The organism is Siminovitchia sp. FSL W7-1587 (assembly GCF_037963795.1).
Lineage (GTDB): Bacteria > Bacillota > Bacilli > Bacillales > Bacillaceae_C > Siminovitchia > Siminovitchia thermophila.
Map to the genome: position 1 here is coordinate 4,375,676 of NZ_CP150169.1, position 115,343 is coordinate 4,491,018.

The following is a 115,343-nucleotide window of genomic DNA, read 5'->3' on the forward strand; positions in this document are numbered from 1 at the left end:
GTCCTCTTTTAGATACGGCTTGATTTTTTTCAGGGCGGCTGCAGCATCTTTCGGTTTTACCGCAAAAATGACTATATCGGTATCTTCCATTAACTCTTCCATCTGATATGTCGGTTGAATTCCGTACTTTTTTTTCAAATCAGCCAATTTGGTTTGGTCTTCCCGGTTTGTGACTAAAATGTTTTTTCGTTCAGCTATATTTTTTTCAATAAGACCGGCAATGATCGCTTCCGCCATGGAGCCGGCACCGATAAATGAAATGTTCATTTGTTATCCCTCCACACATTGAGTAAACAAAAAACCCCTTCATCCGTAAAAGGACGAAAGGGTTGACTTCCGCGGTACCACCTTTAATTAGTTGCATAAAGCAACTATCTCAAACCCTGTAACGCAGGGGGACGGTCAGTTTTGCTGACAGCTCGCTGGGCAGGTTCAACAAGAAAGCGGATGATGGAGTCTTTCAGCCGGTGGACTCCAATCTCTTGCATCATTTGCTTGCTTACTAATCCCGGTCATCGCCATTTTATATATGATTATGCTGTACAGCTCCGGCCGTTGTCAAGTGATCTTTCGAAAAATGTTCAAATCACATGACTTTACATGAAAAAATCGCTACACTATACTTGTTTATTTATAGTTGTATCCCATTTATCAAAAAATAAAGTCGAGGGATTTGTGATGAAACACGGAGAAATTATAAAGTTCGTACTGCCGACGCCCTTTGCCGTTGGGGATGTCAATCTTTATCTTGTAAAGGAAGATGCTCTGACCCTGATCGATGGAGGGGTGAAAACGGAAAAAGCTTGGGATGCTTTTTTATTTCAGTTGAATGAAATAGGCGTTAGACCTGGGGACATTGACCAAGTTGTATTAACACATCATCATCCTGACCATGTTGGATTGCTGGAGTGGCTTCCAAAGGATATTCCAGTTTATGGCCATCGCTATGTTCGTCCTTGGATTGAGAAAGATCAAGACTTTTTTTCTGTCCATGATGATTTTTATAAGCGGTTATTTGTGGAATTTGCCGTCGAAGGGGATTTTGATCATTTATTGGCTATGATGAAGTCTGCCCTGCGTTTTTCATGTGAGAGACCTCTTACATATGAGATTGAAGAAGGAGATGTTATCCCCGGATTTGAAAACTGGGTTGTGCTGGAAGCACCTGGCCATGCGCAAAGCCATCTTGTTTTTTATCGGGAGAAAGACGGTACCCTTTTGGCAGGAGATCATGTGTTGGCAACAATTTCTTCCAATCCGCTTTTGGAGCCGCCGCTCGTTTCTACCGCCAACAGACCGAAGCCGCAACTGCAATATAACGATTCGCTTCGAAAACTATTAGCGTTTGACATTCGAATCGCCTATACGGGTCACGGACCGGAAGTGAGAAAGTTACATGAGCTGATTGAACGGCGCCTGCTTAGACAACATGAACGGGCGCTACAAGTGGCGGGGCTACTCGAGAAAAAACCAATGACCACATTTCAGTTGACGAAAATGCTTTTTCCCGAAGTGTACGAAAAAGAGCTTGGTCTGACTTTATCAGAGACGACGGCACAGCTTGATTATTTATTATCGATTGATGCAATCAACAAACATGTTGATGAGCATGGCGTCGCTTATTTTTCGGCGCATTGAGGAACTTAAAAAGGGGGCAGATGATGAATGAGCGGCTAAAAGGCAAAACAGTCGTCATCACCGGTGCATCTGGCGGTCTTGGTGAAAAAATAGCCCATCTATGTGCGGCAAGTGGTGCTCGCCCCGTGCTGCTTGCCCGCAATCAAGAAAAACTTGCCCAGGTTGCCCGGCAAATTGGTGATGGTCAACATGTCGATTGCTTGCCCATTGTGTGTGATCTTTCCCGGCAGGAAGAAATTCCATCTGTGTTTCAAGAGATTTTGCAAGAAACCGGGGGGATCGATATACTTGTCAACAATGCCGGCTATGGCGTTTTTGCCGAGGCTGGGGAAGTGTCGCTGGCTGATCTGCAAGGGATGTTTTCCGTCAACGTCGTTGGCCTGATTGCCTGCACAAAAGAAGTGATCCCAGTAATGAAGGAGAGAAGGTCCGGACATATTATCAATATAGCTTCCCAGGCAGGAAAACTGGCAACTCCGAAATCAAGTGTTTATTCGGCAACAAAGCATGCAGTGCTTGGCTATACAAACAGCTTGCGGATGGAGCTTGCTGATTTTGACGTCTTCGTTACTGCTGTCAACCCGGGGCCGATGGCCACCAACTTTTTTGACATTGCCGATCCGGGCGGCTCCTATGTGGAAAATGTGGGGCGCTTTATTCTTTCAACAGATAAAGTGGCACAAAAAATTGTTGCCGCCATGATGACGAGGAGAAGGGAAATTAATTTGCCCGGCTGGATGAACGCCGGAAGCATTGCTTATACTTTGTTTCCGGGTCTTGTTGAACGTCTCGGAAAGAAAGCTTTTTTTAAAAAATAAACTCATGCAATAAGGGCTATTCTTATTCTAAAAATGAAAGGCCTTGGGAAGCGGCCATAGAGCGTAAATGAAAGGTTCCCGAGACGGTTGACGGGCCATTTCAGTCGGGCCGCAACCGTTTCCTATATGGATGACTCATTCAACATTTTTGTATCTCGTCAATTGGTAATTTTCACATTCATTGACTGATCTTGGGAAAATAGTCTCCCGTCTGATTTCCCTTAATGCTTCGTGTGGCGGCCTGCGGATCGGCCAAATATTTCTCTTCACCGTAATTCCGTCGATAAGAGCGCCAGAGTTTTAAAATGGCTTTTTGAAGTAGCTCATACTCTTCCTGTTTGAAAAAATTTTCGAATTAAATTTCATTAAAAAAAGGTTGCACTTCTAAAAATATTCATATATAATTCCGTTATAAGGTAAGCGCTTTACTAAAAACTATAGTAAATTAGCATGATGGTGAAAATCTTCGATATACATTATCGGGTTCATTTGATCATCATCTATCTAAATATTTTTATAATGCGAAAAAAATTCCTAAGATCTTATCATATGCATAATACTTTGGAATCAGATGGTGAGAAATGTGAAGGTAACAATTTATGATGTTGCAAAGGAGGCTAATGTATCCATTGCAACCGTTTCAAAAGTACTAAACAATTCCGGAAGAATAAGTGAAAAAACGAGAAAAAAAGTAAAACAGATTATGAAAGAGCTAAATTATCAACCCAATATGTTGGCTTCAGCATTGATGGGAAAACAGACAAAAACAATCGGCTTACTGATTCCAGACCTGGCGAATCCATTTTTCTCTGAATTAGCCAGGAGTATTGAAGATCGGGGCAATGAACTGGATTATCATTTGGTAATTTGTAATACCGACTATAACAATGCGAAGGAAAACAGATATCTTTCATTATTGAAGCAAAAAAGAGTGGATGGCTTTATATTGGCGTCCGGTTTTGAAAAGCTTGATAAAGTTCAGGAGTTAATAAGCGAAGAGATACCGGTAGTCATTGTTGCTCGTGACTTCCCGATGTTTTCCGTCAATGCCGTTGCTTTAGATGATTTTACGGGAGGATATTTGGCGGCAAAACATTTAGTAGATTTGGGCCACAAAAATATCGGGGTGATCGCCAGGGATCTTTGGAGCAATCGGGAAAGATTGCGGGGCTTTCATCATGTTTTAGCAGAGAATCACTTAACACTAAATCCGAACTTCCAATTTGTAAATGAAGTAGATCATATTAAGGCAGGGAGGAACATGGCCGCCAAATACATTCATAGTGACAATAGGCCAACAGCCATCTTTGCTTGTAACGATTTACTGGCAGCCGGAGTGATTCAAATGGCCAAAGAGCTGGGGTTGGATATACCGCAAGATTTATCTGTAGTCGGTTTTGACAATACTTCAATTGTAAGTATCATAGAGCCGCCTTTGACAACAATTGCCCAGCCAATTCAAAACATGGGAAAAGAAGTAATGGATTTAATGGTTTCAATCATTAATGAGGAAAAGGACGCCAAAAGCCGGGTAACACTTTTACCTTCATTAGTCTTACGTAAATCAACCAAAAAAATAACATAAAGATTTTTTTTAAAAATAAATGAATAAAGCGCTTAACCTATCTGTTATGTGGAGGGCGAAAGGAATGAAAAGCAACGGTATCATTGTTCAATCAGGCGGACCAACAGCAGTCATTAATAATTCGGTGATTGGAATTATTGATGAAATGAAGTATTCCGGCTTTCAAGGGGAAATTTATGGTTCAGTCGGAGGAATCTTGGGTTTAATAAACGAGTCATTCATTGAACTGGGCAACTTATCTGTACGCGACCGCATCCGGCTTCGCTGGACTCCCGGGGCTGCATTAGGGACTTGCCGATATAAATTAACTTTTGACGAAGTGGAAGTCATCATTAAAAACTTAAAAAAGCACAGTATCCATTTTCTTTTTTATATTGGTGGAAACGGCTCCATGCAAGTAGCGAAAATGATTCATGATACAGCCGCTATAATGAAGTATGACTTGGCTGTTATCGGAATTCCAAAATCAATTGATAATGACTTACTGGGAACAGATCATAGTCCGGGTTATGGAAGTGCCGCAAAGTTTTTAGCCACTTCTATACTAGATATGAAGATGGACGTTGCAAGTTATCCGGAAACAAATCAACTTACCATCATAGAAACGATGGGCAGACATACGGGATGGTTGGCAGCAGCGTGTTCATTAACGGTCTCAGATAGAGAAGACAGCCAAACACTCATTTATATACCTGAAGTCCCTTTTTGTTTAACGAGTTGTATCGAAAAAGTTGTTAACGCCCATGAAAATAAAAGAAATACCTTTTTAATTACAGCTGAAGGACTTAAAAATAGTGCGGGGCAGTATATAAACCATGATGAATTGGAGTATGACACATTAAATCGGCCCAAGTTAGGCGGGGTATCTACTTATTTAAAGGAGATCATAGAAGCGAAAACAGGAATACGAACAAGGGCAATCGAAACAAGCATTTTGCAAAGAAGCAGTATTTTATTAGCGTCCAAGACGGATGTAGATGAAGCATATGAAATAGGTAGAGAATCATGGAAATACGCACTGAAAGGCTATTCAGGGGTCATGATAGCCATGGAACGGGCAAATCATCAAGATACCGACTATAAAATGATGTACCGTCCAAAACTATTGAAAGAAGTTGCGGGTAAGGAGAAATATTTTCCAGTTGAATGGTATGACAAGAAAAATAATATCATGACCGATGAATTTATTCGATATGTGGAACCACTAATACAAGGAGAAATGATGATTCCAATCGAAAACGGGCTGCCAGTTTATAAACAGGTCATTTAACATTTTTGGTTAAGCGCTATCCTAAATTTTTGAATGCGCTGTAACAAATAGATAATGCTTTTTCATAAACAATGAATTGTAAAGCTTTTCATTAAACAGCAGAAGAGGGATTTATATGCTAGCGGTGATGAAAACCAAACAAGGCTTTGGAAATGTGACTTGCACGAACATAGATGAACCGACTTGTTCAGCAGGCTCTGTAAAAGTAAAGGTTGCCTATTTAGGAATTTGCGGCACAGATTTACATGTTTTTCATGACACTTTTAAAAATAATCCTCCTGTCATATTAGGGCATGAATTCTCGGGAGTGGTTTCGCAAATCGGCGAAGGTGTAAGCTCTATCAGTGTCGGAGATCGTGTTGCTGTTCTTGGTTCCACTGCTGTCACCTGCGGCACATGCCATTATTGCAAAACAGGAAATTATATGTTCTGTAATGATCGCCGGGGAATGGGGCATGGTGTACATGGCAGTTTTACAAAATATGTTGTGGTAAGAGAAGACATGGTTTATAAGATTCCTGAAAATATCAGTTTGGAAGAGGCGGCTTTGTCAGAACCTTTAGCTTGTGCAGTACAAGCCATTGAAGAATTGACAAATATTCAATTGGGGGACACAGTCTTGCTTTCCGGTCCTGGCCCCATCGGGTTACTATGTCTGTCTTTGTTAGTGGAAAAAGGTTGTAAAGTGATTGTTGCCGGCACTTCCGCAGATGAATTTAGGTTACATCTAGCAAAAAAATTGGGTGCAGACATCGTTGTTAATGTAAATCATGAAGATGTAGAGTGTATGATCGCCAAAGAAACGAAGGGTTGTGGAGTGGATGTGGTAGTAGAGTGTGCAGGCGCGGTTTCCTCCATCAATAGTTGCCTTAAAAATGTAAAAAAATTGGGTAAATTTATACAAGTTGGTATTGTTGGTCATGACATAACGTTGGATTACGATACGGTTCTGTATAAACAAATTCAATTATTCGGTTCACTGGCTCATAGTATGAAAACTTGGGATAGAGTCATGCAAATTCTGGAACAGAAAAAAGTAAATTTGGCACCCATTATTACACATAAAATGTCATTATCCGAATGGGAAAAAGCCTTTGAATTATGTGAGAAAAAGAGTTGTGGAAAAGTGTTGTTGCATTATGAGTGAGAAAACATTGTAAATTTGAGGGTTGATTTCATGACAAAAACAAATCGTAAAGAAAATGAAACGAAGGAATATATCCTTCCAAAATATATGAATGCTGCCTTTTTAACGAAACAATCAACGGTGGAGATTTTTCAACAGGAGTTGCCGAAAATAGGAGATAGGGATGTTCTTGTAAAAGTCCAAGCGGTCGGTATTTGTGGTTCTGATATTCACTACTTTGCCCATGGTCATATTGGGGAGCGGGTTGTTCAATATCCGCATATTCAAGGACATGAATGCTCAGGACTTGTCGTTGCAGTTGGTGCAAATGTAACCCGTTTCAAGGTTGGGGATAGAGTAGCGATTGAACCGGGTGTTTCTTGTATGTCGTGTGAGTGGTGTAAAGAGGGAAGATATAATTTATGCCCAAGTGTACAATTTTTATCGACACCGCCTGTAAAGGGCGCATTTGTACAATATTTGAGTCATCGGGAAGATTTTCTATACCACATTCCTGATACGATGTCTTTTGAAGTGGCAACATTGGCGGAACCGTTATCAGTAGGCATTCATGCGATGAATAGAGGAAATGTAAAACCAAATTCCACTTTGCTCATCACCGGAATGGGTCCTGTCGGTTTGATGGCCATCGTTGCTGCCAAAGCCTATGGAGCCGGCAACATAATTGTTACTGATATGGAACCGCTGCGCCTTGATGCCGCCAAAAAACTGGGGGCTACTGAAGCAATTGATATTAGCAGCTCAGATGTGTCCCAGGAGGTAAACAGGTTAACAGAAGGGGCAGGCGTTGATATAGTCATTGAAACATCTGGAAATGAAAAAGCAATCGAATCAGCCATTGCCTTAACAAAACGAGGTGGAACTGTCGTGGCTATTGGTTTTCCGGCAAAAAACCAAATTCCACTGCATATAACGCAAATGCTTCAGAATGAAATCAACTTCATTTCAGTTTACCGTTATATCAATACATATCCAACCGCCATTGAAATCCTGAATCAGATGGGCAGGGATGTGGAGCATGTGATAACGGATACATTTCCAATGGATGACATTCAAGAAGCAATGAATAAAGCATATCAAAACAAAAAGGACAGCTTAAAAATAATGGTATATCCAAATCCATGAATACACACAAGGGGGAAAAATCATGAAATTTTCAAAAATCATATTATTTGGTCTCATCTTACTGTTAACGATTTCAGGTTGTGGCAACTCAGCGGGGAAGAGTGCAAAAGGAAAATCGGATAAAGTGGTATTAAGCCTAAGTATTCCGGAGCCAGAGGGAGCAAAATTTGACGTAGCCGCCAAAGCTTTTAAAGAAAAATTAGAAGAGCTAACTGATGGTGAAATGACCGTTACCATCCATTATAACAATGAACTCGGCGGGGAAAGAGAAGTATTTGAATTAATGGGAATGAACTCACTTGATATGTCTATTCAATCGTCTGGTCCAATGGGAAACTGGGTGAAGGAATTTAACATGTTTGACCTGCCATTTTTATTTGAGAACAGGGAGCATGTATATGCAACATTGGAAGGGGAAGTTGGTAAAGAATTGTCTCAAAAATTCGAAGAGGAAGCAAACGTGAAAATACTTGGGTGGGTTGAGAATGGCTTTGTAGCCACTTCGTCAAACAGCGCCATTAATAGTGTAGAAGATGTAAATGGATTAAAAATCCGTGTGCAAGAAAATGAATTGCAAATCGATACATGGAATGCATATGGAGCAGATGCGACACCTATGGCTTGGACAGAAGTATTTACCGGATTACAACAGCGTGTTATCGACGGACATTCCAATTCGCTCGCCACTATTCAAACATCTAAAATTTTTGAAGTACAAAGCCATGTCGCGCTTCTCGAAGACAGATTCTCTCCAGCCCCTATTTCGATAAGCAAAGCAAAATTTGACAGTCTTACAAAGGAACAGCAGGATGCAATTGTACAAGCTGCCGAACATACTGAGCCTATTGGCAGGAAAGCCAACGAAGACAAAATCAAGGAAGCCAGAGAGTTTTTAGAAGAAAATGGAATACAATTTACAGAACCAGATAAAGAACAATTTAAGAAAAAGACAGAATCCGTCTATAAAAAATGGGCACCTCAAATTGGGGAGGAGATCATTAAAAAGGTTCAAAACTTGGACTATTAAATTGGCATATATGGATGGAAAAGATCGAAACGGTCTTTTCCTCCATGTTTGAGGAGATGGTAATGTGAATACTTTCGCCAAAAAATATATAACACTTAGTTCTTATATAAACAAAGTATTTGGATATTTACTGGCGTTCATATTGGCTACAATGACCGCATTAATATTTTGGCAAGTGGTTGCACGATATGTGCTTGGCAGTTCATTATCGTGGTCAGAAGAGTTAGCGCGCTTTTTAATGATATTTCTGGTGTTTATCGGCGCCGGGCTGGCGCTTAGACAAGGAAAACTAATTGCGGTTGAAGTGATTTTGGAAAGATTAAATGACAAGGTTAGCTCCATTATAAAAATGTTGGTTCACCTCATTTCATCTGTTTTTTATGGAATATTGATCTATTTTGGATTTGAACTTGCGCAAGCCTTTGGCAATCAAATTGCACCAGGTATTAAAATATCAATGTTTTACGTTTATCTAAGCATTCCTTTGGGGGCGATTTTATTATTAGTAAATTCTATCGCTTGTGTGCTTGAAGAGTTCGTTGGAAAGGAGTAAACCATGTTTGCTATCGTTTTTATCATCATCTTGTTAGTTTTGTTATTTATTGGTGTACCAGTAGCCTTTTCATTAGGTTTAACTACAAGTATAGGCATATTTCTTCAAGGTACATTACCATTAAATGTTGTTCCTCAGAGAATATTTGTAGCACTGAACTCCTTTCCATTAATGGCGATTCCGTTTTTTATTTTGGCGGGAAATCTGATGGGGATAGCAGGCATATCCAAAAGATTAGTCCATTTTGCAGGTGCTTTAGTAGGTCACCTCACTGGTGGGCTGGCGATGGTAGCAATTGTTACTTCAATGTTTTTCGCGGCCATTTCGGGATCTGGAGCGGCTACCACGGCTGCCATAGGATCGATCCTCATACCGGCAATGGTGGCAAGAGGTTATAAGATTGAATATGCTGCGGCCAACCAAGCTGTTGCCGGAGCACTCGGGATCATTATTCCTCCAAGCATTGCCATGATTTTGTATGGGGTAGCTGCAGAAGTATCCATTGGGGATTTATTCCTTGCCGGAATACTGCCAGGAATACTTATTACACTTTCACTTCTAGTGAGTGCTTTTATCATTTCAAAAAGAAATGGCATTCGCGGGGAAGAAAGAAAAAGCATTAAAGAGGTTTTCATCGCTTTTAAAAGCGCCATTTTAGCTTTATTAATGCCCATTATCGTCTTAGGTGGAATATATAGCGGCGTTTTTACACCTACGGAGGCTTCGGTAGTGGCGGTTGTATACTCCCTTATCGTCGGCATGTTTATTTATAGAGAAATTAATTTGATCAAGTTAATAGAAGCGCTGAAAAGTTCGGCCATTAGCAGTTCCATTATTATGATCATTATAGGTGTTGCGGGCTTGTTTGCTTATTATTTAGGCATGACCGGCGCCCCCGGAGAAGTATTTGATTTGATAAACGGGTTTATTGACAATAAATATGTGTTTTTAATTATCGTTAACATTATCCTGCTTTTAATAGGAATGTTTATGGATGGTGGCGCGGCCATTTTAATATTAGTCCCGCTTCTTTTAGGAACGGCGGTTGAATTTGGCATAGATCCTGTCCATTTTGGAGTGATCATGGTATGTAATCTTGCCATTGGGCTGGTTACTCCACCGGTTGGAATAGATTTATTTGTAGCCCAGCAGCTTACAAATGTTTCGATTGTACGAATTGGCCGGGCGGCGTTACCATTAATATTGATACTTGTGATCGATGTATTGGTAATATCCTTTTTCCCGCCCCTTTCAACATTTATACCAAATTTAATAGAATGATAAGCTCGGTATACTATCGCTCACAAGAAATTCAGTTACATGTGTTGCCTGGGAGGAATGAAGTTGATTAATTCCTCCCGCCTATTAGGTAAAGCGCTTAACCTAATTTTAAATAGATGAAAAGGAGAGTTTTCAAATGACTTTATCAACGAAAGAATTAATGAATCAGGCAAAACTTGCCAGACGCCATCTTCTTGAAACTGTTCATTACGCCGGAGCGGGGCATGTAGGAGGACCTTTATCCGCTATAGATGTATTAACTTATTTATATTTCAACGAAATGAAAATTGACCCATCCAATCCGAGAGATGAAGACCGGGACAGATTTGTTCTTTCCAAAGGACATTCAGCGATTGGTTTATATACTGTCATGGCATTGAGAGGATACATGCCCCTAGAAGAATTAAAAACGTTCGATTCATTGAATTCCAGATTGCAGGCCCATCCGGACATGAATGCTCTCCCTGGGTTGGATATGTCCACTGGTTCTTTGGGGCAAGGAATTTCGGGGGCAGTTGGAATTGCGCTGGGAGCAAAATTACAACATAAAGATTTCCGGACTTACTGCATGGTTGGAGATGGTGAATCACAAGAAGGGCAGGTATGGGAAGCGGCAGATGTCGCCTCTAAATATGGATTGGATAATTTAGTCGCGATTCTTGACTATAATAAACTGCAACAATTTGGCTGGAACGGAGAGGATGGCGCGCGGCAAGTTCCTGTCCATGAACCGGGCAATCGTTGGGAAGCTTTTGGTTGGCATGTAATTAACATTGATGGTCATGACTTTGAGGAGATTGCTTCCGCTTTTAATAAAGCAAAAGAAATAAAAGGCAAGCCCACCATCATTATTGCTCATACAGTGAAAGGAAAAGGGGTAAGTTTTATGGAAAATGCCTATCTTTGGCATTCAAGGGTTCCCACAGATGAAGAGTTGGAAACTGCGATACAAGAATTGAGTGTGGAGGGATAAAAATGGCAAGTTTATTGTCTGATAGAAAAGAAACAATGAGAGATATTTTTGGGGCAACAATATTAAAATTGTCCAAAGAAGATGAAAGAGTGTATGTTGTAGACGGCGATTTAGCAAATTCTACGAAGATAGACGGGGTAGCTTTACAAAACCCTGAAAAATTTCTACAAATGGGCATTGCAGAACAAAACATGTTAAGCGTATGTTCAGGTCTGGCTGCAACGGGCTTACAGCCTTGGGCGGTTACATTTGCTGCCTTTCTTTCGAAGCGGGCCATTGATCAAATCCAAGTGCAAATTGCTCAACCGAATTTAGATGTTAAAATGATTGGTGCTTATAGCGGTTTGTTAACGGGACTCACAGGGAAAACACATCAGTCTTTGGAGGATATCGCCATTTTCCGTTCGCTTGCAAATATGACCGTACTTGCGCCAGCAGACTGTGTAGAAGTGAAGAAGATGATGGAATTTGCCCATCAATATAATGGTCCTGTTTATATTCGTTTAGCTCGTGATCCGTACCCGATCATTTTTAATGATGATTACGAGTTTCAAGTGGGAAAAGCCGTTTCTTTAAAAGAAGGAAGCGATTTGACCATTATTTCAACCGGCACCCAAACAAGTCGTGCCATAAAAGCGGCGGAGTCATTACAAGCTGAAGGTTTGTCCATTGCTGTTTTACATATGCCAACGATTAAACCGTTAGATAAAGAGGCGATTGTAAAAGCGGCTGAGAAAACCGGTGTGATTGTTACGGCGGAGGAACATAGTATTTACGGCGGGCTTGGCAGCGCAGTTGCTGAAGTCCTCGTGGAAGAAAAGCCTGTTCCTATGTTGCGTGTGGGAGTGAATGATCGTAATTCTGAATCAGCGCCTAATCAAGAATTATTGGAAAAATATGGGATTTCAGAGAGTCATATTGCGGAAACGGTAAAAAGAGCATTAAAAAAAGCCCGTCAATAGCAGTTAAAAAAGACGAAGGCTAAAAAAGGATTGTACTTGCGGAAAATCATAGGTTCGTAAGTACAATCTTTTACTATAGGGTATTTCATTTTGTGAATCCATTCAATTTATGGGCTTGTAAAGCAAAGGAATGGCAAAGTCGCTCCATTCTAAGGAGTTGCCCATCCCATTCCCACGCTTTTGGCTGCCAAGTTTCAGTTTTAAAAAAATCAAAACGGTTCTGGTTCTACCCCTGATCTTGGCGAAAAAGTAAAACACCAGAGGCAGGAGACCAGGTTGATGCACGATTAAAATAGACACTTATATAAAGGAGTGCTTGTATGCCATTAGTATCGATGAAAGCCATGCTTCATACGGCGAAAGCCGGTCATTACGCAGTTGGTCAATTTAATGTAAATAATTTGGAATATGCCCAAGCGATTTTACAGGCTGCCGAAGAAGAAAATTCACCAGTCATTCTCGGTGTTTCTGAAGGTGCGGCCAGATATATGGGCGGATTTAAAGTAGTAGTATCTATGGTAAAAGCTTTGATGGAAGAATATCGGACAACAGTGCCTGTCGCGATTCATTTAGATCACGGCTCAAATTTTGAAAAATGCGCCGAAGCCATCCACGCGGGATTTACTTCCGTTATGATTGACGGTTCTCATTTGCCGCTTGAGGAAAATATCGCCCTAACAAAAAAAGTGGTGGAGCTTGCCCATATACACGGTGTTTCGGTCGAAGCGGAACTGGGCCGCATTGGCGGGCAAGAAGATGATGTCCTTGTTGATGATGCCGAAGCCATGTACGCGATTCCGTCTGAATGCGAAAAGTTGGTAAAAGAGACGAAGGTGGACTGTTTTGCGCCCGCACTTGGATCTGTTCACGGGCCATACAAAGGAGAGCCGAACCTTGGCTTTAAGCGTATGGAAGAAGTAATGAACCTGACCGGCGTTCCGCTCGTTTTGCATGGTGGAACAGGCATTCCTTTGAAAGATATTCAAAAGGCGATATCGTTGGGAACAGCCAAAATCAATGTGAATACAGAAAACCAAATCATGCAGACGAAGAAAATACGTGACATATTAGAAAAGGACAAAGAGGTGTATGACCCGCGCAAATATATGGGCCCGGGACGGGAAGCCATAAAAGAAACAGTCATCGGAAAAATGCGTGACTTCGGGTCGTCGCAAACGGAGGCTGTCTAAAAATGCTCCTACCGAACATTTCATAAAGCGGCTTGTCAATCCTGAACCCGGTATTGTGCCGGGCTCAGGCTTAACTCGACAAGGGATGGGTGATCGCCTCACCACTGCTTCCCGATTCTGATCCAGCTTTTTCAGCTTCAACATTTGGTCTCAAATATTCGGCACCATCTTTCCTGCCATTCTCTTAAGTAAGAACGATATTTCTGCTTTTCCCGCCTATTGGGAAGCAACTGCGTATGCTGCATTAAATCGGGCATATCAGCCCGATTGTCCAGTTCATTTCCAGGATGTTATTCCAGCAAGTTTTTAACTTTTTGGTTCATGTGAACAAATGAAACCTCACTCTTATCCTTGATTCCATAGCCCATCTCGATACGGATGAGTCGTTACAGATAGACGCATTAATTTTTTTGACTTCCACCTTTATCTGGGCGTCTTTTTCAAATTCTATCTATTTTAGGAACATCTTTATTCGCTTTAACGCGTTTTTCATATGGGGATAGCGAAAAGGGATATCAAATAAATTCGTCTGCTTCAAGACACTTTTTTGATGGGAAAAAGCGTCGAAGCTGTTTTTTCCATGGTATGATCCAATCCCGCTTGTTCCGACTCCGCCAAAAGGCAGATGGGGATTGGCAAAGTGATAAATCGTATCATTGATGCAGCCGCCCCCGAAAGAAACGGAGTTCACTATTTCTTTTTTCGTTTCGGAACCTTTAGAAAACAGATACAGCGCAAGCGGATTCGGGTGCTGATGAATTCCTTCTATCACCTCGTTCAACTCCCCATATTCCAAAACAGGGAGGATGGGACCAAAAATTTCCTCTTTCATGATCGGATCTTCCCACGTAATGTTTGTCAGAATAGTCGGCTCCACGGACAGCTTTTCCCGATTTGCCTTTCCGCCTGTAAAAACACTTCCCTGATCAAGGAAGGAAACAAGACGGTTGAAATGCTTTTCGTTCACAATCCGTGTGATCATTTGCCCACTGTACATTTCATCAATAGCTTCTTTTAAAAGCCCTAAAAACTTGTCTTTGATTCGCTGATGGACGTATACATAATCAGGTGCGATACAGGTCTGTCCAGCATTCGTAAATTTCCCCCAAGCAATCCGTTTGGCAGCCAGTTTCAAATTGGCATCTTCATGAACAATACAAGGACTTTTTCCACCTAATTCCAGTGTTACCGGGGTAAGATGCCTGGCAGCAGCTTTCATGACCACTTTTCCAACAGACACACTTCCAGTGAAAAAAATCTTGTCAAACTTTTCCCGGAGCAGAGCTTCACTTGTTTCCACGCCGCCTTGCACTACCGCGATATATTTTCTTGGAAAAACGTCTTGGATCATTTTGGCAAAAACGGCTGATGTTCGCGGAGTCAGCTCCGATGGTTTGATAACAGCGCAGTTACCTGCCGCAATTGCTCCAATTAAAGGTGCGGCTGCAAGCAAGAACGGATAATTCCACGGAGAAATGATCAGCGCCGTCCCGTATGGTTCAGGATAAATATAGCTTGTGGAACCAATATGGGTGATGGGGGTTTTCACTTTAGTCGGTTTTGTCCAAGAGCGGAGTTGGCGCATCGTGAAACGGAGTTCTTTTAAGATCATCCCGATCTCTGTCGTATATGCTTCGAACTCGGATTTATTCAAGTCTGCTTTAAGTGCGGCCATAAGTTCCTTTTCGTACAGCTTGACGGCATTTCTGAATGTTTGAAGTGACTGGAGACGAAAAGGTATATCTTTTGTTTGCCCTGTACGGAAAAAATCCCGTTGACTGCTGATAAGCGCAAGAAATGAATCCATATGGCACTCTCCTTATATATTCTGGAGTAATTTGCTTTTTTTAAAATGATACGAAAAAACATGCTTCAAATTATATGCTTGATACCAATGATATAATATACGACTTGTTTTGCAAACAATAGTTTGGTTTTGGTTATCCGTAGCGGGCCCTTCCGAAGGAGTTTGCGGCATCCGCCCCCCGCACATGCAGGAATAAACTTTTGGAGCACTGGCCTCTGCTTTGCTGGAACTACACTGCTAAACAACGCCTTTTCGCTTCCTGGCAATAGATTCCATTGAAGAAGCGGGTCTATTGGTCTACAATGATGCGTATAATAGAACAAACGTTCCGTTTTGGAGGGTGAAGCATGGAAATCGACTATCGGATGCTGCCGCATCACAACATCTTGTGCATCGACATGAAGAGCTTTTATGCAAGCTGCGCCGCGGTTATGCATGGTCTTGACCCTCTTGAATGTTATTTGGCAGTTGTCGGGAATTTGCAACAGCCCGGAAGTGTGGTATTAGCGGCTTCCCCCCGCTTGAAAAAAGATTATGGCATTCAAACGGGCTCTCGTTTATTTGAAATTCCAACAGATAAAAATATCCGGCGAGTTGAGGCAAAAATGGCGCTTTATTTGCGAGTCTCTATGGAAATTACCCGTTTGTTGAACCGGTATGTCCCAAAAGAAGCGATTCATGTATATAGTGTGGATGAAAGTTTCCTCAAATTGGATGGAACGATGCAGTTATGGGGGGATGCCTGGACAGTCGCTCAAAAAATTCGGGATGAAATATTTCGGGAATTTCAGCTTACATGTTCAATCGGCATAGGGCCTAATATGCTTTTGTCCAAGCTTTGTCTTGATTTGGAAGCGAAAAAAACCGGTATCGCAAAATGGACATATGAAGATGTGCCGAAAAAATTGTGGACAGTGTCTCCTCTCAGAAAAATATGGGGGATTGGGAGAAGGATGGAGAGAACGTTGAACAACATGGGGATTTTTAACGTGGGCCAGCTTGCGGCTTATAATCCGGCCTTGCTTGAGAAAAAATTCGGGATCATGGGGACGCAGCTTTATTATCATGCATGGGGTGTTGATTTGTCCGAGCTTGGCGCTCCAATGATGGCGGGGCAAATCAGCTTTGGAAAAAGTCAAATACTGTTGCGTGATTATAAGAAAAAGCATGAGATTGCCGCGGTTATACTGGAAATGTGTGAAGAGGTGGCCCGGCGCGCCCGCGAGCACGGAAAGGCGGGGAGGACAATCAGCCTCGGGATCGGTTATAGTGAAAAAGAGTTCGGAGGAGGGTTTCTTCGTTCGAAATCGGTGGAGGACCCAACGAACGTCACAATGACTGTGTATAAGGTATGTCTTGACTTGTTTGAAGCCCATTATAATGGAAAGTCGGTCCGACAGATTTCTATCGCGCTTTCCAATATGACGGATCATGGCACATATCAGCTTAACTTGTTTGAACCGAATCAAATACGAAAGAGGGAGCTGGGATATGTGATGGATCATATTCGCCGCCGGCACGGGACTGCTTCGCTTCTTCGCGCAGTTTCTTACACAGAAGCAGGGACAACACGAATAAGAGCGGGTCTTGTTGGAGGGCACAAAGCATGACAATGGTGATGGAAATGGGGGCAGGAAAATGATTCGGGACCGGGGAAATATAAAGTGGAACTCTCTTATGCTTCCGGAGCATGTCAAAATGCTCCGAGAATGGGCAAAAGAAGATACGTGGGATGCAAAAAGGCAATTGGATGAACAGAAGCTGGAGCAACTGAATCTAGCGGCGGAAGAAGCGATGGAGTTTGCCAAAGAGGTCAACATTACCTATTTTTCACATCGCCAATCTAAACAGATTGCCGGGAAAATTCATTATTTTGATTCTGTAAAAAAAGAATTTCGGATCGTGGACCGATCTGGTCATGTACAGCGGATTTTATTGAAGCAAATCGAACATATAGAATTGATCGGATAAAGACTGTAATGTTTTCGTCTTGTGGTCGTCTAATATAAAGAGGGGAGGGGGAAGCGTGAAAGAGGATTGCATAGAACAGTGGTTTGAAATGTATGAAAGGGATATTACAAGCTTTTTGATTTATTTGACAGGCTCCCGTGACGTGGAAGATTATGTCCAGGAGACATTTCTGATTGCCATGAAAAAAATGTCAAGATTTAAAGGAGAATCCCATCCAAAAACATGGCTCATTTCCATTGCCAGGAATATGGTCATTGACAAATATCGAAGAAACCAGGTTTGGAATAGAATTAAACAGTATGTAACCAATGAGCCGCATTCCTCGAATGGATCGGAAGAGCTCGTTATCAAAAATCAGGAGCATGAGCAACTTTACAAGTCGATACGGCAGCTTTCGCCGTTTTATAAAGAGGTCGTCATTTTACGGGGCATTTTGGAATTGTCTTCAAAGGAGACAAGCGACATTTTAAAATGCAGCGGAAATAAAGTGAACGTGACATATCACCGGGCATTGAAAAAGCTGAGAGATATTTTAGAAAAGGAGGGATTTTACTTTGAGAGAACAGCAGATTGAAGAGAAACTAAAGAACCTTCCTAAATATTCATTATCAACGGAACAAAGACGGGATATTTTACAAAAGTTGCGGAATCGGGAGCAGGTCCGGAAGCCGAAATTCAGACCGGGATTATCCATTGTTTTCGCGTCTGCCGTCATCATCGTCCTCGCTTTGGCACAATTTCAGTTGAATGGCCAACAACGGGACACGGTGACAAATAAGATCGAGGAAAGCCGGGAAATGACAATGGACAAGGCTGAGCAGGAGATTGGAATAGAGGTAGCGGAAGGAAAGCCCTTTCGATTTTCTGATGCATCTCAAGAGGCAATCGGCATTGAAGGAAGAGTCGGTATTTTGCAGTCGTTTGACCATTTTGTCGCAAAAGATGAAAGAAGAGTTGCCAAATTAATGCTGTATTTCTGGGACGATCAGGCTGATCTTCCGGGGAAAAAGTATGAAGTGACAGCGACAAACGGTCAACAGGAAATCATGTTGGCAAGGGGGGAACTCGTAGATGGCTTGTACGGAGAAGACGGTCACGCTTTAACCAGGTTTGAGCCATTCCCGACGAAGGGAACATGGAAACTGTCTTTTTTTATCGACGAAAAGCTGTTTGCAGAGTTCACTTTGGAAGTGCTGCCCCCATTTCCGGCAACGGAGCATTTTACACTTGTTGACTCTCCAAAAGAGCTGGCAATAGGCAAGAAAAACAATATAGTGATGGAGGGAACGGGAGAGAAGCAAGAAAAAGTGAGCGTACAGTTGTTGGATGATACTGGAACATTAGCAGATGAATCCCTGTTTGTTAACACGGGAAAGGGGATAGATGCTGTAACAAACAAGCCGATTTATTTGTATGAAGGAAACTTGGCGTTTCCCAAAAAAGGGACTTGGGTATTAAAAATCAACGGAGATAGCACACAGCCTTTTACAAATTGATACGGGCAGCTAAACGAGAAGCGAATATTCCCATACGTGCTTCTCGCTTTTTTGCTGTTATTTCAGCCATTTTTTCAGCCCGTACGCGGAACTCGAATGTCCTTACTGTGTTTCGTCACGATTCATCACATCGGCATAAAGAAAGTACTTGTATCGCTTCGAAACGTTTTTACCCACATCAATCAGTTCGAAATTTTCCGGGAACCCGGTACGGTTCATGAGCTATCACTTTGATTTGCGCTCGCTTTTTCCATCTCATAAACCGTCATCTAAAATGTCATAATATCTTATAGGGAACACATTAGAAGAATAACGAGCTACAAACTTATGAAAGGGCGGCATCGAATGATAACGGTTACAATTACTCAAAAAGCAGCAGAAAAAATCAAAGACAAACTCGGAGACAGGGACTTGGCATTAAAATTACTGTATGAAGCAGATGGCTGCACGATGAGCGGCATTCCCGCGCTCACATTTGAAAAATTGCGGGAAATGGTCCAAGATGAATTGGTTGTTGAGACGAATGAAATGCCGCTCGTGATTGAGAAGTCAAAACTTATTTATTTAGACTCAAACATGGAAATCGATTTTTCGGATGAAAGCCATACGTTCCAGCTGACAAGCCCAAATGAAATATTGAATGGCAGAATGAGCCTGTTAGATTAATCTCATCCCTGTTTGGAGAGACGGTAATAACCCGTGTCGATCTGTCTGGAAATCACTGGTGCAACCGTATCGACCGCATCCACGAGTTTATCAAGATCAATGGACGTTTCAATGCCCATTCGACCTAGCATATACACGACATCTTCCGTAGCCACATTGCCGGTTGCACCCGGTGCAAATGGACAGCCGCCAAGGCCTCCGGCTGATGAATCAAAACGGTTTACTCCGGCTTCAAGCGCTGCGTATGTATTGGCCAGCGCCATTTTTCTTGTATCATGAAAGTGGGCTGCAAGCAAAACATCCGGCAACGCCTCTTTTAATCGAGAAAAGAGAGAATAGGACTCGTGTGGCGCAGCCATGCCAATTGTATCGGCTACACTCAGTTCATCAACTCCGGCTGCAACGAATTCCCGGCAAAGTGCAAGTGTGTCGTCTTCTTGAATCTTTCCTTCATACGGGCAATAAAAAGATGTGGAAATACATGCTCTGACAAAGAAGTTTTTTGCTTTTAGCTCCTCTATGAGCGGTTGTAATTCTGCCATACTTTCTCTTGTGGACTTGTTAATATTTTTCTTATTAAACGTATTGCTGACGCCGACAAAAACGGCGACTGATTTGCAAGATGTTTTTAGCACCCGCTCAATCCCTTTCCGATTGGGTGCAAGCACAATTCCGCGAACTCCTTCGGGAGCGGACTGGACAATTTCCCCGGCATCTTTCATTTGCGGCACCCATTTTGCAGAAACGAAGGAAGTAAGCTCCATTTCTTTGATCCCGGCCGCGGCCAGCTTTTGAATAAATGCTTTTTTGATCTCTGTATCAACAAACTGCGGTTCATTTTGCAGACCGTCACGAGGGCCTACTTCAATAATCACAACCTCTTTTGGAAAGTTCAATGATAACATCTCCTTTTAATATAAAAGCCGGACAATACTGATGATGTCCGGCGGTGTTGTTTGTTAAAAATTACTGTAGGCTGAGTAATTTTTGCTTTAATTCATTTTCCATTGTCAATAGTTCCTGCTCAGCTTGTGCCCGTTTTGACCGGCCTTCCTGCTGGATTTTGATCGTTTCTTCAAGCGTGGAAATTAAGCTTGCCTGTGTTTTCTTTAATGTTTCGATATCCACTAGGCCACGTTCATTTTCACGGGCGGTTTCAATCGTATTGGACTTCAGCATCTCTGCATTTTTTAATAACAGGTCGTTCGTCGTTTTCGAAACTTGTTTTTGAGCTTCCACTGCCTGGCGTTGGCGAATGAGCGACAACGCAATCGCAATCTGGTTTTTCCAAAGCGGGATGGCTGTCATGATGGAAGTCTGGATTTTTTCGGCAAGTGCCTGGTTTGTATTTTGAATCATGCGGATTTGCGGGGCGCTTTGAATCGTGATCTGCCTGCTTAGCTTGAGATCGTACAGTCTTTTTTCAAGACGGTCCGCAAATTGCATCATGTCGTTCACATCCTGAAAGGCCATTTGGTCTCCGGATGCCTCCGCCTTTTTCTTTAGTGCGGGAATCGTTTCCTTCCGAATTTCTTCAAGTTTCAGTTCGCCGGCGGCAATGAAGATGTTCAGCGCATGAAAATATTCTTTGTTTTTTTCATATAACTGTTCAAGCATTTTCAAATCATCGAGCAGTACCTCTTTCGATTGGTTGAGTTTAATCGAAATACGGTCTATTTGAGCCCCGGTTTTTTGATATTTTGACATAACCTCCTGAATCGAGTTGGAAATCTTGCCAAACATTTTCGAGAAAAAATTTTTCTTCTCAGGCGTCAACTCTTCCGGATTGACCGACTTTAATTTGCCCATCAGCTCATTCAAGATATCGCCGATGGGACCAATATCTTTATTTTGGACATGCTCTAGCATGGAGCTTGAAAAGTTTAACAACTGGGATTGTGCCTGTGTTCCGTAGGAAATGATCGCCTGGTGGTTGGCAGGATCAATCTGTTTGGCCAGATCAACGGCTCTTTTTTTGCTGTCTTCCGGAAGGGCTTCTATCAGCTTTGCAGGTTTCGCTGTTTCTTGTTCGGAAGCCTGGGGCTGTAAGGCAAGCTCTTGCTCGCCAAACGGGTTGGCGAGCAAGTCATCAAGCCCGTTTGTAAATTCATCTTTTAAGACTTTTTCTTTATTTACTTCACTCATTCTTAGTGCTCCTTTCATCATCGAGAGGGTGGTATTCGAGTTTTTTTAACGAATGGCGTGCTACATCCAGTTCAAACTGCAGATCATCCACATCCGAAGAAAGAACTTGGTAAATATCCTTTTTGATTGATTCGCTTAAATCTTCGAGGGTGCTTTGTGTTTCTTTTAAAGAAAGATATATTTGTTCATTTTTTACAGGCTGTGCAGCAAGCTGGGCGTAACGCTCAGATAGTTCCACAACAGAGTCAAGATGGTAAAAAAAGAATCTTTCCGATTGATAAAATCTGCGAGGATCTTTATGGACAATGGTATACATCCGTTTTACAAGCTTGCTCAATTCATACAGTTGTTTAAAGGCGCCCAAAGTTCTGACACTGAAAAACGCTTTTTGCAAACGGCCAACCTTCTTTTTCGCCTCATGCAGATTTTTTTGTATATATGCGTATTCTTTTCTCGTTAATCGGTTTTTCTTTAAAAAGCGATAGTCGGAAATCCATTTTATACTGAAAAATGTCAAGGCGCCAGCCAAGAGAGAAATGCCGGCGGACGGAAGAAAGGCAAAATCAAAGCCAAGAAATAAAATAAGCCAGATGAGAAAAGCTTCTCCGGCTGATAACATTCCTAGGAGAAAAGAATAAAAAGCTCTCAATTGTATCGACTCCTGTCCATTACTTGCTTAATATCTGTCATGTTATACGTATATTTGCGACAAAAGTTTCATTCCCTTCTATTATAAGGAATAACGTGCAGCATTGAAAGCGGGAAACATGTAGATTTTTAGATGGCCTTCCAAATAAAAAGAGGATTTTTTCAACCTTTCACGAAAAGGTAACATGATAGATCGCTTAAAAAGGAGGCTTTAAGCATGAACAACAAAGATGTCGTGATTGTCAGTGCCGTCCGCACGGCAATTGGAAGTTTTAACGGAGCGTTGAAAAATGTTTCGGCGCCTGAATTGGGGGCAGCAACAATTAAAGAAGCAATAAACAGAGCCGGAGTAAAACCAGAAGATGTTGATGAAGTCATTATGGGGAATGTACTGCAAGCAGGATTGGGGCAAAATCCGGCACGACAAGCTGCGATGAAGGCGGGCATTCCTGAAAATGTTTCTTCCATGACGATTAATAAAGTATGCGGCTCGGGCTTGAAAGCTATTCATTTGGCTGCCCAAGCGATCATAGCCGGTGAAGCGGATATTGTTGTGGCTGGCGGCATGGAGAACATGTCACAAGCTCCTTATTTACTAAAAAACGCAAGAGATGGATTCAAAATGGGGGATCAAAAGCTGATCGACAGCTTGACGAGCGATGGTTTGACCTGCGTGTTCAACAATTATCATATGGGGGTTACAGCCGAAAACTTATGCGACAAATATGACATTACACGTGAGGAACAAGATGAGTTTGCGGCATTAAGCCAGGAGAAAGCTTCAAGAGCCATTGAGGAAGGGAAGTTCAAAGAAGAGATTGTACCCGTTATGGTTCCGCAACGAAGAGGAGAGCCGGTCGCTTTTGATACGGACGAATATCCGCGAAAAGGAACAACCGTTGAAACGCTTGGCAAATTAAGGCCTGCTTTTAAGAAAGATGGAAGCGTTACCGCAGGGAATTCTTCCGGAATTAATGACGGAGCAGCTTCCGTTGTTGTCATGTCTAGGGAAAAAGCCGAGCAGCTTGGGATGGAGCCGCTAGTAACGATCAAGGCAAACGCCAATGCGGCCGTTGATCCGAGCATTATGGGGATTGGACCTGTATCGGCTGTGAAAAAAGCTTTGCAAAAAGCGGGGTTAGCCATGGAAGATATTCATTTGATCGAGGCGAATGAGGCATTTGCCGCCCAGTCGCTGGCTGTCGACAGGGAGCTGCGGTTTGATCGCTCTATCTTGAATGTTAACGGGGGAGCCATTGCCCTTGGCCATCCAATCGGAGCGAGCGGGGCAAGAATTCTTGTAACGTTGATCCATGAAATGAAAAGAAGGGGAGCCGAAAGAGGGCTGGCCACACTTTGCATTGGCGGCGGCCAAGGAGTAGCCACGGTTGTTGAATTGGAAGCACAAAAATAACAACAAAGGAGGACAGAATGACATGAAGAAGATTTTTACATCATTTCGGGACGCTGTGGACGAAATTACGGATGGTTCAACATTGATGGTTGGAGGGTTTGGCCTGTGCGGAATCCCCGAAAATCTTATTTTGGCCCTTGTGGAAAAAGGAGCGAAAGATTTAACGGTTATCTCCAATAACTGCGGAGTCGATGACTGGGGGCTTGGGCTTCTCTTGCAAAATAAACAAATAAAAAAAATTTTCGGCTCTTATGTGGGAGAGAATAAAGAATTTGAGCGCCAGGTGTTGGCTGGTGAAATTGAGGTGGAATTGACACCGCAGGGAACGCTTGCAGAAAAAATTCGTGCGGGTGGTGCGGGCATCCCGGCTTTTTATACGCCTGCAGGCGTCGGCACTCCGGTAGCGGAAGGAAAAGAAGTCAGGATATTTAATGGAAAGGAGTATGTATTGGAAGAAGCGTTAACGGCAGACTTCAGTCTCGTCAGTGCTTGGAAAGGAGACAAGATGGGAAATCTTGTTTACCGAAAAACAGCACGCAATTTCAATCCGATGATTGCCGCTGCGGGCAAAGTAACGATTGCTGAAGTCGAAACGCTCGTTGACATAGGCGATCTCGATCCCGATTGTATTCATACACCTGGCATTTACGTACAAGGCATTATCCAAGGAAGCCTTGAAAAGCGGATTGAAAGAAGAACGATCAGAGCATAAGGAGAAGGAGGAATACGTGATGAGCAAAGCTGCCATTCGGGAGCAGATTGCCAAAAGGGCAGAAAAAGAAATTCAAAACGGTTTTTACGTGAATCTCGGCATCGGTATGCCTACGTTGGTTGCCAATTATATATCTGAAAATAAACAAGTCGTGTTGCAATCGGAAAATGGTTTGCTCGGAATTGGCCCTTATCCGACAGAAGATGAGGTGGATGCTGACTTAATCAATGCCGGGAAAGAAACAGTGACAGCCATTCCAGGTGCAGCTTATTTTGACAGTGCCGAATCATTTGCGATGATTCGGGGCGGACATGTGGATATTGCTATTTTGGGTGGAATGGAAGTGTCAAAAAATGGCGACTTGGCCAACTGGATGATCCCTGGAAAAATGATCAAAGGGATGGGCGGAGCCATGGACTTGGTTCATGGAGCCGGAAAAACGATTGTCATCATGGAGCATGTCAATAGAAACGGCGAACCGAAAATTTTAAATGAATGTTCCCTGCCTTTAACAGGCAAGCAGGTCGTCGACCGGATCATTACCGACCGGGCGGTGATAGATGTAACGAAATCCGGATTAGTACTTAAAGAAGTGGCCAAGGGATATTCAATAGAGGATGTAAAAGCATCAACCGAGCCGGAATTGCAAGTAGATCCGGATGTTACGATGAGTGCATATTAAAGAGCAAAATAAAGACGGCTTGTTCCTCTCGCGGAAATCAAGCCGTCTCATGTTTAGGTCTATGGATCTTTCTCTCAGAAACTATGATTTTTTGTCGAAATCATCTTGCTGAAAGGTTTTGGATTTTTTATTAAGGAAGCGGCGAATTTCATCCGGGGTTATATTTAGTCGCTTTGCTTCCATCAGAAGCGTTACCCATTCGCTATCGAGCTTTTGGCTATTTTTCTGTCTGTTTTGTGCTTCTCTCATGAAAGACCCCCTATACAACTCTATTTCCCCATAACGTTCATTATAGGGAACGGAACGTTCTTTATAAAGTGACGAAATGGAGAGGAAAAGGACGTAATTGCTTAATAGAGAACGAAAATTAGACAAAACACGTCATATTTAGCATTTTTCCATGTTTTTAGTATGAAAAGCATTCGAGAAAAAAGGATATTTGGAGGAAAGCAGGAAATCCGGGCAGAGAGGAAGCTTTGGTCATCGACCATGCATGAGCGCCATTTTTCACGATGCAACGGAACTATTGGCGCGTCATCAAGACAAAAACACCCGGCACTCACGACCGGGCGTTATTTATTTCTCATTTTCCATTTATTAAATTCTAAAAACTCGCGGAACTCTTCTTTAGAAACTCCGGAGGCCATTGCTTCACGGACAAGTTCTTCCCAATCTGGGTCGAGTGCACAGTGACCATTTTTTGCTTCTCCGTGGAGCAAAAAATGAACTGGGATATCAAGAACTGATGAAATTTTTTCCAATATCTGAATAGATGGATTGGATTGGATACTCCGTTCAATGGAGCTTAAGTAAGATTTGGCAATACCAGCTCTTTCTGCCATTTCAGATAATGACATTTTCTTTTGTGTGCGATATTGTTTGATTCTTTGGCCAATCATATGCGGTCACCTACTCAAAGGCCATTATACCATATATGTAATGTCGATGAATAGAGCCAATCTTTCAACGAATCATTTTATATAGGTGTCGCCTTCTTCCGTAAAACTTTTGTATTGCTTTCAGGTCAATTCCGGCATTCAATAGAAGCAGTTAAAGTTCCACCATTCTTATCGGGTCTTGCCAATAATAAGGAATAAAAAAATTGATAAAACAATATCAATATATATTAAAAATGATTACTTTTGGATCCGGATTTTTGAGATTTATATCCTTATATTACATGAACCTTCATAAGTGGGAGCTTACGGTCAGGAAAAACAGTAGATGTAGTTATCCCGATCTTTTTCGCTCCCATTTTTAAATAAAAGCCTTCTGCTTTAGGTTCACTATGAAGAGTAAATTCGCTTATCCCTAATGCTTTCGCTTTGTTTAATAAATCTTCCCACATAAACCTTCCCAATCCCTTACCTATATAAGCGGGATCAATGAATAACGCTTCTAATTTCCGGTCATGTATAGAGAAGCTATAAAATGCTACTAAATTGTTATCGTTTTCCAGTAAATAAACAGGATTTTTTTCTATATACTCTTTCGTAATAGTCAAATCATCTTTACATTTTTGTAGGAATTCTTCAGAATATCCCCAGTAAGCTTTTGATCTATAAGCTAAATGATAAATGACTTAATAAATTACTATCTTGGCATTTTGCTTTTCTAATGAACACCTTAGATATTAACGGTGGCTGGAATACCGATTGTTTTTCGTTAATATGGAGAGGATGCCCATTTCTTCATTTGATAAGGGACGTGCGTTTACAGCCCGGGCATTATCCCGTACTTGTTCAATGCTGCTGGCGCCGACTACAACAGCGGCTACTGATGAATTGGATAAGTTAAATTGAAGAGCCAATTCATTGAGCGTCCTGTCGGAACGACTTAACAGCTTCGCTTTTACACTTTCATAGAATTCATACAGCTCCTGCGCAGAATAGTTGAGGTATTCCAGTTCTTCGAATTGCTCTTCTCTTAATTCGAGCATTTTATCACTCAACATGCCTTTTGCGACAGATCCTCGTGTGACAACACTGACATCATTTTCTGTCAGAAACGGCATCAATTCTTCCGGACGCCGGTCTAAGAGATTGTATTGCATCATGATGCTGTCGATGGCGGAACGATTTACGTACTCCCGAATGACATTTGGCCGAATGGAGGAAATGCCGTAAAATCGGATGAGTCCTTCGGCTTTTAATTCCTCAAAAGCTTCGATTGTTTCATCAATGGGGTCTTCTATTGTTCCGCCATGCAATTGGTACAGGTCGATATAATCGGTTTTCAGACGCCGCAGGCTGTTTTTGACAGCCTCTTTTATATACTTTTTAGATGGATCCCAGCGCCAGCCGTCTTTTTGCTCGTTCCATCGATTACCGACTTTCGTGGCGATGATGACTTCGTCGCGGAAGGGAGCAAGTATTTTTCCGACCATTTCCTCATTGACGCCATAATCGTATAAATCGGCTGTATCGAAATAATTTACACCTTCCTCAATGGCGGCCTCAATGATCCCGGCTGCCTTCACTTCGTCTGTCCCGAGTGACATGCAGCCGAGGCCCATTTTTGACACCCATAAATTGGATTTTCCAAGTTTCCGTTTCTCCATACACATCCCGCCTTTCTATTCAGCATCTATTGTAACGAAATGCGGTATGCCTATTCAATCAATGTGCAGGAGTCCAGCCAATCCTTCAAAAACTGATGCTTCCTAGCGTATTTCTTCAAAAGAGCTTGAATTTCCCAAGCTTTTCCTGATAATACGATCCGTTTTTCTCCAATGATCACTCTCACGGCAATCCCTCCCTGGTGTATGGTAAAATATATGAGAATCCAGAAAAGAAATAGAACAGGGAGCTGAGAAAGTTGAAAAAATTTGAAGAAAAAACAATCCGTTCACAGCCAATTTTTCAAGGAAACATCATAAGTGTTCAGGTGGACGAGGTTGCGCTTCCTGATGGAAATACATCAACACGTGAAATAGTGCGCCACCCAGGTGCAGTAGGCGTTATAGCGGTGACGGAAGATAAAAAAATAGTTATGGTTGAACAATATCGGAAGGCGCTCGAAAGATCTCTTCTAGAAATACCGGCGGGAAAGTTGGAGCCGGGTGAAGATCCGGCTGTAACGGCTGAAAGGGAATTGGAAGAAGAAACGGGATACCGGGCAGGACAAATGAAATATATTACTTCATTTTATACATCACCTGGTTTTGCCGATGAAGTGATCCATCTTTATTATGCAGAGCACTTGGAGAAAGTGGAGAATCCTTTAAATGGGGACGATGATGAATTTGTAGAATTATTTGAAGTAACCTTGGATGAAGCTTTACAGTATATTCATGATAAGCGCATTTACGATGCCAAAACTGTTTTTGCTGTCCAATTCATGGAGCTTTTGGGACAAAAACAATGATGAAGGATTATTTTGCCGACCTGCATATACATATCGGAAGAACGTATACAGGCAAACCGGTGAAAATTACGGCAGCCAAAAACTTAACTTTGACCAACATTTTAAAGGCGGCCCGCTTTCCAAAAGGATTGGATATTGTCGGAGTCATAGATTGCCACTCACCCGAAGTAATAGAAGAAATGACCATGCTTTTGAACGCCAATGAACTGGTAGAATTGAAAGAGGGCGGCTTTCGGTTTCAAGAAGATGTGACCCTGATCCCTGGTACTGAAATGGAACTGTTGGATGAAAAATGCAGCGGTCCGATTCATGTTCTTGCCTATTTTCCCACATTGCAGTCGTTGACGGACTTTTCTGCTTGGCTTTCCGAACGGGTAACAAATATTCAACTAAGCACACAACGCGTATATGAGAGTGCTGTGACCGTTCAAGAGACTGTGCGCTCCCTCGGCGGGCTGTTTATTCCCGCCCATGTGTTCACCCCATTCAAAAGCTTATATGGAAAAGGGGTGAAACAATCTTTAACAGAAGTATTTGCACCGAATCAAATTGATGCAATGGAACTCGGGCTAAGTTCCGATACCGCGATGGCTGATCAAATGAACGAACTGCATCACTATGTTTTCCTCTCCAATTCGGATGCCCATTCCCTCCCGAAAATGGCAAGAGAGTATCAAAAAGTGCGTTTGGCATCACCGACGTTCCGGTCCATTCAAAAAATGATGCATCGACTTGATGGGCATCATATTGTTGAAAATTACGGGCTAAATCCTTTTCTTGGCAAATATTATCGAACGGCATGTGCCAAATGCTTCACAGTAAAGGAAGGGGATACTTGCAGCGAATGCGGGTCGAAAAAGTTTACAAAAGGTGTTTCGGAAAGGATTGCTGAGTTGGCGAAAGGCGGTACGCCTCCAACACGCCCCCCTTATATTCATCAAGTGCCGCTTGACTTTTTACCGGGGCTTGGCCCAAAAACAAAGGAAACATTATATCATCACTTCGGCTCTGAAATGAACATATTGCATCGTGTGACAAGAGAAGATTTACAGGCAGTCATCAAGCCACAACTTTCAGATCTCATTCTACAAGCAAGAAAGGGCGGGCTTGAGCTCGAAGCAGGTGGTGGAGGGCGGTACGGAAAAGTTGCCAAGCGGTGATTTTCCAATCTTTTCACAAAGAGAAAACTGTTGCCATTGAGTCATATGCTGTGGTCCCCATTCATAAGATGTAACAATCGTAGAACGGGGGGAAGCAGCAAATGCGGAAACGGTTTTCTTCTAATTTTATCACGCGTCATGTACAATTCTACTTTTCTATTTACTGTTTTATTATGGTTTTGTTTGTGATGGGCATCATTTTCGGTGCCATCATCGTGAACAGTTTGTCCGTCGCGCAAAAAGAAGATTTGTTTTATTACTTGAATCAGTTTTTTGGACAAGTTGCCGATGGAAAGATCGGCAAGTCAGAAGAGCTGTTAAAAATCAGTTTTTTTCATAATGTGAAATTTGTCGGACTAATGTGGTTGCTCGGCATTTCTATCATCGGATTCCCTTTAATATTAATTTTGCTCTTTTTAAAAGGGGTGACTATCGGTTTTTCAGTAGGTTTTCTTGTCCATCAAATGGGTTGGAATGGACTATTGTTGGCTTTTGTAACACTGCTGCCGCAAAACTTGCTTATCATCCCTGTTTATATTTTTATCGGGGCGATATCAATTGCATTTTCAATTAAGTTAATCAGAAAAATATTTGTCAGGCAGGGATTTTCCTATCGGATCGTTCCTGAATTTGCCCGTTATTTTATGTCGTATATAGCTGTGGTTGCTGTTATCACAGTGGCTGCGAGCATCGAAGCCTATGCTGCACCGGTGTTGATGAAGTCCATTTTAGCCTCGCTTCAAGGATAGCATTCTCAATGAATCCGGCCTCCATTTTATAATGATTTTAATTTGATTATTAGCCTTTGTCTGCTATAATATAAAAGACAGTGGCGAGGGAGGATACATAAGATGGAAAGTCGGATCGAAAGAATAAAAAAACAACTACATTCCGCAAGCTATAAGCTTACTCCCCAGCGTGAAGCCACGGTAAGGGTGCTGCTTGAACATGAAGACGATCACTTGAGCGCGGAAGATGTTTATCTTCTGGTCAAAGAAAAATCGCCGGAAATAGGCCTTGCTACGGTATATAGGACGCTGGAGCTTCTTACGGAATTAAAAGTAGTGGATAAAATTAATTTTGGAGACGGGGTTTCCCGTTATGATTTACGGCAAGAGGGAGCTGATCACTTCCACCACCACCTCATCTGTATTGAGTGTGGGACAGTCGACGAAATCCAGGAAGATTTGCTTGGAGATGTGGAAAAAGTCGTCGAGCATGACTGGAATTTTAAAATTAAAGACCATCGCTTGACTTTTCACGGGATTTGCTGGCGCTGTCAAGGAAAACCAGATCCTAAAAAAGCCAATGATAAACGTGATAAAGAATAGTAACGCCTTTTTCCGGAACAGGAGGAAAAGGCGTTTTTTGTTGCCCATTGATGCTTTTCCCAACCGTGCAGGTATAAATGGGGACAAGATATGCATATCATGGTAATACGGAATAATTTGAATAAAAGATATAAAGGTTGGGTTTCAAATGGGGAACTTTTTCAAGATGATCTTTAGTACCATTAGAGTGTTTTTATTATTTGCTGCGTGCACGATTTTATTTTATTATGGTATGATTTTGATAAGCCAGGAATATGAGAATTACCGCCGTTATGACGAACCGGAGGGAACGGCCATCAAGGTGATTCAGCAAGGCGGGGAAGAAAAAAACGGCTGGTTTTCCCGTCTCATGCTTTTTTACTTAAATGGGGAGTAGGGAACATGAAAGATGAACTTCAAGATTTTATCCACTTTATGGTTGTAGAAAAGGGATTGGCAGACAATACGATAAAATCTTATGAACGTGATTTGGAAAGCTATCTTCATTATATTCAAAGTGTGTTAAGGCTGAAACAGTATAATGATATTACCAGAATGCATATTATCCAATTTCTGGGCCAACTAAAGGGAGAAGGAAAATCAACGCGAACATTGGCAAGGCATATCGCCTCCATTCGCTCCTTCCATCAATTTTTGCTTCGAGAACGGATTGCAGAGCGCGATCCTACTATTCATATCGAATCGCCGCAGCAGGAGAAAGTACTGCCGAAGGTTCTGTCCATCACTGAAGTGCAAACGATGTTGGAAGCACCGGATTCGACAACCGTATTTGGCATGCGTGACCGGGCCATGCTGGAGCTTTTGTATGGAACCGGTTTAAGGGTAACCGAGCTGCTGAACTTGGATTTGGATGATGTTCATTTGACGATTGGATTTGTTCGCTGCGTCGGGAAGGGCAATAAGGAAAGAATCATTCCGATCGGTTCCGCCGCGATTGAGGCAGTGGAAACATACTTGCGAAACGCGAGACCAAAGTTGCGGAAAAAATACAAAACGAACGCCTTATTTTTAAACCATCATGGAAAACGGATGTCAAGGCAAGGATTTTGGAAAAACGTAAAAAAAATAGCCGCGGAGGCAAACATCAAAAAAGAACTCACTCCGCATACTTTCAGGCACTCCTTTGCCACTCACTTGCTGGAAAACGGCGCCGATCTAAGGGCCGTCCAAGAAATGCTTGGCCATGCGGACATATCCACTACTCAAATTTATACACATGTATCAAAAAAGAGATTAAAAGATATGTATGCAAAATACCACCCCCGCGCTTAAGTATGCTTATGCTATAGGCAAAAGTGGTTTTTTGATGTTCCTGAGCGGGTATAATACTGTTACATACAACATTTGAATTCAGGGAGGCCCAAGGAATGTCATATAAAAGAATTCATATTATTGTTTTAGATTCTGTAGGGATAGGAGAAGCACCGGATGCAAAAGAGTTCGGAGATATGGGGGCAGACACGCTCGGACATATCGCCGAAAATATGAACGGTTTACATATGCCCAACATGGGCAGGCTTGGCCTCTCCAATATAAAGGAAATCAAAGGAATTGAGAAGGCTGATCCGCCCCTTGCCTACTATACGAAAATGCGGGAAGCTTCGATGGGAAAGGATACGATGACAGGGCATTGGGAATTAATGGGCTTAATTACGAGCCATCCGTTTAAAGTATTTCCTAACGGATTTCCGGAGCTATTGATCACCAAATTGGAGCAAGCGTCAGGCAGGTCCATTATCGGCAATATTCCGGCAAGCGGAACGGAAATCATTGAAAGGCTTGGCCCGGAACATATGAAAACCGGGGCCTTGATCGTTTACACATCGGCTGATTCTGTTTTGCAAATTGCCGCCCATGAAGAGGTGGTCCCGCTTGAAGAGTTGTATAATATATGTAAAAAGGCGCGAGAAATCACTTTGGCGGACGAGTTTAAAGTAGGGCGTGTGATTGCCCGGCCCTTTATTGGAGCACCCGGTCATTTTCAAAGAACTGCCAACCGTCATGATTATGCTTTAAAGCCGTTCAAGCCAACTGTCTTGAATCACTTGCGTGATGCCGGATTCGACGTGATTGCCATTGGAAAAATACATGATATTTACGATGGGGAAGGAATAACCGAGTCATTCCGGTCAACTTCCAACATGGAAGGGGTCGACACGCTGATTCAAACAATGCAAAGAGACTTTAACGGGATCAGCTTTATCAATCTGGTTGACTTTGATGCCAAATACGGACACAGACGTGATCCACAAGGATACGCAAAAGCGCTCGAACAGTTTGATGAACGGCTTCCGGAAATCATTGAAAGATTAAAAGACGATGATTTATTGATCATTACAGCGGATCATGGTAATGACCCGACACATCATGGGACCGACCATACAAGAGAATATGTTCCGCTATTAGTGTATTCAAAAAGGTTTAAAAGAGGGGGAGAACTGCCAATCCGCAAATCTTTCGCTGATGTCGGCGCAACAGTTGCCGCCAATTTCCGGTTAAAATGGACCGGTGCCGGAGACAGTTTTTTAGACTTGTTAATCGAGGACCCTCTCTAATCACGAAATGATCTTATCATCAGGTGGAAGAAAACCTATCTCTTCCACCTGATTTTTTATTTATACGGTCCTTCCAGGCAGAACGATGGAAAACCGGTCACCGGGTTGTGAAAGCGTGACCGGAGACTGTAGCTGTATAAATTGGCGGATTTTTCGGCCTTTGGATTCTCTTCCTCTTCTATCGAAATGTAATGCCCCCCATAATGACAGCAATGTGCTTCTTTTCCTCCAATCATGGAAGTCTTCACAGCGCCAGATCGTTTCATTTTCCTAAACAAGATCTCGGGAATAAAGGTAAGCCAGGGAACCCTGTACCTCATACAGTAGTCTGTGCACTATGCCAGTAGTTGAATGCTTCTCGGGTGATAAGCATACTTCATTCTTTTTTATAAAACATCGTATAAAAAAACTCTTCCAGGAGAGAATGGGGATAGTTGGTAAACTTTCCCGTTTTTAAAAGAATAATTGGAGGGGTTAGGATGAAGAGGTTCGCCGTTTTATTCTTATCTTTATTGCTACTCGCCACAGCTTTTATATTCAAGCCCGTATCGGCAGAAGAGAAAAAAACTGAACTCTCGGATGATTCGAAATCAGCCATTTTAATTGAGCGTGATACAGGAGCTGTTTTATATGAGAAAAATAGCAGAGAAAAATTGCCGCCCGCATCAATGACGAAGGTGATGACGATGCTGTTAGTCATGGAGGCGCTTGACAGCGGACAGCTCAAGCTTGACGAAAAAATCAGGACGAGCGAGTATGCTGCATCTATGGGGGGATCACAAATCTTTCTTGAGGCTGGTGAAGAGATGACAGTCAAGGAGCTGTTACTCGGTGTCGCCATTGCCTCCGCAAATGATGCCTCTGTTGCACTTGCCGAACGAATAGCGGGAAGTGAAGAAGCTTTCGTAGAGAAAATGAACAAGCGCGCAGCGGAATTGGGGTTGAAAGATACCAAATTTCAAAATACGACAGGATTGACAGCGAAAGATCATTACAGCACCGCACATGACATGGCCATCATGGCAAAAGAATTGTTAAAGCATGAAGAAATCACAGATTTTACGAAGTTGTATGAATCGTATTTACGGGAGGATACAGATAAAAAATTCTGGCTTGTCAATACGAATAAACTCGTCCGCTTTTATCCCGGTGTGGACGGATTAAAAACCGGCTTTACGAGCGACGCGAAGTATTGCCTTACAGCCACTGCGAAAAAAGACGGGATGCGTGTCATTGCTGTCGTATTTGGAGCACCGACATCCAAAAGCAGAAATACCCAGATTACAAAAATGCTTGACTATGCTTTTTCACAATATGCTTCCCACTCCCTTTATCCAAAGGATGAAGTGCTTGGAAAAGCAAAAATCAGCAAAGGTTCGTTGAAGGAAGTCAATGCCAAAACCGCAGAACCCATTTCCATTTTGACGAAAAAAGATGAGGAAGCTAAAGATTTTCAAACGAAAGTAAAACTGCATAAAAACCTCAAGGCTCCATTAAGAAAAGGTGACGAAGTCGGAGAAATCATTATTGAAAAAAACGGAAAGCAATTGCTGTCCGCTCCGCTTGTCGCTGAAAAAAACGTGGAAAAAGCAAATTGGTGGCAGTTATATAAACGGTCTTTCGGATTATTTACACAATCAAAATAACGATATTTGAGATACTTTAGCGAATTACTTCTAGTTTTGTCACGAGGAAGGAATCCGGAACATAAAGGTAGAATTGACTCACTATTGACATTTAAGGAGGCTGTGCATAGTGGGTTTGACAATGGAAATGGAAGTAAAACAAGACGTCTTGTGCATTCGTCTATCCGGGGAGCTGGATCATCACACCGCGGAAATGCTGCGAGAAAAAATCAGTATGGAAATGGAAAAGAATGACATCTTACATCTCGTTTTAAACCTCGAAAAGCTTACTTTTATGGATAGTTCAGGGCTTGGGGTCATCCTGGGCCGATATAAGCAAATCAAATTAAAAAAAGGAGAAATGGTTGTTTGCTCTATTTCTCCGCCGGTAAAGAGATTGTTTGAATTGTCCGGTCTTTTTAAAATTGTCCGTTTTGAATCTTCAGAGCAATTTGCACTTGAAAGATTGGGGGTTGCTTAACAATGAGGAACGAGATGAAAATTCAGTTTAGTGCACTAAGCCAAAATGAATCATTTGCGAGAGTGACTGTCGCCGCCTTTATTGCTCAACTGGATCCGACAATGGATGAATTGACGGAGATCAAAACAGTCGTGTCAGAGGCTGTTACAAATGCCATCATCCATGGCTACGAACAAAACCCGGCCGGAATTGTTTATATTTCGGCAGCCATAGAGGATGGAAAGGTGGATTTGGTCATACGGGATAACGGTGTCGGCATTCGAGACATTGATGAAGCCAGACAGCCATTGTTTACAACGAAGCCGGAAATGGAAAGATCCGGAATGGGATTTACCATCATGGAGAATTTTGTGGATCACCTGGAAATTGAATCACACCCTGGTACAGGCACAACCATTCGCTTAATCAAGTATGTAACGAAAAATAAAGCGTTATGCAACTAAGGAGCCGCGCCTATGGATGTGGAGCTTAAAAAAAATGCAAATGCCCCTTTTTTAACTGACGAGGAAGTAAAAGAATATATTAAAAGAAGCCAGGCTGGCGACCAAGAAGCGAGAGAGTTGCTTGTTGAAAAAAACATGCGGCTTGTATGGTCAGTCGTCCAACGCTTTCTAAATCGAGGGTATGAACCGGATGATTTATTTCAAATTGGCAGCATCGGGCTTTTAAAATCAGTTGACAAATTCGACCTTTCTTATGATGTGAAATTTTCAACGTATGCTGTTCCAATGATTATCGGGGAAATTCAGCGCTTTATTCGCGATGACGGGACAGTGAAGGTAAGCAGGTCATTAAAAGAATTAAGCAATAAGATCAGAAAAACGAAAGATGAGCTTGCCAAGAAAAATGGAAAAGTCGCAACCGTATCCGAAATCGCAGATCATCTCGGTGTAACGGTCGAAGATATCATCATGGCGCAAGACGCCGGACGATCTCCCGCCTCTATCCATGAAACCGTTTATGAAAACGACGGCGACCCCATTACACTGATGGACCAGCTGTCTGACCAGGCTGATCATAAGTGGTTCGATAAAATTGCTCTTGAGGAAGCGATTCGAGGCCTGGATGAACGAGAACGGCTGATTGTCTATTTAAGATACTATAAGGACCAAACCCAATCAGAAGTGGCCAAACGATTGGACATTTCGCAAGTGCAAGTTTCCCGTCTTGAAAAAAAAATATTGGAGCAAATGAAAGAGCGTATGGAGCCGACGTAATCCATGCGCTCTTTTTTTATTGTTCACTTCAAATGCATGAACATGTCAGTTTTGCAGATAATAAATGACACAATATGCAGTTTCGGGAAGTGGGAAAATGGAGGATACGATATACATTCAAATGAAGCACCGAGTGGAAATGGTAGAGGAACGGCCCATCAGGCTTTACGATATTGCCAACATCATTGCTCCGGAACAGATGCTGAAAGCGCTGTATGCGCTGGAGTTGTATGTGAAAACAGATAGGGAAGGAAAATTTGTTGTGATTGACGCTTTAATGATTATTGAAAAGATCGGCGGCCACTTTCCACAGAGTAATATTCAAACAGTCGGACCCGAGGAAACGATTGTCGAATTTGTACAAAAGTCAAAGAGAGCCAACTTTCTTTTATTCATCGTTGTTTGGCTGCTTTTGTTTATCGGTTCGGGACTTACCATTATGAACTTCCATGAAGAAACAAGCATGCAGGAGATTCATCAAAAGCTGTATTGGATGTTGACCGGAATAGAAAATGACAGACCGTATTTACTGCAGGTTCCCTATTCAATTGGACTGGGAGTAGGAATGATCCTCTTTTTTAATCATTTATTCAAAAAGAGACTTAATGAGGAGCCGAGCCCGCTGGAAATCGAAATGTTTAACTATCAGCAAGATTTGGACAAGTACGTAATCGTTCATGAAAAGAAAGAAAGTGCAGAGCGGCTTGACGATCGTTAGTGCTTTATGCACCATTTTTGTCGGCCTGGCTGGCGGGCTTGCCGTGGGAATTGGTTTTGTTGCTTTTTTAACCGTGCTGGGGATTATTCCGAGGTTAACCCAACTGACAAAGACAGGACACCAAATTCAGGCTTATGAATGGGCAGTCATTATCAGTGTGGTCGTCTCCTCTTTGTTCGACTTGCGAAACGGGTCTATCAAGCTGTATTCAAGCCTGTTAATTCCAGTCGGCTTGGCGAATGGATTGTTTATTGGAATGCTTGCTGCCGCACTTACGGAAGTCTTAAATGTTCTGCCGATCTTGTCAAAACGGATCGGCATGAAAGGAAAGTTGATCTTATTATTAATGGCCCTTGTTTTTGGTAAAATGGCAGGCTCTTTGTTTCAATGGCTCTATTTTGTAGAGTTTGAATAATCGAGTTAAAAAAGGAGCTTATTGTATGGGTGAAAATAAAGCAGAAAAGCGATTTAGAGAAATTCCGGCTGATTTGAAACGATTGGAACAGTACTTTAAAGACAGGGTGGGTCTGGGAACAAGCTTCGACATTGGACACAGAAAACTCGTTATATTAAAAAGCGAAATCCATATCTATTATGTCAATGGGCTGTGTGACACTCAATTTATCGTTGAATTATTAAAAGAGCTCGTTAATTTGAATGAGAAGGAAAAACCGTCCGAAAGCTTGCCAGAAATCATTGAAAACCGGCTTGTCCACGAATCTGTCGAACATGTAAAAACGTTTGATGAATTGGTGGATCAAGTACTGTCAGGGTTGGTCGGGATTGTCATTGAAGGCGAAAAACAAGCGATGATTGTAGATGTTCGGAGCTATCCGGGAAGGGAGCCGGAGGAGCCTGACACGGAAAAAGTAGTACGGGGATCAAGAGATGGTTATGTAGAAAACATGATCGTTAACACGGCATTGACCCGCAGGAGAATCCGTGATGAAAGGCTCCGTTTTGAGATGATTAAAGTGGGGGAAAGATCCAAAACAGATGTTGCGATCGGGTATATAGACGGAGTCGCGAATCCCCAGCTTGTTGATACAGTGAAAAAGGAATTGAACAACATTCATATTGACGGAATATCGATGGCGGACAAAACGGTTGAAGAGTTTCTGCTGAAACAGGGTTATAATCCCTACCCACTCGTCCGCTATACGGAAAGGGCAGATGTCGGCTCCATTCATTTACTGGAGGGGCATGTCCTGATTTTCATTGATACATCTCCAAGTGTGATGATTGCGCCTGCGACATTTATTCATCATATGCAGCATGCAGAAGAGTACCGGCAATCGCCGGCTGTGGGGACATTTGTCAGGTGGACGAGGTTTCTTGGCATATGGGTATCCATTTTTTTGCTGCCACTATGGTTTTTATATGCCATGGAACCGTCCTTGTTGCCGGAAAAACTGGCTTATATTGGGCCGAACAAGGAGTCTGATATACCTCTGATCATTCAAATCCTCATTGCCGATCTCGGGATTGAGTTTTTGCGAATTGCGGCCATCCATACCCCGACACCATTATCCACCGCCATGGGGTTAATTGCGGCCGTTCTGATTGGGCAAATTGCCGTGGATGTTGGTTTATTTCATTCTGAAGTCATCTTATATGTATCCATAGCCGCCATAGGGACATTTTCTACTCCCAGCTATGAATTGAGCGTCGCCAATAAAATTTTCCGGATGCTATTGCTCATTTGCGTGGCAATTTTCAAAGCACCCGGATTTATCGTGGGGGTGACCATTTATTTACTTTTTTTAATATCGTTGCGACCTTTAAATGCTCCTTATTTATGGCCGATTTTGCCTTTTAATCCCATCGCTCTCTTCCAAATTTTCATGCGGCGTCCAGTACCCGGAAGCTTATTGCGACCAAGCATTGTTCGACCGAGAAACAGGGTGCGGCAAAGGCCGGGTGAATCCGAAAAATAAATTGCAGTATGCTCTATATTATGGTAAAGTAATGCTTACTTATAGTATATAAGTCAATGTTTGACTTGAGAAGCAATCGGAAATAGTACCGATTGCTTTGTTCTTATACATGCACTAGTGGGGGGAAGACATCATGCAATTAAGTGGAACGGCCACGATCAATCGTAAAGGGCATCTGGAAATCGGTGGTTGCGATACCGTAAAGCTTGCAGAAAAATATGGTACGCCATTATATGTGTACGACGTTGCTTTAATTAGAAAAAGGGCCAGAGCTTTTCAATATATGTTTGAAAAATTGGGCGTAAAACACCAAGTAGCATACGCAAGCAAAGCCTTCTCATCGGTAGCCATGCTGCAGCTCGTTCATGAAGAGGGCCTGTCACTGGATGTTGTTTCGGGCGGTGAACTATATACAGCGATCGTCGCGAATTTTCCGGCCGAAAAAATTCATTTTCACGGGAATAACAAAAGTGAAGAAGAACTGAAAATGGCGCTTGACCATCAGATCGGCTGCATTGTCGTTGACAACTTCCATGAACTTCATATGCTTCATCATCTTTGCCAACTGAAAAACCAGAAGGTAAATATTTTGTTGCGGGTTACACCGGGAATTGAAGCCCATACGCATGACTATATTTCAACAGGGCAAGAAGATTCGAAATTCGGATTCGATTTACAAAATGGGCAGTCTGAAACCGCTGTGGCCCTAGCGTTGGAAAGCAAATTCCTCAATTTGCTCGGTTTCCATTGCCACATCGGTTCACAAATTTTTGAAACAACAGGATTTTTATTGGCGGCAAGGAAAATTTTAGGAAAAGTCAATGAATGGAAAGACATATACCAGTTTACTCCCGAAGTTCTCAATCTTGGCGGCGGCTTTGGGATTCGTTATACGGATGAGGATAAACCGTTGCCACCTGAACAGTATGTGGAAGAAATGATTCTGGAGGTTAAACGGGAAACGAAGAGATTGGCACTGCCAATGCCGGAAATTTGGATTGAGCCGGGACGTTCCCTCGTTGGAGATGCTGGAACAACACTTTATTCAATCGGCTCCCGCAAGGAAGTTCCTGACATTCGAAAATATGTGGCTGTTGATGGCGGGATGAACGACAATATCAGGCCGGCACTTTATGGCGCCAAATATGATGCCATTATGGCAAACCGTGCGGACGAAAAACCAAAAGAGGTCGTGTCCATTGCAGGCAAATGCTGTGAAACGGGAGACATGCTGATTTGGGATTTGCCGCTCCCAGAAACGGAAACAAATGATTTATTGGCGGTATTCTGTACCGGTGCGTACTGTTATTCGATGGCTAGCAACTATAATCGTATTCCAAGACCTCCCGTCGTGTTTGTTGAAAACGGAACAAGCCGCTTGATTATAAAGCGTGAGACTTATGACGATCTTGTCCGGTTGGATATTCCTTATAGCGAAAAAACGACGATCTAAATGATTCCCTCAATAGGTAAAAGTTTGCGATAAATGGAAAAAGCCGCTACAATGAACTTTGTTGATTCTTATGCCGTTATCCATATTTATGAGTATGATGAAGGTAGGAGTGTCCGTTCATGCGCAAGCAAAATATAATCTTATTCCTTTTTATGTTCGGTTTGGCGTTTGCATGGGGATTGTTCTATTGGTTTGTAATTGTGCCGAACAAATGACAATATTCTGTACGGAAAAAAGACTAATGAGGGATTAATGATGTTAATTCGCTACAAAAAAGGTTATGAAAAAATAGCAATGGGCCTTCTTTCGTTTATGCCCAATGAAAAAGATTTAAAAAAGCTGCAGCAAACGATGAAACAATACGAAGGCGATGACAAATGGCAGCTTTATCTTTGGAAGGAAGAAGATATAACTGGACTCATCGGGGTTGTTATTGACGACGACATCATTGAAGTGCAGCACATTTCTGTTAACCCATCCCACCGATGTCAAGGAATTGGCAAAAATATGGTAAGGTCTTTAAAACAATTGCATGAACAGAAAAAGGTCGTTCCCAATGAGCATACATCCTCTTTTTTTGAAAAATGCGGTATCGCGGACGAAGAAGAGTCTGGGACATAAGCAAATACGAAATAGCAAAAGCCGAACAATTCATTTATAATTGTTCGGTTTATTTGTGTTAAAAAATCTCTATCATCGCTACGTCAAATATTTCGCTTTCCGCGGGCACGGCTTCAGCTTCCTCGGAAAGCAAAGATCGCTTTCCTGCGGGATCTTCAGCTCGAGCTATTCCCGAAGGAGTCTACATATGTTGACTACGCTAAAAGCTTGCGTATTATACATTAGGACAACTTATCCCGCATGTAAGGCGCCGTAATACTCCCACTTCAAGATCTTGAGTGAATACAAAAGGTCCAAGTGGGAGAAAACGGCACCCAAATGCTCGATTGGTTCAACTAACATTCAGTAGGAGGTGGAAGAAAACGCCTACTGAATGAAGTTTCACTTTATTGTTCGTTTTTTCATCAGCTGATTTAGTTGTGTCACAGTCTCTTTGTTTATGGTAAGCTAGGGCTCCAAAAGCTTCTAGCGAGGCGGTAAAAAGCTAAATGGTTGGCTCGTTATTAAACCGTCCGCTTATTGCTTTGGTTGTATAACGGTCTTTTTTTCATGTGTTTTTGCCAGGTGTTTATGAACAATTCCTTCGTCCCAAACGTCATCCAACCGCCCCCAGCTAGAGCCGTGCCTTCGCACTCGCTCTTTGCAGATGACCAATAATTCCGCATCTTGTATCGGCAAGTCAATAGCGGTATATAATCGCGACTTTTTCATATGTTTCAAGCTTTTTTGCAGTATTTCCATCAGTTGAGAATAGTTTATCCCCAAAGCATGCAGCTCGCTCCTTTTTTTACTCAAGCTTTCCAGCGCCCTGGTCAACAATTTAACCGCACCCCGCATGTTCCCCCTGCGGTAGTGGTAAAGGCTGGCGGCAACTTGAATAAGACCGACCCAAATGGAACTTCGCTCCATCCCGCTTTTCTTCCAATGTTCCTCCAATACTTCATGGCATTCAAAATAATCTCTGTCACCATGAAAATGACATAAAAATTGTATATATGAGAAAGGATAAATCAATCTCAAAGCCCCTTTCGCTTTTTCGCGCATTTCAAGATAAGTATATCATATGTAAATTACCACCCGAATTTACTTACTTCTTAACCGAAAAATATTGTATGATTAAAGATAAAGTGAAACTTCATTTCTTGGTATGCCTTTCCCAAGAAATGTTAGCTGAACCAATCGGGCATTTAGGTGCCGTTTTCTCCCACTTAAACCTTTTGTATCAACTCAGAACTTGAAGTAGGAGTATTACGGCACCTTACGTGCGGGATAAAGTACAATTTAACGACATATTTGGTGATTTTATGACATATCAAGTAAAAACAAATGTTTTTGAAGGACCGCTTGATCTGCTGCTTCATTTGATCAAACGGATGGAAATTGATATTTACGATATTCCCATGGCTGAGGTGACAGAGCAATATTTGGTCTACATACACACGCTTTCGGATCTGGAGTTGAATGAAGCAAGTGAATATCTGGTGATGTCAGCGACACTTCTGTCAATTAAAAGTAAGATGCTGCTCCCGAATAAAGCGGAGGAAGAAGAGGAAGACGTTTCAATTGAGGAGGAGGACCCACGAACAGAACTCGTCGAGCAGTTGATCGAATACAAGAGGTACAAAGAAGCCGCCGAACTTTTTAAACAAAAAGAACATGATCGCAGCCATATTTATACAAAACCGCCGAGCGACCTTTCCCAATTTGCCGCGGACGCCGATCCCATTTCTGAAGCGGACTCTGTCTCGGTTTTTGACATGCTGGCCGCCTATAACAAACTGTTAAAAAGAAAAAGACTGCGAAAGCCGGCGGCTGCCAAAGTGGAAATTCAAAAAATCACGATCGAGCAAAGGATGGAAGAGCTGCTGGAAATCGTTGAGAAGCATCGGACGCCCATTCATTTTTCGGACTTTTTCCACCATGATGACAAGAGTGTCATCATCGTGACGTTTTTGGCCATATTGGAGTTAATGAAAAGTAATGCCGTCTATGTGGAACAAACGGGCAATTTTGAAGAAATTTATATAAAGGCGAAAGAGGAGATTGTACGTGAAAGCAGCTAAGGAAAAAGGAATATTGGAAAGCTTATTGTTCGCTGCGGGGGACGAAGGCTTAAGCATCAAGCAAATATGCCATGTATTGGAAGTGACCGAAAAGGAAGCGTACGACCTGGTGGATGAATTAAAGAAGGAGTATGACGACAACGAGTGCAGGGGCATTACGATTGCAGTGCTTGCGGGGACATACCAGCTTGTGACGAAAAGAAGGCTTTCGAAATACTTGCAAAGGCTTGTGGAAAATACGCAGCATCCATCCATTTCCCAGGCCGCGCTTGAAACAGTCGCCATTATTGCCTATAAGCAACCCATTACAAGAGTTGAAATAGAAGAAATTCGCGGTGTAAAGACAGAGCGACCGATCAGATCGCTTCTTGCCAAAGGACTTATTAAAGAGGTGGGGAGGAAAGAAGGGATTGGAAGACCGATTTTATACGGGACAACGAGAGAATTTTTGGATTACTTCGGTCTCAAGGATTTGAAAGAACTCCCTCCGCTGCCCGACGCGGAAATGGATGGATCACAGGAAGAAGAAGCAGATTTATTCTATGATAAATTTCAGGAATCCATCAAATAAACAAATAAAGAAACGCAAGCGCCCGCTTATAACTACAAACTGAAGCACTCGCGATGAAATAAAGCGAAAGGGGCTCTTCCTGCCCCACATACAATCTTCCATTCTGCTTTGAATTGTTTAAAGTGGAGGTCTTAGCTTTTTTACAGGCGCTTTTCTTTTGCTTTTTTATGGACATGGCTCAAGCCCTCAGGCACATGCGCTTGCCTAAATTTATCTCTTTGACATTAACATCTTTTACTCCGTTACATCAACTGCGCGCAAAAACTTTAGCGGTGAAATGTGCTAAGATGGCAAACCAACTGCCACCCAAAATTTACAACATTCCTAAAACGCAACAAAGCTAAAAAGGGCTTCATTTCGGATGAATGTCCTTTTTTTTATGTTTAATAGCCCTTCTTTTTGTCATAACACTACAAGTGGCGCATAGACTTGTACAAATAAATGGGGGGCGAGGGGAAAAGGATGTTTGTTAAAATCAATGCGATTTTAATCAGTCTGTGCATACTTTTATGGCTCGCCGCCTTTTCGCCAAAAGACAGGGAAGAGCAGCCTGAGTTATCCTTGAGTGCATCTGGAGCCATCTTAATGGAGCAAGGGTCCGGGAGAGTCCTCTATGATCAAAACTCGGACGTGCCTGCCAGGATCGCTTCCATTACCAAAATTATGACAGCTATTGTGGCCATTGAATCAGGAAAACTGGATGAAACCGTTACGGTCAGCAAAACGGCGGTGATGACTGAAGGATCATCTATCTATTTAAAAGTCGGCGAAAAAATAAAACTGGAAGATCTGTTATACGGCCTCATGCTTCGCTCCGGGAACGATGCTGCCAATGCCATTGCGGAACACGTGGGGGGAAGTGTGGAAGGGTTTGTTTTCCTGATGAATCAAAAAGCGCAGGAAATTGGAATGCGCCAAACAGTTTTTTCCAATCCCACTGGTTTGGATGATCACGAAAATCATTATTCAACCCCTTACGATATGGCGCTTCTTACGCGATATGCCATGAACAATGACACGTTTAAAGAGATCGCGGGAACAAAAGCATATACGGTGGATCGAGAAGACGGTAAAGCCAGATGGAAAAACAAAAATCGCTTGCTCACTGAAAAATACCAACATACAACCGGCGGTAAAACCGGCTATACGAAAAGAGCCGGACGAACTCTTGTCACGACAGCTTCCAAAAATGGAATGGACTTGATTTCCGTTACGTTAAACGCGTCCGATGATTGGAATGACCATATTTCGATGTATGAATATGGCTTTGATCATTTCGAAATAAAACAATTGCTGCCAAAAGGCGAATTATTTAACGTTGAGGGGCTTCCAGATAATAAGCAATTATTTGTCAAGCACGACGTCCATTACCCGTTGCAGAATACAGAAGTGGACCATATTAAAATCAAGTATCGTTTGCTTTCTAGGGAAGATCTGAAAAAAATGAAGGAGGGGCAGGCTGGAGAAGCGGTTTTTTATTTTCAAAATGATGTCGTGCGGACGATTCCCATTTATGTAAAGGAATTGGATCATGACAAAGACAAAAGCTGGTGGCAAACTTTTAAAAATCTATTTTTCACTCAGACAGGTGTGAAGATAAATGATTAACTATATTTGGGTCGGGATGACCTTAATCGGCCTCGTGTTTGCTGGATTGAATGGCACGATGAAAGAAGTGAACGAAGCTATTTTTCAATCAGCTAACGAAGCCGTTACTTTGTGTATTGGTCTTATCAGCATTCTTGTGTTTTGGCTCGGAATGATGCGAATTGCCCAGGAAGCAGGCCTTTTGGAAAAACTGTCCAATCTATTTCGACCTGCCATTCTGAGGCTTTTTCCGGATGTTCCAAGCGATCACCCCGCCGTTGGTTATATTTTATCGAATATTATTGCAAACATGTTTGGACTTGGAAATGCCGCTACACCCCTCGGTATCAAAGCGATGGAGCAGTTAAAAGCATTAAATGGGGGAAAGCCCGTTGCAAGCCGCTCGATGATTACGTTTCTTGCCCTTAACACCTCAGGATTTACCCTAATTCCCACTACTGTTATCGCGATTCGAATGAATTATCAATCAGCCGGGCCGACAGACATCGTAGGCCCGACTTTAGTGGCCACCATATGTGCTACGTTGGGCGCCATTATTGTGGACCGGCTATTTTATTACCGAAGAATACGAAAAGGAGTAAAATAGCAATGCAATTTATATCGGCCATGTCCTTATGGATTGTTCCTGTCATCATCGCTGTTATTTTACTCTATGGTACGTGGAAAAAAGTCCCCACCTATGAGCATTTCGTTGAAGGGGGAAAAGAGGGAATCAAGATTGCGGTTTCCATTATTCCGTTTTTAGTAGGAATGCTTGTTGCTATTACAGTTTTCAGGTCTTCGGGTGCACTGGACTTCATGATTCAGCTGATCAAACCGGTTTTGGATTCGATTGGCGTTCCCGCGGAAATCGTCCCGCTCGCACTCATACGGCCGATATCCGGCACCGCGGCTTTAGGTGTTATGAGTGATCTCATTTCGGTTTATGGCCCTGACTCCTTTATTGGCAGATTGGCCTCAACCATTCAGGGAAGTACGGATACGACCTTTTACGTGTTAACGGTTTATTTTGGGGCAGTGGGAATCAAAAAAATGGGAGATGCTATAAAAGTCGGCCTTATAGCTGATGTAATCGGTATAGCGGCGGCAGTCATCATCGTGACTATTTTATTCGGTTCATAACCGGATTTTTTTATTTTGGATCAACATTCTTTGATTTTCTCTGTTCTTATGCAATAATTCATAAAGAAAATGCAGGCTTGAGGTGAAAAAATGGAACGCTTACAAAAAGTCATTGCCCATGCTGGAATTGCTTCTCGAAGAAAGGCGGAAAAGCTGATAGCAGAGGGCAAGGTAACAGTAAACGGAAAAGTAGTAACAGAACTCGGAACAAAAGTAACACCTTCGGATAAGATTCAGGTGAATGGCATTCCGTTGCAGCAAGAGGAACAGAAATACTATTTGTTTTATAAACCACGCGGCGTTATCAGTGCGGTTGAGGATGACAAGAACAGGAAAGTAGTTACTGATTTTTTTCCGCATGTAGAAGAGAGAATATATCCGGTTGGACGCCTGGATTATGATACATCCGGGCTTTTGCTTCTGTCCAATGATGGAGAATTCACCCATCTATTGACACATCCCAAACATGAAATCCCGAAAACGTATGTGGCAAAAGTTAAAGGGCTGCCATCAAGAGAATTGTTGAAAAAGCTGGAAAGAGGAATCCAATTGGAGGACGGAAAAACCGCTCCGGCGAAAACAAAGATGTTAACAGCCGATAAGAGAAAAGGCCATTCCATTGTGGAGATTACCATTCATGAAGGGAGAAACCGCCAAGTGCGCAAAATGTTTGACGCGATTGGCCATTCGGTGATGAAATTAAAAAGAGAAAGGTTTGCCTTTTTGACCCTTCATGGACTAAATGCGGGAGAATACCGGGAATTAACCCCGCATGAGGTAAAAAAATTGAAAGTTCTCGCCCGAACAGGGCAATGCTGAGAACAGGGAAGTTTTCACATAACCTTCATAACCACCGCAATGGCTCTATGAAGAAAATGATATAATGTAAACGGATATTCGCGTCTAATAAGGAGGCATGGTCTTTCATGTCAAAAAAAAATCGGCTGGTCATTCGGACAATCATTCTTGTTATTATGATCGCAGCAATTGCATACACACTTTACGCCAACTTTACGAAAGATTCACGCTCAAAAGTATCAGTTGGCGAACAAGCGCCTGATTTTGTTTTGGCGGATCTTGGAGACAAACAACATAAGTTATCCGACTACAGGGGGAAAGGCGTGTTCCTGAATTTTTGGGGCACGTGGTGCAAGCCGTGTGAGCGGGAAATGCCTTTTATGGATAATCAGTATAACGTTTATAAAGATCAAGGAGTTGAAATTTTAGCAGTAAATGTCGGAGAACCGGAGTTTTCAATCAAACGATTTGTAGAAAAGCATGATCTTTCGTTTCCGATTTTGAAAGACAAAAATCAGGATGTAATGAAAACGTACGGTGTCATTAACTTGCCTGCAACGTTTTTGATTGATCCGGAAGGAAATGTGGTAAAGGTGGAAGAAGGCGAGCTGACGGAAGCGAAAATACAGGCGATGATGGAGAGTATTAAACCGTAAGGGGAGCAGTTTTTTATGAATGATGTGAAATGTGTTTGCGGTCACGTCAATCCGCAAGGAACAATCCTTTGTGAAGCTTGCGGGCGGGCATTGACCGAAGAAGCGAAAAAAGAAAACCTGCATGATATGCGTTATGAGGGCAGTGCCAGAAGGTCTCAAACATACAATAAAACGTTGGTTGACAAAATATGGAACTTCTTTTCGTCTGTCAAGGTGGGAGTGTGGCTGATTGTCATTACACTAATCGCTTCCGCTCTTGGAACAATCCTTCCGCAAGTGATGTACATACCGCCGAATGCCGACCCTGCCGAATACTATTCAAGCCAATATGGAGCCTTCGGGACGATATATTATAATCTTGGTTTCCATGACTTATACAGTTCCTGGTGGTACCTGTTATTAATTGCCTCAATCGGCGTCTCGCTTGTCATTTGCAGCCTTGATCGGGTTATCCCGTTGCATCGGGCTTTAAAAAACCAGCGGGTTGACCGACATGAGGGTTTTTTAAAAAGGCAGCGATTGTTTAGGCGGTATGAAGGAGATGTGTCGCCAGAAGACATTGAAACGTTTAAAAAACGGTTAAAACAAAAAAAATACAAGATCAGGGAACAAGACGGAAGTATTCTTGCCGAAAAAGGAAGATTCTCACGTTGGGGTCCCTATGTTAATCATATCGGATTGATTATATTCCTAATCGGCGGCATGTTGCGATTCGTTCCGGGCATGTATGTGGACGAAGAGGTCTGGCTGCGTGAAGGGGAGAAAAAAACGATTCCGGGAACAAATAATGAATATGTTTTGGAAAGCAAAAAAAATACAGTAGAGTTTTATGACAAGGAAAAGGACAAAGAAGTATATAGCGAAGCCCTTGAACGAGTCGGTTCTGTTGTAAAAGAATTCCAATCCGATGTTGTTCTTTATAAAAGAGACAAAGAACAGGCGGTCGGTTCTGAAGAAAAACTGATTAAAGTGAAAGATGCCAAGATCCGTGTGAATGAACCATTGAAATTCGACAATTTTGCCGTATACCAAGTCAATTTCAAACAGGATGAATTTCAGACGATGACTTTTTCTTTAATTGACAAAAAAACAGAAACGGAACATGGAGAAGTAACCATTGATTTATTTGATCCGAAAACAAGTTACGACTTAAAAAATGGTTATAAAGTGGAGCTACTGGGGTATTACCCGGATTTTTCCGGTTTTGCGAAAAATGGCGAACCGCAAACGAATTCTCCTGTCCCGAATAATCCAGCTTTTTTATTTAACATGATTTCTCCCGAGAAACCCGACGGAGAAGTGAGTTTTACTGCGATTAGACAAACTGTGGAACCGCTTGGAGAAACAGAGTATAAAATGGCATTCAAAGGTATTGGAACAAGAAATGCTACAGGGCTTACTGTACGAAAAGATTTAACGCTGTGGGTTTTGGCCGTCGGGGGAACCATTTTTATGATCGGGGTTATCCAAGGCTCCTACTGGAACCACAGGCGTATTTGGCTGCAGCACAAGCAAGGCCAACTTCTTATAGCCGGCCATACAAATAAAAATTGGCACAGTCTGAGACGTGAAATTACCGGAATGGTTGAAGGCACAAGTATTCCTGAACCAATTGATCAGTCTCAAAAGGAAAAAAACGGTAAAGAAAGTAGGAATCATGATGCAGAATCTGGCAGAACTAAGCAGTAGTTTATTATACACTTCCTTTATTCTTTATCTTGTCGGGACATTTCTTTTTAGTGGTGCAATCCGTGATAAGAGAGGGAGAGAAAAGGAAAAAGGTGTAAATCGCTGGTCCAAGCTGGGGATTGTAGCAACCATCATCGGTTTTATTACACAGCTCGGTTATTTTGTTACCCGCTGGATTGCGGCGGGACATGCTCCTGTCAGTAATATGTTTGAATTCACAACCTTTTTTGGCATGATGCTCGTTGGGGCTTTCATTCTTCTTTATTTTATCTATCGCCTAAATGTGCTTGGATTATTCGCTTTGCCTGTTGCGATGATACTAATCGCATTTGCCAGCATGTTTCCAAGGGAAATCAGCCCGCTCATTCCATCGCTAAAAAGTGATTGGCTTCATATTCATGTTACGACTGTAGCGGCAGGACAGGCTATTTTAGCTGTCAGCTTCGTTGCAGGGCTCATTTATTTATTAAAAGCGGTTGATCCTACGGTGAAAGACAAAAGGTCTTTTTGGCTGGAAGTGATTATGTACTGCCTTGTGGCAACGATTGCCTTTATAATCACTTCATCAGCCTTTTCCTTGGCCGACTATAAAGCAGATTTTGCCTGGGTGGACAAAAATGATCAGGAAAAAGAGTTATCCTACCAACTTCCCGCACTTGTTGGCCCGCATGAAGGAGAACTGCTCACTGAGGGACGCTTCAATCCTTTAGTGGAAATGCCGGCACTCGTCAATGCGAAAAAATTAAATACTATATTATGGACTGTCATAACGGGAACCATATTGTATTTGCTTGTACGCTTAATCTTTCGGAAACGAATCAGCATGCTCTTGAAACCTCTTGTTCGCAGGGTGAATTTGGATCTCCTTGATGAAATCGGCTACCGCTCTGTATTGATCGGTTTTCCGGTTTTTACCCTTGGCGGTTTAATATTTGCCATGATCTGGGCCCAGATTGCCTGGACCAGATTTTGGGGGTGGGACCCGAAAGAAGTTTGGGCGCTTATTACGTTCTTATTTTATGCTGTTTTCCTTCACTTACGCTTATCAAGGGGATGGCACGGCGAACGTTCAGCCTGGCTTGCCGTTGTTGGAATAGCCATTATCATTTTCAATCTCGTGTTTGTTAACTTGATCATTGCCGGTTTGCACTCTTATGCATAGTTCCGGCGCAATATTTATCATGAAAGACCCCCGCGCTTTTAGTGCGGGTCTTTTTCGAATACAATAGGAATAGGACTATGAAGTTTGGAGGGATTAGGATGGAACGGGAAGTAAGTATATTAGTTGTTGATGATGAAGATCGGATTAGAAGGCTGCTGAAAATGTATCTAGAGCGCGAAAATTATGTGATCGAAGAGGCAGCCGATGGTGAAGAAGCGTTGGAAAAGGCGCTTAGCAAGGATTACGATTGCATTCTACTCGACTTAATGATGCCGAAAAAAGATGGCATTGAAGTATGTAAAGAATTGCGGGAAGAAAAGGCAACACCAGTCATCATGCTTACGGCGAAAGGAGAAGAAGCAAATAGGGTCCAGGGATTTGAAGTGGGAGCAGACGATTATATTGTCAAGCCTTTCAGTCCAAGGGAAGTGGTCCTGCGTGTCAAAGCTGTATTAAGAAGATCTTCGCAAACAAGCTATTTGCACACCGATCCGACTGCGCGGGATATTATTGTTTACCCACATTTATCTATTGACCATGATGCCCACCGGGTGACAGCTGATGGAAAAGAAGTGAATTTGACTCCCAAGGAGTATGAGCTTCTTCACTTCCTGGCCAAATCTCCGGATAAAGTGTTTGATCGCGAGCATTTGCTGAAAGAAGTTTGGCAATATGAGTTTTTTGGCGATTTAAGAACTGTTGATACCCATATCAAAAGGTTGCGGGAAAAATTAAACCGCGTATCCGAAAAAGCGGCAGGAATGATTGTAACTGTTTGGGGAGTAGGATACAAATTTGAGGCAGGCAATGAATGAGGCTTTGGCATAGCGTTGTTGGCAAGCTTTGGATGACCATCCTGCTGCTGGTTTCCTTTGTGTTGATTATTTTGACGATATTGCTGATCCAATTTTTTGAAAAATATTATGTGAATGAAATTGAACAAGATTTATCGGACACCGCCAAGAAGATGTCGAGTATTATCGAATCCCACCGTGATGACGGTCTCGGTGAAGAAATTGTGTTCGAGATTGTCGATGATCCCGTGGGTGTGGCCATTGCCTACAACAAGGACGAGTTTTTATACTCGCCAAACATTGGGAAAGACAATAAAATACCGCCGAGCGTCTTTTTAAACGATGCAGATTTAAAAAAAGTTTTTACCAACAAGGCCGTCATTGAAAAGGAAATATCCTTGTCGGAGATGGAAGAAACCGGCGGACGATTTAAAAACTATATCATTGCCGGGGTGCCTTTCAGTTTGAATGAAGGTGAAAGTGGAGCCATTTTTATCTATCAGTCTCTCGGTGTGTTAAAGGAAACGACAAAACAAACAGCAAATTTGATTTTGCTTGCGGCCGGAATCGCGATCGTGTTGACGACTGTATTTGCTTTCTTCTTATCAACACGTATTACTGCACCTCTCAGAAAAATGAGAGAGGCCGCCTTCGAGCTTTCAAAAGGATACTTTGATACACGTGTTCCCTTTTTGACTCATGATGAAATCGGCGAACTGGCCAATGCTTTTAATCAGATGGGGAAACGGCTGAAGTTTAATATGAACGTACTTCGCCAGGAGAAAGAACAGCTTACGAGCATATTAAGCAGTATGGCGGACGGCGTTATGACATTCAGCCGCGACGGTACGATTTTAATTACAAATCCTCCGGCAGAGCGTTTTCTGCATCTATGGCCTTACGATGAAATGGATTCGGAACACCCTATGCCTTCTGAATTGGCTGCTTTGCTTGAGAAAGCGATTGCCGATGAGGCGGAGCAAACCGGGGAACTTTCTATTCAGGGGAGATATTATGTCGTGATTGTAAGTCCGCTCTATACCCATGACCAGAAAAACGTCCGGGGCGCGGTAGCCGTTATCAGGGACATGACAGAAGAGCGGCGCCTTGACAAGTTACGCATTGATTTCGTGGCCAATGTTTCCCATGAACTCCGGACGCCGATCGCCATGCTCCAAGGATACAGTGAAGCCATTATTGATGATATTGCCGGATCAGAAGAAGAAAAGCGGGAAATTATTAAAATCATCTATGACGAATCGCTGAGAATCGGCAGGCTTGTTAATGAGTTGCTCGATTTAGCCAGAATGGAAGCGGGCCATACAGCGCTTCATTATGAAAAAGTGGATGTTGGCAAATTTGTGCAAAGAATCACATCCAAATTTCAGGCCATTGCGCGGGAGAACAACATTGAACTCAAAAGCAGTGTCGAAGATAACGTATATTTTTCACTTGACTCTGATCGCATTGAACAAGTGTTGACCAATCTGATTGATAATGCCATTAGGCATACGCATGAAGGGGGAAATATACAGGTCAGCCAGACAACTGTCGACAATGGTATTATGATCACAGTTGAAGATGATGGAACCGGTATTCCCGAAGAGGACCTGCCTTTTGTGTTTGAAAGATTTTATAAGGCAGATAAAGCAAGGACAAGAGGAAAGTCCGGAACTGGCCTGGGGCTTGCCATTGCCAAAAATATCATCGACGCCCATAATGGCAGGATGACGGTGGCCAGCAAACTTGATGAAGGGACAACCTTTACGATTTTCCTGCCGACTGCTAAATAACAGATAGTGTTGAAGCTTGGCGTTAATTCTTGTTTCATGGGTAACATGATTGGTCATTGATCTAAATATTTCACTTCACATAAATCATTTTTTATTGTATAATGACACCTAACAACAATATATGATTCATCTTCGGGGCGTGGTGAAATTCCCGACCGGCGGTGATGAAGCCTTAGAGCTTCTAAGCCCGCGAGCCTCTTTAGGGGCAGGATTTGGTGTGAATCCAAAGCCGACAGTACAGTCTGGATGGGAGAAGATGAAGGTTGCCGTGCGTTCAAAATTGCAAAATTTGGACGTTTATTGCGCATGCCGATCATTCTCCCTCAAAGTCGATTCTTTGAGGGTTTTTATTTGGCGATGATGCCGGCAAACCTTTCTTCGAAATGAGATGAATCTCAAAGGAGAGAGGATCTTGAGAAAATTGAATACGAAATCATTTGTAGCTATTGGAATGCTGAGCAGCCTATCATTCATTTTAATGCTCATTAAATTTCCAATTCCGCCGTTTCCGGCATATTTGACGGTAGATTTCAGCGATATTCCCGCGTTAATCGCCGGGTTGATGTTTGGCCCGTTGGCGGCAGTTTTGGTCGAGTTGATCAAAAACATCATTGATTATCTCATGATCGGCAGTGAAGCAGGTATTCCTGTTGGAAATTTTGCCAACTTTATTGCGGGAATCGTTTTTGTTCTTCCGACTTACTATGTTTTTAAACGACTTAATAAAAAATGGGGCCTTGCTGTTTCACTTATTGTCGGAACGTTATTCATGTCGCTTTTTATGAGTTTTTTAAATTATGTCGCGATACTCCCCGCCTACATCATTTTGTTGGGATGGGACCCGATGTCCACCTCCGCGCTAAGGCAATTGGTCGTGGCAGCGATCTTGCCGTTTAATATCATCAAAGGACTGATTGTAACAGTTATTTTCTTATTGATTTATGCGCGTATGAAAAACTGGATCGAAAAGCAGGCCGTTTATAAAAATGCATAAACCAAAAAGCGCCGTTTTCGGCGCTTTTCTACTTGTTAAGCGAATCTGCAAGCTTTTGTTCGTTATGATTCTCCGCATTGACCAAGTAGGCTCTCAGCCTCTCGGCGATTTGCAGGAACGCAAGCTTATTCAAACTTTAAGGCATCTCCATCAAACGGTTCATCGGCAACTTTGATTGAATCCGTTGGGCAACCTTCAAACGCGTCCATCATGTCATCCTCCAATATATCAGGCACTTCCTCTGTACCTTGATTATGATCAAGGACGACGTAAGCAAGTCCATCATCATCATAGTCATATATGTCAGGTGCAGCGGCTCCGCATGCTCCACACGCTATGCAAGTATCCTGGTCAACAATCGTAAACTTTGCCACACAAAAAACCTCCATATGATTCAGAATATGTGAATCATAATATTTTCATTACTGAATATATATTAATGCTCCTCCTTAGACATTTCAACAATATAAACCGGGAAGTAAAAAAATATTTTCATGAATCTTTTTTATTGTTGACGAAGGAGGGGGAACATAGTCGAAAAATTGAATTCATGATAAAATATAGTTGCAATGAGAATGTTATAAAGTTCATCATTGTGAAATATAAAAATGATTTAAAAGAGTGGACTTCATGAAAATAAAAAAACAGGCTGATCTCATCAGCAAAATGACCAGGAAAGAACTTTTGCTAGACTTATACATCACACAGCTGATTATATTGTTGATGGCCGTCATCTCTGGATCGTTTTTAGTGGAGAGCTTTTGGGATCCGGACCTTTTTTTTCGGTTTGAAGCAAAATGGATTGTGCTTGGTGCGGTCAATGGGGTAGCCGTTGTCCTCATTGATATCCTGCTCATGAATTTTTTACCTGACAAGTATTATGATGACGGCGGTATCAATACAAAACTATTTTCCGGCATGTCTTACTGGAATATAGCTGTTGTTGCAGGCGTTGTCGCTGTTTCAGAGGAATTATTGTTTAGGGGAATTCTTCAAACCAAGTTTGGCCTTATCATCGCCAGCATTATATTTGCTTTGATACATATACGTTATTGGACACATTGGTATCTAATCGTCAATGTCCTTGTATTGAGTTTTTGGATCGGGATTGTATATGAATGGTCCGGAAATCAATTGTTCGCTGTCATGGCGATGCACTTTACAATCGATTTTTTGCTGGGAATATATATAAAAAAGAAGTTTGATCAACAACATAAGAAGGGGTTAAATGATGGGTATGAATAAAAAGGGAAATGAATCGGGTGCAAAAATAGAAAGTCTGCCTTCAAGGACGGAATACCACAGATCAAGACATAAAAAAAAGCGTAAGGTGAAAATATCCGTTCCGCTTATCCTGGTGATGGTGCTGTTGTTGCTTCCGGTTGCGATATTGGCAATCATTAACGGCAGCGACAAGTCAAATGCCGATCGTGTAAACTCCAGTTCCGGGGAAGAAGTCCTTTTTGAGACTGATGAAGCGAAATCCTCAAAAGATACTGAAAAAGAGGTAAGTGAAAAAGAACAGAAACAAGAGGCAGAAAAAGAGAATACTGCGCAGCAAAAGGAAGAATCAACTGAGGTCAAAGAACAGGAGCCTCCGCCAAAACAAGAGGTGAAAAAAGAGGTACCGGTTAAAGAGGAACCTAAAAAGGAAGAGCCGATAAAGCAGACACCCAAAAAGGAAACGACACCTAGCAACAATGAACAAGCTCAGCAGGGGCAGGATGGTGTCATTTATCATCAAGTACAACCTGGAGAAACCTTGTTTAGAATAGCGATGAATTATTATAAATCCCAGCAAGGTGTTGACAAAATCAAACAGGCAAACGGATTATCCAGCAATGAAATCAGTGTCGGCCAAACGTTAAAAATTCCTAAGCCATAAAGATTTATCATAGATGCCCAAGCTGAATCATAGATTGAGGAAGAAGTCTATGAGGAGGCAGGGAACAATGACTATGGAAATGATTTTTCAAAAACTGGATAATCAAACAGACCAAGCGACGAAAAAAATGATTCAGAACTTAATTGAAAGAAAGCTCAAGTTTGACCGCTACAAAAACATTCATTTTTTTCTTTTAACGATTGCTTGTTTGTATTGTCTTGCGATAGGTTATGTTTGCTACGAGTATTTCATTATCCCTCATGACCTATCGGCGATAGAAGCGGTTTCGGCCATTATGGGGACAGCCTATTTTGCTTACCTATTCATCATTGGAGCATTATTGTTCGGTTCCGTCAAAATTTTTTATGAGAGAAAAGAGAAGGCTGAAAAGGAATATCAAGAATTGCGTTGTGAAATTATTGATAAAAGCAAGGATTTATGGCACGAAGACAGCTGGGGCGATCGCTATCAGGTTTTTGAACAAATCAAACGCCAATATGATATCAACTTGTTTCATGAAAGTAAGTAATTTCGAAACGATCTGCCGTTTAATTCGAAAATTGAATCGTATGTTTTTACACAAGTATGGGGTTTCCAGTCGAATGATCGACTAGAAACCCCTCTTCTTTTGAAAAAACAGGCAAACTTTCCGAATAAGTCACGTTCAATCTTTGTACACTAATACATATTCCAGCATTGGGAGGATGAACGGTGTCCGAAAATTGTTTTTATTGTACGAAGCATATGAAGGAAAATGAATGGCATTTCGTCACTTTCCAAGTAAGTGACATGGACAGGGAAGAAGTACTTTGTGATGAATGTTATGATGATTGGCTTCAAGGCATGAAAGGATAATTTGTAGAACAGGCAAACACCCCGATATTTTCGGGAAATATCGGGGTGTTTGGTAAAAGCTTAAAAGAATTTCTTCTTGCCCCTTTCTTCTTTTAGTATTTCCACTGCCTCGCGGAAGCGTTGTGAATGAACAATTTCCCTCTCCCTTAAAAAGCGCAGGCCGTCATTTAAATCAGGATCATCACTCATGTTAATAATCCATTGGTAAGTGGCTCGCGCTTTTTCTTCCGCCGCGATATCTTCATACAGGTCGGCAATGGGATCACCTTTTGCCTGGATATATGTGGCCGTCCAAGGATTACCCGCGGCATTGTGATAAAACAGTGCCTTGTCATGATCCGCATAATGGGCCCCCAGCCCGGCCGCTTTCATTTGTTCGGGTGTAGCGTCTTTTGTCAGTTTATACACCATCGTGGCAATCATTTCCAGGTGGGCAAACTCTTCCGTTCCAATGTCCGTCAAGAGCCCAATGACAGAATCCGGGATCGAGTATCGCTGATTCAAGTAACGAAGGGCAGCGGCCAGCTCTCCATCGGCTCCACCATATTGTTCAATTAAAAATTTCGCAAGCATCGGATTGCATGTGCTTACTCTTACAGGATATTGCAGCTTTTTTTCATAAACCCACATGAGTGGAAGAACCTCCTTGTCATTATTTAGTCATCCTGGAATTGCAAGCAGTTATACTTGCCATGGCCATGGAGCCTCTTTCCAATCCCATGGGTGCCTTGAGTAAGTGGAACCGTGCGATAAGGCGCCAAATTGTTTTTCAAACTTTTTCACAGCGGTCTTTCTTAATTTTATATACTCATTATATTGGCGAATCGCGTCCATGTCGTTTGGGTGTGTATCTAGGTAAAGTGTCAGTTCCACAAGAACGAAGTCGATCGTTTGTATTTCTTCCAATTGGCTGTAATATTCAGGAGGCATCTGTTTCATGGGTCAGTCCTCCTTCGCCCTTTCATAGGGGCTATAATACGGATCGTAAAAAACTTTCCACAATGTTCCTGCTTTGAGCGCCTCCCTGGGAGGGAATTGAGGTAAATTAGGTGGTTGAAATCCCAAATATAAATTTGGAGGGGTGGAATAAGATTTTACTGTTATGGGCGGGCACGGATCAAAAGGACTGACGTATGGTTTATACGTCTTGTAAAGCGTGTACATTGGCTTCCTCCTTTTCCTATGGTCATTCCATTGTATTGTAGTTGTTCCGATAACATTCTTTAAAACAATAAAATTTTCTTATTTAAAGCATATTTTACTCTTCGTATGGTAAGATGTTACCCATATGATAAGGTGAAACTTCAATCAGCGGGGTTTTCATCCGCTGATTGTTAGTAGAACCAATCGGGCATATACAGGCAGTTGTCCCACCACTAGCCAATCACGTTTTATCTTGATTTCTTAAAGCGGTGGGCTTACTGCCAGTTAATGCGGGGTAAGGTGAAACTTCAATCAGCGGGGTTAGGGATGCGGGGCGTACAGGCGCTGTACTTGTTGAGGCGTTCTGAGCCCGCGAACTTCTATCCGTTTGAATAAATAGGGTGATCGCATGTTTTTGGTGATGTTGTTAATCTTTTTGTTAGCCGTGTTTTTGCTGTTATTTATGGTAAAAGAGGCTTTTCGCAATGAAGTGAAAGAAGAGGTGCTCGCATTTCCCGACTTTCCAACACAATGGGGAGAATTAACGATTTTCTTCATTTCCGACATTCATAAAAGGCTCATTCATGAGAGCATCATTCAACAAATAAAAGGCAAAGCCGAGATTGTCATCATCGGCGGGGATTTGACGGAAAGAGGCGTCCCTTTGGCAAGAACGCGGAAAAATATTGAAATGCTGCAACAGGTGGCACCAGTCTTTTTCATTTGGGGTAATAATGATTATGAGGTTGATACTAAAAAGCTGAATGAATTGTTTGATGAATGTGGCGTCACTGTTTTAAAAAATGAAACGGCTTTTCTTCAAAAGGGAGAAAGTTCAATCGCATTGATCGGCCTTGATGATTATGAACCGTCCGAACCTTTATCAAGGGCTATTTCACATTCCTTGGACGATCGTCATTTTAAAATCTTGCTATCCCATAGACCTTCCATCCTCAAGCATATCAGGCCGTCCGATCATATTTCTCTTATTTTGAGTGGGCATACACATGGCGGCCAAATTCGAATTTTTGGATTCGGGCCTTACCAACGAGGAAGAACGTTTCATTGCCCCAGCGCTACGGTACTGATCAGTAACGGGTATGGAACAACACTATTGCCATTAAGGCTCGGCGCCCCGGCAGAAACCCATCTGATTACGATCAAAAATAAGGAAAATGACTAATCGTCATGAAGCGTGCTTTTTCGACAATTCGTCAATGAAAATGGTAGTCTGCAATGATTTATACTATTTCTCGTGAGGAAGCCCGCTTGCCAATACTCCTGTAAATTGGGTGTACGTGTCCGTTTTTCCACAACCTAGACCGCATCGCTTTGTTGGCGGAGGGATGAAGCGGATACGGCGATCTTGGGGGTTGCATATCATGGCGGGCGAGGTGACCTCATGAAGCAGGGACATCAGTTATAAACGAACTGTTATTAGTACGAATCGTGAAAATAAAAACCGCATGAAATCAAGGTTTTCCCATTTGATTTCATGCGGCCTATTCATTTTTACAGGTTTTTCTCCAGCGTCATTCCACTGGCAACTTGTTACCTGCTCCTCTTATAGTCTTCATTGGCGCCCTGCCAAAATATGTAGGAATCGATTCGCTAAAATGTTTGATTATCGTGAGTTTTAGACCAGTGTACCATCCTTCATGCGGATGATTCTGTCGCCATATTGTGCTGCTTCTTTCGAGTGTGTGACTTGAATAATGGTAACCCCTTTTTCCTTATTGATCCGATAGAAAAGCTCCATAATGTTCGTTCCCGTCTTGCTATCTAAATTGCCAATCGGTTCGTCCGCCAGGATGAGCTTCGGATTGATGATCAAGGATCGAGCAATGGCCACCCGCTGCTGTTGTCCTCCAGACAACTCCCTTGGGGTGAATTTCTTTCTATCTGCTAATCCAACAATTTCTAATGTTTCATCCAGCTGGCGCTGATAGTTAGCTGCTTTTTTTCCATCCATGATTAAAGGCAGCATGATATTTTCCTCAACGGTTAGATTGTGCACTAAATTATAAAACTGAAATACAAATCCGATAAAACTTCGGCGTATCGAACTTTTCTTTTGATCGCTTAGTTGATGAAGATCTTGTTGTTCGATCAGGACTCTGCCCGATGTTGGTTCGTCAATGCCGCCAAGTAAGTAGAGCAATGTACTTTTTCCGCAACCGGAAGGCCCCATGATCGAGACGAATTCTCCCTTTGCAATAGAAAGGTCAATATTTTTTAAAATGGGCACGTCTTCCTGGCCCACCTTGTAAATCTTACAAAGATTTTCCGTTTCAACAATATGTTCCAACATAAGCACTTCCTCTCATCCGGCTCTCTATTCATACCGCAGTTCCTTCATCATATTTAATTTAAAGACTTGTCGGGCAACCGGTATTGTGGAAAGAATGAGTAAAATAAATACGAACGCACATAAAATTCCATATAATTCAAAGGTAAATTGATATTCGATCCGTAATCCAATCGCATATAACAATTTTGTCATCAATTTATTTAATGCAAGCCCCCCTAAAAGACTAATCATGACCACAGCAATAAAAGTGATAAACATCTCCCAAAATAACATGCGTATGATTTGCATTCTGCTCATACAGACGGAATAAAGCACGGCGTATTGTTTTTTTCTCTGGGAAAACGAAACCAGCAAATTATTAGAAATGCCTAGTAGTCCGACCACCAGTCCCATAGCAATAATGACTTTGATTCCATTTATCAAAGTGTCAATCGTCGCCTTTTGCGAAGCAATCATTTCGTCAAACGTCATAACCGTTATTGGAGTATCCATAAATTGATCAGCAATCGCTTCCTTCACATCTTCAGCTTTATCTTCATCTTTGATTTTCACGGACAATTGATTGAAGAAACCGTCAAAGTGCTGAGCGAAATATTCTTGATGAATGAGAACGGTGTTTCTGTTTTGGGAAAAGGCTGAACTTTCCATCGCACCAGAAATAACGACTTCAATGAAACCGTCCGCCAACGGTTGAAAGTTGTCATCCAAAGGCTGCAAAAGAATTGTTTCACCGATTTTAAGGTCGTATTTATCGAGTTGATATTCATCTATAATAATGCCATTCCGAACTTCTTTCATTTTTGTTTCGGCGTCACCGAGCAACGTAATTCCCGAATAAAATGTATCAAATTCACTAATATCATCTACCCCATGGACTGAAAAGGTCTCGCTGTTCCCATTCACCTGATACTCTGCCAGACTGACGTGATCATAATATGTGCGCGACACTTCTTCCATGGACTTTACATTCTCTATAAGATCAGGTTCTAATTCACCACCTTCTGATCCTCTCACGGTCACGTCGAAGTCTTTTTTAAATGAATTTGTTAAAAATTGGTCTATCCCGGAACTGACCATCCCCACCATTAGCAATAGTAAGAGAACCACGATGATCATACTGGAATTATTAGAGACAATCTTGTTATTTGCAATATTTTTTGTTGAAAGAATGAGATTTCCACTTCTCGTCTGTTTTACAAAAAGATGAAATAAGTTGGATAGTCCATTTAACATACGCGGAGTTAATAGGACAATTGAAATAAATAAACATAAAACCGAAAAGATGGCCATGAGCAAGTGATCGGTATTATTTAGATAATATAAAATAAAGGCGGCCCCTAAAAAACTGATTCCAATCAATGTCGTGATTCTGGAATGCTGTTGTGATACGTGCTGTGTATTGAGGATTAAGTCTTTGAGCGGTGTCGAATTGGCCTTATGAATACGTAAAAAATTAATGCCTACCGGAAAAAGCAGCCCAAACAAGTATGCAATAGTCAACTGACTCAAGGGGAGGTCTGTCACCAGTTTAACGTCATACTCTTTATATTCGTTGAAAATAGATGCCGTATAAGGGAGTATGATATAGGCGAACACGACTCCCAGTGTGGAGCCAAGCAAGCCATATACGAAAAATTCCAATAAAATAACGCGATTCATCATCCGCTTACTAAATCCGATACTGCGGAACGTACCTATGACGGGCATACGTTCGGCAAGAATGAGTTTAGATAACGTTGAAATGACATAGGCACTGATGAGGACGATGATGATAATGGCTAACATCATCGTGATTTGAAACGTTTCTTCATCGCGAACAAGTGTATCGGCCGCGTTTGTTTGTTGAACGGTAAAATGAACGTTTTGATCCGCCAGCGTATTTATTGCTTTATCCAGTTCGTCCTTCGGGACTTGAACCAATGTTTGATTCACCGCTTTATCCATGCCATAAATACGATTCAGTTCGTCTAGCGATGTAACAAGAAGTATCTGCCCTGTCTCTGAGTAAAATATGCCATTCGTTTCACTTATCGCTCCAATGGTAAATGTTTCGTTACCCAGACTGTGCTCAATTTCAATGGCGTCCCCAAGGTTCAAACCATAATCGGATGCCGTTTTTTGACTGATCATAATCATCGTTTCATCCGAACCGTATCCATCCAGTTGACGAAGGGGGGAAACCAACTCGGCATCTTTTGCTTGCTCAACATTCATGCCACATAGTGAAACTCGAACATCTTTGTCAGCGGATTTCCATTTTCCATTCATGTAAAGTTGATCAATCCGCTGACCTATAGAAACGGAATCAAGCATAATATCAGACGGGGCATAAAACGGAGTTTCACCATTTTTTTTCAAGACAATGTTTGTGTTTCCATACACGCCTTGCAACATTTTAGAGTACGTTTCGTTAATGACAGAATTCAAACTAAGCCCTGCAAATAAAACCGCCGTTGAGAGAAAAATGCTCAATAGTAAAATCAATGTTCTGAATTTTTTCTCTCTTATATTTCTTACCACATGTTTTAATATAATACTCAATTTATGACCTCCATTGGAAGTTTATCTTGCGTATTTTTATCATGTTGAGTGTAACAAAGTATTTTTTTTAATTCAATATATAAAAATAAAAGAAAAGTAAAAATATAAAAATAGTTCCTAAGTCTCTTGTCTTATTAAAATAGTTGGACTATTCTATCGGTGAGATATGTACATGTACATAACGTCTTTGAAAAAAGGAGGGTTGAGAAATGAAAGTAACAAAAAAAGGTGAAGTAATTCGTGAGAAGTCATGCTTCTGTGTCGCTTGCACATGATTTGAAAACTCAAATAGTACCTATGGTGGTTTTCCTCCATAGGTACTATTCATGTTGTTTAAAGGGGGCATGAAGGTTTGAAAATATATGGTATAAAAGAATCACTTGAAATCTATGTAGAAGGTGAGGAATTTATACATTTTTTGTTTGTACATAATCAAAAACAACTTATCTATGATTATGATCCTGGTTTTTTGTCCTTGTTAAAAGTCATGGAAGAAAAAAGAAGCCTGAAAGAAATTATCTATGAAGTTAAACTAGTGAATCCAGAAATAACGGAAAACGATATAACTAATGCAATTAAACTTCTTCTAGAGGACGGAATTGTCTTTGAAGTATCCGGAAAATTAACACAAATAGAATCGTATAATAGAAATCAAAGACAAATTGATTTTTTCAACGAATATGATTCGTCACGGGGTGGAGAGATCATTCAGAAGGAATTATCTAGTAAAAAAGCCGTCATTATTGGACTTGGCGGAATTGGCAGTTGGGTCATTACCACACTTGCAATGGCTGGTATCAATCACTTTGTTATTTTAGACGGGGATATTGTCGAAGAAAGCAATTTAACAAGGCAAAATTTGTATACATATAATGATATTGGAAGAAAAAAAGTGGATGTTGTCAAACATAAAATTCGAATGTTGAACCAAGAGGCACAAGTAGATACATTTGATATGTTTTGTCATCAAGACACCGACATACATAGTGTCGTAAATGGTAGTGATATTGTCATCAGTTGTATTGATGAACCAAGCGTAACCGAAACTGGGAAATGGGTATCACGGGCTGCACAAGATTTAAAGATTCCACACATTGTTTCTGGTGGTTATTTGGGGCACTTGGGTTTTATTGGACCGACTATTATTCCGGGGGAAACAATTTGTTGGGAGTGTATTGTGGAAAGCTTAGAGAGTGATTATAAGGATTGGAAATTGATTAAATCCTCCAGACGAGTTGGCTCAATTGGCTCTCTCTCCTCAATTGTGGCAAATCTACATGCGTGGGAAGCTATTCGAGTCCTGACAAACATTAGCGAACCGATCATGAAAAACAAAAGAGGAGAATTTGATTTCATTAAATTGAATATTAAGCTCTTTGATATAGAAAGAAATAAAAACTGTGGGATTTGCTCTCATGCACAAAAACTAAAAAAGGTGAGATGATGATGGATAAGAAAGCCCAAGATCTAGTAGAAGGATTCTTTAACCCGATGGATTTACTCGACAAAAATGAATTATTCAAGCGCTTGAGAAATATGGAACCAGGAAACTTGTTTGACGTCATGGAAAGTATCCGAAGAGACGAGATAAAAAAATTAAGAGAGACGGGATTTTGGGAGTCCAACTTACAGCACATTCATCAGAATCTTAAACATTTCGACATGGAGAATGTGTTTCCAAAGGATCAGTTGGTTGAGTTCATCCAATACTTGATGTCTACAAGTTCCCTATGGCCTGCTTATTTTATGATCATGTCCCACGATGACCGGTTTATTTCAGAACATGTAACAATTAGGAATATCGAGTATTTAGATCAGGCTCTAATAGATGGGAATGGCGCTATTTTAGGCCAACTGCACTGGGGCCCATTCCAGTTGTTATTTCCATTATTGGTAAAACTAGGTTACCCTATTTTCCAGTTATTTGGGGAAAAAGATGCTGAAATATGGGCAGTAGATATGATAAAAGCATATTTTCCCGAAAACTTATGGTCTAATTTTAAAACAGCAACCGTTCCTGAAAGCGGATTTTTAGTGAAGGCATTAAAAGCATTAAAACGGAATTCTTTTGTCGCTTTACCGCTTGAAGTGAATGGTTCAGATATTTTACCTAGGCAAACTCTTCAGTTCTTGGGTAACGAAATCTATGCGCCAGATGGATCGGCTTCCATTGCGGCAATCACGAAATCACCTATTATATTAGTAAGAGTTGAAGCCGTGCGTGATCAAGTGGAAATCATATTCGACGAACCTATTTATATTCATCATAAAAAAGATGTTGCTGAGGTGAACAAGCGGATTTTCAATAAAATGGAATACCATATAAAAGAGAATCCTCTACAGTGGAGAGGGTGGGCATTCTTAGAGGAAATGGTTGTGCAGAAAGAAATGAGTAAATAAAAGGTCATTTATGGTTCTGTTTATTTTAGCAGATTGACTCCCGGCACAATCTGTACAACCAACCGTAACGAATCCATCTCACCGACCATCTTCCCCTTTATTGCGGTAGCTTTACCGAGTACTCTCAACTTTAGGGGAGGTTTGCGATTTATTATATGAACGATGAAGATGTAAATGGATTCTTGATTCGTCTCTTGCGTAACTTAAACATAAAGGAGAGGATGAAGTAAGTGGGACTGGTGGTGGAGGTTAACAATATTACAAAAGCATATAAGAAACGAAAATCAAAAGAGCAGGTTCAAGCAGTAAATGGAATATCTTTCTCGGTTAAAGCGGGAGAAGTTCTTGGACTTTTAGGGCCAAACGGGGCCGGAAAAACTACAACGATCAAAATGATGTGTGGTCTCTTAATACCGGATGCGGGCACCGTTTTTATCAAAGGCATCGATAACAAAAAACACCGATTAAAAGCTCTAAGTCATATTAGCGCTGTTTTAGAAGGCAATCGAAACTTGTACTGGCGTTTAACTGTTAGGGAAAACATGGAATATTTTGCTGGGAACAGAGGAGTGTCGCAAAAGAAGATTACTTCGCGAGTGGATGATTTGTTGCGGAAATTTCGTCTTGAGGAAAAAGAAAACGAACTCGTTAATCGCTTATCTCGAGGAATGCAACAAAAGTTGGCGATTGCAGTAGCGATGCTTGCTGACAGTGATGTTATTTTATTGGATGAGCCTACTCTTGGTTTAGATGTAGGAACAAGGCATGAGGTTCGGGAACTATTAAGAAGTATTGCCCAGGTTGACAATCGCACAATTATTATTAGCACTCACGACATGGAAGTCGTTCAGGATTTATGTGAGCGAGTCATCATCATTAGTGACGGAGAAATCGTAGCTGATGATCAGGTTAGTAATTTGCTGCGCTTGTTTGACGCCCGTGCTTATTCCATTTCGTTGGAAGGACATTTAAATGAGCACCAATTGAGCAAATTAAAGAATAAATTTCCAATGTTCAATTATTTGCCGGCTTCTCACCATTCGGTATTAGAGATCAGTTTCTCTGTCAGTGAACAGATTTATGAACTGTTTGATATGTTGAGACATGAAGGAGTTGTGATTGAATCCATTGACCGCGGGATGCTCCATTTTGAACAAGTCTTTATTAAGCTGATAAAAGGGGAAAAAGCACATGAAACGCTGGTTCAATCTATTTAAAGCAAATTTAATAAAAGAATATCTCGAATTAAAACGTTATTTGCCCAATACGATTGCGTTAGCGTTTACCTTCTACATCGTCTTTTTAGGAATGTTTCTGGGCATTCAGTTTTTTGGTGAAGCAACGATACAAGAAATTACGACACAACACGTGATCGTCAACTATGTTATTTGGTTTCTAGGAATCATGGTTATGCAAAATATTGGTTATGAAATCACGAACGAGGCGATGCGCGGGACGTTGGAACAGCTCGCCATGTCCCCTATGGGAATGTGGCGAATCATGGTTACCCGCTTAGTATCCTTGTCAATACTCTACTTTGTCATTATCTCTGGATTGCTCTTTCTTTCAATGGCGACCGCAAGACAATGGTTAAATTTGGATGTTATAACCATCCTGCCGATCTTATTTCTTACATTGCTAAGCATGTTTGGGGTCGGGTTCATGATTGCCGGTCTTTCTGTTATTGTGAAACAGATCCATGCCTTCCTGCAAATTTTTCAATTTATTTTAATGGGTTTGACCTTTGTTCCCTTATCGGTCGCTCCTTATCTCAAATTTGCTCCCTTCGTAAAAGGGGTTGATCTTATCCGGCATGTAATGATTTATAATGCTGGTTTGTTTGATTTTACTTGGGGTGACTATCTGTTTTTAGGGATTAACACAATTGTATATTTTGGTCTGGGTCTTTTTGTTTTTCTTGGTTGTGAACGTTTCGCGATGAAAAAGGGCTTACTGGCTCATTATTAAAAAACGCCAGCCTATGCTAATGAGAACAAAACTTGCAAAAGCAGGAAGGATTGAAAAATCGTCCTTGCTTGAGATTTGGCTGGCGAAACCAATTCTCAAGCAAAAGAGGACGATAGCCATGAGTATAAATCGATTATCACACATTTCGATTGTACTGTAATGAACATCATCATATTCATTTCAAATACTGTCGGTAAGCTTTTCAATGAAATACGAAAAAGAAGTACGGACCTACTTGGGGAGCTATGCGAACACAAAAAAGTGAATTGATCAAAGCAAGTGTGAGTGACGGAAAACGTTCGTGTAGTGAAGATATACGACAATAAGTGGGTCAGCATTTATGAAATTCCTCAAATGAAAAAGTGCCCTCATGGTGCTTGATCGTATTCTAAATGAAAAAGGAAGCGGCAGCCCAGATCTATTCCGCGAGAATAATGTCAGTTGCGCAGCAGGGATCAATAGCGAAGGTATATCCAGCAGCAAGAGGAAGCAGAGATCATCGAAGACGAGGCATCGTAATAAACACTCTCTTTAGTCGGCATAGCCAGTTATTAAGCAGGAACAAGCGCCATTAGGCGCGGCAAGCATTATGCCTTATAGAGCCGAAATCAAACCACATGTTGAACGGGTGGCAATGATAAAACTCGCCAATCCCACGCCATAGAACAAACAGCCCGAGTGGAAAGCGTTCTTCCTCGTGAAACGCAAACTTTTTCTTGAAGCAGTATAAAACGCTTTCTTTTGGGTTCGCTCCATTTTTTAAAACCATTCTTCACCCGTTTCAAGTTTCTTCCATTCCCGTTGCATTTTCAGCAGTCGGCTTTTGGTCAGTCTTGTCCTTTCCCGGTTTTCCGTTCCCGTATTTAGTCCGACCGTTTAGTATTACCTGATCCGTGTATGGATGCGAAAAAACGTTGCGCGCCTCTCATCCACATGGATGGGACGCACTACTTCCCTTAAGGCTCGGTGCCAGGCAAAAAAACCATCTTACGCCGATCACACATGGAGAAAGTTAAAAGTAAATTTCATTCCAAAAGACCTTTCTTGAACCATCCGCCCGCTCCTTCATATGATGGAGGTAACAGTATCGGGCAGGGGGCGGATGACATGAAACTCGAAAGAATAGCAGCCAACAAAATTAAATATTCCATTACATTTGAAGAGCTGACGAAAAAGGGGTTTCTCCAAGATGAAATTTTGAAGGAATCTTTTTTATGGGACGTTTTATTTGATGAAATGTTGGATGAAGCCGGTCGCATATTTGAGTTAAATCATTTCGGCGCCGTCTCCGTTGAAATTTTTTCACTGACATCCAAAGAACTTGTTCTCATTTTGACGATTGAAGAAGATGATGAAGAAGACGATATTCCATCCATCATAGCTGGAAATGATTCCAATAAAAGGAACCGAAGTCTTCTGTTTCAATTTGATGATTTTGAACATGTCATATTATTGTCAAAAAGGCTAAAAGAATCTTCGGTGCCATTAGGGAAAAACTCTTTATATGCGTTTAAAAATAAGTATTTTTTCAAAGTGAAGGCAAATCCGAAGCACTATGAGTATTTTGACAGTCTGTTCAGCGAGTATGGCGACAAGTCCATCTTTTCTGATGCCTACTTGGACGATTATGGAGAATTGATTGTTAAAAATGAAGCAATCTATATATTACAGCAACACTTTTAAGGCCGGCACGTAAGTTTTGCACAACTTCTAAAAATCTCCTATCATAATGAATAGGAGCTTTTTTTGTAAGGTAAGGAAGTACAAGTTTTTTCGTTTTACATTTTAAACGGAAGGTTTTGTTGTCTAGTTCCAGCGCGCATCGACTAGCAGGCTTCGCCAGCAGGTTCGATGAGGGTTAAGCCTCGCCTCGTCGCACCGTGCACGACGGCGACACGAGGAAACATTATACGAGCACCATCTCAACATCGCTTCCTTGTTTCCTTTTTCCCGCCGAGGTGTTCCAGTCTGTGGGTCGATGAACAGACGCTTGCGCTTTTCTTATTAATCGCCAAGATAGGGGAGTTTTCGCACATGGTACAAGAAGAATGCATCATTGTTGGGGGAGGGCCCTGCGGCCTGTCTGCGGCAATTGCATTGAAAAATATAGGAAAAAATCCATTGATCATTGAAAAAGGAAATATTGTCAATGCCATATATCGGTATCCAACCCATCAAACCTTTTTCAGCACAAGTGAGAAGTTGGAAATCGGAGATATTCCATTTATCACCGTTAATCGTAAGCCTAAACGGAATGAGGCCTTGACGTATTATCGTGAAGTCGTCAAAAGAACGAATGTAAGGATCAACAGGTTTGAGAAAGTTTTAAGTATCCAGAAAGAGAACGGTTTTTTTACAATCACAACGGATAAAGACATCTATCGCGCGCGGTATGCCATTGTCGCCACCGGCTATTACGATAGTCCGAATATGATGAATATCCCGGGTGAGGAGCTTGACAAAGTGTACCACTATTTCAAAGAAGCTCATCCGTATTTTGATACAGATGTCGCCGTGATCGGCGGCAAAAATTCGGCCATTGATGCAGCCTTGGAATTGCAAAAATCCGGGGCGCGCGTGACTGTCCTATACCGTGGCGGCGAATATTCACCGAGCATTAAACCGTGGGTATTGCCGGACTTCGAAGCGCTCGTGAGGAACGGTGAAATTTCCATGGTTTTTAATGCTGTTGTTCGCGAAATTACAGATAAAACGATTCGGTATGTTGTGGATGACAAGGAAGAGGAGCTACCTAACGACTTTGTTTTTGCCATGACAGGTTATCATCCGGATCACTCTTTTATCAAAGCAATGGGGGTCAACATGGATGACAGGACAGGAAAGCCTTTATTTGACCCGGAAACGATGGAAACGAACATCCCGGATTTATTTATTGCGGGAGTGATCGCAGCCGGAAACAACGCGAATGAAATATTTATAGAAAATGGGCGCTTTCATGGCGGCCAAATCGCCAAAGCGATTAAAGAAAAAGAAATGATGTGTGCATCCCGGTCTACTTAATATCCGGGATGTTTTTTTGTTAAAAGAAAAAATAAAGCCTTATTCGTACACGTGGTGAACACATCTTTTGGGAAAGTTTCCTGAAAGATGCATTCACCCATAGTAAAATGTTGATCTTTCAAGTATGACAATCGGTTCTGATCTCTAGCTTTTTGCAATCGCCACCATCGTCCTCCTCCGAGTCGGTACGTCAATCGCTTGCGGTTTTTAACGAATGTTCAATGGAAGGGGAAGAGTGTGTTGCCATGATTCGGGATAATTCGTTTCGGTCTTCCGTGTTCATCAATGCGGCCATTAATTTGATCCGGGCTTTTTGTCCGTTTACACCATGGCAAAAAATGACGCCCAAGTCTTTCAAGTGGCTTCCTCCTCCTTGGTAATCATACGTTGGATAAACGAATCCACTTTGACACCTTGACACAACCACAACAGGACATCCAGAATTTATAAGCATTTCGATGCCTCGTATTGATCCGGGAGGAAGATTTCCTTGCCCCAATGCTTCAATGACGATACCGTCATACGCCATATCCCTTAGTGCCAAAAACATGGATGAATCCATTCCGGCATATGCTTTTAACAACCCGACCTTTTTGCTCATTTCTTGTACTGGCAGTTTCTTTTGCAATAAAGGATTATAGTGGAATAAAATTCGATGGGGGGTAATGGTTCCGACAGGGCCTGCAACAGGGCTTTGAAACGCGGCCACGCTTGTAGTATGTGTTTTCGTTACTTCAATAGCTGTATGTATGTCATCATTAAAGACAACGAGCACCCCTTTGTTTTTCGCTTGTTCTTCCTCAGCCGTGCGGATCGCTGAAATGAAATTACGCAAACCGTCGGCGCCGTTTTCATTGCTTGAACGCATCGCCCCGGTCAATACAACTGGAACATCCACTTGTACTGTCAAATCCAGAAAAAAGGCGGTTTCTTCCAATGTGTCTGTTCCGTGAGTAATCACGACCCCATCGTAATCTTGCTCGGAACATTCCTTTTCAATGATTTTTTTTAAGTAAACCATGTCGGTGACGGTCATATGGGGAGAGGGCTTATGGAAAGGCTCAATGACGTTTATATGGGTGGAATCCGACAATTCGCCGGTCGATTCGGTCAACGGATTGCTTGGTCCCATTCCCACTGTTTGTGTAGTCGAATCTTTCTTCATCGCTATCGTCCCGCCTGTATGAATCACAAGCAATGTTTTCATCTTTTCAACTCCTAGAATTTTTTGCGATCTGCCATGTTCAAAAGGTCAGTTCCATGATACGATGAAAGGAAAGAAAAAGAAAGAAAAAGAGAGAAAAAGAGAAAGAGGGCCGCATAATGCTTGCAATTATATCAGCTGGAGTTGCCCCGGGGCTGGCTTTGCTGAGTTATTTCTACTTGCGGGACCAGTTTGGGCAGGAACCTGTGCTGATTGTCTTTAAAACATTTTTGCTTGGTGCCATTTTGACCTTTCCAATCATGTTTATTCAATATGTTATGAGTGTTGAAGGGATTTTTCAAAGCGATATTTTGTCATCATTTTTCTCTGTATCGTTAACGGAAGAATTTTTTAAATGGTTTGTCCTGTTTCTATATGTGTATAAACATGCCGAGTTTGATGAGCCGTTTGATGGGATTGTTTATGGAGCGAGTATATCACTCGGCTTTGCCACCGTGGAAAACATTATATACTTGGCTGCAAACGGCGTAAGTCTCGCCTTTGGTCGCGCTTTGCTCCCGGTGTCAAGCCATGCTCTATTCGGTGTTATAATGGGCTATTACTTGGGAAAGGGTAAGTTTCAAACGGAAAAAAATAGTTGGAAATGGGTGTTTACTGCTTTTTTTGTGCCTTTTGTTCTCCATGGATTATATGATTATATCTTGCTGTCCGGAAGGAACTGGATTTATTATATTTTTCCATTTATGCTATTTCTTTGGTGGCTTGGACTCAAGAAAGTGAAGCATGCCCATCTGATGACAAAAGAATTTTATAAGAAAAAACTTCAAAGCAGGGACGCCTCCATTTCTTAAGTGGGGGTGTTCTTTTTTTATAGTGGCCAAGGCCGACCCTTATGAATAAAAAATGCGTCATTCCTCATAATAACCCTATGACAATTTATTCTTTGGAGGGTGTGACATGAGGTTTGGCGCAAAATATAAACTTGTTCTCATCTTAATGATGTGCTGTTTCGGGCTATCAGCCGCACCTGCCCATAAAACGGACGCCTTTACAAACCAGGTGATCCAAAAGGGCGCTGTTGGTGATGATGTGATCGAATTGCAGTCACGGCTTCAGTATTTAGGCTACTATCAAGGGCAAATAGACGGAGTATTCGGTTGGGGCACATATTGGGCGCTTAGAAACTTTCAAGAAAGTTTCGGATTAAAAGTGGATGGTCTGGCTGGTGAAGCCACAAAAGCAAAATTGGTAAAAGCGTCCAAGTACAACAAGCAATTTGTCAAAGAGCAAATCAAGAAAGGAAAAAAATTCACTCATTACGGCGGAACAGAACCATCAAAGCAGACAGGTCCCGCTCCTGCTCCCAAAAGGCAGGCGCCAACAGCGGTCAATACGCCAGCAGGGTTTTCACAAAATGACATACAGCTAATGGCAAACGCTGTGCATGGTGAAGCAAGGGGGGAGCCTTATGAAGGGCAAGTGGCGGTTGCCGCCGTCATATTAAATCGGGTAAACAGTCCGCTATTTCCAAACACAGTCTCGGGAGTGATTTTTGAACCGAGAGCCTTTACCGCGGTAGCTGACGGACAAATATGGCTAACGCCGAATGAAACATCAAAACGAGCGGTTTTGGATGCCATTAATGGGTGGGACCCATCAACCAGCGCCCTATATTATTTCAATCCAGACACCGCAACAAGCGCCTGGATTTGGACAAGACCGCAAATTAAGCGAATCGGGAAACACATCTTTTGTAAATGACTGGAGGTGCCATCATTGCTTAGAAACATATTATTGGTTGTTCTTGCCGTTGCAGTTGTCGGGACAGGGGCGTGGGGCTATCAAGAACACCAGGAAAAAAACGCGATTTTGATCAATGCCGAAAACAACTATCAAAGAGCATTTCACGATTTAACATACCAAATGGACTTATTGCACGATAAAATTGGCAGCACACTCGCTATGAACTCAAGCAGGTCACTGTCGCCCGCTTTGGCCGATGTGTGGAGGATTACTTCCGATGCCCGCGGGCAGGTGGGACAATTGCCATTGACGCTGCTTCCTTTCAATAAGACAGAACAATTTTTGTCAAATATCGGTGATTTCAGTTATAAAACGGCAGTTCGAAACTTGGACGATGAACCGCTTTCTGCAAAAGAGCAAAAAACATTAAAGAGCTTATATAACCAAAGCGGTGAAATCAGGAATGAGTTAAGAAAAGTACAGAATCTTGTCCTCAAAGAAAATTTACGGTGGATGGATGTCGAATCGGCAATGGCCTCAGGAAAAGAAAATGCTGATAATACGATCATCGATGGTTTTAAGACAGTAGAGAAAAAGGCAACCGGTTATGATGAAGAAAATTTACAAAACTCGTCAATCGTCAGCTTTCAACAGCGGGACGAAAATTTTGATCACTTAAAAGGGAAGAAAATCTCCAAAAATGAAGCGATAAAACTCGCTCAAAAATATAGCGGGATACAAAAACCGAAAGATGTCCGTGTCACTGAAAACGGAAAGGGGTCCGCATATGGATTCTATAATGTCGTACTGAAAAACGGCAAAGGACATGAGGCTGCCATGGATATTACAAAAACCGGAGGTTACCCCATATATTTTATGGATAACCGTGAAGTAAAGGACCAAAAAATCAGTTTAAACGAGGCCGCGAAAAAAGCGGAACAATTTTTACAAAAGCATGGTTATAAAAAATTACAATTAGCGGAAAGTGTCCAGTACGATTCGACAGGCTTGTTGACATATGTCACCATGCAGGACGATGTCCGAATTTATCCGGAATCCATTAAAATCAAGGTGGCGCTTGATAATGGACAAATTGTCGGATTTACAGGCAGTGATTACTTGAAAAGCAATCGCGAGCGGGATCTGCCTTCCCCGAAAATAACGAAAGAAGAGGCTCGCGGTAATCTAAATTCCAATGTCAAGGTCATGGAGGACGGGCTTGCCGTCATTACGAACGACCTTGGGGATGAAGTGCTTTGCTACGAAGTAATTGGCACAATGGACAATGATACGTATCGAATATATATCAATGCTGAGAATGGCTATGAAGAAAAAGTGGAAAAAATGCAAAATGCCGAACCCATATACGAAGACGTGATTTAAGCAGCCCACTAGCGGCTGCTTTCTTTTATCCCTATTCAGAAATAATCTGGAAAATGTTGTTTTTTCATGACATAATAGATGTAACAAGAATGAGTAGGAAGTGCTTGCCCATGCTGTATATAGGTTTGGATTTAACGCTGGAAATGAATCAAGATGGGATGGTGAAACATTACAAAGGGAAAGTCGCTGACCTGAATGATACTCATTTCTATATCTATTACCCGATTAACAAGGAAACAAAAAGAGTGGCCTTTATACCTCCTGATACCGAGTTGACTGTTTTTTTTACAGATGAAAACTCCGCAAGTTATTGTTTTCATACGAAGGTAAGCCGAACTGTGAAAGATACTGTTCCGTTGGTTGAGCTCCCGCTTCCTGGAGATCACCATATAAAAAGAATACAGAGGCGGGAATACGTCAGGGTGGAAACAGCAGTTGACATCACCTTTCGCTTCCCGGGAAAGGCTATCGAATTTGTGACCGTCACTGACAATATCAGTGCGGGAGGTTGTGCCGCCATTCTTCCCGATGGCGTGCAATTGCAAAAAGGAGAACATGGCACCGTAGAATTTACCATTAAAATGAAATCCGGGAAAATGTATACAATGACTTTTCAATGTATCGTCATCCGAACATTTACGAGAAAAGAAACGGAGTATGTTTCCGTAAAGTATATGAATCCCGACCGAAATGACCAACAAGTGTTGACGAAATTCTGTTTTGAAAAGCAGCTTGCTCACCGAAAAAAAGGATTCTTACACTAAGTTTCACCGAATAATGCTCCCTCATTTATTGCATACTATAGAAAAAGGAGGGAGCCTATGTCTATTTTTGAACGGCTGCTTTGCAAGTTGATTATTGTTCACCTCATTATTCTCATCCTTGTTCAAGGTTTTTTTCAACCGTCTACTTATCTTTTAAATTTAAACAAAGTATTTTTATATGAGGGGGTTTCTTCCGAAATAAATGAAGCACCCTTCGATTTATGAACAGCTTTTCGAGATTTTTTAATATTTGTTTATGATCGACGTGTACAGAATATGGTAAAATAAAACATGTCCATAAACAGATAAGCAGGTGAACAGGTTGACAAAAAAAATAAGCATTGCCATAGACGGCCCAGCCGGAGCCGGGAAAAGCACCGTGGCCAAAATTGTTGCGGATCGGCTTTCTTACATCTATATTGACACCGGTGCTATGTACAGGGCGTTTACATATAAGGCAATACAGGAACATATAAATATACGCAGCGAAGAAGATTTGATACGTGTTCTAAAAGAAACAACGATTGAATTGAAACATGACGGCCAAAAGCAGATAGTGCTTCTTGACGGGAAGGATGTTACGAAAGAAATACGCGAGCCGGATGTAACGAATAATGTGTCTATTGTTGCTGCCCATAAATTGATTCGCGATGAAATGGTTGCCCGTCAAAAAGCCTTGGGCAATGCCGGCGGCGTTGTAATGGATGGCAGAGATATCGGGACCAATGTACTGCCCCATGCAGAATTGAAAATTTTCTTATTGGCGAGTGCGGATATTAGAGCTGAAAGACGCCATAAAGAAAATATGGAAAAAGGATATCCTTCCGATCTTGCCAAAATCAAAACAAACATCCTGGCTCGGGACAAACAGGATACGGAACGTAAAATATCGCCGCTCAGAAAAGCGGAAGACGCGATCGAGATAGACACTTCATTCCTCTCCGTGGATGAGGTCGTTTCCAAAATCATACATTTGGCAAATGAAAGGATCGAAGTGTCTTGAAATTTTATATATTTGCAAGAACAGTCGTCAAAGGCATTTTGAAGGTTTTATACCGGGTGGAAATAAAAGGAATTGAACATTTTCCAAAGTCAGGCGGGGTGCTCCTTTGCGCCAATCATATATCTAACCTTGATCCCCCAATGGTTGGGATAACTTGCCCGCGCCCAGTATCTTTTATGGCGAAAGAAGAGTTGTTCAAATCCCCGGTTTTAAAGTGGGTATTGCCTCATGTGAGGGCGTTTCCGGTAAAAAGGGGCATGAGTGACAGAGGTGCTTTGAGAACGGGGCTGAAAGTCTTAAAAGAGGGGCATGTCATCGGGCTGTTTCCGGAAGGAACCCGCAGCAAAACAGGGGAAGTCGGCAAGGGGCTTGCCGGAGCCGGTTTTTTTGCTTTAAGATCTGAGGCAGCTGTTTTGCCTTGTGCGATTATCGGACCGTATAAACCTTTCGGAAAAATTACGGTCGTTTATGGGCCGCCCATCGACTTTGAAGAAATAAGAAGGGAAAAGCGTTCTGCCGAAGAGGCGACAGAAGTCATTATGTCTCACATAAAAAAATTAATCAATGACAACAAAGGCTGACGTGTATTGCTTGACAAAGATTCTTATTTGTAAGAAGTTAATATCAAGACGATTTTAAAGAAATGTGCGGATTGGTGTTCTTCTTTTTTGCTAAATGGAATCCATTCATGCGCATCTTTAAGCCGGATAGGAGGAGTAAAAGTGTCAGAGGATATGAACAATATTGAAGAGGTAACATTTAACGAAGGTGACAAGTTAAAAGGAACAGTTACCAAAATTGAAGAAAAGCAAGTTCTTGTGGACATTGAAAACAGCAAAGTAAATGGAATTATCCCGATTAGTGAACTTTCCAGTCTCCATGTTGAAAAAGCATCTGATGTAATATCTGAGGGAGATGTCCTTGACTTAATCGTTACGAAAGTAGAAGAGAATTTACTCATTCTTTCAAAGCGTAAGGTTGATGCTGAAAATGCGTGGGAAACATTGGAAAGACGCTTTGAAAATAATGAAATATTCGATGCAGAAGTAAACGAAGTGGTTAAGGGCGGCCTCGTGGTTGATCTGGGTGTTCGCGGCTTTGTACCAGCTTCTTTGGTTGAAGATTATTATGTAGAAGATTTCAGCGGATATCAAGGAAAAACTCTTTCGTTTAAGATTGTGGAACTGGATAAAGAAAAAAACCGCCTCATTCTTTCCCATCGCGCAGTTGTTGAAGAAGAAAAGAAACGGGAAAAGAAACAATTGCTGGAAAATCTTGAAGTTGGACAAGTGCTTGAGGGAACAGTTCAACGCATAACCGATTTTGGCGCATTTGTTGATATCGGCGGGGTGGACGGATTGGTGCATATTTCCCAGCTGGCCCACCATCATGTTGAAAAACCTTCGGACGTCGTAACGGAAGGCGAGAAAGTACAAGTAAAAGTATTGTCGGTAGATAAGGAAAACGAGAGAATTTCTTTGTCCATCAAGGAAACTTTGCCTGGACCTTGGACAAATATAGCGGAGAAGGCTCCCAGGGGAACAGTTCTCGAAGGAACAGTCAAACGTCTCGTATCATTTGGCGCCTTCGTTGAAGTCTTCCCGGGAGTAGAAGGACTTGTCCATATCTCCCAAATTTCCCATAAGCATATCGGTACGCCGCATGAAGTTCTTCAAGAAGGGCAAACCGTACAAGTAAAAGTTCTTGACACGAACGAAGAAGAACAAAGAATGTCTTTAAGCATGAAGGAATTGGAAGAACAAGATTACAGCCGGGATAACAATTACGAACCGGTTGAAGAGACAAAGGGATTCCAGCTTAGTGACATGATTGGCGACAAGCTAAAAGATTTTAATAACGAATAAGTCTGCAAACCTTCCGTTGAAGAACGGAAGGTTGTTCTATAAGGAAAACTTTATCGCGCGTAAACCGGCAGCAAGCTCCCTGCTTCAATCGCCTGATTGATGTGGGGCGGGTCGCCAAGACACGTAAAAAGCTTCGACCTTGATTCATGAACGCATCCTAAAGCGACCTGCGGGAAGTACGAGTGCGAGCGCGGCGATGGACAAGGAAAGCTTGGCCGCCACCGTCACGCTGAAGAAAAAGCGCGGGCTTCGGGGATGCGTTGCTTGAGCTTGCAACAGGGCGCTTTCGATCCTAGCCTTCGTCCTGTCTAAAAAGCCCACTGCTTGAAATTTCGCTCTATCAATTTGATTAAAGCCCTCATTTGTATCCCATAATGAAACAAATGGGGGTGATTTTCATGTCAGGAATTATATTTTTATTTTTTTTGTGGGGCGTATGGATTGTCGCGACCTTTTTATTAAATAAGGATGATCCGGCAAGGCTGCCGATTGCCGCTTTGTCTCTGTTATTGCTCGTAGTTTCATCGATATCGTTTTCTGTAAAATCCGTTACTGTGAACGGAGCCGCCGTTTTATTAATGATGGGAAGCTGTGTGGTGATCTCGAAGTGGTCTTTTCTCCAAAAAATGTATTTCATTTTTTCGGCACTCACGATCATGGTCGGCTACGCAGGTGCTTATTTACTTGAACTATATGATCCCGTATGGGTTCTCATAGATAAAAGAATCCTTCTTTCTTCCGCTTTGTATATCATCGGATGGATTCTATATCCTGCTTCATTGTTTTACCGATTTTTTGCGATCGTTGTCGGAACCTTGCTCGGGGAGATTTTTTTAGGAGTGTTTTTGTCACAGTGGAGTATGCCATATACAGTCGGCTCCTTGGAATATTTGGACATTTTTGGACTGAGCGCCACATTGCTTCTGATTGCCCATCTATTAACTGCTGTTAAACGAATAATGAAACAGCATGCCACTCAAAGGGTCATGCACTAACACTTCCCGCTGCCGGTTTCTTTTTGGCATAAAAATAAGTGCTGTGATACCATGTATGGATGTAATATAATTTGTACTGATATTTATTTAAAGTGAGTGATGAGAATGGGAATGCCGACCGTAGCTATTGTTGGAAGACCAAACGTCGGAAAGTCAACGATCTTCAACCGGATCGTGGGCGAAAGGATTTCAATTGTTGAAGACGAGCCTGGTGTAACGAGGGATAGGATATATGGAACCGGCGAGTGGCTGACAACATATTTTCATGTAATTGATACCGGTGGCATTGATATAGGTGATGCCCCTTTTCTGGAAGAAGTCCGCCAGCAGGCAGAGATTGCCATAGAAGAGGCTGATGTTATTATTTTTATTGTCAATTCCCGTGAAGGGGTTACGTCGGCTGACGAGGAAGTGGCAAAGATTTTATTCAGATCCAAAAAGCCGGTAGTTTTAGCTGTTAATAAAGTGGATAATCCGGAAATGAGATCGCAAATTTATGATTTTTACTCCCTTGGTTTTGGCGAACCTTTCCCTATATCGGGGTCCCACGGTTTGGGACTGGGAGATTTGCTGGATGAAGTGATAAAACATTTTCCGGCTGATCACGGAGATCCGTATGATGAAGATGTCATTAAATTTAGTTTGATCGGAAGACCCAATGTCGGAAAATCTTCTCTCGTGAACGCTCTTCTTGGTGAAGAAAGAGTCATTGTGAGCCCGATTGCCGGCACAACGCGTGATGCTGTCGATACCCCATACATTGTGGACGGCCAGGAATATGTCATCATTGATACGGCAGGCATGCGCAAAAGAGGAAAAGTATATGAAAGTACGGAAAAGTACAGTGTATTAAGAGCGTTAAAAGCCATAGAGCGTTCTGATGTCGTCCTCGTCGTGCTGGATGGGGAAGAAGGAATCCGCGAGCAAGACAAACGGATTGCCGGCTATGCCCATGAGGCTGGACGTGCGATCATTATCGTCGTCAATAAATGGGACGCCGTTGAAAAAGATGAGAAAACGATGCGGAATTTTGAAGAGAAAATCAGAGACCAGTTTCAATTTCTTGATTATGCTCCCATCGTTTTTCTTTCCGCCAAAACAAAGAAAAGAATCGGAACATTGCTTCCGGCGATTCAAATGGCTAGTGAAAATCACGCCAGGCGTGTCCAATCCAGCGTGTTAAATGAAGTCATTTTGGATGCGGCCGCAATGAACCCGGCGCCGGCAGATAAGGGAAAACGCTTGAAAGTTTACTATTCCACTCAAGTTTCTGTCAAGCCGCCAACCTTTGTTGTCTTTGTAAATGAACCAGAATTAATGCACTTTTCTTATGAAAGGTTTCTGCGAAACACGATACGGCAGGCATTCGAATTTGAAGGAACGCCGTTAAAAATTATCGCTCGAAAAAGGAAATAAAGTCAAAGCAGGTGAGTCTAGTGGACAATGATAAAGAAACCGTCGCGGTGATCGGAGCCGGGAGCTGGGGAACGGCCTTGGCACTTGTATTGGCTGACAACGAACACCGTGTACAATTATGGCTTAGGAATAAAGAACAGCAAAAGGAGATCAATGAGCAGCGGATCAATTCGAAATATTTGCCGGGGGTAAAACTGCCGGAAAATATTCAGGCATATGTTTCTTTGGAAGATGCCCTGGAAGGGGCCGAGACTGTCATTATCGCTGTTCCATCCGAGGCGATCAGAGAAATTGCCAAGGATATTACCGCCATTATTGCCAAACCGCTGACATTTGTTCATGTAAGCAAAGGAATTGAGCCGGATACACATAAAAGAATATCGGAGATGATCGAAGATGAGATTCCTTCTCGTTTGCTGAAAGACTTGGTCGTTCTATCAGGACCGAGCCATGCGGAAGATGTAGGTGAGCGGCACCCAACAACAGTGACGGTTTCCTCAAAAAATATGAAGGCCGCCCAAAAAATTCAAGATTTGTTTATGAACAAACATTTTCGGGTGTATACGAACCCTGACCTCATTGGAGTGGAAATAGGAGGAGCTCTGAAAAATATTATTGCGCTGGCGGCCGGTATTTCCGACGGCCTTGGATATGGAGATAATGCCAAAGCTGCACTCATTACGAGAGGACTTGCCGAAATATCCCGGCTGGGAACGAAAATGGGTGCGAATCCATTAACATTTTCCGGGTTGACCGGCATCGGTGATCTAATTGTCACATGTACCAGTGTCCATTCCCGCAATTGGAAAGCGGGGAACCTGCTCGGCAAAGGCCATAAATTGGATGAGGTGTTGGAAAATATGGGGATGGTTGTCGAAGGTGTACGGACAACCAAAGCTGCGTATCAGCTTGCACAAAAATATAAAACGAATATGCCAATTACGGAAGCGTTATACAATGTATTGTTTAATGCTGTCAATCCGAAGGATGCAGTTGACCAATTGATGGGAAGATTGAAGAAACACGAAATGGAAGATCTTGTGGGCATTCTGAGTGAGCAGATGGAACAAAGATAGCGGCCATAGGCATACGAGGATGCGTTCTTTTTCATGCAACATATGCTGTAATGAGATTCGCAGAAACCGTGGGCATGGGGTTTTTTAGTTCCAACACTTGATGAAGCAAAAAATCCATCTTTTTGCTTCATTTTTTTGTGAATTTTATTTTACCGGCATTTGCCGGGGTGTTATAATGATTTCGAGTTAAAGCCAAGTTTTTTATTTCTATACAATTTGGAGGGGACCTTCCGTGTCAGTATCAATGCAAAAAATGTGGATATCGATTATTGCCATGGTGCTTATGGCACTGGCGATGCTTACGATATATATTAGCAGATTCAAGCTTAATAAAGGGCTTTTAAAGGTTGTGACGGCCCTCGCTGCGTGGGCATGCATGATTATCGGGGGGCTGCTGATGCTGTTTGTCGTCTTGACAGGCCCGACCTATTAAGAAATGGAATAAGTATCAGGCATTTTAAGGAGTGTACATATACATGAAAAGGTGGTTGTTGCGATCACTGCCCATAATAGCCATTGTGCTCGTGTTACCCGGATGTTTTTTTCCTCAGGAACGAAAAGTGGAGAATCAGGTCCCTTATGAAGAGCAGATTGCATCAGTACAGCGGGCGGTGGATAAATACCAGGAAGCAAACGAAGGACTGCTTCCTATCAAGGAAAAAGAGATGGGCACACCCATTTATCAAAAATATCCGATAGACTTTAAAAAGCTGATACCGCAATTTTTAGAAGCCCCTCCAGGAAACGCTTATGAAAATGGGGGAGTATATCAATATGTTTTGATTGATGTAGAAACAAATCCGACGGTGAAAGTATTTGATTTGCACATCGCAGAAAAAATAAGAGAGTTAAAGATCAGGATGCAAGCGTATCGCTATCCGCCGTTTAAAGAAACTCTAGCAGATAATGTCTTTACGCTCGATTATAAAAAACTGGGATACGAAGAGGAGCAATATGCTACATCTCCCTATACGAACAACAATCTGCCGTTTGTCATTAATGGGGAAGGCGAGATTTTTGTAGACTATATTTCGGACCTCTATAATGCTTTGCAGGAGGAAAAAACAACATTCAAACAAGGAGAAGATATTAGGCCGATATTACATAAAAATTCGCCCATCGTGCCTGCCTTTTCCGTTCCGTATACAATAGATGAGAATAATGAGCCAATATATATGGCGAAATAGGCATAATCCTTCTTCCGCAAAATATAATGTGGAAGAAGGATTTATATTTTATCAAGTACATTTAAATCGGACAACATCACGCACCTTCTAGGTCTTACTTCGATAAAACGGGATCATGTTGTCCCTTGAATTCTAGGATAGGAGGGAAACTCTTGGAAAAGGTCGATATTTTTAAAGATATTGCAGAAAGAACGGGCGGGGATATTTATTTGGGCATTGTAGGGGCCGTCCGAACAGGGAAATCTACTTTTATCAAAAAATTTATGGAACTGGCCGTTTTGCCGAATATTAAAAATGAGGCCGACAGGGCTCGTGCTCAAGACGAATTGCCACAAAGCGCAGCCGGCAGGACGATCATGACAACCGAACCGAAATTTGTTCCAAATCAGGCAGTTTCCGTACATGTTGATGATGGACTGGAAGTAAATGTAAGGCTGGTAGATTGTGTAGGATATACGGTTCCTGGGGCAAAAGGATATGAAGATGAAAATGGTCCGAGGATGATTCATACCCCATGGTATGAAGAACCGATTTCTTTCCATGAAGCGGCCGAGATTGGTACGAGGAAAGTGATTCAAGAGCATTCTGTATTGGGGATTGTCGTAACGACAGATGGTTCTATCGGAGAAATTCCGCGGCAAGACTATGTAGATGCGGAAGAGCGTGTCATTGAGGAATTAAAAGAAGTCGGTAAACCTTTTATCATGGTTGTCAATTCAGCAAGGCCGCATCACCCGGAAACAGAAATGCTCCGTGGCCAGCTGCAAGAGAAGTATGATATTCCAGTGTTAAGCATGTCAGTGGAAAATATGCGAGAAGACGATGTGTTAAATGTATTAAGAGAAGCACTCTATGAGTTTCCGGTGCTTGAAGTCAATGTCAACCTTCCAAGCTGGGTAATGGTGTTAAAAGATCATCATTGGCTCAGGGCAGATTACCAGGAGGCCGTCAAAGAAACAGTGAAGGACATTAAACGGCTGCGTGATGTAGACCGGGTAGTACAGCATTTTAACGATTACGAATTTATCGAGGATGCCGGGCTTGCCGGAGTCGATATGGGCCAGGGTGTCGCGGAAATAGATTTATTTGCTCCAGATGCTCTTTATGATGAAGTTCTTACGGAAATTGTCGGAACTGAAATTCGAGGAAAAGATCATTTGCTGGAGCTGATGCAAGATTTTTCAGAAGCAAAGAGGGAGTATGACCAAATCTCCGATGCGCTCGTCATGGTAAAGCAAACAGGATACGGGATTGCTGCTCCATCATTACAGGATATGAGCTTGGATGAGCCAGAAATTATCAGGCAAGGCGCCCGGTTTGGTGTCCGGCTGAAGGCTGTGGCCCCTTCTATCCATATGATCAAAGTGGACGTAGAATCCGAATTTGCCCCAATCATAGGAACAGAAAAACAGAGTGAGGAACTTGTGCGTTATTTAATGCAAGACTTTGAAGATGACCCGCTTTCCATTTGGAATTCCGATATTTTTGGAAGAAGCTTAAGTTCCCTCGTTAGAGAAGGCATTCAGGCAAAGCTTGCGATGATGCCGGAAAATGCCCGTTACAAGCTGAAAGAGACATTGGAAAGGATCATCAACGAGGGTTCCGGAGGCTTGATTGCGATCATTTTATAGGACAAAAGGCGCTGAATATACAAAAATTCAGCGCCTTTTCCATTATTTATTGCATTTCTTCTTGCTATCACAATTTTTATATGATAATCTGTTAAGCAGAAAAGCTCGTTGAACCTTGATTCAAAAGCTTTTTCAACGATTTCTGGCATGAAAATGTTTAGAAATCCAAAAATTTGATAACACATGTAATAAGGCTTGTGAAAGGTTATAATGTGCCGATAGAGGAGGTGAACAGAATGAACAAAACAGAACTAATCAATGCGGTGGCAGAATCAGCTGAACTTTCCAAAAAAGACGCTACAAAAGCGGTAGAAGCTGTCTTTCAATCCATTCAAGATGCATTGTCCAATGGAAATAAAGTTTCCCTAATTGGATTTGGCAACTTTGAAGTGCGCGAGCGTGCAGCTCGTAAAGGACGCAATCCTCAAACTGGAGAAGAGATTGATATCGCAGCAAGCAAAGTACCTGCATTTAAACCGGGGAAAGCGCTTAAAGATGCGGTAAAATAATTACATACCTCATTGAGTGTATGAGAGGAACTGCCCGAGGCAGTTCCTTTTTATTTATATATTTGTATGGTAATATTGGACTGTTAGTGAAAGTATGGCAGGAGGATATCAAATGGCGAAAATGAATAAACCTAAAATCGAAGAAGCAGTCCGGATGATTTTGGAAGCAATTGGAGAAGATCCGGACCGGGAAGGACTCGTTGATACGCCAAAGCGTGTTGCCAACATGTATGAAGAAGTATTTGCGGGCATTCATATCGAACCAGAACAATATTTTGAAACGATTTTCGGGGAAGACCATGAAGAACTCGTATTGGTGAAAGATATTCCATTTTACTCGCTGTGTGAACACCATTTGGTTCCGTTCTTTGGGAAAGCCCATATTGCATATATTCCGAGAAACGGGAGAGTTACCGGTTTAAGTAAACTCGCGAGAGCTGTTGAAGCTGTTGCGAGGAGGCCACAGCTTCAAGAAAGGATCACGTCTACAGTAGCGGACGCCATTATGAATAGATTACAGCCTCACGGTGTTATGGTGGTATTAGAGGCGGAACATATGTGTATGACGATGAGAGGGGTTAAAAAGCCTGGATCTAAAACCATTACATCCGCGGTAAGGGGAATCTTTTTAAAAGATATCCAGTCACGCAATGAAGTTCTCTCTTTAATCAAGTCGTAGAATAGAGGGTGTTACTATGAAAAGCCAATTGGGGCAAGGTGACTTTATCGTCATTAAAGCCATGGAGAATGGAGTCAATGTGATGGGGTTGACGCGTGGAACGGATACGAGGTTTCATCATGCGGAAAAGTTGGATAAGGGTGAAGTTCTGGTAGCCCAGTTTACAGATCATACATCAGCCATCAAAATAAGAGGGAATGCAAAAATCATCACAGCGGTCGGTGAAGTCGAAAGTGAAAGAAACGAATGATCATGTTATAATAGTGAAATTGAACCGGGAAGTAATGATGTGTAAAAGAAATGGGGAAAACGGATATGGGTCTTTGTGTAAATGAACAGAAAATTGATTTAATAAAAGCGATTGTTGAAAGGAAATTGCACCATCACTTTCTTTCAAAACAAATCGAATTTCCGGTTATTGACGAAGACCGTATCCTGATGTTGGCGATGGCGGTAAATGAGACGGAGCTGCCAGATACGCAGGCTGACCAATATGTGACATCTGCCATGCTTGTTCAAGTTGCCTTGGATACGCATGAAAAGGTGACGAATCCTTTATCATCCATGAAAGAGAGGCAATTAACGGTGTTGGCGGGCGACTATTTTAGCGGTCTTTACTACCGCCTTCTGGCTGATCACGAAAATCTTGACTTAATCCGAACACTTGCAAAGGCGGTTAAGTTCATCAACGAGTACAAAGTTTCTCTGTATCAATTTGAATTGGATGATATTGACACCTTCATGCTGTATTTAAAAAGAGTAGAGACAACGATTATTGAACAATTTTGTAACCATTTTAATTTTGTCCATTACCATTCATTATTTACGGAGCTGCTATTCTTTAAGAGGCTTGTATCAGAATGGGAGAAGTATATGAACGGCCACTTTTCGATATTATTTGAAGGCCTTAAAAGATATACCGCCCAGGACAGAATGGAAAATGGACAGAACTTGGAAAGCATTTGTCAAATGTACATAGAAAAAAGCAAGACTGTCTTGCTGGAAGCAATGAGAGGGGTGGGCACACTGCCGTCCATCCTGCAAACACGTATTGTGGATCTGGTAAATGGCCATCATTTTGCAACATAATTTTGGAAGAAGGTTACCAAATGCAATCTAAAGAACAGCGTGTACATAACGTATTTGAATCAATTTATAAAAACTACGATAAAATGAATTCTATCATCAGTTTTCAGCAGCATACAAAATGGCGCCGGGAAACGATGAAAAAAATGGACGTGCAAAAAGGCGAAACGGCGCTGGATGTTTGCTGCGGCACCGGAGACTGGACGGTCTCACTAGCGGAGAAAGTCGGACATGAAGGACAGGTGTTCGGGCTTGACTTCAGTAAAAATATGTTAAAAATTGCCGAAGAAAAGAAAGCACAAAGAAATATGGAGCAAATGACACTCATTCACGGAAATGCAATGGAACTTCCTTTTGAAGATAATCGTTTTGATTATGTCACGATAGGATTTGGCCTTCGTAATGTTCCTGATTATATGCAAACATTGAAAGAGATGTATCGGGTGACAAAACCCGGCGGAATGGCCGTTTGCTTGGAAACTTCCCAGCCGACTCTGCCTGTCTACCGCCAACTCTTCTATGCCTATTTTCGGTATATTATGCCCGTTTTCGGGAAGTTATTTGCGAAAAGCTATGAGGAATATTCATGGCTGCAGGAATCTGCGCGTGACTTTCCTGGAAAGGAAGAGCTGGCCCAAATGTTTTGGCGGGCGGGCTTTACGAACGTCATCTACAAATCTTTTAGTGGAGGGGCTGCAGCGGCCCACATTGGATGGAAAGAGAAAAAATAGCTGGGTGGAAATGACATGAAACTAAAAAGGCTTTATTCAACCTTTAAATACGATCTGGATTTAATTGAAAAAGAACTGGAAAACGCCGTTTGTTCCAATTCAACATTACTGCAAAACGCCTCCCTCCAATTGTTGAAAGCTGGCGGTAAGAGAATACGGCCAGTCTTTGTATTGCTCTCCGCTCAATTTGGCGAATATAAAATCGACACGATCAAAAATGTGGCGCTTGCCCTCGAATTAATTCACATGGCGTCTCTTGTTCATGACGATGTCATTGACGAAGCCGATACAAGAAGAGGCAGGCCGACCATCAACTATACTTGGGATGACCGGATGGCCATGTATACAGGCGACTTTATTTTTGCGCGTTCTCTGGAATACATGACCAATATTTCCAACCCGATTGCCCATAAAAAACTGGCAAAGGCAATAGTCGAAGTTTGCATTGGGGAAATGGTGCAAATCCAGGATAAATTTCGTTTTGACCAAACAATAAGAGATTATTTACGGCGGATCAAAAGAAAAACAGCTTTGCTAATCGCGGTGAGCTGCGAACTAGGGGCTATTGCAGGGAAAACGGATGAGCGTATATACCGGCGCCTATACAAGTTTGGATATTATATCGGAATGTCCTTCCAAATTACAGATGACATATTGGATTTTACCGCGACAGAAAAAGAACTCGGTAAACCCGCCGGAGAGGACTTGCGGCAAGGAAACATCACCCTCCCGGCTTTATATGCCATGCAAATTCCCGAGCTGAAAGCTGAAATTATAAAGGTAAATGAAGATACGAATAAAGAGGAAATGCAAAAAATCATTCACCTCATCAAGCACTCCGGAGCGATTGAAAAGTCCCACCTGCTCAGCAGGCGCTATCTTGACAAGGCGCTTCACATTTTGCAAGAGTTGCCGGCCAACCGAGCAAAAAGACCTCTTCAAGAGATTGCCAACTATATTGGAAAAAGAAGGCATTGATGAGCCAAACAAAATTTGCCAGCTTGTATAAAAAGTGTTATCATTCTTTTTGAGTTTTTGTTTGTTATTTGTACTTGATCTTATGGCAGGAGTGAATGCAAATGGAAAAAACATTTTTAATGGTTAAGCCTGATGGTGTGCAAAGAGAATTGATCGGCGAAATTGTCTCCCGTTTTGAAAAAAAAGGGTTTCAGCTCATCGGAGCAAAGCTTATGCAAATTTCCAACGAACTTGCGGAAGAGCATTACGGAGAGCATAAGGAACGTCCTTTTTTTGGGGAGTTAGTTGACTTTATTACTTCCGGTCCTGTATTTGCCATGGTGTGGCAAGGAGAAAACGTGATCGCCACGGCAAGACAAATGATGGGGGCTACCAACCCTAAAGATGCAGCCCCAGGCACAATCCGCGGTGATTTCGGTGTTACGGTCGGCAAAAATGTTATTCATGGATCCGACTCCCCTGAAAGTGCCAAAAGGGAAATTGGCCTCTTTTTCAAGAAAGAAGAGCTGATTGAATACTCCAAGTTAATCAATAACTGGGTGTATTAAAACGAATGAAAACCGCCTGCGTCGAGCAGGTGTTTTTTCATTTTCATAACGAGGTGATTTGATTGAAAATGATCGTTCGCACTGCATCTAAAAGTTACCCTGTATTCATCGGTCCGGCTTCTTTGGACGAGCTGGGAGACCTCGTCGTTAAAAACAAATATACAAAACTGCTCGTCATTACCGACGAGATTGTAGGCTCCCTCCACTTGGATACTTTAAAAGCGAACATGCCGCAGGAGATTCCATCGGTTGTTTACACCGTTCCCGCCGGAGAAAAAGCGAAACAATTGACGGTTTTTGAATCATGCATTACGCATGCGCTCGAACATGGCTTAGATCGGAAATCTTGCATCATTGCCTTTGGCGGAGGGGCTGTCGGCGATCTGGCCGGCTTTGTCGCAGCGGCATATATGCGGGGAATTTCCTTTATTCAGGTTCCGACAACGATTCTTGCCCATGATAGTGCCGTAGGTGGAAAGACCGCCATTAACCATCGGCTTGGCAAAAACATGATAGGCGCATTCCATCAGCCTGATGCAGTGCTGTATAATACATATTTTTTAAAGACGCTCCCGATAAAAGAAAAAAGATCGGGCTTTGCCGAAGCAGTGAAGCATGCATTTATTTCCGATCCCGCTTTTTTACAATATTTGATGACCGAAATCACTGATCTAGCTACTATTGCCGATGACAAGCTGGCATATATTTTGCGGCGGGGAATCGAAATTAAAGCTGGAGTGGTTTCTGTCGATGAAAGAGAAAGCGGGCTGCGAGCCATACTAAACTTTGGCCATACACTGGGACATGTTATTGAAACATCCAAAGGTTACGGTATTTTTGCCCATGGCGAAGCGGTGATGGTTGGAATGATTTACGCTCTCCATTTAAGTGAACAAGTCACTGGCTTGAGATTTTCAATCGGAGATTTTGTCCAATGGGCGAAACAGTTGGGATATCAGACGACCATACCGGATGATCTTGAGTTTCAGCAAGTATATCAAACGATGTTGCGGGATAAAAAGACACTGAGTGATCAGCCGCGCTTCGTATTGTTGGAGGAAATTGGCAAGCCGGTAATCGTTGACATGGACCAAAAGATATTGGAAAATACGTTCTCTAAACTAAAAAAATAAGCTTCATTTTTTTAAAATGAAAAGAGGATTTTTACAAGTTGATGGAGAAACATTAATATAATCTGCTTGATCAAACCATAGATGGTTTTTTGGAAGGGTTTTGCTTATGACAGATGCCGAGTTAATGATACAATATATACAAACGCAAAATGTTGACAAAGCCATGCAATCTTTTTCAAGAGTGAAAAAATACAGTTCCGATGAGGAAAAGTACTCACTTGCCGGCCAATTGGCCCAGTATGGATTTTTGGAAGAGGCGATTGAGCTTTATGAATCTCTTCTGAATCAATACCCTGATCTCAGTGACATTAGGTTGTCCATGTCTGAACTGCTCATTGAAATGGGCCAGGAGGAAAAGGCGCTGCTTCTTCTGGAAAAAATCCCTGATACGGATGAGCTGTATGGGGCGGCACTTCTCCTTGAAGCAGATTTATACCAAATGCAAGGCTTGTATGAGGTAAGTGAACAGAAACTTCTTGCAGCAAAACAGAAGTTTCCTGATGAACCGATCATAATGTACGCATTGGGAGAGCTGTATATGTCACAGGGCCGCTTTCTTGATGCCGGCGTATGCTACAAGCAATTATTAAGCACAGGGGAGCACACTGTTGCAGGACAGAACATGGATGCAAAGCTTGCTGAAGCGTTAAGTTCGGGCGGCGCCTTTGAAGATGCCATCCATTATTATGAGAAGGCTCTGGAAGAACATCAGGAATTAAACGTGCTTTTTGGCTACGGCTTGACATGCTACCAAGCAGGAAACGACCAAAAAGCAATAAAGGCATTCAATGAACTGAAACAGCTTGATCCCGACTACACTTCACTTTATTTATATTTGGCCAAATCCTATGAGCGGGTCCGCGAATTGGAGAAGGCCATACAGATTGGCAAAGAGGGGTTGGCTGTCGATGAATTTAATCCCGATTTGTATGCGTACACTGGAACATTGTTATTAAAAGCCGGCCGGAGTGACGAAGCGGAAAGCTTTTTGCGAGAGGCGCTTTCGCTTGACCCGGAACTTTCGGAGGCAGCCAAACGGCTGACAAGGCTTCTTATGAAACAGGAAAGATATCATGAAGTGCTGGAAATGACAGCCATGTTTCAAGACAATCAGGATGCTGAAATGCGCTGGGATGCAGCGTACAGCCATCAGCAACTGGAACAGTATTCTGATGCATTAAACGAGTACAAGCAGGCATATAATGATCTTAAACACAACCCGGAGTTTTTAAAACATTTTGCATACTTTTTGATTGAGGATGGAAAAGCGGAAGAAGCGGTGGATATCTTTCATTCATTGGCTGAAATGGAGCCCGAGAATGAGGAATGGCACGAATGGATTGACCGTCTGCAAGATTAAGATCAGCCTTTGGGGCTATATCTTCACAGAGGAGGGAATAGAAATGGCCACCCCTGTATCTGTCAACGAAAAAAAAGATTTTATTCGCTGGTTTTTAAATCGTTATCAACTCAAAAGGAGAGAATCTGTCTGGATTCTGAATTATTTGATGAGCCACGATCAGTTGATGGAGAAAGTTCATTTTGTTGAAGAAGCCCAGTTCTGTCCCAGAGGATTAATCATGTCCACTCATTGCACAAGAGAAGTTCCTTTCCGGTTTTATAAGGATAATATTATGACAACCGATGCGGAAAAATCTTTTCATGATATTCGATTGAATCGGGATGAAGATATTTATATTCAGATCAACTTCCGTGGTTCACACTTGTCTCATCAATATGCCGCGGTATTGGAGGAGAATCCATTCGTTAAAAAGACGGTTCTGATCAGTGAAAAAGATAAAGCCATCGCGGAACAATTTTTGAAAGAAAGTCTGCTGAAATTTCAAGAGGACAAATTGTTAACGGCCATTGATGAGGCGCTTGATCGCCGCGATAAGGATCTTTTTGAAAAGCTGTCGCTGCAGTTAAAAGAACTGAGAGAGCAAAAATAAAGTCTGGGACACAACTAAATCAGCTGATGAAAAAACGAACCATAAAGTGAAACTTCATTCAGTAGGGCCTCCTACTGAATGTTGGTTGAACGAATCGGGCATTTAGGTGCCGTTTTCTCCCACTCGGACCTTTTGTATTCACTCAAGATTTTGAAGTGGGAGTTTTACGGCACCTTACATGCGTGCCGGGATAAATGGATCCCATTGTATCATACGCAAACTTTTAGCGTTGTCAAAATAGGTAGACTCCTGCGGGAATAGCTCGAGCCGAAGATCCCGCAGGAAAGCGATCTTTGCTTTCCGAGGAAGCTGAAGAGACCTGCGGAAAGCGAAATGTTTTGACGTAGCGATGATCGGGATTTTTTTAACACAAATAAACCGAACAATTATAAATGAATTGTTCGGTTTTTGCTATTTCGTATTTGCTTATGTTCCAGCCTTGTTTTTTTTGTCTTAGTCGCATTCTTTTGGTAGAATGGTAACCAGTGTCTTGGAGCATACTTAAAGAAAGGAGAGTGAAACATGGAGTGGAAGGCAAAGGATATTGAAGTTTACTTGAAGGAAAAAAGTTACATTGATACTGTAATTGTTCCGCTCATACCGATCAGCTTTGGCTCCCATATGAAACAAATTGCCGAAAAGGGAGAATTCACCCATTTGTTGTCACAGCACCTTGAAAGACAATTTAAAGGAAGAGCGCTTGCATTGCCGCCTTTTACATACTTAAGCGAGATGGCGGACAATGAAAAAGTTTCTTCGATTCAAAAGTGGGTCGAGCACATGAAAGAACATGAAGTGAAGTATGTCTTTTTACTGACATCGGACGAAAGTTGGCGCAGTATGGCTGAACAGCTTTCCGCTTCTCTGCTGTTTGCCGCATCTGTTCCCTTGGAACATTTGGATGAGCAGTATAAACACTCTATCATGGAAACTCAGGTCAAGCAGCTGATGAATGAAATCGTTCAAGGGTGGCAGGGAATCGCCACATAGTTGACATTGTTTCCGATTGTATATTATTGATTTTCATGGTTTATTGATATATTATTATGATGTCCTAGTTTGTAAATGTGCGCAATAAATTGTCCGATGGACTAACCTTACTGACAGAGGGGGGATAAGGATGAGCAAAAATCCAGTAACAAGACGCCAATTTCTAAGTTATACGCTAACTGGAGTGGGCGGCTTTATGGCGGCTGGAATGCTGTTGCCGATGGTTCGGTTTGCAGTGGATCCTGTGTTAAAGGCAGAAGCTGCTGGTGATTTTAAAATGACCGATAAAAAGATGGCCGATATTACAGAAGAACCTGTCCGTGTTGACTTTAAGTATGAGCAAAAGGATGGGTGGTACACCTCCGAGGTAACGCAAACAGCTTGGGTGTATAAAAATGACAAAGGAGAGGTTGTAGCACTTTCTCCCATTTGTAAACATTTAGGCTGTACCGTTAACTGGGCAGGTAGTGAAAAGCACCCAGATATGTTTTTCTGTCCATGCCATAACGGCCTTTACACGAAAGACGGGAACAATGTTCCGGGAACTCCGCCCAGAGGACCGTTGGATGCTTATCCAGTCAAGGAAAAAGACGGCTTTTTAATGTTGGGTAATCCAGAAGAAAATCCGTTCGTTAAAAAGAAGTAAAGGGGGCGTAATCATTGCTGAACAAAATGTACGACTGGATTGACGAGCGAATGGATATTACGCCGATTTGGAGAGACATTGCAGATCATGAAGTGCCCGAACATGTCAATCCGGCACACCATTTTTCTGCGTTTGTTTACTGTTTTGGCGGGTTAACGTTTTTCGTTACCGTTATCCAAATTTTATCGGGAATGTTTTTAACGATGTATTATGTACCCGATATCAAAAACGCCTGGGAATCCGTTTATTACCTTCAAAATGAAGTGGCTTTCGGACAGATCGTCCGTGGCATGCATCACTGGGGAGCCAGTGTCGTTATTGTTATGATGTTTTTACATACGTTGCGTGTGTTTTTCCAAGGAGCATATAAGAAGCCTCGTGAGCTTAACTGGATTGTAGGAGTCCTTATCTTTTTTGTCATGCTGGCCCTTGGACTTACAGGTTACTTGCTCCCATGGGATATGAAGGCATTATTCGCAACGAAAGTTACATTGGATATTGTCGAATCGATTCCGTTTATCGGAGTTGCTATGAAAACTTTAATAGCAGGAGACCCGACGATTGTCGGTGCGCAAACGTTGACACGCTTTTTTGCCATACACGTATTTTTCCTTCCTGCTGCATTGTTGGCTTTAATGGGTGCTCACTTTATCTTGATTAGAAGACAAGGAATTTCTGGTCCACTATAAAAAAATAACCCATTAACCATTATTGAATAGTAACGGATTAAAGGAGGGGACAAAATGAAACGAGGAAAAGGGATGAAGTTTGTCGGCGATTCACGTATTCCTGCTGAACGGATGCCGAACGTTCCCAAAGACTATTCCGAATATCCGGGAAAAACGGAAGCATTCTGGCCGGACTTTCTGTTGAGAGAATGGCTTGTTGGCGCTGTGTTCCTCATCGGATTCTTATGTTTGACTGCAGTTCATCCGGCACCGCTGGAACGTATTGCCGATCCGACGGATACCGGTTATATTCCACTGCCTGACTGGTACTTCTTGTTTCTTTATCAATTAATCAAATATCGTTTCGCTTCCGGGCCGTATAACGTCATTGGCGTCTTGATTATCCCGGGTCTTGCCTTTGGTGCTTTAATGCTTGCGCCATTTCTAGATCGGGGGCCTGAACGACGTCCGATAAAACGTCCATTGGCAACGGCCTTTATGCTGCTTGGATTTGCTTCCGTTTTTTACCTTACTTGGGAAGCAGTTGCGAATCACGATTGGGCAGCGGCTAAGGAACAAGGGAAAATTACCGAAGAAGCCGATGTTGAGATAGACACAGAGGCAGAAGGTTATAAAATATATGCGGCTCAAAGCTGTATTAATTGCCACGGTGAAAACCTTGAAGGCGGACCTGCGGCGCCACCATTGGTCAATCTTGATTTAAGTCCAGACGAACTTAAAGATATTGCGGTAAATGGTGTTGGGACAATGCCCGCGGATCAATATAATGGCTCTGAAGAAGATTTAGACAAGCTTGCAGAATTTATTGCCAGCTTGAAAAGTGAATAATATACTCTGAAAGCCGGCAAATTTGCCGGCTTTTTATGTAAAGGGAAGGCGGTGTGCCCCGTGAAGCTGTTGTTAACGATCTTGATGGATAGACGTATATTATGGATGTTATTGATCGTCAATGCCATCGGTACAATGTATGGCTATTACTGGTATAAAAGCCAGTTGGAAATCACACCTTTGATCTTTATTCCATTCGTTCCGGATAGTCCGACAGCCAGCCTTTTTTTTGTTTTCGTGCTGATTGCTTTTATTCAAAATAAAAACTCCCCCATCTTTGAAGCGTTTGCCTGCGTAACGCTTGTAAAGTATGGAATTTGGGCTGTTGTCATGAATATCCTGACACTGAATGTCACGGGTGTACTGCCCTGGCAGGGATATATGCTGATCGCTTCTCACGGGGCAATGGCCCTGCAGGCAGTATTATATGCACCTTTTTATCAATTGAAGATCAAACATGTTTTGGCGGCAGCAGTATGGACTTTTCACAATGACGTCATCGATTATGTATTTATGCAATATCCCAAATATCCCGGACTCGAGCTGTATGTACGTGAGATTGGCTATTTTACATTTTGGCTGAGTATTATATCGGTGGGAATTGCTTATTATGCAGCGCGCAGAAATCGTGACACAATACATATTCAATAATCATTAGGCAAATATTAAAAAAGGTCTATTCTTGTCCACTTTCTCATACATTTTTACAAGTAGTATGAGGAGGGGCACTTATGAAATTGTTATCCGGGATCCTTCTGAGCCTGACTCTCTTTCTAAATGGCGGCTTAGCCAATTCAAAACCTGATCCTGTCATTGAGGAGCTCGATCAACTGGCTGACGAGGCCTTGCAGCTAACAAAATTTTCGCGGTTCGACGAAGCAAAGGTCCTTTTGGAACGTTATGCCGTGCAGTTCTCTAAGCAAGGCATGAAAGAACAAACGTTTACTATGGACGAGTTAAGAGTGCTTACTGCCGCTCATCATGAGGCGCTCAGGGCAGTTACAAGCGTTGACATGGATAAAGAAGAAAGGATTCGGATGGTGACAGCCTTCCGATTGGCCAATGACGCTGTCCAATCCAATCATCAACCCATGTGGCTTGAAATGGAAGGCTCTATCATGGACAGCTTTCGCCAAGTGAAAAATGCTGCGCTGGACGGCGACCAGGAATCTTACAATCGTCATTTAAACGACTTTCTTTCCATATATAGCGTAATCCAGCCAAGTTTAAAAATTGATCTTCCCGCTGAAAAGCTTCAGAAAATTGATTCAAGAATTGCTTTCTTTGACAATTACCGCTCACAATTTACTGAACAAAATTGGACATCCCAACTAGAGGATTTTGAAGCCGATTTAAAGCGTCTCTTTGCCGAAGTGGATGAGGATGAGGCGGATCCTTCATTATGGTGGGTCATATCCATGACCGGAAGCGTGATTATTTTGACACTTTCCTATGTCAGTTGGCGCAAGTATAAAGGTGAGAAAAAAGAGAGGAAGCGAAAAGATCCAAATAATTGACCAACAGCAAGTTATCCCATAAAATAATAGTAAAGCTACTTGTATTGGAGGGTAAAAATGGGCGGATATTTAATTTATTTTTTGTTGATCATAATCATACCCATATGGGCACAATTTAGGGTCCAAAGTACGTATAAAAAATTTGCAAAAATTCCAACAACCGCCGGCATTACAGGAGCAGAAGTGGCCAGGAAAATATTGGATGCCAACGGTTTATATAATGTCCAAGTTAAGGAAACCCCTGGCGTTTTAAGTGACCACTACAATCCGATCACCAAATCGGTGCATTTGTCATCAGACAACTTTCATCGTCCATCGGTTGCCGGTGCCGCAGTGGCAGCCCATGAAGTCGGACACGCCATTCAAGACCAGCAGGGATACGCGCCTTTGCGCTTTAGACACGCATTGGTGCCGGTTGCAAACATCAGCTCCAACATTGCCTGGATCTTTATTATCATTGGTTTGCTTTCCACCGCGTTTTCCAACATGCTGTTAATCGGCATTGTTTTGATGGCGGCGGGAGTTTTATTCCAACTCGTTACACTGCCGGTTGAATTCAATGCTTCTTCCAGAGCCATGGACCAGATCGTCTCGCTTGGCCTGATCAGCAACTCGGAAGAACGCGACGCGAGAAAAGTCTTGAATGCGGCAGCGATGACATATGTTGCGGCAGCCGCTGTCGCCGTATTGGAATTGCTCAGATTGATCCTTATTTTTACAAATCGTGAATAGGTAAATATGTCCGGCGCTCTTTTGCACCGGGCTTTTTTTATGATTGATTCAACTGGAGGAAGGGCTAAACATCAAGCTGATGCAAGCTAAGTGAGAGAAGGGAGGAAACATAATGTCAGGTGCCTATTGGCTTACTTCCAGCTCTCCGGTTAGCTCCACGCAATGTTTCGTATGAAGTTCTTGAACTGCTTGCGCGCTGAAAAGCCGCCTCCTGGAAACGGCTACGTCTTATTCCTGGCGGGCGGCTTGAGGTTCTTCATTTCAGCTCGTGCTGTTAACATATCAAGAAAGCCTACCTTATAGATCAAGCGGTCTTTTATTTTCATCAAGTGTAAATCCTTCGCCCATCACATCGTGAACGACGATGACAGACACAAACGCCTGCGGGTCGATTGTTGAAATAATTCGTTTTAAATGGACAATTTCATTTCGGCCAACCACACAATAGAGCACATCTTTTTCCTCTTTTGTAAAAGATCCCCGTCCTCTTAATACAGTTACGCCCCGGCCCATATCTTTCATGATGGCGTCAGCTACTTCGCCGTGGTGTTTCTCAGAAATGATCATGGCGCCCCTCGCTGCATAAGCCCCTTCCTGCATGAAATCAATGACACGCGCTCCGACAAATACGGCAACGAGCGTATACATTGCTTCCCGATGATCCAAGTAGGTGATTAAAGATAAAAGGATGACGCATGCATCAAAAATGAACATTGTCCTGCCCATGCTTATCCCTTTATATTTGAATAAGAGACGGGCGATAATATCAACGCCTCCCGTTGTTCCCCCAAAGCGAAAAATCATTCCCAGGCCAATGCCGGCAAACACCCCGGCAAATAACGCAGCGAGAAAAAGATCGCCATCCAGCGGAATGGAAATCTCAAATCTCTGAAAAATGAACAAAAATATCGATACGGCAACCGTCCCTATAAGGGTATAAAGAAAAGGTTTTTTGCCAAGCAATTTCCAGCCAATGAAAAATAAGGGCACATTCAATAGTAAATTTGTGAGGGAAGGATCAATGTGAAATAGAAAATAAAGAAGAAGGGTAATTCCCGTAAATCCTCCTTCAGCCAAATGGTTTTGCATGTTAAAATGAACAAGTCCGAATGCAAAAATGCCCGCACCCAATAAGATATATAGGATATTCTTTACTTTTAATTGAAAAGGCACAATTCCTTCTCTCCCTGCACATTTTTTTCACCGAGTATTTCACATTATATCCAATAACTCCATTTAGCGGCAACTTTTACCCCACATGTAAGGTGCCATATACACCACTTCAAGACCTGATTTGATACAAAAGGTCAAAGTGTGAGAAAACGGCACTTAAATGCCCGATTGGTTCAACTAAACATTCAGTAGGAGATGGAACTCTTACTGAATGAAGTTTCACTTTATCCCGCATTAACTGTCAGTAAGCCCCTTGCTTAGAAATCTAAAATGTAAGTAGAAAGTGCTGGGTCAACTGCCAGTACATGCCCGATTGGTTCAACTAACAGTCAGTAGGAGATGGAACTCCTACTGAATGAAGTTTCACTTTATCCCGCACTAACTGTCAGTAAGCCCCTTTGCTTAGAAATCTAAAATGTAAGTAGAAAGTGCTGGGTCAACTGCCAGTAAATGCCCGATTGGTTCAACTAACATTCAATAGGAGATGGAACTCCTACTGAATGAAGTTTCACTTTATCCCGCATTAACTGTCAGTAAGCCCCTTGCTTAGAAATCTAAAATGTAAGTAGAAAGTGCTGGGTCAACTGCCAGTACATGCCCGATTGGTTCAACTAACAGTCAGTAGGAGATGGAACTCCTACTGAATGAAGTTTCACTTTATCCCGCATTAACTGTCAGTAAGCCCCTTTGCTTAGAAATCTAAAATGTAAGTAGAAAGTGCTGGGTCAACTGCCAGTAAATGCCCGATTGGTTCAACTAACATTCAGTAGGGATGGAACTCCTACTGAATGAAGTTTCACTTTACTGAAGCATTTTCATTTGTATAAAAAAAAAGAATTAGCTAACATATGGTAAGAAGGTGAAGAAATAATGAATCAAGGTGAGAAATGATGAGTCATAGAAAAACGTTACAGGAAATGCAGCATGAAGTGGATAACTATATCGGCCAGTTTAAAGAAGGGTATTTCAGTCCCTTGGCCATGACTGCCAGATTAACCGAAGAGTTGGGGGAACTGGCAAGGGAAATTAATCATTATTATGGTGAAAAAAAGAAAAAAGCCGATGAAACAGAAAAAACAGTAGAGGAAGAACTTGGCGATTTGTTATTTGTCGTGATTTGCTTGGCCAATTCCTTGGACATCGATTTACAAGATGCCCACGACCGAGTCATGCATAAGTTCAAAACGAGAGACAAAGACAGATGGACTAAAAAAAATGAAGGTGAACAAAATGATGAATGAGATTAACATTATTGTAGCCGGCCCGCGGGGAAGAATGGGCAGGGAAGCAGTAAACCTTGTAAAAGAAACACCGCATTTTCGGCTTACAGCCGTCATTGACCGCATCAATAACGGAAAGCTGTTATCGGATACGGAAGGTTTTTCGGGACTGGATGTTCCGATCTACACTGATATACATGAGTGCTTCCGGGAGGTGGAAGCGGATGTATTGATTGATTTAACAACCCCCGATCTAGGTTTCTTACATACAAAATCAGCTTTGGAAAACGGAGTGCGCCCGGTTGTCGGCACGACCGGTTTTACGCCGGAACAACTTGAAGAGTTAAAAGAGCTTGCTGAACGCAAAAGTCTGGGTTGCATCATTGCTCCGAATTTTGCGGTCGGTGCCGTATTAATGATGAAATTCGCCCAAACGGCGGCAAAGTATTTTGAAGACGTTGAAATTATTGAAATGCATCATGATCAAAAATTGGATGCTCCATCAGGAACCGCTGTCAAAACGGCAGAAATGATCGGCGTCAACAGGGAACCAAAGGCACAGGGACACGAAAATGAAAAGGAAACCATTTCAGGTGCGAGAGGCGCCGAAGTTGACGGTATGAGAATACATAGTGTAAGACTTCCGGGATTAGTCGCCCACCAGCAGGTGATCTTCGGTTCTAACGGACAAACCTTAACAATCAGGCATGACTCGTATAACCGGGCATCTTTTATGTCCGGAGTGAAAGTCTCGGTGGAGACCGTACTTCAATTAAACACCCTTGTCTACGGTTTGGAATCTATCATAGACTAAAAAGGGGGATTTCTGTTGAAACTGGAGCAAATAGATATTCTTGCTTTTGGGGCTCATGCCGATGATGTAGAAATCGGCATGGCGGGCTCCATCTATAAATGGGCATCTGAAGGCAAAAAAATTGTCATTTGTGATTTAACTGAGGCCGAACTCTCTTCCAATGGAACTGTCGAGAAGAGACACGCTGAAGCAAAGGAAGCGGCCCAAAGGCTGCATGTGCATGAGCGAATTAATCTGCATTTTCCGGACCGCGGCTTATTCATGAAAGAAGAATACATAAAAAAAATCGCGGGGGTCATTCGCCGTTACAAGCCGATTGTCGTTTTTGCTCCTTTTTGGGAAGATCGGCACCCAGACCATGGCAATTGCGCGGCTCTTGTGAAGGAAGCCTTTTTTTCGGCCGGCATTCAAAAGTATGATGCGGATGGCCAAAGTGTACATAAAGCAAGACAGTTACTATATTACTTTATCAACAGCCAGCCGCGTCCTGATGTTGCCGTGGATATTTCTTTGTTTATCGAAGAAAAGCTGTTCGCGCTTCGTGCCTATGAGTCGCAGTTTATGAAAGGGCCTAACGGCGTGGAGACAGTGCTTACAAACGGTTATCTAGAACGAATTGAGGCAAGGGAAAGGCTTTATGGTCTTGAAACAGGGGTTGCTTTTGCAGAAGGGTTTAAAACGGATCGCCCTTTGCTTGTAAATAACAACATATTTGGGGAAGGCTTGTAGCTTATGAAACTGAAAATTGGTGTTACTTGTTACCCGACAGTGGGCGGATCGGGTGTCGTTGCGACCGAGCTTGGGAAACTTCTTGCCGAAAGAGGGCATAAAATTCATTTTATATCTTCCAATATTCCGTTCCGGTTGAATAGATGGGACCCGAATATTTTCTTTCATCAGGTTGCTGTAAATCAATATTCGCTTTTTCAATATCCGCCGTATGACATCGCCCTAGCCAGTAAAATGGCGGAGGTAATCAAACGGGAAGAACTGGATATACTGCATGTGCACTATGCGATCCCGCACGCAGTTTGCGCCATTTTGGCCAAACAAATGTCGGGGCAGGATATAAAAATTGTAACGACGCTTCATGGAACAGATATATCCGTTTTGGGCTATGATTCAACCTTGGCGGATGCCATCCGTTTCGGCATTGAAAAATCAGACCGGGTAACAGCTGTCTCATATGCCCTTGCTGAACAAACACGAACGATTGTATCACCTGATAAGGAAATTGATGTCATTCACAATTTTATCGATGACAGGGTATATAAAAGAATACAAGTAAATGGATTGAGAGAAACGTACGACATCTCTCCTGAGGAAAAAGTGATCATCCACGTTTCCAATTTCAGGAAGGTAAAGAGGGTACAGGACGTTGTGAAAACTTTTTCAAACATCGCCTCCCGCTTGCCCGCAAAACTGCTGCTCGTCGGTGATGGACCGGAAATGACGAAGATATGTGAACTCGTAAAAAACTTGTCTTTGGATGGAAAAGTGTTGTTTCTTGGTCGGCAAGATCATCTCGAAGAGCTATATTCGATGAGTGATTTGATGTTGCTATTATCCGAAAAAGAGAGCTTCGGGCTGGTGGCATTGGAGGCAATGGCGTGCGGCGTGCCTTGCATTGGAACAAGAGTCGGGGGAATCCCCGAAATTATTGAAGATGGATACAACGGTTTTCTCTGTGAACTAGGAAATACCGATGAAGCAGCCGAAAAAGCACTGATTTTACTTGAAGATAAGGAGAAGCATGAAATATTTTCGGCGAATGCCGAACACACTCCGCAGGAGCGATTCCAGGCTGATGCTATCGTATCATCATATGAAACGTTGTATACATCTCTCCTTAACTTATGAGAAAGAAGGATCGGCATATGAAAGAACCTTTCTTGTCCGCATTGCCGCTTATTCATGAGATTGAAGCGGCTGGTTATGAGGCTTGCTTTGTCGGCGGTGCTGTGAGAGATTTTTTGCTTGGCAGAGACATTCATGATGTGGATATTGCAACATCGGCGACGCCGGCTGAGCTGAAAACCATATTTTCAAAAACGGTCGATGTGGGTATTGAACACGGAACGATTATGGTCATACAAAATGGAAAATCTTACGAAGTGACCACATACCGCTCAGAAGGCGACTATCAAGACTATAGAAGGCCGGAATCAGTTACATTTGTCCGAAGTTTATACGAAGACTTAAAAAGACGCGATTTTACAATGAATGCGATCGCCATGGATAAAGAGGGAAATTTCATTGATCCTTTTGCAGGCCGTTTGGCACTGGAAAAAAAAGTCATTGTCACCGTTGGATCGGCTGATGAGCGCTTTCAGGAGGACGCCTTGCGGCTAATGCGTGCTGTAAGATTCGTCAGCCAGCTCGGTTTTCATTTGGAGAAACAAACCGAAAAAGCGATAAAAGAGCATGTCGATTTGTTGCGCCATATTTCCGTAGAAAGAATAACGGCTGAATTTGAAAAGCTATTAGATGGAAAATACAAAAAGAAGGCTTTGGAATTGCTTTTTCATACAGGCATTTATAAGCAATTGCCTGCTTTATTCAATCAAGAACATGTCGTGCAGTCAGTGACCAAGCTGGAAATCTCTTCCTTAAAAAACCTTGATATGTGGCTGTTGGCATTATATTTCTCCGGGGAACATCCTGTTACTATATTAAAGAAATGGCGGCTTCCGTCCAAAAAAATAAAACTGCTTTCAATGGCTCTTTCATACCTGATGCTGCGTAAAGATCACTTTTGGAGCAGGGATGAACTGTTTACCGCCGGAAAAGAAATCGCTCTTCTTGTAGAAACGGCTTTTCTGACGATCAAGAGAGAGGATGTACAATTGGCTCATTTGCTGGATAAGTATGAAAGTCTTCCCATTAAATCGTTGAAGGAATTGACTGTGAACGGAAATGATCTCATTCGCTGGACAGGTAAACAAAGCGGGCCCTGGATCGGAAAGGTTCTCCATGAAGCGGCGCAGGCGGTCATAAACGGTGAAATCGCAAATCATAAACAAGAAATCAGGAGTTGGATGGAAAATTGTCGATTGATATAAGAAAACAATTGATTAAAGCACTTTCTGATGCCGATGGCGAATTTTTGTCCGGCCAGACACTTGCCGAGAAGATCGGTTGTTCCAGGACAGCTATTTGGAAACATATAGAAGAACTAAGGAAGGACGGCTTCATTTTGGAAGCTGTCAGAAATAAAGGTTATAAAATCATCAATACGCCGGAAGATTTGACCGAGAGTGACATTTTATTTGGTCTTGAAACGGAGCATTTTGGAAGAAATATACATTTTTACGAATCAGTCGAATCCACCCAAAAGGTAGCGCATCAGCTGGCACATGAAGGAGCGCCTGAAGGGACTATCGTTGTGTCCGAAGAGCAGAGAACAGGAAGGGGCCGGCTAGGGCGGAGTTGGTCGTCATTGCCGAAAAAGGGAGTATGGATGAGTATGATCGTCCGTCCGGTTCTGCCTCCCCAAAAAGCTCCGCAGTTTACTTTGATTACGGCTGTTGCAGCAGCAAATGCCATTGGCGAAGTGACAGGCCTTCATCCGGAGATTAAATGGCCGAATGACATCTTGATAAACGGTAAAAAAGTAGTCGGGATATTGACCGAGCTTCAAGCGGAAGCGGATAAAATCTCATCTCTCGTTATTGGCATTGGTATAAACGCCAACCATGATATAGAAGATCTCCATGAAAGTATCCGGGGAAAAGCCACATCATTATATATTGAAAAAAGGAAAAAAATTTCGCGAGCGCAACTGATCCAAACGTTTTTAAAAGATTTTGAAAAATACTATGGCATTTATTTGGACAAGGGGTTTGCGCCGATTAAACTATTATGGGAAACGTATGCGATCAGCATTGGAAAAGTAATCACAGCCAGAACGGTTACCGGAGAGATTGTCGGCAGGGCACTTGGCATTACGGATGAAGGCGTATTAAAAGTGGAGGATGAACACGGCACGATACACGAAGTTTACTCTGCCGATATAGAACTATCGGATTGATAGAATTTTTCTATTTATTTTGCTATTATGTTATTGGGCGGTATCTTAACGAGCTGCACCATTTTCATTTGATGTATTTTTTATATTAATATCTGCCTTGATCCATAGAGAGGACGGGGACAGAGGACCGAAGCGAGTGAAAGGGATGTTACGGAGTCCTTCTGCCTTTTTGGAGAGGATTCCTTTTGTATTTTAGGCGTCCAATTGCTCGAACTGCATTCGCTCCTCTAACAAAAAGGAGGAAATGAAAAATGAAAACGACTGCTGATTTTGTAAAAATGAAACAGGCGGGAGAAAAAATCGCTATGGTCACCGCATATGATTTTCCCCAGGCAAAACTGGCGGAAGGGGCGGGGGTGGACATGATTCTTGTCGGGGATTCCCTTGGCATGGTCGTACTCGGTTATGATTCTACCGTACCTGTCACTGTCAATGACATGGTCCATCATACGAAAGCCGTGAAACGCGGTGCAAAAAACACGTTTGTCGTAACGGATCTCCCTTTTATGTCTTTTCATATCAGCAGGGAAGAAGCGATGCGGGCGGCTGGCCGTATTATGCAGGAGAGCGGTGCCAATGCTGTCAAAGTGGAAGGCGGGGGTGAAGTCATACAAACGATCCAGGCTCTTACAACAGCGGGAGTGCCCGTCATGGGACATTTAGGATTGACTCCGCAGACGGCAGGGGTGCTTGGCGGCTATAAAGTACAGGCGAAGACAGCAAAAGCGGCTGAAACGCTTATTAAAGAAGCCAAAAAATGCGAAGAGGCGGGTGCCTTTGCGCTCGTTCTCGAATGCATTCCCCAGCAGCTTGGCAAAGAAGTGGCGAAACAATTAAATATTCCGGTGATTGGCATTGGCGCCGGTCCTGAGACAGATGGACAAGTTCTTGTTTTTCATGATTTGGCCACATTTGGTGTCGATAGAATTCCAAAGTTCGCCAAACGATATGCCGATGTGAATGAACATGTAACCACAGGGTTGAAGCAGTACATTCATGAAGTAAAACAAGGTGTATTTCCTGATGCGCAAATACACACATTTAATATGGAACAGAGCCAGTTGGCTTCTTTGTACGGAGGAAAATAAAATTGAAAATCATCACCGAGAAAAAAGAGATGCAGCAAATGGCAAAACAGCTTCAGTCTAAAGGCAAAACGATTGGATTTGTTCCAACGATGGGGTATCTTCATGAGGGTCACTTGACCCTAGCGCGCAAGGCCAAAAAGGAAAATGATATCGTTGTTATGAGTATCTTCGTAAATCCCCTGCAATTTGGACCGGATGAAGACTATGAAGCATACCCCCGTGACCAAAAAAGGGACGAAAGGCTTGCTGAAACGACAGGTGTCGATCTATTGTTTATTCCAAACGTTTCAGATATGTATGACGCCGAATTGTCGACAAAAATGAGTGTCGTAAAGCGTAATCATGCGTTATGCGGCAATGACCGGCCAGGACATTTTGACGGGGTGGTCACCGTACTGGCAAAATTATTTCACATCGTCATGCCCGACAAGGCATACTTTGGGTTAAAAGACGCCCAACAATTTGCGGTTGTTGCCGGCATGGTTGCCGATTATGATTTCCCGGTACAACTTATACCCGTTGAAACTGTTCGGGATGCAAACGGCCTTGCGGTCAGTTCAAGGAATGTATATTTATCCGCTCGTGAAAAAGAGCAGGCCCCGTCCATTTATAAGAGCTTGCTCCTGGCAAAACATAAAATTGAACAAGGAGCAACCGATGTCGAGGAAATAAAAAATGCGGTTATAGACTTATTAAAGAGCCGTACGGACGCTTTGATCGATTATGTCGATATCCTAAGCTATCCGGAGCTTCAGCCTCTTGAACAAATCCATGGACGCATCATCATCGCCATAGCTGTCAAATTCTCCAAAGCCAGACTCATCGACAACATCATCTTTGATGTGTCATAATATATGACCCGCAGCCAACAAAAGGCTGCGGGCATTTTCCTATCATCCATTAACTGGAAGTAAGGTGTCGAATCGGGATTAAGAGAAAATGGCAAATGTGAGGATCAACTGCCAGTAACCGAACTGATTGGTTCGGGTCGACAGGATAAGGAAAGCTTCGGCAGCACCATCATCGCATGAAGAAAAAATGTAAGCTTTTTCGAGGATGTTGATCATAAAGGCGTTTTTGCAAACAGGATATACGAGTGCAAGCGAAAAGACAGGACAAACAGTTTTGCCAACATTGCCAACGCACGAAAAAACGCAAAATTTTTAAGGACGTCTCTGCCTGAGCTTGTCAACAAAAGGACGCTTTCGCGCCTTGTTTTTGGGATTTCCAGACTGAGAATTCCACATCGTATGACAATATCTGCATGCCCACCTCTCCCACTTATTTTTATATTCCGTGTCTGTGGCTGAATCAATCTGCGTGTGATACACTATCATAGAGCCGAATGACGGCAGTGATTAAAGGTGTGAAAGAAATGGAAAAAAGATATGTCACAGTAGATTTGGAAACAACCGGAAATTCTTTTGAAAAGGGCGACAGAATCATTCAAATTTCGATTGTGATCATTGAAAAAGGAAAGATTATTGATCAATACACATCACTTGTAAATCCCGAAAAGCCTATTCCGGCTTTCATTCAAGAATTAACGGGAATTGATGATCAAATGGTTACGGTTGCCCCGAAATTTGAAGAAATTGCTGATAAAGTATATACAATATTGGAACACTCGATATTTGTTGCCCATAATGTCAAGTTTGATTTGGGCTTTTTGGATGGAGAGCTGAAACATGCGGGAAAACACCACCCGGTGAATCTGACTTTGGACACCGTCGAACTGGCCAAGATACTTCTTCCCTGCTCTCCTAGCTACAAACTACAAGATTTAAGTGATCAAATGAACGTGGTCCATGACAATCCCCATCAGGCGGACAGTGATGCTCTGGCGACAGCAGAACTTTTCCTCCTTTTGGTGAAAAAAGCAGAAAATCTTCCCGTGGTTACGTTGGAAATGCTGTACCGTTTGGCAGAAAAAGCCGACAGCGGCTTGACTTTTTTATTTGGAGCCATTCTTGCCCAAAAACGCAAACATGTAGAAAATCTCCCCGGAAACTTGGATGTATGGCGCGGCATTGCTTTAAGGAAATGCCCGGATGCAAGAGAGGATGTTGCGTTACAAACGGAAACATTTCCGCTGGGAACAGATGAGAAGGCCCAATTATTTCAACAGCACTTTCACCATTTCACTCTGCGTGAAGGCCAATTTGAAATGATGGATACGGTGTATAAAGCGTTGACAACGAATACCCATGCGATGATTGAAGCGGGAACAGGGATTGGCAAGTCGATCGCCTATTTGTTGCCAAGTATTTATTTTGCGGTTAACAACAATAAGCAAGTGGCCATCAGTACATATACAATCCATCTGCAACATCAATTGATCGAAAATGAACTGGACAAATTGAAAAACATCATCCCCTTTCCTTTTAAAACGGCGCTTTTAAAGGGAAGAGACCATTACATCAGTATATTTCAGTTTGAACAATCGCTGCGAGAAAATAGTGACTCATACGATGAGGCCATCACAAAAATGAAAATACTCGTATGGCTTGTGCAAACGGAAACAGGCGATGTGGACGAATTGAATTTATCGGGCGGCGGCGTGTTTTTTTGGGAAAAGATACGCCATTCGAACAGAAACGTACATCAGCGGGAAGATCCTTGGCATCAAAGAGATTTTTATGCGCGCGCAAAAAGAAAAGCATTCGAAGCCGATATTATCATCATGAATCATGCCAGCTTGATGAAAAGCTTGGAAGGACGGATGGATATTCCGCAGCTTGAATATTTTATTATTGATGAAGCGCACCGATTGGAAAAAGCGGCACGAAATACATTTGGTGTCCATTTGGGATACTACGACCTGAAAAACATGCTCGGACGAATCGGCACATCGGAAAAGAAAAAGCTATTGTATAAACTTGAAAAAAGCGTAAAACGGCTGAAACTGGAGCCAAGCATTCATGTATTTGAATTGGACGAAGCCTTAAACAGCTTTGATCTTGAAATAAATGATTTATTTTCACTAATGGGGCAACTGCTTTTTCAACAACATAAAAATAATGCCTATAAAGCGCAGGTAAGCATCACATCACAAACAAGGCTTGAAAGAAAGTGGCAGTCGATCGAATTGTGTGCCGAGAGGGTAGCGGCCGGACACCGTTTTATCCAAAAAGGAATTGCGGAGCGGCTTGGCTTGATGGAAACATCAAGGAAGGCGCTTAAACCGGAAGAGTTGGCGCTATTGGAGGAAACGACGGCTTTTTGTGAGCAATGGAATACCATTCAAACAACCCTTGACAGATTAGTGTTTCATCCAAAAAAAGAAGATATTGTCTGGATTGAAGGAGAAAAAAAACAAATATTAAACAGGACATTTATACATGCGAAGCCGCTTAACGCAAATCGCTTTTTATCCGAAAAGCTGTTCGGCACGGCGAAAAGTGTCGTATTAACTTCAGCTACCTTGACCGTAAACCGTTCGTTTGCATTTTTTGCGGAAGAATGCGGCATTCAGCCATTTCAAAAGCTTGAAAAAATGATTGAATCCCCGTATGCATATGAAAAGAAAGCAAAGCTATTTATTCCAAGTGACTTGCCAGATATTAGCGCAGTCGCAAGCGATGAGTATACAGAAGCGATCGCTTGTCATTTAATCGCTATTGCCCACGCTGCAAGGGGACGAATTCTTGTGTTGTTTACTTCACACGATATGCTGAGAAAAACGTTTGATTTGTTAAAGGACAGCGAAGAACTGCATGAATATGTTCTCTTGGCTCATGGAATATCTTCAGGAAGCCGCCATCGCCTTCTCAAAACGTTCCAGCAGTTTACAAAGTCCATTTTGCTGGGAACGAACAGCTTTTGGGAAGGAATTGATATGAACGGGGAAAGTATATCCGCGATCGTTGTCACCAGGCTCCCGTTTTCACATATTCATGAACCGGTAACCGCTGCAAAAATGCAGGCGATCAAGGAAGCCGGGAAGAATTCTTTTTCCGCATACTCATTGCCTGAAGCAATCATACAATTTAAACAAAGTTTCGGAAGATTGATCCGGAAAGAAACAGACAGGGGGGCATTTATTGTGTTTGATCGCCGAATCGTTACAACGATGTATGGAAGCGCGTTTCTGCGTTCACTTCCTCCGATCCAGGTGGAACAACAGCCATTAAAGGAGCTTATCCCCGCAATAGAGCAATGGCTGGAGAATGAATAGAACGCCGCAATTGCGACGCTCCTGGAATGTGGACTAGAATGTATTTATAACGTCATTCCCATCATGTTATAATGATGGGTGAGCAATGCGTTGTTTAATGATATTTTGGCTTTCAAACGGCTTATTATGAGTAACAAAATTTGTGTATTCGGCGCCCGCCGTTAAATGGGGGATGTTACATGTATAAATGGCTTATTATCATTTTTTCAGTCTTATTGCTTCTAGCAGGAGCAGGGGGATACATATATACAAAGGCGATGGATCCGGTCAAACAAGCCAGAAAAGAGGCGGAACAAAGAATAAACGCCGATGAAAAATTGAAGAAAATTGATGATTTTTATCTATACAACGGTTCGCAAACGTATTATGTTTTGATTGGAGAAGAAAAAAAGGGCGAACAAGTTGTTTTTTGGATTCCGGAAAAAAAGGATGAAAAAACCATCTCTAAAAAGCTGGCTGATGGCATTTCCAAGCAGGAAGCCATCGATATGCTGGTGAAAGAAAAGCAGCCCAAGGAAATTCTTGGCGTCAGGCTTGGCATGGAAAAACAGCTCCCCGTATGGGAATTGTCCTATTTAGACAATCAATCCCGTTTAAATTATTATTACATTCATTTTGACACCGGAAAATGGTGGAGAAATATTGAAAATCTATAAGGAAGCAGGGATAGGCATGAACATTCAATTATCAAACCGTGTTTCAAAAGTTACACCCTCATCCACTTTGGCCATCACGGCCAAAGCAAAAGAATTAAAACAAAACGGGCTTGATGTGATTGGCCTTGGTGCTGGAGAGCCTGATTTTAATACGCCGGAAAACATCATTGAAGCGGCTAGCCGCTCCATGAAAGAAGGACATACGAAGTATACGGCAACAGGCGGCTTGCCTGAATTGAAAAAAGCGATCATAGGAAAGCTGCAAAGAGACCAAGGGCTTGATTACAAGCCGGCGGAGATCATTGTGACAAACGGCGCAAAACATGCTTTGTACACCCTTTTTCAAGTGATTTTGGATGAGGGGGATGAAGTCATTATCCCCGCACCGTATTGGGTAAGCTATCCGGAACAGGTAAAGCTGGCTGGAGGAAAGCCAGTATATATTGCCGGCGAAGAATCCCAACATTTCAAGATTACAGCGCAACAGTTGAAAGCAGCCATTACACAAAAAACAAAAGCTGTCATCATCAACTCGCCGAGCAATCCGACGGGCATGATTTATACGAAAGAAGAATTGGAAGAAATCGGCGAAGTCTGCTTGCGGCATAACATCGTTGTCGTATCGGATGAAATATACGAAAAGCTTTTATATGACGGCAACCAACATGTGTCGATTGCGGAAATTTCACCTGAACTGAAGGCGATTACCGTCATCATTAACGGTGTTTCGAAATCACATTCCATGACGGGCTGGAGAATAGGATACGCCGCGGGTGATGAAGCCATCATTAAAGCGATGACAGATGTCGCCAGCCACTCCACATCCAATCCGGCAGCGGCATCCCAGTACGGGGCTATCGAAGCCTACAATGGGACACAGGAACCGGTTGAACGGATGAGACAAGCTTTTGAAGAACGAATGAACATTATATATAAAAAGCTGAATGAAATCCCGGGAGTCACTTGCCTGAAGCCGCAAGGAGCCTTTTATTTATATCCGAACGTAATGGAGGCTGCCCGGATAACCGGCTATGAGGACGTGGACAGCTTTGTCGGAGCATTGCTGGAAGAGGCCCTTGTTGCTGTAGTGCCCGGATCAAGCTTTGGGTCGCCGGAAAATATCAGGCTTTCATATGCAACTGCGCTGGAGTCGCTTGAAGAAGCAATCCGCCGTATTCATTCTTTTGTAAAAGAAAAGAGCCGATAAGCCGATCATTGCGTTATACAAGCCACGTGCATGTTGTACGTGGTTTTTCCATCGAAGGAGTAAAAAAACTCTCCACATGAATAAAGATGAGGTGCTGAATGTGGATAAAGAAATGATTGTATCGTGGATGGAAGAAGGTATGGTTCAAATACCAAGTGTGTTGTTAAACAAATATAAACAAATCGGCCTTGACGAAAAAGAGTTGGTGCTGCTTTTGCATATTCAATTCTTTATGGATCGGGGAAACGAGTTTCCAACACCCGAGCAACTGTGTGAACGGATGTCCAGCACTGCGGATGAGTGCTCTGCGATGTTGGGGAAACTCGTCCAAATGCAGCTCATTGCCATAGAAGAGGGAATGTCCGAGGAAAAAATCCGTTTTGAAAAGTATTCTTTGAAGCCTCTATGGATTCGGCTGGCGGAAGAACTGATTGCGGAGAAAAAACAACAAGACTTGGAACATACACTTCATGATGAGCATGATTTATACACGGTCTTTGAGCAGGAATTTGGCAGGCCCCTTTCCCCGATGGAATGCGAGAATCTCGCCATGTGGCTGGATGAAGACAAACAGGACCCCTCCATTATAAAAGCGGCGTTAAGGGAGGCAGTCATATCGGGAAAAGTAAATTTCCGTTATATTGACCGCATATTATTCAGTTGGAAGAAAAATGGGGTTAAAACGATTGAGCAGGCTCGCATGCAAGGAAGTCAATTCAGACAAAGGGCAACTAAACAGGGGTCAAAAGTCATTTCGCATGAGCCTTCCAACAAAATACCATTTTATAACTGGCTGGAACAATAAAGGCAGGTGCTTATTGAATTGCTGACTAAACAAGAAATTCGCTATTGTCTTGATACGATGGGTGAGATGTTTCCGCACGCCGAGTGTGAACTAAATCATTCCAATCCTTTTGAACTCGTTATTGCGGTGCTGCTTTCCGCTCAATGTACAGACGTTCTCGTCAATAAGGTAACCAAAACGTTATTTGAAAAATATAAAACACCTGAAGATTATTTGGCTGTTTCCGAAGAAGAACTTCAAAATGATATCCGTTCAATCGGCCTCTTCAGAAATAAAGCGAAAAACATTCGAAAGCTGTGTAGCATCCTGATAAACGAATATGATGGCAACGTACCGAGTGACCGCGACAAATTAATGCAGCTTCCCGGAGTAGGCAGAAAAACAGCTAACGTTGTCGTGTCGGTAGCATTTGGAGTGCCGGCGATCGCTGTAGATACTCACGTGGAAAGGATCAGCAAACGCTTGGGATTTTGCCGATGGAAAGACAGTGTACTGGAAGTCGAAAAGACTTTGATGCGAAAAATACCGAAGGAAGAATGGTCCATCAGCCATCATCGGATGATCTTTTTCGGCCGCTACCATTGCAAAGCGCAAAACCCGCAATGTGCGAGTTGTCCGCTGTTGGAGCTTTGCAGGGAAGGGAAGAAAAGAATAAAGAAAATGGAAAAACAAATGGCTGAATAAGGCTGTTGAGGGGAACCTCGACAGCTTTTTTTTAAACAAGCGATGTTCTGTACAATCACACCTATTAAAAAAGCTTGTAGAGAAAGTGCGTCGACTTTCTCTACAAGCGGAGGGCGCCTCTTGTGCGCTCTTTTTTCTTTTGTTGGTTATTTTACCCGGTCATTCTATTCGCCGGGCGAACGGCCTGTGGAGGGGAGCCGCCGGATTGGTCTGTATTGTCGTCCGGGGTCTCGCCCGAATCGCCACCTTCTTGCTGGTTGCCGTTATTGCCAGGATTTTGGTTATTACCAGGGTTTGGGTTATTCCCATTATTGTTTCCGTTATTCCCATTTTGATTATCATTAGGATTATTGTTATTGTTATTGTTTTGCCCGTTTTGATTGTCGTTTTGATTGTCGTTTCCGCTTCCGTTTTGATCGTTATCGGCAGGCGGATTTTCTTCATTCGGTTCTTCTTCGCCGTCTGTTGGTTCTTCTTCGTTCTGATCCTCTTCGTTGGATGGAACCGTGACACTTGCCGATCCTGGTGAGCTTGTTTGCGATTCCGACACGGCAGTCACTTTGATTGAATAAGTCTTGCCAGGCTCCACATTGCTAATCGTATAGCTTGTATCCGATATTTCTCCAAGATCTTTTTCTGTTCCTGCAATATTTACTTTCACCTGAAACTTAAGCTCACCTGATTCAGGATGCGACCAATTAAACACAACCGCTTTTTCTCCTTCTTTATATTCGCCGGAGACGGATGGAGCATCCAGTTTGTCAAAGGCCTGTGATACTTGTTTCGGTTCTGTTCCGGCTACAAACAGCTCGTGTACGATATTGCTTTCAGGCGTATGTTTGCTTGGCTTTTTCGGCGGATTGGAGCCTTTTTCAACGGCTGCCCGTACAACGCTTTTTGGCATTTTGAAATCAGGTGTTTCAATGTCTGAAGATGCATGGCTCATCAAGTTTTTAAACAATTGCTGGGCGATTTTTAAATCTTTCGGCAGAATCGGATTTGTCCGTTTTTCATATCCGGTCCAAACAGCAACTGTATAGTTCGTTGTATAACCGGCAAACCATGAATCGGGAGAACTTCCCCTTGGAATATTGTGTTCCCTCATTTCTGCTTGGGTATAGTTTGTCGTACCCGTTTTTCCGGCTACAGGAAGTCCTGGAATCGCCGCTGCTTTACCGGTGGCACCTGCTTTAGAGGAAAGTACATCTTTCAGCATATCGGTAACCATATAAGCAGTAGAGTCTTTCATGGCGATTTTCGGTTCAACTTTATTTTTAATCTCCGTTTCTCCATCC

The 115,343-nt window shown here is 42.3% G+C and carries 122 protein-coding genes, 1 pseudogene and 1 riboswitch (2 of these 124 running past the window's edge); of the genes and pseudogenes, 103 read left to right on the forward strand and 20 right to left on the reverse strand.

The genetic code is table 11. From position 1 onward, the window contains the following. On the reverse strand, nucleotides 1–267 hold the start of the coding sequence (proC, locus tag NST31_RS20560) for a pyrroline-5-carboxylate reductase (protein ID WP_339162967.1). 561 nt of this gene lie to the left of the window's left edge; only the first 267 of its 828 coding nucleotides appear in the window; its start codon is at nucleotides 265–267; its stop codon lies beyond the left edge, outside the window. Between the two features lie 411 nt (nucleotides 268–678). Here proC and NST31_RS20565 point away from each other — a divergent pair, with 411 nt between their 5' ends. The 12 genes from NST31_RS20565 (at nucleotide 679) to fba (ending at nucleotide 13,569) form a co-directional block, all read left to right on the forward strand. Then, nucleotides 679–1,638 (forward strand): MBL fold metallo-hydrolase, encoded by a 960-nt coding sequence (locus NST31_RS20565; protein WP_339162969.1) that lies wholly within the window; start codon nucleotides 679–681, stop codon nucleotides 1,636–1,638. Nucleotides 1,639–1,658: 20 nt separating this feature from the next. Next, the gene (locus NST31_RS20570) at nucleotides 1,659–2,456 is read left to right on the forward strand and encodes an SDR family oxidoreductase (protein ID WP_339162972.1); all 798 of its coding nucleotides are present in this window, start codon (nucleotides 1,659–1,661) and stop codon (nucleotides 2,454–2,456) included. A gap of 583 nt (nucleotides 2,457–3,039) precedes the next feature. Beyond that, nucleotides 3,040–4,041: a LacI family DNA-binding transcriptional regulator gene (locus NST31_RS20575; RefSeq protein WP_205178633.1), complete on the forward strand. Its 1,002-nt coding sequence runs from the start codon at nucleotides 3,040–3,042 to the stop codon at nucleotides 4,039–4,041. A 64-nt stretch (nucleotides 4,042–4,105) separates the two neighbouring features. Further along, entirely contained in the window at nucleotides 4,106–5,311 is a 1,206-nt protein-coding gene (locus NST31_RS20580; protein WP_205178631.1) for a diphosphate--fructose-6-phosphate 1-phosphotransferase, read from the forward strand. Between the two features lie 115 nt (nucleotides 5,312–5,426). After that, a complete protein-coding gene (locus NST31_RS20585) occupies nucleotides 5,427–6,458 on the forward strand; it encodes an alcohol dehydrogenase catalytic domain-containing protein (RefSeq protein WP_339162977.1) in 1,032 nt (343 codons plus the stop codon). 30 nt (nucleotides 6,459–6,488) lie between these two features. Next, nucleotides 6,489–7,583: an NAD(P)-dependent alcohol dehydrogenase gene (locus NST31_RS20590; RefSeq protein WP_205178629.1), complete on the forward strand. Its 1,095-nt coding sequence runs from the start codon at nucleotides 6,489–6,491 to the stop codon at nucleotides 7,581–7,583. A gap of 22 nt (nucleotides 7,584–7,605) precedes the next feature. Beyond that, a complete protein-coding gene (locus NST31_RS20595; RefSeq protein ID WP_339162979.1) occupies nucleotides 7,606–8,610 on the forward strand; it encodes a TRAP transporter substrate-binding protein in 1,005 nt (334 codons plus the stop codon). 64 nt (nucleotides 8,611–8,674) lie between these two features. Continuing rightward, nucleotides 8,675–9,163 (forward strand): TRAP transporter small permease, encoded by a 489-nt coding sequence (locus NST31_RS20600; RefSeq protein WP_077113237.1) that lies wholly within the window; start codon nucleotides 8,675–8,677, stop codon nucleotides 9,161–9,163. Nucleotides 9,164–9,166: 3 nt separating this feature from the next. Beyond that, nucleotides 9,167–10,444, forward strand: a complete 1,278-nt coding sequence (locus tag NST31_RS20605; protein ID WP_339162981.1) for a TRAP transporter large permease — start codon at nucleotides 9,167–9,169, stop codon at nucleotides 10,442–10,444. Between the two features lie 136 nt (nucleotides 10,445–10,580). Further along, nucleotides 10,581–11,417 (forward strand): transketolase, encoded by an 837-nt coding sequence (locus NST31_RS20610; protein ID WP_077113239.1) that lies wholly within the window; start codon nucleotides 10,581–10,583, stop codon nucleotides 11,415–11,417. A 2-nt stretch (nucleotides 11,418–11,419) separates the two neighbouring features. Beyond that, the gene (locus NST31_RS20615; RefSeq protein ID WP_339162983.1) at nucleotides 11,420–12,379 is read left to right on the forward strand and encodes a transketolase family protein; all 960 of its coding nucleotides are present in this window, start codon (nucleotides 11,420–11,422) and stop codon (nucleotides 12,377–12,379) included. A gap of 320 nt (nucleotides 12,380–12,699) precedes the next feature. Beyond that, on the forward strand, nucleotides 12,700–13,569 hold the full coding sequence (gene fba / locus NST31_RS20620; protein ID WP_339162986.1) for a class II fructose-1,6-bisphosphate aldolase: 870 nt from the start codon (nucleotides 12,700–12,702) through the stop codon (nucleotides 13,567–13,569). A 451-nt stretch (nucleotides 13,570–14,020) separates the two neighbouring features. On the opposite strand, the gene NST31_RS20625 is transcribed toward fba, so the two are convergent. Continuing rightward, the gene (locus NST31_RS20625) at nucleotides 14,021–15,376 is read right to left on the reverse strand and encodes an aldehyde dehydrogenase (protein ID WP_077113242.1); all 1,356 of its coding nucleotides are present in this window, start codon (nucleotides 15,374–15,376) and stop codon (nucleotides 14,021–14,023) included. Nucleotides 15,377–15,723: 347 nt separating this feature from the next. On the opposite strand from NST31_RS20625, the gene NST31_RS20630 reads away from it, so the two are divergent. The 5 genes from NST31_RS20630 to NST31_RS20650 all read left to right on the forward strand — a co-directional run bounded on the left by NST31_RS20630 (nucleotide 15,724) and on the right by NST31_RS20650 (nucleotide 19,509). Continuing rightward, nucleotides 15,724–16,986: a UV damage repair protein UvrX gene (locus NST31_RS20630; RefSeq protein ID WP_077113244.1), complete on the forward strand. Its 1,263-nt coding sequence runs from the start codon at nucleotides 15,724–15,726 to the stop codon at nucleotides 16,984–16,986. A gap of 28 nt (nucleotides 16,987–17,014) precedes the next feature. Beyond that, nucleotides 17,015–17,347, forward strand: coding sequence for a YolD-like family protein (locus NST31_RS20635; RefSeq protein WP_339162990.1), 333 nt, complete (start codon nucleotides 17,015–17,017; stop codon nucleotides 17,345–17,347). Between the two features lie 55 nt (nucleotides 17,348–17,402). Next, complete coding sequence (locus NST31_RS20640; RefSeq protein WP_077113245.1) at nucleotides 17,403–17,921, forward strand: RNA polymerase sigma factor; 519 nt, start codon at nucleotides 17,403–17,405, stop codon at nucleotides 17,919–17,921. After that, entirely contained in the window at nucleotides 17,902–18,843 is a 942-nt protein-coding gene (locus NST31_RS20645) for a hypothetical protein (RefSeq protein WP_339162991.1), read from the forward strand. The genes NST31_RS20640 and NST31_RS20645 overlap by 20 nt, the downstream gene beginning before the upstream one ends. 345 nt (nucleotides 18,844–19,188) lie before the next feature. Continuing rightward, the gene (locus tag NST31_RS20650) at nucleotides 19,189–19,509 is read left to right on the forward strand and encodes an iron-sulfur cluster biosynthesis family protein (RefSeq protein ID WP_339162993.1); all 321 of its coding nucleotides are present in this window, start codon (nucleotides 19,189–19,191) and stop codon (nucleotides 19,507–19,509) included. 2 nt (nucleotides 19,510–19,511) lie between these two features. Here the strand turns inward: NST31_RS20650 and NST31_RS20655 are convergent, their stop codons facing one another. The 3 genes from NST31_RS20655 to NST31_RS20665 form a co-directional block, all read right to left on the reverse strand. Next, on the reverse strand, nucleotides 19,512–20,414 hold the full coding sequence (locus NST31_RS20655) for a hydroxymethylglutaryl-CoA lyase (protein ID WP_339162995.1): 903 nt from the start codon (nucleotides 20,412–20,414) through the stop codon (nucleotides 19,512–19,514). A 61-nt stretch (nucleotides 20,415–20,475) separates the two neighbouring features. Beyond that, nucleotides 20,476–21,654, reverse strand: a complete 1,179-nt coding sequence (locus NST31_RS20660; protein ID WP_077113248.1) for a toxic anion resistance protein — start codon at nucleotides 21,652–21,654, stop codon at nucleotides 20,476–20,478. Continuing rightward, complete coding sequence (locus NST31_RS20665; protein WP_083717668.1) at nucleotides 21,647–22,303, reverse strand: 5-bromo-4-chloroindolyl phosphate hydrolysis family protein; 657 nt, start codon at nucleotides 22,301–22,303, stop codon at nucleotides 21,647–21,649. Before NST31_RS20665 ends, NST31_RS20660 begins: the two co-directional genes overlap by 8 nt. A gap of 216 nt (nucleotides 22,304–22,519) precedes the next feature. On the opposite strand from NST31_RS20665, the gene NST31_RS20670 reads away from it, so the two are divergent. From NST31_RS20670 to NST31_RS20680, 3 genes are read left to right on the forward strand one after another with little or no spacing between them, the layout of a single operon-like run. After that, nucleotides 22,520–23,716: an acetyl-CoA C-acetyltransferase gene (locus NST31_RS20670; protein ID WP_339162999.1), complete on the forward strand. Its 1,197-nt coding sequence runs from the start codon at nucleotides 22,520–22,522 to the stop codon at nucleotides 23,714–23,716. A 22-nt stretch (nucleotides 23,717–23,738) separates the two neighbouring features. After that, nucleotides 23,739–24,428 (forward strand): CoA transferase subunit A, encoded by a 690-nt coding sequence (locus tag NST31_RS20675; RefSeq protein ID WP_077113508.1) that lies wholly within the window; start codon nucleotides 23,739–23,741, stop codon nucleotides 24,426–24,428. Nucleotides 24,429–24,447: 19 nt separating this feature from the next. Further along, a complete protein-coding gene (locus NST31_RS20680) occupies nucleotides 24,448–25,110 on the forward strand; it encodes a CoA transferase subunit B (RefSeq protein ID WP_339163001.1) in 663 nt (220 codons plus the stop codon). An 81-nt stretch (nucleotides 25,111–25,191) separates the two neighbouring features. Here the strand turns inward: NST31_RS20680 and NST31_RS20685 are convergent, their stop codons facing one another. From NST31_RS20685 to mciZ, 5 genes and pseudogenes are all read right to left on the reverse strand, one after another. Further along, a complete protein-coding gene (locus tag NST31_RS20685) occupies nucleotides 25,192–25,359 on the reverse strand; it encodes an anti-repressor SinI family protein (protein WP_083717669.1) in 168 nt (55 codons plus the stop codon). A 323-nt stretch (nucleotides 25,360–25,682) separates the two neighbouring features. Next, entirely contained in the window at nucleotides 25,683–26,009 is a 327-nt protein-coding gene (locus NST31_RS20690) for a helix-turn-helix domain-containing protein (protein WP_077113251.1), read from the reverse strand. A 272-nt stretch (nucleotides 26,010–26,281) separates the two neighbouring features. After that, a pseudogene (locus NST31_RS20695) lies at nucleotides 26,282–26,735 on the reverse strand (GNAT family N-acetyltransferase). 8 nt (nucleotides 26,736–26,743) lie between these two features. Beyond that, nucleotides 26,744–27,670: an aldo/keto reductase gene (locus NST31_RS20700; RefSeq protein ID WP_339163003.1), complete on the reverse strand. Its 927-nt coding sequence runs from the start codon at nucleotides 27,668–27,670 to the stop codon at nucleotides 26,744–26,746. A gap of 50 nt (nucleotides 27,671–27,720) precedes the next feature. After that, a complete protein-coding gene (mciZ, locus tag NST31_RS20705) occupies nucleotides 27,721–27,855 on the reverse strand; it encodes a Z-ring formation inhibitor MciZ (RefSeq protein WP_077113254.1) in 135 nt (44 codons plus the stop codon). A gap of 72 nt (nucleotides 27,856–27,927) precedes the next feature. On the opposite strand from mciZ, the gene NST31_RS20710 reads away from it, so the two are divergent. The 16 genes from NST31_RS20710 to NST31_RS20785 all read left to right on the forward strand — a co-directional run bounded on the left by NST31_RS20710 (nucleotide 27,928) and on the right by NST31_RS20785 (nucleotide 41,574). After that, complete coding sequence (locus NST31_RS20710; RefSeq protein WP_077113255.1) at nucleotides 27,928–28,476, forward strand: NUDIX hydrolase; 549 nt, start codon at nucleotides 27,928–27,930, stop codon at nucleotides 28,474–28,476. Further along, the gene (locus tag NST31_RS20715; protein ID WP_339165635.1) at nucleotides 28,476–29,636 is read left to right on the forward strand and encodes an endonuclease Q family protein; all 1,161 of its coding nucleotides are present in this window, start codon (nucleotides 28,476–28,478) and stop codon (nucleotides 29,634–29,636) included. Before NST31_RS20710 ends, NST31_RS20715 begins: the two co-directional genes overlap by 1 nt. Nucleotides 29,637–29,737: 101 nt before the next feature. Continuing rightward, nucleotides 29,738–30,385 (forward strand): stage II sporulation protein M, encoded by a 648-nt coding sequence (spoIIM, locus tag NST31_RS20720; RefSeq protein WP_077113256.1) that lies wholly within the window; start codon nucleotides 29,738–29,740, stop codon nucleotides 30,383–30,385. A 102-nt stretch (nucleotides 30,386–30,487) separates the two neighbouring features. Beyond that, on the forward strand, nucleotides 30,488–30,967 hold the full coding sequence (locus NST31_RS20725) for a Fur family transcriptional regulator (protein ID WP_077113257.1): 480 nt from the start codon (nucleotides 30,488–30,490) through the stop codon (nucleotides 30,965–30,967). 148 nt (nucleotides 30,968–31,115) lie between these two features. After that, nucleotides 31,116–31,343, forward strand: a complete 228-nt coding sequence (locus tag NST31_RS20730) for a YqzK family protein (protein ID WP_339163008.1) — start codon at nucleotides 31,116–31,118, stop codon at nucleotides 31,341–31,343. A 5-nt stretch (nucleotides 31,344–31,348) separates the two neighbouring features. Beyond that, nucleotides 31,349–32,239, forward strand: coding sequence for a site-specific tyrosine recombinase XerD (gene xerD / locus NST31_RS20735; protein ID WP_077113259.1), 891 nt, complete (start codon nucleotides 31,349–31,351; stop codon nucleotides 32,237–32,239). A 95-nt stretch (nucleotides 32,240–32,334) separates the two neighbouring features. Further along, the gene (gene deoB / locus NST31_RS20740; RefSeq protein WP_339163011.1) at nucleotides 32,335–33,522 is read left to right on the forward strand and encodes a phosphopentomutase; all 1,188 of its coding nucleotides are present in this window, start codon (nucleotides 32,335–32,337) and stop codon (nucleotides 33,520–33,522) included. 479 nt (nucleotides 33,523–34,001) lie between these two features. After that, nucleotides 34,002–35,168: a D-alanyl-D-alanine carboxypeptidase family protein gene (locus NST31_RS20745; RefSeq protein ID WP_077113261.1), complete on the forward strand. Its 1,167-nt coding sequence runs from the start codon at nucleotides 34,002–34,004 to the stop codon at nucleotides 35,166–35,168. A gap of 109 nt (nucleotides 35,169–35,277) precedes the next feature. After that, complete coding sequence (gene spoIIAA, locus NST31_RS20750; protein ID WP_077113262.1) at nucleotides 35,278–35,628, forward strand: anti-sigma F factor antagonist; 351 nt, start codon at nucleotides 35,278–35,280, stop codon at nucleotides 35,626–35,628. Between the two features lie 2 nt (nucleotides 35,629–35,630). Next, nucleotides 35,631–36,071, forward strand: a complete 441-nt coding sequence (spoIIAB, locus tag NST31_RS20755; RefSeq protein WP_077113263.1) for an anti-sigma F factor — start codon at nucleotides 35,631–35,633, stop codon at nucleotides 36,069–36,071. Between the two features lie 12 nt (nucleotides 36,072–36,083). Continuing rightward, on the forward strand, nucleotides 36,084–36,845 hold the full coding sequence (gene sigF, locus NST31_RS20760) for an RNA polymerase sporulation sigma factor SigF (protein ID WP_077113264.1): 762 nt from the start codon (nucleotides 36,084–36,086) through the stop codon (nucleotides 36,843–36,845). A 97-nt stretch (nucleotides 36,846–36,942) separates the two neighbouring features. After that, nucleotides 36,943–37,563, forward strand: coding sequence for a stage V sporulation protein AA (locus NST31_RS20765; protein ID WP_339163013.1), 621 nt, complete (start codon nucleotides 36,943–36,945; stop codon nucleotides 37,561–37,563). Further along, a complete protein-coding gene (locus NST31_RS20770; RefSeq protein WP_339163015.1) occupies nucleotides 37,550–37,978 on the forward strand; it encodes a stage V sporulation protein AB in 429 nt (142 codons plus the stop codon). Before NST31_RS20765 ends, NST31_RS20770 begins: the two co-directional genes overlap by 14 nt. Before the next feature lie 25 nt (nucleotides 37,979–38,003). Continuing rightward, nucleotides 38,004–39,500, forward strand: a complete 1,497-nt coding sequence (locus tag NST31_RS20775; RefSeq protein ID WP_077113267.1) for a spore germination protein — start codon at nucleotides 38,004–38,006, stop codon at nucleotides 39,498–39,500. A 133-nt stretch (nucleotides 39,501–39,633) separates the two neighbouring features. Continuing rightward, nucleotides 39,634–40,953 (forward strand): diaminopimelate decarboxylase, encoded by a 1,320-nt coding sequence (gene lysA, locus NST31_RS20780; protein WP_077113268.1) that lies wholly within the window; start codon nucleotides 39,634–39,636, stop codon nucleotides 40,951–40,953. Between the two features lie 255 nt (nucleotides 40,954–41,208). After that, complete coding sequence (locus NST31_RS20785) at nucleotides 41,209–41,574, forward strand: GNAT family N-acetyltransferase (RefSeq protein ID WP_077113269.1); 366 nt, start codon at nucleotides 41,209–41,211, stop codon at nucleotides 41,572–41,574. A 516-nt stretch (nucleotides 41,575–42,090) separates the two neighbouring features. Here the strand turns inward: NST31_RS20785 and NST31_RS20790 are convergent. Continuing rightward, nucleotides 42,091–42,588, reverse strand: coding sequence for a DUF309 domain-containing protein (locus tag NST31_RS20790; protein WP_171973989.1), 498 nt, complete (start codon nucleotides 42,586–42,588; stop codon nucleotides 42,091–42,093). A 290-nt stretch (nucleotides 42,589–42,878) separates the two neighbouring features. On the opposite strand from NST31_RS20790, the gene NST31_RS20795 reads away from it, so the two are divergent. The 12 genes from NST31_RS20795 (at nucleotide 42,879) to NST31_RS20850 (ending at nucleotide 54,824) form a co-directional block, all read left to right on the forward strand. Next, nucleotides 42,879–43,637 (forward strand): segregation/condensation protein A, encoded by a 759-nt coding sequence (locus NST31_RS20795; RefSeq protein ID WP_077113511.1) that lies wholly within the window; start codon nucleotides 42,879–42,881, stop codon nucleotides 43,635–43,637. Further along, nucleotides 43,624–44,208 (forward strand): SMC-Scp complex subunit ScpB, encoded by a 585-nt coding sequence (scpB, locus tag NST31_RS20800; protein ID WP_339163019.1) that lies wholly within the window; start codon nucleotides 43,624–43,626, stop codon nucleotides 44,206–44,208. The genes NST31_RS20795 and scpB overlap by 14 nt, the downstream gene beginning before the upstream one ends. Before the next feature lie 462 nt (nucleotides 44,209–44,670). Next, the gene (locus NST31_RS20805) at nucleotides 44,671–45,816 is read left to right on the forward strand and encodes a D-alanyl-D-alanine carboxypeptidase family protein (RefSeq protein WP_139345701.1); all 1,146 of its coding nucleotides are present in this window, start codon (nucleotides 44,671–44,673) and stop codon (nucleotides 45,814–45,816) included. Next, nucleotides 45,809–46,402: a nucleoside recognition domain-containing protein gene (locus NST31_RS20810; RefSeq protein WP_077113272.1), complete on the forward strand. Its 594-nt coding sequence runs from the start codon at nucleotides 45,809–45,811 to the stop codon at nucleotides 46,400–46,402. Before NST31_RS20805 ends, NST31_RS20810 begins: the two co-directional genes overlap by 8 nt. A gap of 2 nt (nucleotides 46,403–46,404) precedes the next feature. Next, nucleotides 46,405–46,938, forward strand: coding sequence for a spore maturation protein (locus NST31_RS20815; protein ID WP_077113273.1), 534 nt, complete (start codon nucleotides 46,405–46,407; stop codon nucleotides 46,936–46,938). Between the two features lie 90 nt (nucleotides 46,939–47,028). Next, nucleotides 47,029–47,757: a pseudouridine synthase gene (locus NST31_RS20820; RefSeq protein WP_077113274.1), complete on the forward strand. Its 729-nt coding sequence runs from the start codon at nucleotides 47,029–47,031 to the stop codon at nucleotides 47,755–47,757. 107 nt (nucleotides 47,758–47,864) lie between these two features. Continuing rightward, entirely contained in the window at nucleotides 47,865–48,392 is a 528-nt protein-coding gene (gene resA, locus NST31_RS20825; RefSeq protein WP_339163022.1) for a thiol-disulfide oxidoreductase ResA, read from the forward strand. Between the two features lie 15 nt (nucleotides 48,393–48,407). Beyond that, on the forward strand, nucleotides 48,408–50,081 hold the full coding sequence (locus NST31_RS20830) for a cytochrome c biogenesis protein ResB (RefSeq protein WP_077113276.1): 1,674 nt from the start codon (nucleotides 48,408–48,410) through the stop codon (nucleotides 50,079–50,081). After that, nucleotides 50,062–51,243 carry a c-type cytochrome biogenesis protein CcsB gene (gene ccsB, locus NST31_RS20835; protein ID WP_339165637.1) on the forward strand — a complete coding sequence of 394 codons (1,182 nt, stop codon included), beginning with the start codon at nucleotides 50,062–50,064 and terminating at the stop codon, nucleotides 51,241–51,243. Before NST31_RS20830 ends, ccsB begins: the two co-directional genes overlap by 20 nt. A 98-nt stretch (nucleotides 51,244–51,341) precedes the next feature. Further along, nucleotides 51,342–52,058 carry a response regulator transcription factor gene (locus NST31_RS20840; protein WP_077113277.1) on the forward strand — a complete coding sequence of 239 codons (717 nt, stop codon included), beginning with the start codon at nucleotides 51,342–51,344 and terminating at the stop codon, nucleotides 52,056–52,058. Next, the gene (locus tag NST31_RS20845) at nucleotides 52,055–53,830 is read left to right on the forward strand and encodes an ATP-binding protein (protein ID WP_339163026.1); all 1,776 of its coding nucleotides are present in this window, start codon (nucleotides 52,055–52,057) and stop codon (nucleotides 53,828–53,830) included. Before NST31_RS20840 ends, NST31_RS20845 begins: the two co-directional genes overlap by 4 nt. A 124-nt stretch (nucleotides 53,831–53,954) precedes the next feature. Further along, nucleotides 53,955–54,092: riboswitch (FMN riboswitch) on the forward strand. Between the two features lie 150 nt (nucleotides 54,093–54,242). Continuing rightward, complete coding sequence (locus tag NST31_RS20850) at nucleotides 54,243–54,824, forward strand: ECF transporter S component (protein ID WP_328799766.1); 582 nt, start codon at nucleotides 54,243–54,245, stop codon at nucleotides 54,822–54,824. Nucleotides 54,825–54,949: 125 nt separating this feature from the next. Here NST31_RS20850 and NST31_RS20855 read toward each other — a convergent pair whose 3' ends face one another. Beyond that, nucleotides 54,950–55,198: a ferredoxin gene (locus tag NST31_RS20855; protein ID WP_077113280.1), complete on the reverse strand. Its 249-nt coding sequence runs from the start codon at nucleotides 55,196–55,198 to the stop codon at nucleotides 54,950–54,952. 256 nt (nucleotides 55,199–55,454) lie between these two features. Here NST31_RS20855 and NST31_RS20860 point away from each other — a divergent pair, with 256 nt between their 5' ends. From NST31_RS20860 to NST31_RS20875, 4 genes are all read left to right on the forward strand, one after another. Further along, complete coding sequence (locus NST31_RS20860; protein ID WP_077113281.1) at nucleotides 55,455–56,069, forward strand: type II CAAX endopeptidase family protein; 615 nt, start codon at nucleotides 55,455–55,457, stop codon at nucleotides 56,067–56,069. Continuing rightward, nucleotides 56,053–56,709, forward strand: a complete 657-nt coding sequence (locus tag NST31_RS20865) for a LysM peptidoglycan-binding domain-containing protein (RefSeq protein ID WP_205178575.1) — start codon at nucleotides 56,053–56,055, stop codon at nucleotides 56,707–56,709. Before NST31_RS20860 ends, NST31_RS20865 begins: the two co-directional genes overlap by 17 nt. A 67-nt stretch (nucleotides 56,710–56,776) precedes the next feature. After that, a complete protein-coding gene (locus NST31_RS20870) occupies nucleotides 56,777–57,238 on the forward strand; it encodes a DUF2663 family protein (RefSeq protein WP_253191925.1) in 462 nt (153 codons plus the stop codon). Nucleotides 57,239–57,420: 182 nt separating this feature from the next. Beyond that, the gene (locus tag NST31_RS20875) at nucleotides 57,421–57,564 is read left to right on the forward strand and encodes a hypothetical protein (RefSeq protein WP_171973993.1); all 144 of its coding nucleotides are present in this window, start codon (nucleotides 57,421–57,423) and stop codon (nucleotides 57,562–57,564) included. Between the two features lie 60 nt (nucleotides 57,565–57,624). Here the strand turns inward: NST31_RS20875 and NST31_RS20880 are convergent, their stop codons facing one another. From NST31_RS20880 to NST31_RS20890, 3 genes are read right to left on the reverse strand one after another with little or no spacing between them, the layout of a single operon-like run. Beyond that, nucleotides 57,625–58,194 (reverse strand): manganese catalase family protein, encoded by a 570-nt coding sequence (locus tag NST31_RS20880; protein ID WP_077113283.1) that lies wholly within the window; start codon nucleotides 58,192–58,194, stop codon nucleotides 57,625–57,627. A gap of 51 nt (nucleotides 58,195–58,245) precedes the next feature. Continuing rightward, a complete protein-coding gene (locus NST31_RS20885; RefSeq protein WP_205178566.1) occupies nucleotides 58,246–58,503 on the reverse strand; it encodes a spore coat protein CotJB in 258 nt (85 codons plus the stop codon). A gap of 3 nt (nucleotides 58,504–58,506) precedes the next feature. Beyond that, a complete protein-coding gene (locus NST31_RS20890) occupies nucleotides 58,507–58,728 on the reverse strand; it encodes a spore coat associated protein CotJA (protein ID WP_077113285.1) in 222 nt (73 codons plus the stop codon). Nucleotides 58,729–59,116: 388 nt separating this feature from the next. On the opposite strand from NST31_RS20890, the gene NST31_RS20895 reads away from it, so the two are divergent. Next, nucleotides 59,117–59,890: a metallophosphoesterase gene (locus tag NST31_RS20895; protein ID WP_205178562.1), complete on the forward strand. Its 774-nt coding sequence runs from the start codon at nucleotides 59,117–59,119 to the stop codon at nucleotides 59,888–59,890. 453 nt (nucleotides 59,891–60,343) lie between these two features. Here NST31_RS20895 and NST31_RS20900 read toward each other — a convergent pair whose 3' ends face one another. Together NST31_RS20900 and NST31_RS20905 are read right to left on the reverse strand one after the other, a co-directional pair. After that, on the reverse strand, nucleotides 60,344–61,018 hold the full coding sequence (locus NST31_RS20900; RefSeq protein WP_339163034.1) for an ABC transporter ATP-binding protein: 675 nt from the start codon (nucleotides 61,016–61,018) through the stop codon (nucleotides 60,344–60,346). 24 nt (nucleotides 61,019–61,042) lie between these two features. Then, the gene (locus tag NST31_RS20905; RefSeq protein ID WP_339163036.1) at nucleotides 61,043–63,559 is read right to left on the reverse strand and encodes an FtsX-like permease family protein; all 2,517 of its coding nucleotides are present in this window, start codon (nucleotides 63,557–63,559) and stop codon (nucleotides 61,043–61,045) included. A gap of 352 nt (nucleotides 63,560–63,911) precedes the next feature. Between NST31_RS20905 and NST31_RS20910 the strand changes: the two genes are divergently transcribed. The 6 genes from NST31_RS20910 (at nucleotide 63,912) to NST31_RS20935 (ending at nucleotide 70,948) form a co-directional block, all read left to right on the forward strand. Further along, nucleotides 63,912–65,003, forward strand: coding sequence for a ThiF family adenylyltransferase (locus NST31_RS20910; protein ID WP_339163039.1), 1,092 nt, complete (start codon nucleotides 63,912–63,914; stop codon nucleotides 65,001–65,003). 2 nt (nucleotides 65,004–65,005) lie between these two features. After that, a complete protein-coding gene (locus NST31_RS20915; RefSeq protein WP_077113290.1) occupies nucleotides 65,006–65,959 on the forward strand; it encodes a hypothetical protein in 954 nt (317 codons plus the stop codon). A gap of 230 nt (nucleotides 65,960–66,189) precedes the next feature. Next, a complete protein-coding gene (locus tag NST31_RS20920; RefSeq protein ID WP_339163041.1) occupies nucleotides 66,190–67,176 on the forward strand; it encodes an ABC transporter ATP-binding protein in 987 nt (328 codons plus the stop codon). Further along, entirely contained in the window at nucleotides 67,151–67,927 is a 777-nt protein-coding gene (locus NST31_RS20925) for an ABC transporter permease (protein ID WP_339163043.1), read from the forward strand. The genes NST31_RS20920 and NST31_RS20925 overlap by 26 nt, the downstream gene beginning before the upstream one ends. A gap of 1,107 nt (nucleotides 67,928–69,034) precedes the next feature. Then, nucleotides 69,035–69,610 carry an adaptor protein MecA gene (locus NST31_RS20930; RefSeq protein ID WP_077113294.1) on the forward strand — a complete coding sequence of 192 codons (576 nt, stop codon included), beginning with the start codon at nucleotides 69,035–69,037 and terminating at the stop codon, nucleotides 69,608–69,610. A 351-nt stretch (nucleotides 69,611–69,961) separates the two neighbouring features. Beyond that, nucleotides 69,962–70,948: a YpdA family putative bacillithiol disulfide reductase gene (locus tag NST31_RS20935; RefSeq protein WP_339163046.1), complete on the forward strand. Its 987-nt coding sequence runs from the start codon at nucleotides 69,962–69,964 to the stop codon at nucleotides 70,946–70,948. A gap of 190 nt (nucleotides 70,949–71,138) precedes the next feature. Here NST31_RS20935 and NST31_RS20940 read toward each other — a convergent pair whose 3' ends face one another. Beyond that, nucleotides 71,139–72,155 (reverse strand): asparaginase, encoded by a 1,017-nt coding sequence (locus tag NST31_RS20940; RefSeq protein WP_077113296.1) that lies wholly within the window; start codon nucleotides 72,153–72,155, stop codon nucleotides 71,139–71,141. 116 nt (nucleotides 72,156–72,271) lie between these two features. On the opposite strand from NST31_RS20940, the gene prsW reads away from it, so the two are divergent. The 31 genes from prsW to NST31_RS21095 all read left to right on the forward strand — a co-directional run bounded on the left by prsW (nucleotide 72,272) and on the right by NST31_RS21095 (nucleotide 98,194). Beyond that, a complete protein-coding gene (gene prsW, locus NST31_RS20945; protein ID WP_077113297.1) occupies nucleotides 72,272–72,964 on the forward strand; it encodes a glutamic-type intramembrane protease PrsW in 693 nt (230 codons plus the stop codon). A gap of 145 nt (nucleotides 72,965–73,109) precedes the next feature. Beyond that, nucleotides 73,110–73,874: a spore cortex-lytic enzyme gene (gene sleB, locus NST31_RS20950; protein WP_236016959.1), complete on the forward strand. Its 765-nt coding sequence runs from the start codon at nucleotides 73,110–73,112 to the stop codon at nucleotides 73,872–73,874. Between the two features lie 15 nt (nucleotides 73,875–73,889). Beyond that, nucleotides 73,890–75,239: a germination protein YpeB gene (ypeB, locus tag NST31_RS20955; protein WP_339163050.1), complete on the forward strand. Its 1,350-nt coding sequence runs from the start codon at nucleotides 73,890–73,892 to the stop codon at nucleotides 75,237–75,239. 110 nt (nucleotides 75,240–75,349) lie between these two features. Next, on the forward strand, nucleotides 75,350–76,003 hold the full coding sequence (locus tag NST31_RS20960) for a PilZ domain-containing protein (protein WP_077113300.1): 654 nt from the start codon (nucleotides 75,350–75,352) through the stop codon (nucleotides 76,001–76,003). A gap of 57 nt (nucleotides 76,004–76,060) precedes the next feature. After that, on the forward strand, nucleotides 76,061–76,228 hold the full coding sequence (locus tag NST31_RS20965; protein WP_339163054.1) for a DUF5359 family protein: 168 nt from the start codon (nucleotides 76,061–76,063) through the stop codon (nucleotides 76,226–76,228). A gap of 97 nt (nucleotides 76,229–76,325) precedes the next feature. Continuing rightward, on the forward strand, nucleotides 76,326–77,006 hold the full coding sequence (gene cmk, locus NST31_RS20970; RefSeq protein WP_339163057.1) for a (d)CMP kinase: 681 nt from the start codon (nucleotides 76,326–76,328) through the stop codon (nucleotides 77,004–77,006). After that, nucleotides 77,003–77,587, forward strand: coding sequence for a lysophospholipid acyltransferase family protein (locus NST31_RS20975; RefSeq protein ID WP_339163058.1), 585 nt, complete (start codon nucleotides 77,003–77,005; stop codon nucleotides 77,585–77,587). The genes cmk and NST31_RS20975 overlap by 4 nt, the downstream gene beginning before the upstream one ends. Before the next feature lie 141 nt (nucleotides 77,588–77,728). Continuing rightward, a complete protein-coding gene (gene rpsA, locus NST31_RS20980) occupies nucleotides 77,729–78,871 on the forward strand; it encodes a 30S ribosomal protein S1 (RefSeq protein ID WP_077113303.1) in 1,143 nt (380 codons plus the stop codon). A gap of 398 nt (nucleotides 78,872–79,269) precedes the next feature. Beyond that, nucleotides 79,270–79,866, forward strand: a complete 597-nt coding sequence (locus NST31_RS20985; RefSeq protein WP_077113304.1) for a hypothetical protein — start codon at nucleotides 79,270–79,272, stop codon at nucleotides 79,864–79,866. A 105-nt stretch (nucleotides 79,867–79,971) separates the two neighbouring features. Next, on the forward strand, nucleotides 79,972–81,282 hold the full coding sequence (der, locus tag NST31_RS20990; protein WP_339163061.1) for a ribosome biogenesis GTPase Der: 1,311 nt from the start codon (nucleotides 79,972–79,974) through the stop codon (nucleotides 81,280–81,282). A 20-nt stretch (nucleotides 81,283–81,302) separates the two neighbouring features. Further along, nucleotides 81,303–82,358, forward strand: coding sequence for an NAD(P)H-dependent glycerol-3-phosphate dehydrogenase (locus NST31_RS20995; RefSeq protein WP_339163063.1), 1,056 nt, complete (start codon nucleotides 81,303–81,305; stop codon nucleotides 82,356–82,358). Between the two features lie 232 nt (nucleotides 82,359–82,590). Continuing rightward, nucleotides 82,591–82,791 (forward strand): DUF2768 domain-containing protein, encoded by a 201-nt coding sequence (locus tag NST31_RS21000; RefSeq protein ID WP_077113307.1) that lies wholly within the window; start codon nucleotides 82,591–82,593, stop codon nucleotides 82,789–82,791. Between the two features lie 43 nt (nucleotides 82,792–82,834). Further along, nucleotides 82,835–83,545: a hypothetical protein gene (locus tag NST31_RS21005; RefSeq protein ID WP_339163067.1), complete on the forward strand. Its 711-nt coding sequence runs from the start codon at nucleotides 82,835–82,837 to the stop codon at nucleotides 83,543–83,545. A gap of 152 nt (nucleotides 83,546–83,697) precedes the next feature. Then, nucleotides 83,698–85,176, forward strand: a complete 1,479-nt coding sequence (gene spoIVA / locus NST31_RS21010) for a stage IV sporulation protein A (RefSeq protein ID WP_077113309.1) — start codon at nucleotides 83,698–83,700, stop codon at nucleotides 85,174–85,176. A gap of 236 nt (nucleotides 85,177–85,412) precedes the next feature. Next, nucleotides 85,413–85,685 carry an HU family DNA-binding protein gene (locus tag NST31_RS21015; RefSeq protein ID WP_077113310.1) on the forward strand — a complete coding sequence of 91 codons (273 nt, stop codon included), beginning with the start codon at nucleotides 85,413–85,415 and terminating at the stop codon, nucleotides 85,683–85,685. Between the two features lie 112 nt (nucleotides 85,686–85,797). Then, entirely contained in the window at nucleotides 85,798–86,364 is a 567-nt protein-coding gene (gene folE, locus NST31_RS21020) for a GTP cyclohydrolase I FolE (protein WP_077113311.1), read from the forward strand. 16 nt (nucleotides 86,365–86,380) lie between these two features. Beyond that, a complete protein-coding gene (gene mtrB / locus NST31_RS21025; RefSeq protein ID WP_077113312.1) occupies nucleotides 86,381–86,614 on the forward strand; it encodes a trp RNA-binding attenuation protein MtrB in 234 nt (77 codons plus the stop codon). Between the two features lie 65 nt (nucleotides 86,615–86,679). After that, nucleotides 86,680–87,453: a heptaprenyl diphosphate synthase component 1 gene (locus tag NST31_RS21030; RefSeq protein ID WP_339163070.1), complete on the forward strand. Its 774-nt coding sequence runs from the start codon at nucleotides 86,680–86,682 to the stop codon at nucleotides 87,451–87,453. Nucleotides 87,454–87,473: 20 nt separating this feature from the next. Then, nucleotides 87,474–88,181, forward strand: a complete 708-nt coding sequence (menG, locus tag NST31_RS21035) for a demethylmenaquinone methyltransferase (RefSeq protein ID WP_077113314.1) — start codon at nucleotides 87,474–87,476, stop codon at nucleotides 88,179–88,181. A 15-nt stretch (nucleotides 88,182–88,196) separates the two neighbouring features. Further along, complete coding sequence (gene hepT, locus NST31_RS21040) at nucleotides 88,197–89,159, forward strand: heptaprenyl diphosphate synthase component II (protein ID WP_077113315.1); 963 nt, start codon at nucleotides 88,197–88,199, stop codon at nucleotides 89,157–89,159. Nucleotides 89,160–89,260: 101 nt separating this feature from the next. Further along, on the forward strand, nucleotides 89,261–89,707 hold the full coding sequence (gene ndk, locus NST31_RS21045) for a nucleoside-diphosphate kinase (protein WP_077113316.1): 447 nt from the start codon (nucleotides 89,261–89,263) through the stop codon (nucleotides 89,705–89,707). Nucleotides 89,708–89,775: 68 nt separating this feature from the next. Next, on the forward strand, nucleotides 89,776–90,840 hold the full coding sequence (aroB, locus tag NST31_RS21050) for a 3-dehydroquinate synthase (protein WP_339165639.1): 1,065 nt from the start codon (nucleotides 89,776–89,778) through the stop codon (nucleotides 90,838–90,840). A 106-nt stretch (nucleotides 90,841–90,946) separates the two neighbouring features. Then, on the forward strand, nucleotides 90,947–92,200 hold the full coding sequence (locus NST31_RS21055; protein ID WP_339163074.1) for a tetratricopeptide repeat protein: 1,254 nt from the start codon (nucleotides 90,947–90,949) through the stop codon (nucleotides 92,198–92,200). Between the two features lie 43 nt (nucleotides 92,201–92,243). Next, on the forward strand, nucleotides 92,244–92,792 hold the full coding sequence (locus NST31_RS21060; RefSeq protein WP_077113318.1) for a ReoY family proteolytic degradation factor: 549 nt from the start codon (nucleotides 92,244–92,246) through the stop codon (nucleotides 92,790–92,792). Nucleotides 92,793–93,314: 522 nt separating this feature from the next. Next, complete coding sequence (locus tag NST31_RS21065) at nucleotides 93,315–93,782, forward strand: YpiF family protein (protein ID WP_077113319.1); 468 nt, start codon at nucleotides 93,315–93,317, stop codon at nucleotides 93,780–93,782. A gap of 130 nt (nucleotides 93,783–93,912) precedes the next feature. Continuing rightward, nucleotides 93,913–94,428 (forward strand): ubiquinol-cytochrome c reductase iron-sulfur subunit, encoded by a 516-nt coding sequence (locus tag NST31_RS21070; protein ID WP_077113320.1) that lies wholly within the window; start codon nucleotides 93,913–93,915, stop codon nucleotides 94,426–94,428. 14 nt (nucleotides 94,429–94,442) lie between these two features. Continuing rightward, nucleotides 94,443–95,117, forward strand: coding sequence for a cytochrome b6 (locus NST31_RS21075; protein ID WP_077113321.1), 675 nt, complete (start codon nucleotides 94,443–94,445; stop codon nucleotides 95,115–95,117). Between the two features lie 54 nt (nucleotides 95,118–95,171). After that, nucleotides 95,172–95,945, forward strand: a complete 774-nt coding sequence (locus NST31_RS21080) for a menaquinol-cytochrome c reductase cytochrome b/c subunit (protein WP_077113322.1) — start codon at nucleotides 95,172–95,174, stop codon at nucleotides 95,943–95,945. Nucleotides 95,946–96,029: 84 nt separating this feature from the next. Beyond that, on the forward strand, nucleotides 96,030–96,596 hold the full coding sequence (locus NST31_RS21085; RefSeq protein WP_339165640.1) for a DUF1405 domain-containing protein: 567 nt from the start codon (nucleotides 96,030–96,032) through the stop codon (nucleotides 96,594–96,596). Between the two features lie 80 nt (nucleotides 96,597–96,676). Next, nucleotides 96,677–97,462 (forward strand): sporulation protein YpjB, encoded by a 786-nt coding sequence (gene ypjB, locus NST31_RS21090; RefSeq protein WP_077113324.1) that lies wholly within the window; start codon nucleotides 96,677–96,679, stop codon nucleotides 97,460–97,462. A 57-nt stretch (nucleotides 97,463–97,519) separates the two neighbouring features. Continuing rightward, nucleotides 97,520–98,194 (forward strand): zinc metallopeptidase, encoded by a 675-nt coding sequence (locus NST31_RS21095; RefSeq protein WP_339163079.1) that lies wholly within the window; start codon nucleotides 97,520–97,522, stop codon nucleotides 98,192–98,194. Between the two features lie 297 nt (nucleotides 98,195–98,491). Here NST31_RS21095 and NST31_RS21100 read toward each other — a convergent pair whose 3' ends face one another. Then, on the reverse strand, nucleotides 98,492–99,367 hold the full coding sequence (locus NST31_RS21100; protein WP_077113326.1) for a YitT family protein: 876 nt from the start codon (nucleotides 99,365–99,367) through the stop codon (nucleotides 98,492–98,494). Nucleotides 99,368–100,257: 890 nt separating this feature from the next. Between NST31_RS21100 and NST31_RS21105 the strand changes: the two genes are divergently transcribed. The 13 genes from NST31_RS21105 to nth all read left to right on the forward strand — a co-directional run bounded on the left by NST31_RS21105 (nucleotide 100,258) and on the right by nth (nucleotide 114,048). After that, nucleotides 100,258–100,608: a nucleotide pyrophosphohydrolase gene (locus NST31_RS21105; RefSeq protein WP_339165642.1), complete on the forward strand. Its 351-nt coding sequence runs from the start codon at nucleotides 100,258–100,260 to the stop codon at nucleotides 100,606–100,608. Then, entirely contained in the window at nucleotides 100,601–101,401 is an 801-nt protein-coding gene (dapB, locus tag NST31_RS21110) for a 4-hydroxy-tetrahydrodipicolinate reductase (RefSeq protein WP_339165643.1), read from the forward strand. The genes NST31_RS21105 and dapB overlap by 8 nt, the downstream gene beginning before the upstream one ends. Nucleotides 101,402–101,416: 15 nt before the next feature. Continuing rightward, nucleotides 101,417–102,130: a bacillithiol biosynthesis deacetylase BshB1 gene (gene bshB1, locus NST31_RS21115; RefSeq protein ID WP_339163084.1), complete on the forward strand. Its 714-nt coding sequence runs from the start codon at nucleotides 101,417–101,419 to the stop codon at nucleotides 102,128–102,130. 3 nt (nucleotides 102,131–102,133) lie between these two features. After that, a complete protein-coding gene (bshA, locus tag NST31_RS21120; protein ID WP_339163085.1) occupies nucleotides 102,134–103,261 on the forward strand; it encodes an N-acetyl-alpha-D-glucosaminyl L-malate synthase BshA in 1,128 nt (375 codons plus the stop codon). Nucleotides 103,262–103,278: 17 nt separating this feature from the next. After that, nucleotides 103,279–104,463 (forward strand): CCA tRNA nucleotidyltransferase, encoded by a 1,185-nt coding sequence (locus tag NST31_RS21125; RefSeq protein WP_339163087.1) that lies wholly within the window; start codon nucleotides 103,279–103,281, stop codon nucleotides 104,461–104,463. After that, nucleotides 104,448–105,431, forward strand: coding sequence for a biotin--[acetyl-CoA-carboxylase] ligase (locus tag NST31_RS21130; RefSeq protein WP_339163089.1), 984 nt, complete (start codon nucleotides 104,448–104,450; stop codon nucleotides 105,429–105,431). The genes NST31_RS21125 and NST31_RS21130 overlap by 16 nt, the downstream gene beginning before the upstream one ends. 251 nt (nucleotides 105,432–105,682) lie before the next feature. Continuing rightward, nucleotides 105,683–106,519, forward strand: coding sequence for a 3-methyl-2-oxobutanoate hydroxymethyltransferase (gene panB / locus NST31_RS21135; protein WP_339163091.1), 837 nt, complete (start codon nucleotides 105,683–105,685; stop codon nucleotides 106,517–106,519). A gap of 2 nt (nucleotides 106,520–106,521) precedes the next feature. Next, nucleotides 106,522–107,370 carry a pantoate--beta-alanine ligase gene (gene panC, locus NST31_RS21140; RefSeq protein WP_339163092.1) on the forward strand — a complete coding sequence of 283 codons (849 nt, stop codon included), beginning with the start codon at nucleotides 106,522–106,524 and terminating at the stop codon, nucleotides 107,368–107,370. 524 nt (nucleotides 107,371–107,894) lie between these two features. After that, nucleotides 107,895–110,696, forward strand: coding sequence for an ATP-dependent DNA helicase DinG (gene dinG, locus NST31_RS21145; protein ID WP_339163093.1), 2,802 nt, complete (start codon nucleotides 107,895–107,897; stop codon nucleotides 110,694–110,696). Between the two features lie 179 nt (nucleotides 110,697–110,875). Next, a complete protein-coding gene (locus tag NST31_RS21150; RefSeq protein ID WP_077113336.1) occupies nucleotides 110,876–111,352 on the forward strand; it encodes a DUF5590 domain-containing protein in 477 nt (158 codons plus the stop codon). A 22-nt stretch (nucleotides 111,353–111,374) separates the two neighbouring features. Beyond that, on the forward strand, nucleotides 111,375–112,559 hold the full coding sequence (locus NST31_RS21155) for a pyridoxal phosphate-dependent aminotransferase (RefSeq protein WP_077113515.1): 1,185 nt from the start codon (nucleotides 111,375–111,377) through the stop codon (nucleotides 112,557–112,559). A 100-nt stretch (nucleotides 112,560–112,659) separates the two neighbouring features. Then, a complete protein-coding gene (locus NST31_RS21160) occupies nucleotides 112,660–113,364 on the forward strand; it encodes a DnaD domain-containing protein (protein ID WP_339163095.1) in 705 nt (234 codons plus the stop codon). Nucleotides 113,365–113,382: 18 nt separating this feature from the next. Next, nucleotides 113,383–114,048, forward strand: coding sequence for an endonuclease III (gene nth, locus NST31_RS21165; protein WP_077113338.1), 666 nt, complete (start codon nucleotides 113,383–113,385; stop codon nucleotides 114,046–114,048). A 151-nt stretch (nucleotides 114,049–114,199) separates the two neighbouring features. Here nth and NST31_RS21170 read toward each other — a convergent pair whose 3' ends face one another. Next, nucleotides 114,200–115,343: the 3' portion of a PBP1A family penicillin-binding protein gene (locus NST31_RS21170; RefSeq protein ID WP_339163099.1), read on the reverse strand. The gene runs 1,541 nt beyond the window's last position; only the last 1,144 of its 2,685 coding nucleotides appear in the window; its start codon lies off the right edge, out of view — the gene reads right to left on this strand; it ends in the stop codon at nucleotides 114,200–114,202.

Coding starts and splice junctions, on each gene's coding strand:
- NST31_RS20565 (WP_339162969.1), top strand. CDS start 679: ATGAAACACGGAGAAATTATAAAGTTCGTACTGCCGACGCCCTTTGCC.
- NST31_RS20570 (WP_339162972.1), top strand. CDS start 1,659: ATGATGAATGAGCGGCTAAAAGGCAAAACAGTCGTCATCACCGGTGCA.
- NST31_RS20580 (WP_205178631.1), top strand. CDS start 4,106: ATGAAAAGCAACGGTATCATTGTTCAATCAGGCGGACCAACAGCAGTC.
- NST31_RS20585 (WP_339162977.1), top strand. CDS start 5,427: ATGCTAGCGGTGATGAAAACCAAACAAGGCTTTGGAAATGTGACTTGC.
- NST31_RS20590 (WP_205178629.1), top strand. CDS start 6,489: ATGACAAAAACAAATCGTAAAGAAAATGAAACGAAGGAATATATCCTT.
- NST31_RS20595 (WP_339162979.1), top strand. CDS start 7,606: ATGAAATTTTCAAAAATCATATTATTTGGTCTCATCTTACTGTTAACG.
- NST31_RS20605 (WP_339162981.1), top strand. CDS start 9,167: ATGTTTGCTATCGTTTTTATCATCATCTTGTTAGTTTTGTTATTTATT.
- NST31_RS20610 (WP_077113239.1), top strand. CDS start 10,581: ATGACTTTATCAACGAAAGAATTAATGAATCAGGCAAAACTTGCCAGA.
- NST31_RS20615 (WP_339162983.1), top strand. CDS start 11,420: ATGGCAAGTTTATTGTCTGATAGAAAAGAAACAATGAGAGATATTTTT.
- fba (WP_339162986.1), top strand. CDS start 12,700: ATGCCATTAGTATCGATGAAAGCCATGCTTCATACGGCGAAAGCCGGT.
- NST31_RS20625 (WP_077113242.1), bottom strand. CDS start 15,376: ATGGATTCATTTCTTGCGCTTATCAGCAGTCAACGGGATTTTTTCCGT.
- NST31_RS20630 (WP_077113244.1), top strand. CDS start 15,724: ATGGAAATCGACTATCGGATGCTGCCGCATCACAACATCTTGTGCATC.
- NST31_RS20635 (WP_339162990.1), top strand. CDS start 17,015: ATGATTCGGGACCGGGGAAATATAAAGTGGAACTCTCTTATGCTTCCG.
- NST31_RS20650 (WP_339162993.1), top strand. CDS start 19,189: ATGATAACGGTTACAATTACTCAAAAAGCAGCAGAAAAAATCAAAGAC.
- NST31_RS20655 (WP_339162995.1), bottom strand. CDS start 20,414: ATGTTATCATTGAACTTTCCAAAAGAGGTTGTGATTATTGAAGTAGGC.
- NST31_RS20660 (WP_077113248.1), bottom strand. CDS start 21,654: ATGAGTGAAGTAAATAAAGAAAAAGTCTTAAAAGATGAATTTACAAAC.
- NST31_RS20670 (WP_339162999.1), top strand. CDS start 22,520: ATGAACAACAAAGATGTCGTGATTGTCAGTGCCGTCCGCACGGCAATT.
- NST31_RS20675 (WP_077113508.1), top strand. CDS start 23,739: ATGAAGAAGATTTTTACATCATTTCGGGACGCTGTGGACGAAATTACG.
- NST31_RS20680 (WP_339163001.1), top strand. CDS start 24,448: ATGAGCAAAGCTGCCATTCGGGAGCAGATTGCCAAAAGGGCAGAAAAA.
- NST31_RS20685 (WP_083717669.1), bottom strand. CDS start 25,359: ATGAGAGAAGCACAAAACAGACAGAAAAATAGCCAAAAGCTCGATAGC.
- NST31_RS20690 (WP_077113251.1), bottom strand. CDS start 26,009: ATGATTGGCCAAAGAATCAAACAATATCGCACACAAAAGAAAATGTCA.
- NST31_RS20700 (WP_339163003.1), bottom strand. CDS start 27,670: ATGGAGAAACGGAAACTTGGAAAATCCAATTTATGGGTGTCAAAAATG.
- NST31_RS20715 (WP_339165635.1), top strand. CDS start 28,476: ATGAAGGATTATTTTGCCGACCTGCATATACATATCGGAAGAACGTAT.
- spoIIM (WP_077113256.1), top strand. CDS start 29,738: ATGCGGAAACGGTTTTCTTCTAATTTTATCACGCGTCATGTACAATTC.
- NST31_RS20725 (WP_077113257.1), top strand. CDS start 30,488: ATGGAAAGTCGGATCGAAAGAATAAAAAAACAACTACATTCCGCAAGC.
- NST31_RS20730 (WP_339163008.1), top strand. CDS start 31,116: ATGGGGAACTTTTTCAAGATGATCTTTAGTACCATTAGAGTGTTTTTA.
- xerD (WP_077113259.1), top strand. CDS start 31,349: ATGAAAGATGAACTTCAAGATTTTATCCACTTTATGGTTGTAGAAAAG.
- deoB (WP_339163011.1), top strand. CDS start 32,335: ATGTCATATAAAAGAATTCATATTATTGTTTTAGATTCTGTAGGGATA.
- NST31_RS20745 (WP_077113261.1), top strand. CDS start 34,002: ATGAAGAGGTTCGCCGTTTTATTCTTATCTTTATTGCTACTCGCCACA.
- spoIIAB (WP_077113263.1), top strand. CDS start 35,631: ATGAGGAACGAGATGAAAATTCAGTTTAGTGCACTAAGCCAAAATGAA.
- sigF (WP_077113264.1), top strand. CDS start 36,084: ATGGATGTGGAGCTTAAAAAAAATGCAAATGCCCCTTTTTTAACTGAC.
- NST31_RS20765 (WP_339163013.1), top strand. CDS start 36,943: ATGGAGGATACGATATACATTCAAATGAAGCACCGAGTGGAAATGGTA.
- NST31_RS20775 (WP_077113267.1), top strand. CDS start 38,004: ATGGGTGAAAATAAAGCAGAAAAGCGATTTAGAGAAATTCCGGCTGAT.
- lysA (WP_077113268.1), top strand. CDS start 39,634: ATGCAATTAAGTGGAACGGCCACGATCAATCGTAAAGGGCATCTGGAA.
- NST31_RS20785 (WP_077113269.1), top strand. CDS start 41,209: ATGTTAATTCGCTACAAAAAAGGTTATGAAAAAATAGCAATGGGCCTT.
- NST31_RS20795 (WP_077113511.1), top strand. CDS start 42,879: ATGACATATCAAGTAAAAACAAATGTTTTTGAAGGACCGCTTGATCTG.
- NST31_RS20805 (WP_139345701.1), top strand. CDS start 44,671: ATGTTTGTTAAAATCAATGCGATTTTAATCAGTCTGTGCATACTTTTA.
- NST31_RS20810 (WP_077113272.1), top strand. CDS start 45,809: ATGATTAACTATATTTGGGTCGGGATGACCTTAATCGGCCTCGTGTTT.
- NST31_RS20815 (WP_077113273.1), top strand. CDS start 46,405: ATGCAATTTATATCGGCCATGTCCTTATGGATTGTTCCTGTCATCATC.
- NST31_RS20820 (WP_077113274.1), top strand. CDS start 47,029: ATGGAACGCTTACAAAAAGTCATTGCCCATGCTGGAATTGCTTCTCGA.
- resA (WP_339163022.1), top strand. CDS start 47,865: ATGTCAAAAAAAAATCGGCTGGTCATTCGGACAATCATTCTTGTTATT.
- NST31_RS20830 (WP_077113276.1), top strand. CDS start 48,408: ATGAATGATGTGAAATGTGTTTGCGGTCACGTCAATCCGCAAGGAACA.
- NST31_RS20840 (WP_077113277.1), top strand. CDS start 51,342: ATGGAACGGGAAGTAAGTATATTAGTTGTTGATGATGAAGATCGGATT.
- NST31_RS20845 (WP_339163026.1), top strand. CDS start 52,055: ATGAGGCTTTGGCATAGCGTTGTTGGCAAGCTTTGGATGACCATCCTG.
- NST31_RS20860 (WP_077113281.1), top strand. CDS start 55,455: ATGAAAATAAAAAAACAGGCTGATCTCATCAGCAAAATGACCAGGAAA.
- NST31_RS20865 (WP_205178575.1), top strand. CDS start 56,053: ATGATGGGTATGAATAAAAAGGGAAATGAATCGGGTGCAAAAATAGAA.
- NST31_RS20870 (WP_253191925.1), top strand. CDS start 56,777: ATGACTATGGAAATGATTTTTCAAAAACTGGATAATCAAACAGACCAA.
- NST31_RS20880 (WP_077113283.1), bottom strand. CDS start 58,194: ATGTGGGTTTATGAAAAAAAGCTGCAATATCCTGTAAGAGTAAGCACA.
- NST31_RS20885 (WP_205178566.1), bottom strand. CDS start 58,503: ATGAAACAGATGCCTCCTGAATATTACAGCCAATTGGAAGAAATACAA.
- NST31_RS20890 (WP_077113285.1), bottom strand. CDS start 58,728: ATGTACACGCTTTACAAGACGTATAAACCATACGTCAGTCCTTTTGAT.
- NST31_RS20895 (WP_205178562.1), top strand. CDS start 59,117: ATGTTTTTGGTGATGTTGTTAATCTTTTTGTTAGCCGTGTTTTTGCTG.
- NST31_RS20900 (WP_339163034.1), bottom strand. CDS start 61,018: ATGTTGGAACATATTGTTGAAACGGAAAATCTTTGTAAGATTTACAAG.
- NST31_RS20915 (WP_077113290.1), top strand. CDS start 65,006: ATGGATAAGAAAGCCCAAGATCTAGTAGAAGGATTCTTTAACCCGATG.
- NST31_RS20925 (WP_339163043.1), top strand. CDS start 67,151: ATGAAACGCTGGTTCAATCTATTTAAAGCAAATTTAATAAAAGAATAT.
- NST31_RS20930 (WP_077113294.1), top strand. CDS start 69,035: ATGAAACTCGAAAGAATAGCAGCCAACAAAATTAAATATTCCATTACA.
- NST31_RS20935 (WP_339163046.1), top strand. CDS start 69,962: ATGGTACAAGAAGAATGCATCATTGTTGGGGGAGGGCCCTGCGGCCTG.
- NST31_RS20940 (WP_077113296.1), bottom strand. CDS start 72,155: ATGAAAACATTGCTTGTGATTCATACAGGCGGGACGATAGCGATGAAG.
- prsW (WP_077113297.1), top strand. CDS start 72,272: ATGCTTGCAATTATATCAGCTGGAGTTGCCCCGGGGCTGGCTTTGCTG.
- sleB (WP_236016959.1), top strand. CDS start 73,110: ATGATGTGCTGTTTCGGGCTATCAGCCGCACCTGCCCATAAAACGGAC.
- NST31_RS20960 (WP_077113300.1), top strand. CDS start 75,350: ATGCTGTATATAGGTTTGGATTTAACGCTGGAAATGAATCAAGATGGG.
- NST31_RS20965 (WP_339163054.1), top strand. CDS start 76,061: ATGTCTATTTTTGAACGGCTGCTTTGCAAGTTGATTATTGTTCACCTC.
- NST31_RS20985 (WP_077113304.1), top strand. CDS start 79,270: ATGTCAGGAATTATATTTTTATTTTTTTTGTGGGGCGTATGGATTGTC.
- der (WP_339163061.1), top strand. CDS start 79,972: ATGGGAATGCCGACCGTAGCTATTGTTGGAAGACCAAACGTCGGAAAG.
- NST31_RS21005 (WP_339163067.1), top strand. CDS start 82,835: ATGAAAAGGTGGTTGTTGCGATCACTGCCCATAATAGCCATTGTGCTC.
- NST31_RS21015 (WP_077113310.1), top strand. CDS start 85,413: ATGAACAAAACAGAACTAATCAATGCGGTGGCAGAATCAGCTGAACTT.
- folE (WP_077113311.1), top strand. CDS start 85,798: ATGGCGAAAATGAATAAACCTAAAATCGAAGAAGCAGTCCGGATGATT.
- mtrB (WP_077113312.1), top strand. CDS start 86,381: ATGAAAAGCCAATTGGGGCAAGGTGACTTTATCGTCATTAAAGCCATG.
- NST31_RS21030 (WP_339163070.1), top strand. CDS start 86,680: ATGGGTCTTTGTGTAAATGAACAGAAAATTGATTTAATAAAAGCGATT.
- menG (WP_077113314.1), top strand. CDS start 87,474: ATGCAATCTAAAGAACAGCGTGTACATAACGTATTTGAATCAATTTAT.
- hepT (WP_077113315.1), top strand. CDS start 88,197: ATGAAACTAAAAAGGCTTTATTCAACCTTTAAATACGATCTGGATTTA.
- ndk (WP_077113316.1), top strand. CDS start 89,261: ATGGAAAAAACATTTTTAATGGTTAAGCCTGATGGTGTGCAAAGAGAA.
- aroB (WP_339165639.1), top strand. CDS start 89,776: ATGATCGTTCGCACTGCATCTAAAAGTTACCCTGTATTCATCGGTCCG.
- NST31_RS21055 (WP_339163074.1), top strand. CDS start 90,947: ATGACAGATGCCGAGTTAATGATACAATATATACAAACGCAAAATGTT.
- NST31_RS21060 (WP_077113318.1), top strand. CDS start 92,244: ATGGCCACCCCTGTATCTGTCAACGAAAAAAAAGATTTTATTCGCTGG.
- NST31_RS21065 (WP_077113319.1), top strand. CDS start 93,315: ATGGAGTGGAAGGCAAAGGATATTGAAGTTTACTTGAAGGAAAAAAGT.
- NST31_RS21070 (WP_077113320.1), top strand. CDS start 93,913: ATGAGCAAAAATCCAGTAACAAGACGCCAATTTCTAAGTTATACGCTA.
- NST31_RS21080 (WP_077113322.1), top strand. CDS start 95,172: ATGAAACGAGGAAAAGGGATGAAGTTTGTCGGCGATTCACGTATTCCT.
- NST31_RS21085 (WP_339165640.1), top strand. CDS start 96,030: ATGGATAGACGTATATTATGGATGTTATTGATCGTCAATGCCATCGGT.
- ypjB (WP_077113324.1), top strand. CDS start 96,677: ATGAAATTGTTATCCGGGATCCTTCTGAGCCTGACTCTCTTTCTAAAT.
- NST31_RS21095 (WP_339163079.1), top strand. CDS start 97,520: ATGGGCGGATATTTAATTTATTTTTTGTTGATCATAATCATACCCATA.
- NST31_RS21105 (WP_339165642.1), top strand. CDS start 100,258: ATGAGTCATAGAAAAACGTTACAGGAAATGCAGCATGAAGTGGATAAC.
- dapB (WP_339165643.1), top strand. CDS start 100,601: ATGAATGAGATTAACATTATTGTAGCCGGCCCGCGGGGAAGAATGGGC.
- bshA (WP_339163085.1), top strand. CDS start 102,134: ATGAAACTGAAAATTGGTGTTACTTGTTACCCGACAGTGGGCGGATCG.
- NST31_RS21125 (WP_339163087.1), top strand. CDS start 103,279: ATGAAAGAACCTTTCTTGTCCGCATTGCCGCTTATTCATGAGATTGAA.
- panB (WP_339163091.1), top strand. CDS start 105,683: ATGAAAACGACTGCTGATTTTGTAAAAATGAAACAGGCGGGAGAAAAA.
- dinG (WP_339163093.1), top strand. CDS start 107,895: ATGGAAAAAAGATATGTCACAGTAGATTTGGAAACAACCGGAAATTCT.
- NST31_RS21150 (WP_077113336.1), top strand. CDS start 110,876: ATGTATAAATGGCTTATTATCATTTTTTCAGTCTTATTGCTTCTAGCA.